106 protein-coding genes and 1 riboswitch (1 of these 107 running past the window's edge) are annotated in these 115343 nt (G+C 70.8%); of the genes, 68 read left to right on the forward strand and 38 right to left on the reverse strand.

From position 1 onward, the window contains the following. The first annotated feature begins 222 nt into the window (after nt 1–222). Nucleotides 223–456, forward strand: coding sequence for a bacterioferritin-associated ferredoxin (locus ACIQBL_RS25190; protein WP_381242025.1), 234 nt, complete (start codon nt 223–225; stop codon nt 454–456). 6 nt (nt 457–462) lie between these two features. On the opposite strand, the gene bfr is transcribed toward ACIQBL_RS25190, so the two are convergent. Further along, nucleotides 463–939 carry a bacterioferritin gene (gene bfr, locus ACIQBL_RS25195; RefSeq protein ID WP_317885067.1) on the reverse strand — a complete coding sequence of 159 codons (477 nt, stop codon included), beginning with the start codon at nt 937–939 and terminating at the stop codon, nt 463–465. Nucleotides 940–1097: 158 nt separating this feature from the next. Here bfr and ACIQBL_RS25200 point away from each other — a divergent pair, with 158 nt between their 5' ends. Continuing rightward, nucleotides 1098–1712, forward strand: coding sequence for a sulfite oxidase-like oxidoreductase (locus tag ACIQBL_RS25200; RefSeq protein ID WP_401945178.1), 615 nt, complete (start codon nt 1098–1100; stop codon nt 1710–1712). A 33-nt stretch (nt 1713–1745) separates the two neighbouring features. Here ACIQBL_RS25200 and ACIQBL_RS25205 read toward each other — a convergent pair whose 3' ends face one another. From ACIQBL_RS25205 to thiO, 5 genes are all read right to left on the reverse strand, one after another. Further along, nucleotides 1746–2639 (reverse strand): deoxyribonuclease IV, encoded by an 894-nt coding sequence (locus ACIQBL_RS25205; RefSeq protein ID WP_401945179.1) that lies wholly within the window; start codon nt 2637–2639, stop codon nt 1746–1748. A 34-nt stretch (nt 2640–2673) separates the two neighbouring features. Further along, entirely contained in the window at nt 2674–4608 is a 1935-nt protein-coding gene (gene pknB, locus ACIQBL_RS25210; RefSeq protein ID WP_401945180.1) for a Stk1 family PASTA domain-containing Ser/Thr kinase, read from the reverse strand. A 175-nt stretch (nt 4609–4783) separates the two neighbouring features. Further along, on the reverse strand, nt 4784–5578 hold the full coding sequence (locus ACIQBL_RS25215; protein WP_401945181.1) for a thiazole synthase: 795 nt from the start codon (nt 5576–5578) through the stop codon (nt 4784–4786). A 3-nt stretch (nt 5579–5581) separates the two neighbouring features. Continuing rightward, nucleotides 5582–5782 carry a sulfur carrier protein ThiS gene (gene thiS / locus ACIQBL_RS25220; RefSeq protein WP_401945182.1) on the reverse strand — a complete coding sequence of 67 codons (201 nt, stop codon included), beginning with the start codon at nt 5780–5782 and terminating at the stop codon, nt 5582–5584. Continuing rightward, the gene (thiO, locus tag ACIQBL_RS25225) at nt 5779–6942 is read right to left on the reverse strand and encodes a glycine oxidase ThiO (protein ID WP_401945183.1); all 1164 of its coding nucleotides are present in this window, start codon (nt 6940–6942) and stop codon (nt 5779–5781) included. The genes thiS and thiO overlap by 4 nt, the downstream gene beginning before the upstream one ends. Next, nucleotides 6940–7051, reverse strand: a riboswitch (TPP riboswitch). Its footprint overlaps the gene before it by 3 nt. Before the next feature lie 92 nt (nt 7052–7143). Between thiO and ACIQBL_RS25230 the strand changes: the two genes are divergently transcribed. The 5 genes from ACIQBL_RS25230 to ACIQBL_RS25250 all read left to right on the forward strand — a co-directional run bounded on the left by ACIQBL_RS25230 (nt 7144) and on the right by ACIQBL_RS25250 (nt 11658). Next, nucleotides 7144–8373 carry an NAD(P)/FAD-dependent oxidoreductase gene (locus ACIQBL_RS25230; RefSeq protein ID WP_401945184.1) on the forward strand — a complete coding sequence of 410 codons (1230 nt, stop codon included), beginning with the start codon at nt 7144–7146 and terminating at the stop codon, nt 8371–8373. A 64-nt stretch (nt 8374–8437) separates the two neighbouring features. After that, the gene (locus ACIQBL_RS25235) at nt 8438–8809 is read left to right on the forward strand and encodes an Rv2175c family DNA-binding protein (protein ID WP_317885695.1); all 372 of its coding nucleotides are present in this window, start codon (nt 8438–8440) and stop codon (nt 8807–8809) included. Nucleotides 8810–8900: 91 nt separating this feature from the next. Beyond that, nucleotides 8901–9560: a thiamine phosphate synthase gene (gene thiE, locus ACIQBL_RS25240; protein ID WP_401945185.1), complete on the forward strand. Its 660-nt coding sequence runs from the start codon at nt 8901–8903 to the stop codon at nt 9558–9560. Nucleotides 9561–9673: 113 nt separating this feature from the next. Beyond that, complete coding sequence (gene metF / locus ACIQBL_RS25245; RefSeq protein ID WP_401945186.1) at nt 9674–10597, forward strand: methylenetetrahydrofolate reductase [NAD(P)H]; 924 nt, start codon at nt 9674–9676, stop codon at nt 10595–10597. Nucleotides 10598–10653: 56 nt separating this feature from the next. After that, nucleotides 10654–11658: a hypothetical protein gene (locus tag ACIQBL_RS25250; RefSeq protein ID WP_401945187.1), complete on the forward strand. Its 1005-nt coding sequence runs from the start codon at nt 10654–10656 to the stop codon at nt 11656–11658. Nucleotides 11659–11681: 23 nt separating this feature from the next. On the opposite strand, the gene ACIQBL_RS25255 is transcribed toward ACIQBL_RS25250, so the two are convergent. From ACIQBL_RS25255 to ACIQBL_RS25275, 5 genes are all read right to left on the reverse strand, one after another. Beyond that, nucleotides 11682–13193 (reverse strand): phytoene desaturase family protein, encoded by a 1512-nt coding sequence (locus ACIQBL_RS25255; RefSeq protein WP_401945188.1) that lies wholly within the window; start codon nt 13191–13193, stop codon nt 11682–11684. 45 nt (nt 13194–13238) lie between these two features. Further along, complete coding sequence (locus tag ACIQBL_RS25260) at nt 13239–13865, reverse strand: DUF4126 domain-containing protein (RefSeq protein WP_401945189.1); 627 nt, start codon at nt 13863–13865, stop codon at nt 13239–13241. Between the two features lie 381 nt (nt 13866–14246). Further along, entirely contained in the window at nt 14247–14876 is a 630-nt protein-coding gene (locus ACIQBL_RS25265; protein ID WP_401945190.1) for a TetR/AcrR family transcriptional regulator, read from the reverse strand. Between the two features lie 62 nt (nt 14877–14938). Next, nucleotides 14939–17023 (reverse strand): YhgE/Pip family protein, encoded by a 2085-nt coding sequence (locus ACIQBL_RS25270; RefSeq protein ID WP_401945191.1) that lies wholly within the window; start codon nt 17021–17023, stop codon nt 14939–14941. Continuing rightward, on the reverse strand, nt 16995–17687 hold the full coding sequence (locus tag ACIQBL_RS25275) for an ATP-binding cassette domain-containing protein (protein WP_401945192.1): 693 nt from the start codon (nt 17685–17687) through the stop codon (nt 16995–16997). Before ACIQBL_RS25275 ends, ACIQBL_RS25270 begins: the two co-directional genes overlap by 29 nt. 180 nt (nt 17688–17867) lie before the next feature. On the opposite strand from ACIQBL_RS25275, the gene ACIQBL_RS25280 reads away from it, so the two are divergent. The 3 genes from ACIQBL_RS25280 to ACIQBL_RS25290 all read left to right on the forward strand — a co-directional run bounded on the left by ACIQBL_RS25280 (nt 17868) and on the right by ACIQBL_RS25290 (nt 20121). Then, nucleotides 17868–18407, forward strand: coding sequence for an SAV_6107 family HEPN domain-containing protein (locus tag ACIQBL_RS25280; RefSeq protein ID WP_401945193.1), 540 nt, complete (start codon nt 17868–17870; stop codon nt 18405–18407). 271 nt (nt 18408–18678) lie between these two features. Then, nucleotides 18679–19449 carry a methyltransferase gene (locus ACIQBL_RS25285; RefSeq protein WP_401945194.1) on the forward strand — a complete coding sequence of 257 codons (771 nt, stop codon included), beginning with the start codon at nt 18679–18681 and terminating at the stop codon, nt 19447–19449. A 276-nt stretch (nt 19450–19725) separates the two neighbouring features. After that, nucleotides 19726–20121: a DUF3040 domain-containing protein gene (locus ACIQBL_RS25290; RefSeq protein WP_401945195.1), complete on the forward strand. Its 396-nt coding sequence runs from the start codon at nt 19726–19728 to the stop codon at nt 20119–20121. A gap of 113 nt (nt 20122–20234) precedes the next feature. On the opposite strand, the gene ACIQBL_RS25295 is transcribed toward ACIQBL_RS25290, so the two are convergent. From ACIQBL_RS25295 to ACIQBL_RS25310, 4 genes are all read right to left on the reverse strand, one after another. Further along, nucleotides 20235–22616 (reverse strand): transglutaminaseTgpA domain-containing protein, encoded by a 2382-nt coding sequence (locus ACIQBL_RS25295; RefSeq protein ID WP_401945196.1) that lies wholly within the window; start codon nt 22614–22616, stop codon nt 20235–20237. Then, nucleotides 22613–23977: a DUF58 domain-containing protein gene (locus ACIQBL_RS25300; protein WP_401945197.1), complete on the reverse strand. Its 1365-nt coding sequence runs from the start codon at nt 23975–23977 to the stop codon at nt 22613–22615. Before ACIQBL_RS25300 ends, ACIQBL_RS25295 begins: the two co-directional genes overlap by 4 nt. Then, nucleotides 23977–25014 (reverse strand): AAA family ATPase, encoded by a 1038-nt coding sequence (locus tag ACIQBL_RS25305; protein WP_401945198.1) that lies wholly within the window; start codon nt 25012–25014, stop codon nt 23977–23979. The genes ACIQBL_RS25300 and ACIQBL_RS25305 overlap by 1 nt, the downstream gene beginning before the upstream one ends. Before the next feature lie 228 nt (nt 25015–25242). Beyond that, nucleotides 25243–25791, reverse strand: coding sequence for a beta-class carbonic anhydrase (locus tag ACIQBL_RS25310; RefSeq protein WP_401945199.1), 549 nt, complete (start codon nt 25789–25791; stop codon nt 25243–25245). 417 nt (nt 25792–26208) lie between these two features. On the opposite strand from ACIQBL_RS25310, the gene rsmH reads away from it, so the two are divergent. The 16 genes from rsmH (at nt 26209) to ACIQBL_RS25390 (ending at nt 44035) form a co-directional block, all read left to right on the forward strand. Beyond that, complete coding sequence (gene rsmH, locus ACIQBL_RS25315; protein ID WP_401945200.1) at nt 26209–27165, forward strand: 16S rRNA (cytosine(1402)-N(4))-methyltransferase RsmH; 957 nt, start codon at nt 26209–26211, stop codon at nt 27163–27165. A 37-nt stretch (nt 27166–27202) separates the two neighbouring features. After that, a complete protein-coding gene (locus ACIQBL_RS25320) occupies nt 27203–27805 on the forward strand; it encodes a septum formation initiator family protein (RefSeq protein ID WP_401945201.1) in 603 nt (200 codons plus the stop codon). Between the two features lie 5 nt (nt 27806–27810). Beyond that, nucleotides 27811–29793: a peptidoglycan D,D-transpeptidase FtsI family protein gene (locus ACIQBL_RS25325; RefSeq protein ID WP_401945202.1), complete on the forward strand. Its 1983-nt coding sequence runs from the start codon at nt 27811–27813 to the stop codon at nt 29791–29793. 173 nt (nt 29794–29966) lie between these two features. Beyond that, entirely contained in the window at nt 29967–31499 is a 1533-nt protein-coding gene (locus ACIQBL_RS25330; RefSeq protein ID WP_401945772.1) for a UDP-N-acetylmuramoyl-L-alanyl-D-glutamate--2,6-diaminopimelate ligase, read from the forward strand. Nucleotides 31500–31503: 4 nt separating this feature from the next. Beyond that, complete coding sequence (gene murF / locus ACIQBL_RS25335; protein WP_401945203.1) at nt 31504–32919, forward strand: UDP-N-acetylmuramoyl-tripeptide--D-alanyl-D-alanine ligase; 1416 nt, start codon at nt 31504–31506, stop codon at nt 32917–32919. Continuing rightward, nucleotides 32916–33989 (forward strand): phospho-N-acetylmuramoyl-pentapeptide-transferase, encoded by a 1074-nt coding sequence (mraY, locus tag ACIQBL_RS25340; protein ID WP_401945204.1) that lies wholly within the window; start codon nt 32916–32918, stop codon nt 33987–33989. Before murF ends, mraY begins: the two co-directional genes overlap by 4 nt. Next, nucleotides 33971–35404 (forward strand): UDP-N-acetylmuramoyl-L-alanine--D-glutamate ligase, encoded by a 1434-nt coding sequence (gene murD / locus ACIQBL_RS25345; RefSeq protein WP_401945205.1) that lies wholly within the window; start codon nt 33971–33973, stop codon nt 35402–35404. Before mraY ends, murD begins: the two co-directional genes overlap by 19 nt. 21 nt (nt 35405–35425) lie before the next feature. After that, nucleotides 35426–36793, forward strand: a complete 1368-nt coding sequence (ftsW, locus tag ACIQBL_RS25350) for a putative lipid II flippase FtsW (RefSeq protein WP_401945206.1) — start codon at nt 35426–35428, stop codon at nt 36791–36793. A 6-nt stretch (nt 36794–36799) separates the two neighbouring features. After that, nucleotides 36800–37891 carry an undecaprenyldiphospho-muramoylpentapeptide beta-N-acetylglucosaminyltransferase gene (murG, locus tag ACIQBL_RS25355; RefSeq protein ID WP_401945207.1) on the forward strand — a complete coding sequence of 364 codons (1092 nt, stop codon included), beginning with the start codon at nt 36800–36802 and terminating at the stop codon, nt 37889–37891. A 25-nt stretch (nt 37892–37916) separates the two neighbouring features. After that, nucleotides 37917–38711 carry a cell division protein FtsQ/DivIB gene (locus ACIQBL_RS25360; protein WP_401945208.1) on the forward strand — a complete coding sequence of 265 codons (795 nt, stop codon included), beginning with the start codon at nt 37917–37919 and terminating at the stop codon, nt 38709–38711. 277 nt (nt 38712–38988) lie between these two features. After that, nucleotides 38989–40176 carry a cell division protein FtsZ gene (gene ftsZ / locus ACIQBL_RS25365; protein ID WP_401945209.1) on the forward strand — a complete coding sequence of 396 codons (1188 nt, stop codon included), beginning with the start codon at nt 38989–38991 and terminating at the stop codon, nt 40174–40176. Next, nucleotides 40173–40901: a peptidoglycan editing factor PgeF gene (pgeF, locus tag ACIQBL_RS25370; RefSeq protein WP_401945210.1), complete on the forward strand. Its 729-nt coding sequence runs from the start codon at nt 40173–40175 to the stop codon at nt 40899–40901. The genes ftsZ and pgeF overlap by 4 nt, the downstream gene beginning before the upstream one ends. Before the next feature lie 6 nt (nt 40902–40907). Beyond that, complete coding sequence (locus tag ACIQBL_RS25375) at nt 40908–41627, forward strand: YggS family pyridoxal phosphate-dependent enzyme (protein WP_401945211.1); 720 nt, start codon at nt 40908–40910, stop codon at nt 41625–41627. Nucleotides 41628–41755: 128 nt separating this feature from the next. Beyond that, entirely contained in the window at nt 41756–42397 is a 642-nt protein-coding gene (locus tag ACIQBL_RS25380) for a cell division protein SepF (RefSeq protein ID WP_401945212.1), read from the forward strand. 50 nt (nt 42398–42447) lie between these two features. Continuing rightward, entirely contained in the window at nt 42448–42738 is a 291-nt protein-coding gene (locus tag ACIQBL_RS25385; RefSeq protein ID WP_019067748.1) for a YggT family protein, read from the forward strand. 52 nt (nt 42739–42790) lie between these two features. After that, nucleotides 42791–44035, forward strand: coding sequence for a DivIVA domain-containing protein (locus ACIQBL_RS25390; protein WP_401945213.1), 1245 nt, complete (start codon nt 42791–42793; stop codon nt 44033–44035). 214 nt (nt 44036–44249) lie between these two features. Here the strand turns inward: ACIQBL_RS25390 and ileS are convergent, their stop codons facing one another. After that, entirely contained in the window at nt 44250–47396 is a 3147-nt protein-coding gene (gene ileS / locus ACIQBL_RS25395) for an isoleucine--tRNA ligase (protein ID WP_401945214.1), read from the reverse strand. A gap of 616 nt (nt 47397–48012) precedes the next feature. Here ileS and ACIQBL_RS25400 point away from each other — a divergent pair. From ACIQBL_RS25400 to ACIQBL_RS25425, 6 genes are all read left to right on the forward strand, one after another. Further along, a complete protein-coding gene (locus tag ACIQBL_RS25400; RefSeq protein ID WP_401945215.1) occupies nt 48013–49011 on the forward strand; it encodes a TraR/DksA family transcriptional regulator in 999 nt (332 codons plus the stop codon). Between the two features lie 88 nt (nt 49012–49099). After that, a complete protein-coding gene (lspA, locus tag ACIQBL_RS25405) occupies nt 49100–49675 on the forward strand; it encodes a signal peptidase II (protein WP_401945216.1) in 576 nt (191 codons plus the stop codon). A 73-nt stretch (nt 49676–49748) separates the two neighbouring features. Continuing rightward, entirely contained in the window at nt 49749–50693 is a 945-nt protein-coding gene (locus ACIQBL_RS25410) for an RluA family pseudouridine synthase (protein WP_401945217.1), read from the forward strand. Continuing rightward, nucleotides 50690–51160 (forward strand): GNAT family N-acetyltransferase, encoded by a 471-nt coding sequence (locus ACIQBL_RS25415; protein WP_401945218.1) that lies wholly within the window; start codon nt 50690–50692, stop codon nt 51158–51160. Before ACIQBL_RS25410 ends, ACIQBL_RS25415 begins: the two co-directional genes overlap by 4 nt. A gap of 104 nt (nt 51161–51264) precedes the next feature. Then, nucleotides 51265–52851 (forward strand): Na+/H+ antiporter, encoded by a 1587-nt coding sequence (locus tag ACIQBL_RS25420; RefSeq protein WP_401945219.1) that lies wholly within the window; start codon nt 51265–51267, stop codon nt 52849–52851. Between the two features lie 98 nt (nt 52852–52949). Next, complete coding sequence (locus tag ACIQBL_RS25425) at nt 52950–53690, forward strand: SDR family NAD(P)-dependent oxidoreductase (protein WP_401945220.1); 741 nt, start codon at nt 52950–52952, stop codon at nt 53688–53690. Nucleotides 53691–53919: 229 nt separating this feature from the next. Here the strand turns inward: ACIQBL_RS25425 and ACIQBL_RS25430 are convergent, their stop codons facing one another. Continuing rightward, entirely contained in the window at nt 53920–55026 is a 1107-nt protein-coding gene (locus ACIQBL_RS25430) for a mechanosensitive ion channel family protein (protein WP_401945221.1), read from the reverse strand. Nucleotides 55027–55055: 29 nt separating this feature from the next. Here ACIQBL_RS25430 and ACIQBL_RS25435 point away from each other — a divergent pair, with 29 nt between their 5' ends. Then, complete coding sequence (locus ACIQBL_RS25435) at nt 55056–55625, forward strand: dienelactone hydrolase family protein (protein WP_401945222.1); 570 nt, start codon at nt 55056–55058, stop codon at nt 55623–55625. Here the strand turns inward: ACIQBL_RS25435 and ACIQBL_RS25440 are convergent, their stop codons facing one another. From ACIQBL_RS25440 to ACIQBL_RS25455, 4 genes are all read right to left on the reverse strand, one after another. Beyond that, nucleotides 55626–57287, reverse strand: a complete 1662-nt coding sequence (locus tag ACIQBL_RS25440) for an alkaline phosphatase D family protein (protein ID WP_401945223.1) — start codon at nt 57285–57287, stop codon at nt 55626–55628. Nucleotides 57288–57367: 80 nt separating this feature from the next. Continuing rightward, on the reverse strand, nt 57368–58186 hold the full coding sequence (locus ACIQBL_RS25445; protein WP_401945224.1) for a DsbA family protein: 819 nt from the start codon (nt 58184–58186) through the stop codon (nt 57368–57370). A gap of 86 nt (nt 58187–58272) precedes the next feature. After that, entirely contained in the window at nt 58273–58962 is a 690-nt protein-coding gene (locus tag ACIQBL_RS25450; RefSeq protein WP_401945225.1) for a hypothetical protein, read from the reverse strand. A 68-nt stretch (nt 58963–59030) separates the two neighbouring features. Next, nucleotides 59031–60356, reverse strand: a complete 1326-nt coding sequence (locus tag ACIQBL_RS25455) for a DUF2252 domain-containing protein (protein WP_401945226.1) — start codon at nt 60354–60356, stop codon at nt 59031–59033. 188 nt (nt 60357–60544) lie between these two features. Here ACIQBL_RS25455 and dnaE point away from each other — a divergent pair, with 188 nt between their 5' ends. After that, nucleotides 60545–64084 (forward strand): DNA polymerase III subunit alpha, encoded by a 3540-nt coding sequence (gene dnaE, locus ACIQBL_RS25460; protein WP_401945227.1) that lies wholly within the window; start codon nt 60545–60547, stop codon nt 64082–64084. A gap of 102 nt (nt 64085–64186) precedes the next feature. Here the strand turns inward: dnaE and ACIQBL_RS25465 are convergent, their stop codons facing one another. After that, on the reverse strand, nt 64187–64351 hold the full coding sequence (locus ACIQBL_RS25465) for a hypothetical protein (protein WP_199827393.1): 165 nt from the start codon (nt 64349–64351) through the stop codon (nt 64187–64189). A gap of 224 nt (nt 64352–64575) precedes the next feature. Between ACIQBL_RS25465 and ACIQBL_RS25470 the strand changes: the two genes are divergently transcribed. The 4 genes from ACIQBL_RS25470 (at nt 64576) to ACIQBL_RS25485 (ending at nt 68559) form a co-directional block, all read left to right on the forward strand. Continuing rightward, a complete protein-coding gene (locus ACIQBL_RS25470) occupies nt 64576–65802 on the forward strand; it encodes an NYN domain-containing protein (protein WP_401945228.1) in 1227 nt (408 codons plus the stop codon). Between the two features lie 124 nt (nt 65803–65926). Then, entirely contained in the window at nt 65927–66898 is a 972-nt protein-coding gene (locus ACIQBL_RS25475) for an ABC transporter ATP-binding protein (RefSeq protein ID WP_401945773.1), read from the forward strand. Between the two features lie 94 nt (nt 66899–66992). Further along, a complete protein-coding gene (locus ACIQBL_RS25480; protein ID WP_401945229.1) occupies nt 66993–67820 on the forward strand; it encodes an ABC transporter permease in 828 nt (275 codons plus the stop codon). Nucleotides 67821–67854: 34 nt separating this feature from the next. Beyond that, on the forward strand, nt 67855–68559 hold the full coding sequence (locus ACIQBL_RS25485; protein WP_401945230.1) for a hypothetical protein: 705 nt from the start codon (nt 67855–67857) through the stop codon (nt 68557–68559). 311 nt (nt 68560–68870) lie between these two features. On the opposite strand, the gene ybaK is transcribed toward ACIQBL_RS25485, so the two are convergent. The 4 genes from ybaK to ACIQBL_RS25505 all read right to left on the reverse strand — a co-directional run bounded on the left by ybaK (nt 68871) and on the right by ACIQBL_RS25505 (nt 72986). Continuing rightward, nucleotides 68871–69374: a Cys-tRNA(Pro) deacylase gene (gene ybaK, locus ACIQBL_RS25490; protein WP_401945231.1), complete on the reverse strand. Its 504-nt coding sequence runs from the start codon at nt 69372–69374 to the stop codon at nt 68871–68873. 16 nt (nt 69375–69390) lie between these two features. After that, the gene (locus ACIQBL_RS25495; RefSeq protein WP_401945232.1) at nt 69391–70134 is read right to left on the reverse strand and encodes an LON peptidase substrate-binding domain-containing protein; all 744 of its coding nucleotides are present in this window, start codon (nt 70132–70134) and stop codon (nt 69391–69393) included. An 11-nt stretch (nt 70135–70145) separates the two neighbouring features. Beyond that, the gene (locus ACIQBL_RS25500) at nt 70146–71267 is read right to left on the reverse strand and encodes a hypothetical protein (RefSeq protein WP_401945233.1); all 1122 of its coding nucleotides are present in this window, start codon (nt 71265–71267) and stop codon (nt 70146–70148) included. A 141-nt stretch (nt 71268–71408) separates the two neighbouring features. Next, nucleotides 71409–72986 (reverse strand): oxidoreductase, encoded by a 1578-nt coding sequence (locus tag ACIQBL_RS25505; protein ID WP_401945234.1) that lies wholly within the window; start codon nt 72984–72986, stop codon nt 71409–71411. Nucleotides 72987–73186: 200 nt separating this feature from the next. On the opposite strand from ACIQBL_RS25505, the gene hisD reads away from it, so the two are divergent. The 10 genes from hisD (at nt 73187) to ACIQBL_RS25555 (ending at nt 81047) form a co-directional block, all read left to right on the forward strand. Next, nucleotides 73187–74524, forward strand: a complete 1338-nt coding sequence (gene hisD, locus ACIQBL_RS25510) for a histidinol dehydrogenase (protein WP_401945235.1) — start codon at nt 73187–73189, stop codon at nt 74522–74524. Next, nucleotides 74521–75669: a histidinol-phosphate transaminase gene (locus ACIQBL_RS25515; protein WP_401945236.1), complete on the forward strand. Its 1149-nt coding sequence runs from the start codon at nt 74521–74523 to the stop codon at nt 75667–75669. The genes hisD and ACIQBL_RS25515 overlap by 4 nt, the downstream gene beginning before the upstream one ends. Further along, a complete protein-coding gene (hisB, locus tag ACIQBL_RS25520; RefSeq protein ID WP_043675308.1) occupies nt 75666–76259 on the forward strand; it encodes an imidazoleglycerol-phosphate dehydratase HisB in 594 nt (197 codons plus the stop codon). The genes ACIQBL_RS25515 and hisB overlap by 4 nt, the downstream gene beginning before the upstream one ends. Then, entirely contained in the window at nt 76256–76420 is a 165-nt protein-coding gene (locus tag ACIQBL_RS25525; RefSeq protein ID WP_043675305.1) for a hypothetical protein, read from the forward strand. Before hisB ends, ACIQBL_RS25525 begins: the two co-directional genes overlap by 4 nt. After that, nucleotides 76411–77058, forward strand: coding sequence for an imidazole glycerol phosphate synthase subunit HisH (gene hisH, locus ACIQBL_RS25530; protein WP_401945237.1), 648 nt, complete (start codon nt 76411–76413; stop codon nt 77056–77058). The genes ACIQBL_RS25525 and hisH overlap by 10 nt, the downstream gene beginning before the upstream one ends. Nucleotides 77059–77061: 3 nt before the next feature. Further along, a complete protein-coding gene (priA, locus tag ACIQBL_RS25535; RefSeq protein ID WP_401945238.1) occupies nt 77062–77787 on the forward strand; it encodes a bifunctional 1-(5-phosphoribosyl)-5-((5-phosphoribosylamino)methylideneamino)imidazole-4-carboxamide isomerase/phosphoribosylanthranilate isomerase PriA in 726 nt (241 codons plus the stop codon). Further along, nucleotides 77784–78194 (forward strand): RidA family protein, encoded by a 411-nt coding sequence (locus tag ACIQBL_RS25540; RefSeq protein ID WP_401945239.1) that lies wholly within the window; start codon nt 77784–77786, stop codon nt 78192–78194. The genes priA and ACIQBL_RS25540 overlap by 4 nt, the downstream gene beginning before the upstream one ends. Beyond that, on the forward strand, nt 78191–78946 hold the full coding sequence (gene hisF / locus ACIQBL_RS25545) for an imidazole glycerol phosphate synthase subunit HisF (protein WP_401945240.1): 756 nt from the start codon (nt 78191–78193) through the stop codon (nt 78944–78946). The genes ACIQBL_RS25540 and hisF overlap by 4 nt, the downstream gene beginning before the upstream one ends. Before the next feature lie 132 nt (nt 78947–79078). Next, nucleotides 79079–79669, forward strand: coding sequence for an ArsR/SmtB family transcription factor (locus ACIQBL_RS25550; RefSeq protein ID WP_401945241.1), 591 nt, complete (start codon nt 79079–79081; stop codon nt 79667–79669). A gap of 22 nt (nt 79670–79691) precedes the next feature. Then, entirely contained in the window at nt 79692–81047 is a 1356-nt protein-coding gene (locus ACIQBL_RS25555) for an MFS transporter (protein WP_401945242.1), read from the forward strand. A gap of 4 nt (nt 81048–81051) precedes the next feature. On the opposite strand, the gene ACIQBL_RS25560 is transcribed toward ACIQBL_RS25555, so the two are convergent. Next, nucleotides 81052–81687, reverse strand: coding sequence for a TIGR03085 family metal-binding protein (locus tag ACIQBL_RS25560; RefSeq protein WP_401945243.1), 636 nt, complete (start codon nt 81685–81687; stop codon nt 81052–81054). Between the two features lie 105 nt (nt 81688–81792). On the opposite strand from ACIQBL_RS25560, the gene hisI reads away from it, so the two are divergent. The 11 genes from hisI (at nt 81793) to lgt (ending at nt 90670) form a co-directional block, all read left to right on the forward strand. After that, on the forward strand, nt 81793–82215 hold the full coding sequence (hisI, locus tag ACIQBL_RS25565) for a phosphoribosyl-AMP cyclohydrolase (protein ID WP_401945244.1): 423 nt from the start codon (nt 81793–81795) through the stop codon (nt 82213–82215). Nucleotides 82216–82226: 11 nt separating this feature from the next. Beyond that, nucleotides 82227–83705 carry an anthranilate synthase component I gene (locus ACIQBL_RS25570; protein ID WP_401945245.1) on the forward strand — a complete coding sequence of 493 codons (1479 nt, stop codon included), beginning with the start codon at nt 82227–82229 and terminating at the stop codon, nt 83703–83705. A 52-nt stretch (nt 83706–83757) separates the two neighbouring features. Next, on the forward strand, nt 83758–84399 hold the full coding sequence (locus ACIQBL_RS25575; RefSeq protein WP_401945246.1) for a TIGR02234 family membrane protein: 642 nt from the start codon (nt 83758–83760) through the stop codon (nt 84397–84399). 207 nt (nt 84400–84606) lie between these two features. Then, entirely contained in the window at nt 84607–84855 is a 249-nt protein-coding gene (locus ACIQBL_RS25580; RefSeq protein WP_026178390.1) for an HGxxPAAW family protein, read from the forward strand. Between the two features lie 99 nt (nt 84856–84954). Next, on the forward strand, nt 84955–85410 hold the full coding sequence (locus tag ACIQBL_RS25585) for a DUF2752 domain-containing protein (RefSeq protein ID WP_401945247.1): 456 nt from the start codon (nt 84955–84957) through the stop codon (nt 85408–85410). A gap of 126 nt (nt 85411–85536) precedes the next feature. Continuing rightward, nucleotides 85537–86346 carry an indole-3-glycerol phosphate synthase TrpC gene (gene trpC, locus ACIQBL_RS25590; RefSeq protein WP_352183724.1) on the forward strand — a complete coding sequence of 270 codons (810 nt, stop codon included), beginning with the start codon at nt 85537–85539 and terminating at the stop codon, nt 86344–86346. 21 nt (nt 86347–86367) lie between these two features. Then, nucleotides 86368–86583 carry a tryptophan biosynthesis modulator TrpM gene (gene trpM / locus ACIQBL_RS25595; RefSeq protein ID WP_401945248.1) on the forward strand — a complete coding sequence of 72 codons (216 nt, stop codon included), beginning with the start codon at nt 86368–86370 and terminating at the stop codon, nt 86581–86583. 58 nt (nt 86584–86641) lie between these two features. Then, nucleotides 86642–87931, forward strand: a complete 1290-nt coding sequence (gene trpB / locus ACIQBL_RS25600; protein WP_401945249.1) for a tryptophan synthase subunit beta — start codon at nt 86642–86644, stop codon at nt 87929–87931. Beyond that, a complete protein-coding gene (gene trpA / locus ACIQBL_RS25605; RefSeq protein WP_401945250.1) occupies nt 87928–88743 on the forward strand; it encodes a tryptophan synthase subunit alpha in 816 nt (271 codons plus the stop codon). The genes trpB and trpA overlap by 4 nt, the downstream gene beginning before the upstream one ends. Before the next feature lie 78 nt (nt 88744–88821). Further along, nucleotides 88822–89598: a DsbA family protein gene (locus ACIQBL_RS25610; protein WP_401945251.1), complete on the forward strand. Its 777-nt coding sequence runs from the start codon at nt 88822–88824 to the stop codon at nt 89596–89598. 103 nt (nt 89599–89701) lie between these two features. Further along, nucleotides 89702–90670 carry a prolipoprotein diacylglyceryl transferase gene (gene lgt, locus ACIQBL_RS25615; protein WP_401945252.1) on the forward strand — a complete coding sequence of 323 codons (969 nt, stop codon included), beginning with the start codon at nt 89702–89704 and terminating at the stop codon, nt 90668–90670. A gap of 142 nt (nt 90671–90812) precedes the next feature. Here lgt and ACIQBL_RS25620 read toward each other — a convergent pair whose 3' ends face one another. The 7 genes from ACIQBL_RS25620 to ACIQBL_RS25650 form a co-directional block, all read right to left on the reverse strand. Next, complete coding sequence (locus tag ACIQBL_RS25620) at nt 90813–91631, reverse strand: HpcH/HpaI aldolase/citrate lyase family protein (protein WP_401945253.1); 819 nt, start codon at nt 91629–91631, stop codon at nt 90813–90815. After that, nucleotides 91628–92830: a CaiB/BaiF CoA transferase family protein gene (locus ACIQBL_RS25625; protein WP_401945254.1), complete on the reverse strand. Its 1203-nt coding sequence runs from the start codon at nt 92828–92830 to the stop codon at nt 91628–91630. The genes ACIQBL_RS25620 and ACIQBL_RS25625 overlap by 4 nt, the downstream gene beginning before the upstream one ends. Beyond that, nucleotides 92827–93720, reverse strand: a complete 894-nt coding sequence (gene rbsK / locus ACIQBL_RS25630; protein ID WP_401945255.1) for a ribokinase — start codon at nt 93718–93720, stop codon at nt 92827–92829. Before rbsK ends, ACIQBL_RS25625 begins: the two co-directional genes overlap by 4 nt. Further along, a complete protein-coding gene (locus ACIQBL_RS25635; protein WP_401945256.1) occupies nt 93717–95072 on the reverse strand; it encodes an ADP-ribosylglycohydrolase family protein in 1356 nt (451 codons plus the stop codon). Before ACIQBL_RS25635 ends, rbsK begins: the two co-directional genes overlap by 4 nt. Beyond that, nucleotides 95060–96172: an ADP-ribosylglycohydrolase family protein gene (locus tag ACIQBL_RS25640; protein WP_401945257.1), complete on the reverse strand. Its 1113-nt coding sequence runs from the start codon at nt 96170–96172 to the stop codon at nt 95060–95062. The genes ACIQBL_RS25635 and ACIQBL_RS25640 overlap by 13 nt, the downstream gene beginning before the upstream one ends. Nucleotides 96173–96291: 119 nt before the next feature. Then, nucleotides 96292–97629, reverse strand: coding sequence for an ADP-ribosylglycohydrolase family protein (locus ACIQBL_RS25645; protein WP_401945258.1), 1338 nt, complete (start codon nt 97627–97629; stop codon nt 96292–96294). Beyond that, on the reverse strand, nt 97626–98705 hold the full coding sequence (locus ACIQBL_RS25650) for an ADP-ribosylglycohydrolase family protein (RefSeq protein ID WP_401945259.1): 1080 nt from the start codon (nt 98703–98705) through the stop codon (nt 97626–97628). The genes ACIQBL_RS25645 and ACIQBL_RS25650 overlap by 4 nt, the downstream gene beginning before the upstream one ends. A gap of 283 nt (nt 98706–98988) precedes the next feature. On the opposite strand from ACIQBL_RS25650, the gene ACIQBL_RS25655 reads away from it, so the two are divergent. The 3 genes from ACIQBL_RS25655 (at nt 98989) to ACIQBL_RS25665 (ending at nt 106138) form a co-directional block, all read left to right on the forward strand. Then, entirely contained in the window at nt 98989–99720 is a 732-nt protein-coding gene (locus ACIQBL_RS25655) for a VIT1/CCC1 transporter family protein (protein ID WP_401945260.1), read from the forward strand. Nucleotides 99721–100086: 366 nt separating this feature from the next. Further along, nucleotides 100087–104682 carry a glutamate synthase large subunit gene (gene gltB / locus ACIQBL_RS25660; protein WP_401945261.1) on the forward strand — a complete coding sequence of 1532 codons (4596 nt, stop codon included), beginning with the start codon at nt 100087–100089 and terminating at the stop codon, nt 104680–104682. Beyond that, a complete protein-coding gene (locus ACIQBL_RS25665) occupies nt 104675–106138 on the forward strand; it encodes a glutamate synthase subunit beta (protein WP_401945262.1) in 1464 nt (487 codons plus the stop codon). The genes gltB and ACIQBL_RS25665 overlap by 8 nt, the downstream gene beginning before the upstream one ends. Nucleotides 106139–106310: 172 nt before the next feature. Here the strand turns inward: ACIQBL_RS25665 and ACIQBL_RS25670 are convergent, their stop codons facing one another. Beyond that, on the reverse strand, nt 106311–107147 hold the full coding sequence (locus ACIQBL_RS25670) for a chitosanase (RefSeq protein WP_401945263.1): 837 nt from the start codon (nt 107145–107147) through the stop codon (nt 106311–106313). 115 nt (nt 107148–107262) lie between these two features. Between ACIQBL_RS25670 and ACIQBL_RS25675 the strand changes: the two genes are divergently transcribed. From ACIQBL_RS25675 to ACIQBL_RS25685, 3 genes are read left to right on the forward strand one after another with little or no spacing between them, the layout of a single operon-like run. Beyond that, nucleotides 107263–107982, forward strand: a complete 720-nt coding sequence (locus ACIQBL_RS25675; protein WP_401945264.1) for a vWA domain-containing protein — start codon at nt 107263–107265, stop codon at nt 107980–107982. Beyond that, a complete protein-coding gene (locus ACIQBL_RS25680; protein ID WP_401945265.1) occupies nt 107979–108542 on the forward strand; it encodes a HutD family protein in 564 nt (187 codons plus the stop codon). Before ACIQBL_RS25675 ends, ACIQBL_RS25680 begins: the two co-directional genes overlap by 4 nt. Nucleotides 108543–108596: 54 nt before the next feature. Beyond that, a complete protein-coding gene (locus ACIQBL_RS25685; RefSeq protein WP_401945266.1) occupies nt 108597–110246 on the forward strand; it encodes a cytochrome bc complex cytochrome b subunit in 1650 nt (549 codons plus the stop codon). On the opposite strand, the gene ACIQBL_RS25690 is transcribed toward ACIQBL_RS25685, so the two are convergent. Together ACIQBL_RS25690 and ACIQBL_RS25695 are read right to left on the reverse strand one after the other, a co-directional pair. Next, complete coding sequence (locus ACIQBL_RS25690; protein WP_401945775.1) at nt 110221–111189, reverse strand: acyl-CoA dehydrogenase family protein; 969 nt, start codon at nt 111187–111189, stop codon at nt 110221–110223. The genes ACIQBL_RS25685 and ACIQBL_RS25690 overlap by 26 nt on opposite strands. Next, entirely contained in the window at nt 111189–112328 is a 1140-nt protein-coding gene (locus ACIQBL_RS25695; protein WP_401945267.1) for an acyl-CoA dehydrogenase family protein, read from the reverse strand. The genes ACIQBL_RS25690 and ACIQBL_RS25695 overlap by 1 nt, the downstream gene beginning before the upstream one ends. Nucleotides 112329–112390: 62 nt before the next feature. Between ACIQBL_RS25695 and ACIQBL_RS25700 the strand changes: the two genes are divergently transcribed. The 3 genes from ACIQBL_RS25700 to ACIQBL_RS25710 are packed head-to-tail and all read left to right on the forward strand — an operon-like array spanning nt 112391 to nt 115014. Beyond that, nucleotides 112391–113179: an SDR family oxidoreductase gene (locus tag ACIQBL_RS25700; protein ID WP_401945268.1), complete on the forward strand. Its 789-nt coding sequence runs from the start codon at nt 112391–112393 to the stop codon at nt 113177–113179. A gap of 39 nt (nt 113180–113218) precedes the next feature. Then, nucleotides 113219–113830, forward strand: a complete 612-nt coding sequence (locus ACIQBL_RS25705; RefSeq protein ID WP_401945269.1) for a TetR/AcrR family transcriptional regulator — start codon at nt 113219–113221, stop codon at nt 113828–113830. Nucleotides 113831–113856: 26 nt separating this feature from the next. Next, nucleotides 113857–115014, forward strand: coding sequence for an acetyl-CoA C-acetyltransferase (locus tag ACIQBL_RS25710; protein ID WP_401945270.1), 1158 nt, complete (start codon nt 113857–113859; stop codon nt 115012–115014). Between the two features lie 151 nt (nt 115015–115165). Here the strand turns inward: ACIQBL_RS25710 and ACIQBL_RS25715 are convergent, their stop codons facing one another. Next, nucleotides 115166–115343 carry the final stretch of an NAD(P)H-dependent flavin oxidoreductase gene (locus ACIQBL_RS25715; RefSeq protein WP_401945271.1) on the reverse strand. The gene runs 875 nt beyond the window's last position, so the window shows 178 of its 1053 coding nt (coding positions 876–1053); its start codon lies off the right edge, out of view; its stop codon occupies nt 115166–115168.

Here is a 115343-nt window from a genome sequence, read left to right on the forward strand (position 1 = left end):
GATGACCCGCCTTCGCTGTGTCCAGGGGGAGTTGCCCCGGTCATGGAGCGGCGGGGGGGCCCCCCCCGCCGGGGGGCCCCCCCCCCGGGGGGGGGGGGGGGCGCCCCCCCCCCCCCCCCCCCCCCCCCCCCCGCCACTTTTGCGACACCCGCGCAGCGGGTAAGGTTAGGTTAGCCTCACCGATTATCGGGACGGCACGACTCCTTCGATCCCGCACGGGAGGTGACCCGCGTGTACGTCTGCAACTGCTTCGGTGTGACCGAGGCGCAGGTCGCGAAGCACGCGGAGGGCGGTGCCTGCACCCCCCGGCAGATAGCGTCGGCCTGCAAGGCGGGCACCGACTGCGGATCGTGCGTACGGCGTATCCAGGCGCTGCTGGGCAGGGGTGCCTGCCCGCGCCGTGAGCTGGCCGACCAGGGCGAGCCGGTGCTCGCCGAACTGGAGGAAGCCGCCTAGCGGGTCCTAGCTGGGCTGCTCGATCTGCTGCGCGATGTAGAGCGCCTCGCCGAGCTGCTCGATCAGCTGGAGCTGCGTGTCGAGGTAGTCGATGTGGTGCTCCTCGTCCTCGAGGATGTCCTCGAAGATGTTCGCGGACGTGACGTCGCCCTTCGCGCGCATCACCTCGATGCCGCGCTTGAGCCGGTCGATCGCCTCGACCTCCACCTGCCGGTCCGCCTGGAACATCTCGGTGACCGTCTGACCGACCCGGACATGGAACAGCCGCTGGTAGTTCGGCAGACCGTCGAGCATCAGGATGCGCTCGGTGATCTTGTCCGCGTGCTTCATCTCATCGATGGACTCTTCACGCGTGTACTTGGCGAGCTTGGTCCAGCCGTTGTTGTCCTGGATGCGGTAGTGCAGCCAGTACTGGTTGATCGCGGTCAGCTCACCGGTGAGCTGCTCGTTCAGGAACTCGAGGACCTCGGGGTCGCCCTGCATCGCAGAGGCTCCTTCCAAAACAGGGGGAACTGGCGGGTTGCGCCGCATGATTGCACCGGCGCGAAGAGATCGTCCAGTAAGTGCATGCTTAGTAGGAGTTGCCCGAATCCGCCCAGAGCCGGTCATGTGCACCGCCCCCGGTCTGTCAGGATGGAGTCATGGGTCAGAGAGGGGTCGAACAGTCCGAGCTGCCACCGGGCCAGCGGCTCCAGCGCGGCTGGCCGGTCACCCACTACGGCCCGGTGCCCAAGTTCCGCCCCGAGCGCTGGGAGTTCAGGGTCTTCGGCGCCACCGCCGACGGCGGCAAGCACTGCTGGAACCACGACGAGTTCACGGCTCTGCCCTACGACTCGGTCGTGGCCGATCTGCACTGCGTCACGAAGTTCAGCATGCTCGGCGCCGAATGGGGCGGCATCCCCGCCCGTACGATCCTGGAGACCGCCCCGCCGGCACCGGCCGTCACCCATGTCATGGTCTGGGCGGAGTACGGCTTCAGCGCCAACCTCCGCCTCGCCGACTTCGCCGCCGAGGGCACCATTTTCGCCACCCACAAGGACGGCGAACTCCTCACCGCGGAACACGGTTTCCCCCTCCGCCTGGTCGTCCCCCACCTGTACGCCTGGAAGGGCCCGAAGTGGGTCCGGGGCGTCGAGTACATGACGGCGGACCGGCGGGGGTTCTGGGAGGAGCGCGGTTACCACAACGTGGGGGATCCGTGGAAGGAACAGCGGTACTCGTACCAGGAGGGGCCCGGCGAGGGCCCGGAGCTGTAAGCCGCTCCCGAGCCCGGGCAAGCCTCTTCGGCGCTATGAGTCCCTGAGCTTCTTCAGCCGCTCCACGTCCGCCGCGTGCCCTTCTTTGCCGCCCGGCGTCTCGATGATCAGCGGTACGCCCGCGGTCGCCGGGTGGGTCATCAGGGCACGGAACGGGTCCTCGCCGATGTGGCCGGAGCCGATGTTCTCGTGGCGGTCCTTGTGGGCGCCGACGACGTCCTTGGAGTCGTTGGCATGGATCAGTTTCAGCCGCCCCTCGCCGACCGTGTCCACCAGCAGGTCGAGCGTCTGGTGCATGCCGCTCGGGCCGGTCAGATCGTGCCCCGCGGCGAAGATGTGGCACGTGTCCAGGCAGACGCCCAGCTTCGGATGGGCGTCCAGCGCCTCGAAGTACGGCCCGAAGTCCCAGGTCCGTGAACAGAGCGAGGCGCCCTGACCGGCCGTCGACTCCAGGAGCAGGAAGGGATCGTCGTCGTGGGTCAACTCGTCGAGCAGCGGCAGCAGACGCTCCCGCACCTGCGCCAGCGCCACGGACCGCTCCCGCCCGCCCGTCGCGCTCCCGGTGTGCACGACCACGCCGAGCGCGCCGATCTCCCGCCCGCGCCGCAGCGAGTGCCGCAGCGACTCCACCGACTTCTCGACCGTCGCCTCGGTGTGCGAGCCGAAGTTGATCAGGTACGGGGCGTGCACGTACGCCGGGATGGACTCGGCCTCGCAGACCGCGCGGAACTCCTCGTCCTGACGCGGGTTCCCGACCGGTGTGGCCCAGCCGCGCGGGTTGGCGACGAAGACCTGCACGGTCTCGGCGGCCAGCTCACGGGCGTAGGACAGGCCCACGGAGTGGAGACCGCCGGCGACCGGGACATGGCCGCCGACCGGGTTGCGGGAGGGGAACTCGGGGGCGCTGGAAGGGGACTCGCTGCTCACCCGTCCAGGGTGTCACGCGCGCGTGCCGCCCCCGTCACCGGATGGTGATCGTGATCGTCGACCCCTTGGGGGCCTGCTCGCCCGCGTCCACGGACTGGCTCTTCACGGTGTCGCCGAACAGGCCGAGCAGACCCCGGTCCTCCTTGACCTTGAAGCCGGACTGCTCAAGGAGCTTCGTCGCGGCGTCGACCGAGGCGCCGACCACGCTCGGGACCTCGACCATCTCCGGGCCCTTGGACAGGGTCAGCGTCACCGTGTCGCCGTCGGCGGCCTGGCTGTCGCCGGCCGGGGTCTGTTGGGCGACCTGGCCCGCGTCGTACTCGGAGTTGACCTCGGTCGCCGACACCGTCACCTTCAGGCCGGCGTCCTGGAGGTCCGACTTCGCGTTGTCCAGGTCCTCACCGGTGACGTCGGGCACGTCGATCGCGGCGCCCTTGCTGACGGTCAGGGCTATCGCCGAGCCCGCGTGGCGCTCCGTGCCCGCCCCGGGGTCCGTGCTGATCACGAAGCCCTTGGGGACGCTGTCGCTGAACTCCTTGGTGACCATGCCGGCCGACAGCCCGTCCCGCTTCAGCAGGGCCTGCGCCTTGTCCAGGACGTAGCCCGTCAGATCGGGCACCTTCACGGTCTCCGGTCCGTCGGAGACGGTCAGGGCCACGGAGTCGTTGTTCCTGATGCGGGCGCCGGCCACCGGGTCGGTGCTGATGACGGTGCCGCGCTTCACGGTGTCGCTGTAGGCGTGCTTGACCGACTTGACGTCGAGACCCGCCTCCCGCAACCGCTCCTTCGCCTGCGCCTCGGTCTTCGCCAGCAGCGGCGGGACCTTGGTGAACTGGCCGGAGTTGATGTACCAGACGCCCGTCCCGACCCCGATGATCAGCAGTACGGCGGCGACGATCGCCAGCAGCCCGCGCCGGGGCCGCCGCGCGTCGCGCCGCCGGGGCGGCAGCGGCGGCCCGCTCTCGAACCGGCTGGTCCGGTTCAGCGGGTCACCGGGCTCGTCGTCCTCGTTGACGGGCAGCGGACGGGGCACGGTCAGGGAGCGCGGGATCACACTCGTGCGGTTCTCGGCGTGGGGATGTTCCGAGGCCAGCGCCTGCGGCGGCACCGCGTCCAGCTGCTCGTCGCGCAGCCCCGACCGTGCCTCGCGGACCAGACCGAACAGCGCGACCGCGTCGTACGGCCGGATGTCCGGGGTGCGCGCGGTGGCCGCGGCGACCAGCTCGTCCAGCGCGTACGCAAGACCCGGTACGACGGCCGAGGGCGGCGGGACGTCCTCGTGCAGGTGCTTGTAGAGCACGATCGCGGGGGAGTCCCCGTCGTGCGGCTTCTGGCCGGTCAGCATCTCGTACAGGACGACACCGCACGCGTACACGTCGACCCGGGGGTCGGCGGTGCCGCCCTCGATCTGCTCCGGCGCGAGATACGACACCGTGCCGAGCAGCGACCCTGTGGTGCTGGTCACCGTGTCGACTGACCTGACCAGCCCGAAGTCGGCGACCTTGACCCGGCCGTCATCCCCTATGAGCACGTTCTCCGGCTTCATGTCCCGGTGCACGAACCCGGCCCGGTGCGCGGCGCCCAGCGCGGCCAGCACCGGCTCCAGGATGTCGAGGGCGGCGCGCGGCTGCAGCGCCCCGCGCTCGCGCAGCACGTCCCGCAGGGTGCAGCCGGCGACGTACTCCATGGCCAGATAGACGTACGACCCGTCGGTGCCCTGGTCGAAGACCTGCACCACGTTCGGATGAGCCAGCCGTGCCACCGACTTGGCCTCGCGGATGAACCGGTCGACGAAGGTGGCGTCGGCCGCCAGCGTCGGGTGCATCACCTTGAGCGCGAGAACCCGGTCCAGGCGGGTGTCCACGGCCCGGTAGACCGTGGCCATCCCGCCGACGGCGATCCGCGCGTCGACGCGATACCGGCCGTCGAGCAACTGCCCGACGAGAGGGTCATGAAGGGTCGTATCCACGCAGGTGAGTGTACGAGCCGACACTGACAGCGCCCTCTTTTCGGCCAGTTTCGGGGCGGTACTGCAGCGGAGCTGTGACGCATCCCACGCACGGGCAGCCTCCCGCGGCGAGGCACCCCCACAGGAGAGGTCCACTTTGCAGCCGACCGTAAACGGGCGGCGCGCGGGTGGGAGATCAGAAGGCCGGACGTTCCGGGTCCAGCCGTGCCAGCCCCTCCGCAGGAGAAGACGCCGAGGCGAAATACCGGCGGGGGATCCGCCCCGCCCGATACGCCGACCGCCCCGCCTCCACAGCGCCCCGCATCGCCGAAGCCATCAACACCGGTTCCCGCGCCCGCGTCACCGCCGACGCAAGCATCACCCCCGCACACCCCAGCTCCATCGCGAACGCCGCGTCGGACGCCGTACCGGCCCCCGCGTCCAGAATCACCGGTACACGCGCGTGCTCGGTGATCAACTGGAAGTTGTGCGGGTTGCGGATCCCGAGCCCGGAACCGATCGGCGACCCCAACGGCATGATCGCCGCACACCCGACGTCCTCCAGCTTCCGCGCCAGCACAGGATCGTCGTTCGTGTACGGCAGCACCGTGAAGCCGTCGTCGACCAGGGTCTCGGCGGCGTCGAGCAGCTCGATCGGGTCCGGGAGCAGTGTCCGCTCGTCCGCGATGACCTCCAGCTTGACCAGGTCCGTCCCCAGCGCCTCCCGCGCCAGCCGCGCCGTCAGCACCGCCTCGCCGGCCGTGAAGCAGCCCGCGGTGTTGGGCAGCACCCGGATGCCGAGCCGCTCCAGGACGGACAGCACCGAACCGTGCACGGAAGCGTTGACGCGCCGCATCGCGACCGTCGTGAGCTCCGTCCCGGAGGCCACCAGCGCGCGCTCCAGGACGTCGAGGCTGGGCGCGCCTCCGGTGCCCATGATCAGCCGGGACGTGAAGGACGTACCACCGAGGACGAAGGGGTCGTCGGCCATGGGTCAGCCTCCTTGGACGGCGGTGAGGACCTCGACGCGGTCTCCCTCGGAGAGGGACGTCGACGGCCACTCCGCGCGCGGGACGACGGTTTCGTTGAGGGCGGCGGCCACGCCGGAGGGAGCCGGGGTCAGAGCACGCACGAGAGTGTCGAGAGCGGTGCCGGGCGCGATCTCCCGGCGCTCCCCGTTGACGGAGACGTTCATACGGGCTGCTCCAGGAGTGCTCCGGCGCCGAACCGTTTCGGCGTGAACGGGCGTGCCTCGTCCGGGAGTTCACCGGTGGCCAGCGCGTGTGCCAGGGCGTCGCCGGTGACCGGTGTGAGCAGCACGCCGTTGCGGTAGTGCCCGGTGGCCAGCAGCAGTCCCGGCAACTCGGTCGGGCCGAGCAGCGGCGCGTTGTCGGGGGACCCCGGGCGCAGTCCGGCGCGGGTCTCGGTGAGCGGGAGTTCGGTGATCCCGGGGACCAACTCGTGGGCGTCGCGCAGCAGTTCGTAGACGCCGCCCGCGGTCACCGTGGTGTCCCAGCCCAGTTCCTCGCTGGTGGCGCCGACGACCAGCTCGCCGTTCTCGCGCGGCACCAGATACACCTGGCTGCCGCGCACCACGGCCCGCACGGTCCGGTTCAGGAACGGCGCGTACCGCTCCGGCACGGTCAGCCGCAGCACCTGTCCCTTCACGGGCCGTACGGGCGGCAGGACGTCGTCCGGGACCCCCTTCAGCCGCCCGCTGAGGCTGCCGGCCGCGAGCACCACCTGGCCCGCGCCCAGCGCTTCGCCCTCGCGCGTGACGACGCCCGTGGCGCGGTCCCGCTCGACCGTGAGCCGCTCGGCCCAGGTCCGGTGGAAGACGACCCCGGCACGCTCGCAGGCGGCCACCAGCGCCCCCGCGAGCCGCCGCGGGTCGACCTGGTGGTCGCCGTCGACCCTGAGCCCCCCGCGCACGCCCGGCGCGAGCATCGGCTCCAGGCGCCGGCACTCGCGCCCGGACAGCCACTCGGAGTCGAGCCCCGACTGGTGCTGCAGGGCGTGCAGTTCGCGCAGATGGGCCCGGTCGTCGGCGTCCAGGGCGACGGCGAGGGTGCCGCAGCGCCGATAGCCGAGGTCGAGGCCGGTGAGGTCGGTCAGCTCGGCGACGAAGTCCGGGTAGCGGTGCGCCGAGGCGAGATTGAGGGCGAGCAGGGTCTGTTCGCCGTGGTGCAGTTCCGTTACGGCGGCCAGCATGCCGGCGGCCACCTGCGCGGCGCCGCCGCCCGGCCCCGGGTCCACGACGGCCGTGGCGAACCCGCGTCGCGTCGCGCGCCAGGCCGTGACCAGTCCGATGATTCCGCCCCCGACGACGAGGACGTCTGACGTACGTGCAGGCATGGGCGTCCAGCCCCTCCCTTCGCCGGCATGACCCGGATCAGGTTCGTACGGTCGGAGGCCGCCAGCCTCCCTCTCAGCCCGGTACGTCCGGACTCCCGCGAGTGCTTTACCTTGGCCAGCCTAGCCCGCCGTCGGCATTGTGGAACAGGTCACCTCACGCGCCCCCTGACTGACGAATTGTCAGGTGTCTATGGTGATCGGGTGAGCGAGCAGACGCGGGAACAGGGTGCGGTGGCGGTACGGCGCGTGGTCGTCGTCGGCGCGGGCATGGCCGGGGTGCAGACCGCCGTCGCCCTGCGGGATCAGGGCTTCACCGGCACCGTCACACTGATCGGCGCGGAACCCCATCAGCCCTACGACCGGCCGCCGCTGTCCAAGGCCGTCCTGCTCGGCAAGGCCGAGGGCTCCGCCTTCGACGTCGACTTCGAGGCGCTCGGCATCGAAGTGCGGCTGGGGCGCGAGGTGTTGGGCGTACGCCCCGCCGACCACGAACTGGACACCGCCGAGGGCCCGGTGCCCTACGACGTCCTCGTGCTCGCCACCGGCGCCGAACCGATCCGGCTGCCGGGCGCCGACGGCGTCCCCGGCGTGCATCTGCTGCGCACCCTGGACGACGCCGAGCGGCTGCGGCCGGTGCTCGCGCGGCAGCACGACATCGTGGTCGTCGGCGCGGGCTGGATCGGCGCGGAGTTCGCCACGGCCGCGCGCGAGGCGGGCTGCGCGGTGACCGTCGTAGAGGCCGCCGACCGGCCGCTCGCGGGCGCGCTGCCCGCCGAGGTGGCCGCCCCGATGGCCGCCTGGTACGCCGACGCCGGAGCCGTACTGCGGACGCACGCACGCGTGAAGCACGTCGAACCCGGCGCGGTGGTGCTCGACGACGGCTCACTGCTGCCCGCGGGCGCCGTCGTGGTCGGCATCGGCGCCCGCCCCGCCACCGCCTGGCTGACGGGCGCCGGCATCGAACTGGGCGCACACCGCGAGGTCCTGGCCGACGAGGGGCTGCGCACCTCGGTGCCGGACGTGTACGCGGTCGGCGACTGCGCCTCCTTCCCTTCGGGAAGGTACGGCGAGCGACTTCTGGTCCACCACTGGGACAACGCCCTCCAGGGCCCCCGCACGGTCGCCGCGAACATCATCGGAGAGATGCCGGCGGTCTACGACCCGGTGCCCTACTTCTGGTCCGAGCAGTTCGGCCGCTTCGTCCAGTACGCGGGCCACCACGCGTCCGCCGACACCACCCTGTGGCGCGGTGACCCGACCACCCCGGCCTGGAGCGTGTGCTGGCTGCGCGAAGGCCGTCTGGTGGCCCTCCTGGCCGTCGGCCGCCCCCGCGACCTGGCCCAGGGCCGCCGGATGATCGAGTCGGGCACCCCGATGAATCCCGAGCTGCTGGCGGACCCTTCTCTCCCGATGAAGGCCGCTATCGCCTAGTTCGAACCCCCGGGTCGGACCGGCCCGACTTCCGACTGTCAGTCCGGGATGGCACGCTGTTTACGTGACCGAGATTGACGCAAAGATCGATGCTCTCGTCCCCGCCTGGCTCACGCTGCCCGACATCGCAGAGATGCTCGATGTCGAGGTGACACGCGTGCGGCAGCTGGTCAAGGACGGCCAAGTCATCGCCGTACGCCGTGGTGAGAACCGCGCGCTGCACGTCCCCGCCGCCTTCATCGACGGGACCGAGCAGAAGGTCGTCAAGGGCCTCACGGGGACCCTGACGCTCCTGCGGGACGACGGCTTCTCCGACGAAGAGATGCTCGAGTGGCTCTTCACCCCCGACCCCAGCCTGCCCGGCACGCCCGCGCAGGCGCTGAGCGAGAATCGCGGCACGGAGGTGAAGCGCCGCGCCCAGGCGCTCGCCGTCTGACCCGCACGACCGACCGGTGTACGGGCCGCGGCCACGCTCCAGCGCGGCCCGTACGCAGGACCACCACGCAACGACAACGGGGGACACACGCATGGCCGACACCGCCGCGACCGCCGCTCGCGCGGAACTCGCCGACGCCCGGGTCTACCTCTGCACGGACGCACGTCGGCGCCAGGGCGACCTCGCGGAGTTCCTGGACGCAGTCCTGGCCGGCGGGGTCGACATCGTGCAGCTGCGCGACAAGGGCATGGAGGCCGCCGAGGAGCTGGAGCACCTCCAGGTGTTCGCCGACGCCTGCGCCCGGCACGGCAGGCTGCTCGCGGTCAACGACCGCGCGGACGTCGCCCACGCCGCCGGCGCCGACGTACTGCACCTGGGCCAGGGCGACCTCCCGGTCCCCGCGGCCCGCGCGATCCTCGGCGACGACGTACTGATCGGGCGCTCCACGCATGCCGAGTCGGAGGCCGCCGCAGCCGCGGTCCAGGAGGGCGTGGACTACTTCTGCACCGGCCCCTGCTGGCCGACTCCCACCAAGCCCGGCCGCCACGCCCCGGGCCTCGACCTGGTCCGGTACACGGCCGCCCTCGGCACCGACCGCCCCTGGTTCGCCATCGGCGGCATCGACCTCGGCAACCTCGACGAGGTGCTCGCAGCGGGCGCCCGCAGAGTCGTCGTCGTACGGGCCATCACGGAGGCCGGCGACCCGGGAGCGGCGGCGGCGGAGTTCGCCAAGCGGCTCCGGCAGCTCTGACGGCGACCGTCCAGGGGTCGCGCGGTTGTCCGATGGGTGGACAAGAGGGCGACAAACCAGGCAAATTCCCCGTTCCGGTTGGGTGACCGGCGCCCCCTGACTAACCTGCGGGTATGGCCTTCGGAACCGCATCCACCAGGACTGATCGCGCACGTACCGTGCGGGACATGCTCGCGACCGGCAAGGGGACGTACTCGTTCGAGTTCTCCGCGCCGAAGACCCCCAAGGGCGAGCGGAACCTGTGGAGCGCGCTGCGAAGGGTCGAGGGGGTCGCCCCCGACTTCGTCTCCGTGACCTACGGCGCCGGCGGCTCGACCCGCGCGGGCACCGTCAAGGAGACCGAGCAGATCGTCGCCGACACGACGCTCACCCCGGTCGCCCACCTCACCGCGGTCAACCACTCCGTCGCCGAACTGCGCAACATCATCGGCCAGTACGCCGACGCCGGGATCCGCAACATCCTCGCCGTGCGCGGCGACCCGCCCGGCGACCCCATGGCCGACTGGGTGGCGCACCCGCAGGGACTGACGTACGCGGCCGAACTGGTCCGGCTCATCAAGGAGTCGGGCGATTTCTGCGTCGGTGTCGCCGCCTTCCCGGAGATGCACCCGCGCTCCCCGGACTGGGACACGGACGTCTCGCACTTCGTCGACAAGTGCCGGGCCGGCGCCGACTACGCGATCACCCAGATGTTCTTCCGCCCGGAGTCGTATCTTCGGCTGCGCGACCGTGTCGAGGCCGCGGGCTGCGGCACCCCGGTCATCCCCGAGGTCATGCCGGTGACCAGCGTGCGGATGCTGGAGCGGTTGCCGCAGCTCAGCAACGCCGACATCCCGGCCGCTCTGAAAGAGCGAATCCTCACAGCCAAAGACGATCCGGCCGCTGTACGCTCGATCGGGATCGACTTCGCCACGGAGTTCTGCGCCCGGCTGCTGGCCGAGGGAGTGCCAGGTCTGCACTTCATCACGCTCAACAACTCCACGGCGACGCTGGAAATCTACGAGAACCTGGGCCTGCACCACCCACCGCGGGCCTAGACCGGCCGCCCGGACATACGACACACTGCGTAGCGGCCACTGGGAGAGGGGCGTACATGGGCTGGACGGTCCTCTACATCGCGTTCGGCATCGTCGCACTGTGGTTGCTCGGTGAGGTGTTGCTGCAGTACAAGGCGAGACTGCGCTGGCGGCTGCTCGCTTTCGTCGGCTTCCTGGGCGTCGTCATCGGAGTGCTGATTCCCTCCGTCGTCGTGATCGGACTGGGTGCGGTGGCCTTCGCCGTCGGCCAGACCTACGTCACCCTCTCGTTCCGCCGCGGCTTCGAAGCAGGCTGGGCGGTCTCCGGTCTACCCGGCGCGGGCGGCACCAAGCGCCGCCGCGGCGAACCGGACGAGGAGGACCCGAACCCTGCGGTCTCCGGCCTCGAAGGCGCCGAGAGCGGCTTCCAGGAGTACGGCCGGAGCAAGGCCGCCTACGGCCAGGACGACGACTACGACCGCGACGACGTGTTCACCCCGAACCGCCCCCTCGACCCCACGGCCGCCGAGACCACCTCGGTCTACGAGCCGCAGCCCCTGCCGGACGACACCGGCTCCTACGGCGTGTACAGCGCCGCCGCGTACGCGAACGCCGCCGACCCCGACTACGCGGGTGCGGACCAGGCCTACGCCGCGGCGGCAGCCGCCCAGACCCAGGACCAGGCCTACGCGGCGGCCGACCAGAACTACGGCTACGACAACACCTACGCGGGCTACGACCAGCAGCAGTACGGCTACGACACGACCGGCCAGCAGCAGTACGCGGCCTACTCCGACCCGTACATCGGCACCCAGACCTACGGCGGCGGCACGTACGACACGGGCTACGACGGCCAGCAGCAGTACCCCCAACAGGGCTACCCCCAGGACCAGTACGGCACCGGCGGTTACGTCGGCGAGACCCCGGCCGGCGGGGTGTGGGTCCCGCAGCAGCGCAACGACGAGACCTACGGCGGCGAAGTCCCGCCGGATCAGCAGCAGTACCCGTACGACGGCAACGGCCAGAACGGACAGCAGCAGCCGCAGCCGGGCCCCGGCTACGACGAGCAGTACCGTTTCTGAAGCCCGCTGCGAACCCTGAAGCCCTACTGAGACCCTCTGAACTCCGGCCCCTCCACGATCAGTCCGGCGACCAGTGCCCCCGACATACCGGCGTGCGGGAGCCCGCCGCCGGGATGCGACCAGCCGCCGACCCGGTGGAGACCGGGCAGGCGCGTGGTGTTCGCCGGGTGCAGGAATCGGCCCCGCCCGGCGGCGAGCGAGGGCGCGGGCACGGCCCCGAAGCGGGCCCCCGTCTCACTCTCCGTGTCCCCGGGGGTGCGCACCTCGTGCCACAACAGGCGCTCCCGCAGCCCCGGTACGGCACGCCCGGCGGCTTCGAGGAGGAAGTCCGTGCAGCGCCGGACCGTGCCCTCGTCGTCCCAGCCGGCCTCGCCCGACAGCACGGCGGACACCACCACGGACTCGTGCTCGCCGTCCGGCGTGAGCGCGGGGTCCCCGGGGCGCAGCACCGTCACCGTGGGACAGCGGGGCTCGTCGCCGCCCGGTGAGGTCAGGAAGTCCAACTCGGCCTCGCGGTCCGGGGCGTGGACGACCGTACGGTGGACGGCTCCCGCCTCGCGCGGGCCACGCAGGGCCAGTAGCAGCGTGAACCGCACCGGCCGGGGTGAGTCCGGGTCGGCCCGCACATCACCGCCCTCGTCCAGCGGACGCTCCGTCAGGTCCCGCAGCCGCACCGGGTCCACGTCCGCGACGACATGGTCCGCGTCGACCAGAGTCCCGTCGGCCAGCTCGACTCCCGCAGCCCTCCCGTCCTTCTCCAGGACCCGGGTGACCTCGGCCCCGAAGACGAACTCGACCCTTCTCGCCACGCACCGCTCGTACACCGCGCGCGCCAACTCCCGGATGCCGCCCCGCACATACCAGGTGCCGAAGGCGTGCTCCATGTACGGCAGCACGGCCGCGCTCGCCGGAGCGGTCCGGGGGTGGAGGCCGTGGGCGAGCGCGTGGCTCTCCAGGAGGGCCGTCAGGCGTTCGTCGCGCAGCTCCCAGGCGCCGATCTCGGCGAGGGTGCTCGCCCGGCGCGTGCGCAGCAGTTTCTTGTGCGGGACCGCTGGATAGGGCTCCTGCTCCGCCAGCACCGACCAGTCGGTCCACAGCGGCTCCTCCAGGAGGGGCCTGCGGGTGCGGTCCCAGGCCTCGCGGGCCCGGATCAGGAAGTCGCCCCAGCGCTGACCCGCGTCGCCGCCCAGGGTGTCGTCCAGGGCCGTGACGACACCCGCGCGGGAGGCGTTCGGCAACGACACCTCCGTGCCGTCCGCGAAGACGTGCCGCGAGGACGGGTCGACCTGGACCAGCTCGACCAGGTCCTCCAGCGGCTCCTTGCCGGTCTTGACGAACAGGTCGCGGTAGACCGCGGGCACGGGCAGCAGTCCGGGGCCGGTGTCGAAGGAGAAGCCGTCCCGCTCGAAGCGGCGCACCGCACCGCCGTACGTCTCCGTACGCTCGTACACCGCCACCCGGTGGCCCGCGACGGCCAGCCGGGCGGCGGCCGCCATCGCGCCCATGCCGGCGCCGATCACCACGATCCGTCCCATGCCCGCGACTTTATCGGCCGCCACTGACAGTCCGGTCACGGGCCGTCACCACGGTGGCCGGTCCGGTGGCCCTCCCACGTGCGTGGCCAGCCGTTTCTCCTCCCGGCGCTGGGCCCGGCGGCGCAGGAACCGCCGGATCCGCGAGACCAGGAAGAACAGGACCGTCAGTCCGGCCACCAGCAGCACGGCCGCGACGATCGCCGCGGCCCGGGGATGGAACATCGCGAACGAGACGATCCCGCCGACCCCGAGATCCTCGGCGAAGCTCATGAGCACGTTGCTGAACGGCTCCGGCGAGGTGTTGATCGCCATCCGGGTCCCGGCCTTGACGGTGTGGCTGGCCAGCGCCGTCGAACCGCCGACCAACCCCGCGACCACGTCGTTCAGTGAACCGCTGTGCCCGGCGAGCACCGCCCCGACCCATGCCCCGGCAGTCGGCCGGATCACCGTGTGCACGGAGTCCCACACGGAGTCGACGTAGGGGATCTTGTCGGCGACCGCCTCGCACAGGAACAGCACGCCCGCTGTGACGAGGACCTCAGGGCGTTGCAGCGACTCGGGGACCGCGTCGGTCACCCCGGTCGCTCCGAAGATCCCGAGCAGCAGCACCACCGCGTACGCGTTGACGCCGCTGGCCCAGCCGCTGGTGAAGACCAGGGGGAGTACGGACACGGAGGCGATAGTAACCACTCGGCAACAGGGCGTCCTGGGCATGAGTGCGTACGGCTGAGTATCCGTACCTAGGGAGTGAGATGAGTACGCGCGCGGATGGGGTGCGACCTGCGCGAACGAGAGAGTGGAGACACGGAAAGGGGCGCGGCTCCGGTACCGCCGACACGGGGCGGCGGAACGGGGCCCGCGCCCTTGGCCGCTCCTTCCGCCGGATTCTCGGCGGAAGCGAGGCACGGGGGAGCCCGGGGGACTGACCGACGGGGGTTCCAGCAGGGGGAACGTACGGGGGAGGCACAAGGGAGCGCCGGTTCGAGGTGGCCCGCGGGGGACGCGGCCACAGCGGACCGGCGCTTCTGTGTGTGCCCTTCTTGTGTGCCGCCTTCAGCGGTCCCCGCTCACCCGCCCCTGGAGCAGCCGGGACAGCGCCGAGTGGACGTCGTCCAGGGAGCGCTCCGGCTGGAACGACTGCCAGTCCAGGGCGGCCACCAGGACCATCCCTACCAGCGCCGCCGCCGTCAGCCGGACATCGATCTCAGGGCTGAACTCGCCGCCCGCCACGCCCGCGTGCAGCACATCCTCGATGGCCGCGTTCACCTGCTGGCGCACCACCATGAGGGTGGACTGCCAGGCACGGTTGGTGCGATACAGCTCGGCCACATACAGCTGGGTGAAGGACGGGTAGCGGGCGATGAAGCCGAGGCCCGCGCGGATCATCGCGTCCAGGGCGTCGACCTTGCTGCCGCCGTCCCGCTCCGTCTGCTCGGCGGCCTCCTTGAGGGAGGCCGTGAGGAGGCCCACGCCGTGCCGCAGCAACTCCTCGAAGAGGACGGACTTGCTCGCGAAGTTGTAGTAGACGGTGCCTTTCGCGACTCCGGCACGCTCGGCGATCTCGTCCACCGTGGTGGCGGAGAAGCCCTGTTCGGCGATGAGCGTGACGGCCGCCTCGTAGAGCTTCTGCCGGGTGGCCTCGCGGCGTGTGCTGCCGCCCGACGGGGTGCTGCTGCTTTCCATGGGCCTGATTGTCACAGGCCCGGCACCCGAGCCGGGCACGGGTGCCGAGGTCCCCAGGGAGGTCACAGGCTCAGCTCCGGATGCAGTCGGTCCAGCGTCCACACCTGGCGGCGGCGCGCGGACAGCGCGGTCAGCGCGAGGGCGCCCGCGGTGAACGCGGTGAGCACCACGCACGCGTGCCACACGGGTTCGAGGCCACCGCCCGTGATGAGCCTCCGCAGTGCCTCGACGATGTAACTCATCGGCAGGAAGGGGTGGATCGCGTTGAAGAAACCGGGGCTGGTCTGCACCGGATAGGTGCCGCCCGCCGATGTCAACTGGAGCATCAGCAGGGCGAGTACGAGGATCCGGCCCGCCGCCCCGAAGCGTGCGTTCAGCCACTGGACGAGGGCCGCGAAGCACGCCGTCACCAGGAACAGGAACCCGACCGTCCCGGCCGCGTGTGCCATCTCCAGGCCGATCGCCCAGTGCAGTACGGCCATCAGGGCCACCGTCTGGAGCACCCCGACCGCCACCACCGGCAGCCAGCCCGCGAGGGCGATCCGCCAGGCCGAGGCACCGGCGGCGAGCGCGCGCCGGTTCATGGGCGCGATCAGCATGTAGGCCACCATCGCGCCCACCCACAGGGACAGCGGGATGAAGTACGGGGCGAATCCGGTGCCGTAGTTGGGCGCCTTGTGCAGATCCTGGGAGGCCAGTCGGACCGGGTCGGCCATGACGCCGGTGCGCTGGTCGCGGTCCTGCTTGTCGTAGTCCGGGATCTGCGCGGCGCCGTCGTGCAGACCGCCGGCGAGCTTCCCGGAGCCGTCGACGAGCTTGTACAGGCCGCCGTTCAGGTCCGCGGCACCGGTCTTGAGCTTGCCGATGCCGGCATCCAGGTTCGTGGCGCCGGTCCTGGCCGTGCCGAGCCCGGAGTGCAGGGTCTTGGCGCCCGCGGCGACCTTCCCGGCACCGTCGTTCAGCTTGTTGATCCTGGCCACCGCGTCGTCGAGGTCCTCGGCGAGGCGCGGGGCGCGGTCGGCGAGCGCCTGGGCCTGCGTCTGGAGCGTGCCGAGGTTCGCGTCGAGCTTCTTCAGGTCGCCGTCCTGATCGGCGACCAGGCTGTTGACGTCGTCGGCGACCTTCGCCACGTCCGAGGCGGCCTGAGCGGCCTTCTTCAGGTCGGGACAGGCGGCGTCCGCCAGGACGGCGGTCTCGCAGCGCGCCCTGTAGACCTCGTCCAGCGTGTCCGAGGCCGCGTGCGCGCCCTTGGCGGCGACCGGAGCCGCCTTCACCAGGGTGCCCAGGTTGGCGCGGATCGTCCTGGCCGAGTCGGCGACCAACTGGGCCGTGTCCCCGATGGTCTTCTCGTTGTCCTTCAGGAAGGGCCCCACCTTGCCGGCGACCCCGTTGACCTTGTCGGCGAGGGTCTGTGTCCCCGCCGCGACCCGCTGCGAACCGTCCGCCAGGTCGCCCGCGCCCGTGTCGAGCTTCTTCAGGCCCGTGGACAGCTTGCCGCTGCCCTTCTTGGCGTCCTTCAGGCCGTCGGCGAGCTTCTTGGAACCCTCCTCGGCCGTCCCGATGCCGCCCTTGAGCTTGTAGGCGCCGTTCGCGGCCTTCACCGTCTCACCGTGGATGTCGGAGAACGAGACGAAGATCCGGTCCAGGAAGGTCCGCGAGGCCTTGGTGGAGGCGGCCGTCCGCACCTCGCTGAACACCGTCCGGGAGATCTGCCCGACGATGTAGTTGTTCGCGTCGTTCGTCCGCACCTGGAGAGCGCCCGTCTCCGGGGAGTCGCCCGCGCTGGAGGCGATGCGCTTGCTGAAGTCGGCCGGCATGGTCAGCGACAGGTAGTACGTCCCGTCCTCGACGCCTTTCCGCGCGGTGGCCGCACTCACCTCGTGCCAGTCGAAGGTCCTGCTGTCGCGCAGCCCCTCGGTGATGCTGTCGCCCGCGGTGAGCTTCTTCCCGTCGGCGGTCGCCCCCTTGTCGTCGTTGACGAGCGCCACGGGGATGCGGTCCAGGCGGCCGTACGGGTCCCAGAAGGACCACAGGTACAGGGCGCCGTACAGCAGCGGCAGCAGCAGGAGGGCGACGAGCGCCGCGCGCGGCAGCTTTCCCCTGCCGAAGCGCTTCAGCTCAAGCGCGGCCAGTCGTGGCGCGTGCATCGGCCTTCTCCGTCCCCTCGGTGGACACCGCCACCACTGTCGTTCCGGAATCCGCGAGGGACCTCAACAGGTCCCAGATCTCGTCCCGTTCGGCGTCCGACAGCTTGAGATCGACATCGTCCACCCCGAGCAGCGCCGGCCGCCCGACGAGCGCCAGCGCGATGGACAGCCGCAACTCCTGCGGCCGTTCCAGATCCCGTACGGCGGTCCGCGACCCCTTGGGCAGCGCCTCGCGGTCGAGACCGGCGGCGGCCAGCGCCCGCTCGATCCGCAGCCCCGCCTCGACCGCCCGCTCGGACCGGGGCCGCAGCAACCCGCGTACGGAGTCCCCGAACCGCCGTTGCAGCAGCGCCCGTTCGCGCAGATGCTCGCCGACGGTCAGCGCCGGATCGAGGTCGGTGACCCCGGCGACATTGGCCACCGCGCTGACCCGGCGTACGGCCGTCGCCTGCTTCGGCAGCGTGAACCCGCCCACGGAGGCGGTCCCTTCGGACGCCTTCATCCGCCCGGCGAGCGCGAGCAGCAGGCTCGTACGCCCGGATCCGGACGGCCCCTCGACGGCGATCAGCGCGCCGGGCCCGGCGTCCAGGGAGATCCCCCGGAACGCCCAGCCGCGCGGCCCCCTGAGCCCGAAGTCCTCGGCCGTGACACCGACCCCACCCACGGTTCCCCATCCCCCGTTGCCGGAATCTTTTGAACTGACTGGTCAGTGCAAAAACTAACGCGAACCTTCGATCGAAGCAAAAGCGCAGGTCAGAACGGATTGTCAGTGCCATACCTCACGATGGGCACATACGGCACTACCTGACTGGGCGTGCCGTCACACGACGACAGGAGGTTCGTCATGGCCCACCCGTCCGCAGCCGCCGCCCGTCGGCGCCGCGCCGTCGGCCCTGCCCCCTCACTGACCGGCCCGGCGAGCGACGTGCACCCCGTGCTCCGCCGGGCCACGGCCCCGCCCGCCGCCCTCGACCTCCTCGCCCAGGCCCGCGCAGGACTGGACGAGGCAGCGGTCCTCGAAACGCCGAACGAGCGTTATGCGACGGCCCACTTGGCCGCGCTGCGCACCGCCGCCGCGGTGCTCGCCGCGCGGGTTCACCCCGAGCCCGCCACCCGGCGCCGGGCCCGCATCCGCAGCGCCTGGGAGGTGCTCCCCGAGATCGCGCCCGAACTCACCGAGTGGAGCGCCCTGTTCGCCTCCGGCGCCCGGCGCCGCGCGCGGGCCGAGGCGGGAATCCAGGGCGCGGCGACCCGCCGGGACGCCGACGACCTCATACGCGACGTGGCGATGTTCCTGCGCCTGGTGGAGCGGATGCTCGTCCTCCAACCAATCCTCCCCCAGCCACGCCAGGACCCGGAGCGACCGGGGGACCGAGCGGGATGAACGCCGGTGAGGTGGAACGCCCCAAAGGGGCGCGAGGCTGTATCGATATGCGGCTCCGCCGCGTGCGCGCGCCCAGCCCCCACCGGCCGGCAGGTTCATCACCGCTCCTGCCAGCGGAGCGCTTCCGCGCGAGACACGTGACCAGCTACGGCACCGGAGGCAATAGGGTGGAAGGCGCCTGAAGCCTTCTCTCCGCCCGCACCCGGGCCGGGGGAGGCAGCCCGTTCGCTCCGCCGTGCACAGGCGGTGCCGCGCCGAGGAGTCAACTGCCGTGTCGGACCCGAGCCGCCCCCGCGCCTCCCTCCGTACCGCCGTGGTCTGGGACGTCCTTCAGGACGCCCTCGACCGCCGGGTCAAGGCCACGGGGCGGGACGCGCTGGACGTCCTGGACACCGGAGGCGGCAGCGGCAACTTCGCGGTGCCCGTCGCCCGCCTCGGTCACCGCGTCACCGTCGTCGACCCCAGCCCGAACGCGCTGTTCGCGCTGGAGCGCCGCGCCGCCGAGGCCGGTGTCGCCGACCGCGTGCAGGGCGTCCAGGGCGACGCGCACGGCCTCTTCGACGTGGTCGAGCGCGGCGGCTACGACGCGGTGCTGTGCCACGGCGTCCTGGAGTACGTGGACGACCCCGCCGAGGGCGTCCGCACCGTGGTGGCCGCCCTGCGTCCCGAGGGCGTCCTGAGCCTGCTCGCCGCCGGGCTCGGCGGTGCCGTCCTCGCGCGCGCCCTGGCCGGCCACTTCAAGGAGGCCAAGCAGGCCCTCGACGACCCGAACGGCCGCTGGGGTGCGGGCGACCCCGTACCGCACCGCTTCACCGCCGAGCAGCTCGCCGCGTTCGTCGAGGGCGCGGGCCTCGACGTCGGCGCCGTGCACGGTGTGCGCGTCTTCGCCGACCTGGTGCCCGGTGTGCTCGTGGACACCGAGCCCGGCGCCCTCGACGCGCTGCTGAAACTGGAGGCCGCGGTGGCCGAGCTGTCCGCGTTCCACTCCGTGGCCACGCAGCTTCATGTGCTCGGCGAGACGCGGGGTGCCCGCGAGGCGTGAGTGGCCTCCCGTGCCGGACCCCTGATCAGGGGCTCGGCGGCACATGGAGTACGCCACAGGCCCCCCGATCGCGGGTCCGGCGCCGTATGATCGAGGGAGACCGCCCGGCATGACGGGACGGCCGCTGGGGAATGGAAGCTTCAGCGAGCCGGAACGGCCATGACGGATTCCGGTTGGTCAATTGGCGTAGAGGGGCGGGTTTCACGGGGGCGATTCCCTGCCTATCCTGAAGGGACCCCCGGGTCGCCCCGGCGACTGCACGATGAGGAGGACGCCGTGCCGCTCTCGGAGCACGAGCAGCGAATGCTTGAGCAGATGGAGCGAGCGCTGTACGCCGAAGACCCCAAGTTCGCGACAGCGCTTGAGGGAAACGGGCTGCGGACGTTCACCCGGCGACGGGTCTATCAGGCGGTCGCCGGCTTCCTTGTGGGTATCGCGCTCCTCATCGCCGGAATGGTCACCCTGCAGATCTGGGTCAGCGTGGTGGGATTCCTCGTCATGCTGGGCTGTGCGGTACTCGCTGTGACCGGCTGGCGCAAGGCCCCCAAGCCTGGCGAACAGCCCGCAGCAGGCGCTCCGCACGCCCGCCGTCAGGGACGGCAGCGCCGCTCGGTGATGGATCGTATCGAGCAGCGCTGGCAGCGCCGCCGCGACGAGCAACAGGGCCAGTAGCACCACCCGGCCCCGCAGGACGCGAGGCGCTCCTCAGGACACGCGCGAGGGGGTGACCACCGAACCGGTGGTCACCCCCTCCCGTATGCCCCGCTGCTTTCCCGCCGCGCCCCTCAGCCCTGCTGGCCGGACGGCTTGCGCGGGGTCGGCCACAGCGCCGCCACCCGCGTCGGCACGGACGCCCACCAGGCCGACAGCGCCCACACCACCCGGACGGTCGAGCGCGGGGCGACCAGTGCCCGCAGCCGCGCGCCGCGGTCGGCCGTGTCCTGGAACCCGGCGATCACCCGGCGGACGTCCGTCGCGAGCCCTGCCGTCAGCTGCGGCCGGGGCGCGTACAGGACCTGCTCCACGGCGTCCGCCACCCGGCGCACCGCAGCGGCGGCGTCCGGGTCGAGGTGCCCGAGCCGCACGATCCGGGCGCTCGCCTTGCGCGGGGTCAGCGACCCGTCCGGCGCGATCCCGAAGTCCCAGGCCGTATCGGTCAGTTCCTCCCAGACCGCCAGCGTGTGGACCGCTGCCTCCGCCTCCGTACGGCCGTGTGCTCCCAGCCGTACGGACCGCATCCGGGTCCGCCACAGCATCGGCGAGAACGGGAGTGCCAGCAGCAGGAGTCCGCCCAGCGACAGCGCCGCCAGCTCCAGAATCCGCCAGAAGGTCGGGCCGTCGCCGCCCGCCGCGAGCGCCGGGGCCTCGCTGGAGCATTCGTCCAGCTTCCGCAGCTGGGCCGAGCAGCTCTGGCTCGCCGAGGGGGCCACGGAGGGCGCCGTGCTCGTCGAGGTCGAGGGACGGGCCGGGTCCGGGATGTCGCTGCCGGGAATCGTCGACTGGGTGTACGACGGGACCGAGCCGCGGTTGGGGGTCGGCTCGAAGCGGGTCCAGCCGATGCCCTCGAAGTACAGCTCGGGCCAGGCGTGCGCGTCCTTCAGGCCCACCGACACCGTGCCGTTCGCCTCCGGGGTGCCGGGCGCGAAGCCCACCGCGACCCGGGCCGGAATGCCCAGGGTGCGGGCCATCGCCGCCATCGCGAAGGAGAAGTGGACGCAGAAACCCTGCTTCTCCTTCAGGAACTTGGCGATCGCGTTGCGGCCGGTGCCGACGTCCACCTGGGTGTCGTACTGGAAGCCGCCGGTCACCGCGAAGTAGTCCTGGAGCTTGACCGCCTGCTCGTAGTGATTGAGCGAGCCCGCGGTGACCGTGCGGGCGGTTTCGGCCACCACCGCCGGCAGCGACTTCGGCACCTTGGTGTACTGGTTCCTCAGGGCCGACGACGGCTCCGGTGCCGTGGCCAACTGGTCCGCGGTCGGCTGTACGTCCAGGCTCTTGACCTCGTAGCTCACCCCGCGCGTGTTCTGCCCGTGATCGCCCACGACGGTCATGCCCACGGGCTCGTAGCGCCAACTGCCGTCGATGCTCACGCCGCTGGGCGGGTAGGGCATCGGCAGCCAGTCCTGGGCGTACCAGTCGGCGGCCGAGATCCGGGTCCTGATCTCCGAGCGCTTGATGTCGGCGCCGAGGCCGGTCGGGGTGGGGAACGTGCTCGGCACGCCCTCGATGTGCCGCTGGGACGGCTTCCAGGTGGTGCCGTCGAAGTCGTCCAGGGACACGATCCGCAGATACATGTCCGAGATGTCGTTCGTGCTGGTGCGCAGGGACAGGACCTGGCGGTTCTCGTCGACGTTCAGGCTGTCGCGCAGCGAGACCAGTGGGTTGACCGCGGAGATCGTGCCGCCGCCCCCGGTGCCCGAGCCCACGCCGGTCCCGGCCGCGTCCAGCAGGCCGCCCGAGATCGTGGGCAGCGGGAGCAGGGCTACGGCCATGGCGACCGCGCCGATCCGCCGCCCGGTGCGGACCGGGGCGAGCGGTCCCGAGGAATCCGAACCCGGGGTGGTGCGTGGCGCCCCGCCGAAGACCCGCCCCCACTGGGCGAGCCGGTCGCGGCCCTCGGACAGGAGCAGCATCAGATAGCCCGCCGCCGCGAGCAGGAACCACAGCCAGTCGGCGCTGCTGTCGGAGAGCCCGGCGGCCACCGAGTACAGCGCGAGCAGCGGCAGCCCGGCCGGGGCCGCGCTGCGGAAGGTGACCGCGAGCGTGTCCACCGCGAGGCCGATGACCAGGACACCGCCGATGATCATCAGCCGGATGCCGTCGTGCAGCGGTGCCGGGATCGCGTACCGGGAGACGTCGTCGGAGCCCTGTTGCAGCAGGTCGGCGAAGTGCTGGAAGGCCCGGGGGCCCGGGACGATCCCGGCCAGGGCCTGCTCGCGGGCGAAGACCAGGGTCAGCATCAGCAGCGTGACCAGGGCCTGCGCGGCGACGGTCAGCGGCCGGGCCAGCGGGACCCGCCGGGTGGCCGCGCCCACCCCGGTCTGGACCGCCAGCAGGAAGGCGGCCTGGAAGATCCAGATCGCCGGGGTGACCAGGGGGATCAGGGCGCAGGACGCCATCAGGGTGGCGGCCCAGGCCCACAGCGCCAGTCGTGCCCGCCCGCTCATGCCCAGCCCTCCCCGAGACCGGACGCGGTGATGCCGTTCCGCTCACGGTCGGCCTGCTGCCACAGGTCGGTCAGGGACGCGCCGCGCGGTACGCCCACGGCGGTCCAGCCCGCGTCGCGCAGCATCCGCAGCCGCTCGTCCGGCTGGTGGCCGGGACCGGACACGTCGGTCGACTCACGCACCCAGCCGTCGCTGTCCAGCACGAAGGCGAGGGCGCCCCCGCTGCGCTGGCGCATCCGGGCGACGACCGCCGCCTGTTCCTCGTCGAGGTCGCCGAAGAAGGCCACCAGCAGTCCCTCGTTTCCGCCGCGCAGGACGTCGTAGGCCCGGGACAGGCCCGAGCCGTCCGAGTGGTCGATCACCGCGAGGGTGTCCATCATCAGCCCGGCCGCGTCCGCCGACTCCTGGCTCGCGCCCGCGAACCCGTCGGCGTCCTGGCCCGGCACCGAGTTGCCGGTGTCGCTCAACAGTCGTACGGAGAAGCCCCGTTCCAGCATGTGCACCAGGACGGAGGCGGCGCCGGAGACGGCCCACTCGAAGGCCGAGTCCGGGCCCTGGCCCGCGAAGGCGATGCCCCGGGTGTCCAGCAACACCGTGCAGCGGGCGCGCTGGGGCTGCTCCTCGCGGCGCACCATCAACTCGCCGTAGCGCGCGGTGGAGCGCCAGTGCACGCGGCGCAGGTCGTCGCCGTAGCGGTAGCCGCGGGGGATCACGTCGTCCTCGCCCGCGAGGGCCAGCGAGCGGTTGCGGCCGTCGCCGTAGCCCTTGGCCTCGCCGCTGAGGCGGACCGGGGGGAGGGCCTCCACGCGCGGGATGACGGTGAGGGTGTCGAAGGTCGAGAAGGAGCGGGTCAGTTCGCACATCCCGAAGGGGTCCGTCAGGCGCAGTTGCAGCGGGCCCAGGGGGTAGCGGCCACGCAGGTCGGAGCGGACCCGGTAGGACACCTCGCGCCGGCCGCCCGCCTCGACCCGGTCCAGGACGAACCGGGGACGCGGGCCGAGCACGTACGGCACCCGGTCCTGGAGCATCAGCAGGCCCGTGGGCAGCCGCGAGACGTTGTCCATCCGGAGATGGACGCGGGCCTCGCTGCCGGCGGGCACGCGCGCGGGGGTGAGCCGGCGGCTGCCGGCGACCCGGTACCGGGTGCGGTAGAGCACGGTCGCGCAGACCAGGGGGAGCACGGCCAGCAACAGCCCGACCCGGAGCAGATCGCCCTGCCCCAGGACGTACGCGCAGACGGCGGCGGCGATACCGGCGGCCAGGAAGGAACGCCCGCGGGTGGTCAGTCCGGCCAGGGCCGTACGCACCCCGCCCTTCTCGTCCCGCTCGGGTTCCGGGCCCCCCGGCCCCCCGAAGGCCATCACAGCCTCCGGGGCGGCTGTTCGCCGTAGGACGGTGTGCCGCGGCCCATGCCGAAGCTGCTCTGCTGCGGGGGCGCCGCGGGCACGGGGGTGCTCTGGAGGATCTCCTGGACGACCTGCTCCGCCGTACGACGGTTCAACTGGGCCTGGGCGGTGGGCAGCAGGCGGTGGGCCAGGACGGCGACCGCGAGCGCCTGGATGTCGTCCGGCAGCGCGTACTCGCGGCCGCTCAGGGCGGCGGAGGCCTTCGCCGCGCGCAGCAGGTGCAGGGTCGCGCGCGGGGAGGCGCCGAGTCTGAGGTCGGGGTGGTTGCGGGTGGCCGAGACCAGCTCCACCGCGTACCTGCGCACCGGGTCGGCGACATGGACACCGCGGACCGCCTCGACCAGCTTCACGATGTCGTGCGCGTGGGCCACGGGCTGCAGGTCGTCCAGGGGGCTCGCCCCGCCGTGGATGTCCAGCATCTGGAGCTCGGCCTCCGCGCTGGGATAGCCGATGGAGACCCGGGCCATGAAACGGTCGCGCTGGGCCTCGGGCAGCGGGTAGGTGCCCTCCATCTCGACCGGGTTCTGCGTGGCGACCACCATGAAGGGGCTGGGCAGTTCGTAGGTCTGGCCGTCGATGGTGACCTGCCGCTCCTCCATGGACTCCAGGAGTGCGGACTGGGTCTTCGGCGAGGCGCGGTTGATCTCGTCGCCGATCACGATCTGCGCGAAGATGGCGCCCGGTTTGAACTCGAAGTCACGCTGCTGCTGGTCCCAGATGGACACACCGGTGATGTCCGAGGGCAGCAGGTCGGGCGTGAACTGGATTCGCCGCACCGAACAGTCGATCGACCGCGCCAGCGCCTTGGCCAGCATTGTCTTGCCCACACCCGGAACGTCCTCGATCAGAAGATGTCCCTCGGCGAGCAGCACGGTCAGCGAAAGCCGTACGACCTCGGGCTTGCCCTCGATCACTCCTTCCACCGAACTGCGGACTCGCTCCACAGTGGCGGTCAGATCTGTAAGGCTCGCTCGATCGTCATAGGTCGTCACCCGGCCCTCCTCGGCCCGTTCTTTCCATGGGCCGGCGCACGCACTGCGGACCGGCCCACCCCGAAACACGGACGGCACGCGGGAAAAGTTCCGCGTGACGCCACACCCGCATTCTTGTTGCCGTTACCGGTTCGTGTCACTCGCCTGTGGACAACTGCCTTCGCTTTGTCGGGTCTTACGACCTTTTGGGCGGTCCGAGGCGCGATTTTTTCGGGGCGGGCGGGTGCGTCAGGCGGGGTCGATCTCGCGCAGCAGACCCGACTTCACGTCGAAGACGAAGCCGCGCACATCATCAGTGTGCAGCAGGAACGGCGAGGTGCGCACACGCTGCATGGACTGCCGTACGTCCTGCTCCACGTCACGGAAGGCCTCCACCGCCCAGGCGGGGCGCTGGCCGACCTCCATCTCCAGGTCGTGCCGGAACTCCTCGGTGAGGGACTCCAGACCGCAGCCGGTGTGATGGATGAGCACGACGCTGCGGGTGCCGAGCGCCCGCTGGCTGATGGTGAGGGAACGGATGGCGTCGTCGGTGACCACACCGCCCGCGTTGCGGATGGTGTGGCAGTCGCCGAGCTCCAGGCCCAGCGCGGAGTGCAGGTCGAGACGGGCGTCCATGCAGGCCACCACGGCCACCTGGAGGACGGGACGGGCGTCCATCCCGGGATCGGTGAAGGCGGCGGCATATCGGGCGTTGGCCTCGACAAGGCGGTCCGTCACGGTCCCGCCGTCGGCTATGGCGCCTTCGGACTCTGTGGGTACGGATGCGGAGGTCGTCATATCCATGACGGTACTGGTCACCGGCGGTGCGGTCTCGGCGTGAGATGGGAAAAAGAGAGTCATTGCGTCCTCTTGTGAGGTAACCCACACGGGTGGCAGGGGTGCACCCGTGTGGGTGATTCTTCCCGTTTTGGCGCTTCGCACGCACCCGGGCCCGCGACGCGCAGGCCGGTTGATTGACCGAGAGACAGCGTGGACTAAAGTTGCGCGAAGCGGGAGGCGAGGCTCTCCCTGCTGGACTTTTCCCGGAGACCCCGGCGACTTTCCGGATTCTCCCCACGTGCGCGGCGCGTACGTACGGCTCGGCCTCCTCCCGCTCCCGGTCGGCTGACGCTTCCGGCGCCGGCAGGCCTCCCCTTCATGAGCGGGCGGGGACCCGGCGGTGCGTACGGCCCGCGCCGGACCTGAGAGGGCCCCTTGAGCAACAGTCGACATGTCCCGGTGATGCTCCAGCGGTGCCTGGACCTGTTGGCACCCGCCCTGGAGCGGCCGGGAGCGGTGGTCGTCGACTGCACCCTCGGCCTCGGCGGCCACAGCGAGGCACTGCTCACCCGGTTCCCCGAGGCCCGCCTGGTCGCCCTCGACCGCGACAAGGAGGCCCTGCGCCTCTCCGGCGAGCGCCTCGCCCCCTTCGGTGGCCGCGCCACCCTCGTGCACGCCGTCTACGACGAGTTGCCCGAGGTACTCGACCGGCTCGGCCTCGCGCGCGTGGAGGGCGTCCTCTTCGACCTCGGCGTCTCCTCGATGCAACTCGACGAGGCCGACCGCGGCTTCGCCTACGCCCAGGACGCCCCCCTCGACATGCGCATGGACCAGACGACCGGCATCAGCGCCGCCGAGGTCCTCAACACCTACGCGCCCGGTGAACTCGTCCGCATCCTGCGGGCCTACGGCGAGGAGAAGCAGGCCAAGCGGATCGTCTCCGCGGTCGTACGCGAACGTGACAAGGAGCCGTTCAGCAACAGCGCGCGGCTCGTCGAGCTGATCCGCGACTCGCTGCCCCAGGCCGCCAAGCGCACCGGCGGCAACCCGGCCAAGCGCACCTTCCAGGCGCTGCGGATCGAGGTCAACGGCGAACTGTCCGTCCTGGAGAGCGCGATCCCCGCCGCGGTGAAGACCCTTGCCGTGGGCGGCCGGATCGCCGTCCTGTCGTACCACTCGCTCGAAGACCGCCTGGTCAAGCAGGTGTTCGCGGCCGGCGCCGCCAACACCGCGCCTCCTGGGCTGCCGGTGGTGCCCGAGCAGTACCAGCCCCGGCTCAAGCTCCTGACGCGTGGTGCCGAACTTCCCACCGAGGAAGAGGTCGCCGAGAACCGGCGGGCGGCACCCGCGCGGTTGCGGGGGGCCGAGCGCATCAGGGAGGACATCGGGTGAGTACGTACCAAGTCGGTGCGGGGCGTGGGGTGCGTGAGTGAGCAGGAAACCCGAACTGAGGGGCAGGGCCGCCCGACTCGCGCGGCTCTTCCCGACCGGCCCCGCGCAGACAGGCGGGATCCAAGCGGCCCGGACCCCGTTCGTCCTCCTTGTCGTGCTTCTCCTCGGCGGCGGCCTGATCGGACTGCTCGTGCTGAACTCCGCGCTCAGCGAAGGGCAGTTCAAGCTGGACGACCTCCAGAAGCAGACGAAGAGCCTCACCGACGAGGAACAGGCCCTCCAGCGGGACGTCGACGCCTACTCCGCCCCCGACGCCCTCCAGCGCCGTGCCCACGAACTGGGCATGGTCCCCGGCGGAGACCCCGCCTTCCTCGACCCCAACGGCACCGTCAAGGGCGTCCCCGAGCAGGCCACCGCCGAGAAGACCTCGGTGAACACACCGCTGGTCCTCGCCCCGGAGGCGCTGGTCAGCAGGCCGAGCCAGAGCCCGGGTCAGAGTCCGAATCCGGCCTCGCGCTCGACCCCGAACCCGACGCCCGCGGCCGGCGCGGCGGTATCGGCCACCACCCCGGCCGCCGCCACGCCGACCCGGCCAGTGAAGACCGCTCAGCACTCCACCCCGACAACCCCCGGCAGGTGACGGAAGTGTCCGACAGGGAACCGCCGCGCCGCCGAGTGCCCGGACCGGCCAGGGCCGAACGTCCAGCGGGAGGTGACGCCGCCCGGCGCCGCACCGCGCCCGGCGCCCGCCCCGCCCGCCGCCCGGCATCACCTCTTCCGCCGGCCGGCCGGCCGGGCCCGAGCTCCCTCCGGCTCGGCAGCCCCCGCCCCCGGCTGCGCATGATCAGCCTGGCGCTGACCCTCGTCCTGATCGCGTTCGTCGTACGACTGCTCCAGGTGCAGGCCGTCGACGCGAGCGCGTACGCCGCCAAGGCCGCGCAGAACCGGTACGTCGACTACGTCCTGGCCGCCGAGCGCGGCGAGATCACCGACCGTTCCGGGGTGGCCCTCGCGACCAGCGTGGACGCGTACACGATCACCGCCGACCCGACGCTGTTCACCCGCAAGCAGCTGAAGATCGACGACGGGCCCGAGCAGGCGGCGGCCCTCCTCGCGCCGATCCTCGGCGTGGACCAGGCCGGGCTGGTCAAGAAGCTCAGGCCCGCGAACAGGAACCTGCGCTACGTCGTCCTCGCCAACCGGCAGACCCCGCAGGTCTGGAAGCAGATCAAGGACCTGAAGAGCGCGCTCAACACCAAGGCCTCGGCCGACTCGACCACGGTCAACGTCCTGGCCGGTGTCCTCGCCGTCCCCACCACCAAGCGCGTGTACCCGAACGGCGATCTCGCCGCCGGGATACTGGGCTGGGTCAACGCCGACGGCAAGGGCGGCGGCGGGGTCGAGCAGCAGCTGAACAAGGACCTGACCGGTAAGGACGGCAAGGTCCGCTACGCGCAGTCCGGCGGTGTCCAGGTGCCCACCGCCGGGTCCACCGAGACGCCCGCGGTGCCCGGTTCCGACGTCGAGCTGACGATCGACCGCGACATCCAGTGGGCGGCGCAGAACGCCATCACCGAGCAGGTGAAGAAGTCCAAGGCGGACCGCGGCTACGTGATAGTGCAGGACACCCGCACCGGCGAGATCCTCGCCATGGCCAACGCGCCCGGCTTCGACCCCAACGACCTCGCCCAGGCCAACGCGGCGTCGCTCGGCAACGCGGCGGTCCAGGACGCCTACGAGCCCGGTTCCACCGCCAAGGTCATGACGATGGCCGCCGTACTCCAGGAGAACGTGGCCACCCCGCTGACGCATGTCGTCGTGCCGAACCGGCTGCACCGCGGTGACCGGCTCTTCCAGGACGACGTGGACCACGCGACCTGGAACCTCACGCTCAACGGCGTCCTCGCCAAGTCCAGCAACATCGGCACCATCGAGGCGGCCGGCCAACTGGGCAGGACACAGCCCGAGGCCAACCAGGTCCTGTACTCGTATCTGCACAAGTTCGGCATCGGCAGCTACAGCGGGCTCGGCTTCCCCGGCGAGACCAAGGGCATCCTCGCGCCCGCCGCCAAGTGGTCGACCTCGCAGCAGTACACGATCCCCTTCGGCCAGGGCATGTCCCTCAACGCGCTCCAGGCTGCCTCCGTCTACTCGACGGTCGCCAACGGCGGAGTCCGTGTCGAACCCACCCTGGTGCGCGGCACGAAGGGACCCGACGGCCGCTTCACACCTGCGGCGACGCCCAAGAAGACCAGGGTCATCAGTGCGCAGACGGCGAAGACCCTCGCCCAGATGCTGGAGTCCGTGGTGGACGACGAGCAGGGCACGGGCGGTAAGGCCGCCATTCCGGGGTACCGGGTCGCGGGCAAGACCGGCACCGCCAACCGGGTGGATCCGGCCACCGGCAAGTACAAGGGCTACACCTCGTCGTTCGCCGGGTTCGCGCCCGCCGACAACCCCCGCATCACCGTCTACTGCGCGATCCAGAACGCCACCAGCGGAAGCTACTTCGGCGGTCAGATCTGCGGACCGATCTACAAGCAGGTGATGGAGTTCGCCCTCAAGACCCTCCAGGTCCCGCCCACCGGGGCGAAGGCCGCGAATCTGCCCGTGACCTTCACGCCCTGATCAGCGCAACAGCCAGGAACCGATCCGTGACCATGATCACCTCCCAGTCCGGGAACCAGGGCCAGCAGGACAGCGGGCCCCGCCCCTCACTTCGCTCCGGGGCCGGTGCGCCCGGTACGCTCACCGCCGTGCCACCCGCCGATCAGTCCCAAACCCCCCAGAAGGGCGCATCCGTGACCTACCCGGGGCCGCCCAGGCCGGCGCAGCTCTCCGCCACACCCCTCGCGGAACTCACCGACCAACTGGGCGCCGCCGTGACCATGACGACAGCGCCGACGACCGCCGAGATCACGGGCATCACCCACGACTCGCGCGCCGTCCGCCCCGGCGACCTGTACGCAGCACTGCCCGGCGCCCGTCTGCACGGCGCCGACTTCGTCACCCAGGCGGCCGGCCTCGGCGCCGTCGCCGTACTGACGGACCCGGCCGGCGCCGACCGTGCGGCGGCAACCGGCCTGCCGGTACTGGTCGTAGCCGATCCACGCGGGCAGATGGGCGAGCTGGCGGCGACCATCTACGGCCACCCCGGCCGCGATCTGCTCCAGATCGGCATCACCGGCACCTCCGGCAAGACGACCACGGCGTATCTCGTGGAGGGCGGCCTGAAGACGGTCCGTTCCACCGGTCTGATCGGCACGGTCGAGACGCGTATCGGCGACGATCGCATGAAGTCGGAGCGCACGACCCCCGAAGCCACCGATCTCCAGGCGCTGTTCGCGGTCATGCTGGAGCGCGGGGTCGACGCGGTCGCCATGGAGGTCTCCAGCCACGCGCTGGTCCTCGGCCGGGTCGACGCCTGCATCTTCGACGTCGCCGTCTTCACCAACCTCAGCCCGGAACACATGGAGTTCCACACGGGCATGGAGGACTACTTCCAGGCCAAGGCGCAGCTGTTCACGCCGCTGCGCAGCCGGCAGGGCGTGGTCAACCTCGACGACGCGTACGGCCGCAGGCTCGCCGCCGAGGCCACGGTCCCCGTGGTCACCTACTCCGCCGAGGGCCACCCGGACGCCGACTGGCGCGCCGAGGACGTCGAAGTCGGCCCGATGGACTCGGCGTTCACCGCGGTCGGCCCCAAGGGCGAGCTGATCACCGCCAGGTCGCCGCTCGCCGGCTCCTTCAACGTGGCCAACACCCTCGCTGCGATCGCCGCCCTGGCCGTCGCGGGTCTCGACCCGCAGCTCGCCGCCGACGGCATCGCCGCGGTGCCGGGTGTGCCGGGGCGCCTGGAGCGCGTGGACGCCGGGCAGCCGTATCTCGCGGTCGTGGACTACGCCCACAAGACGGACGCCGTCGAATCGGTCCTGCGCGCGCTGCGCAAGGTCACCGAGGGCAAGCTGCACGTCGTGCTCGGCTGCGGCGGCGACCGGGACAAGACGAAACGCGAGCCGATGGGCGCCGCTGTCGCCCGGCACGCCGACACCGCCGTACTGACCTCCGACAACCCCCGCTCCGAGGACCCCCTCGCGATCCTCGCGACCATGCTCCAGGGGGCCGCGTCCGTGCCGGCGCACGAGCGCGGTGAGGTCCAGGTCTTCGAGGACCGGGCCGCCGCCATCGCCGCCGCCGTCGCCCGCGCACGGCCGGGCGACACCGTGCTGGTCGCGGGCAAGGGCCATGAGCAGGGCCAGGACATCGCCGGAGTGGTCCGTCCGTTCGACGACCGCCAGGTGCTTCGCGAAGCTATCCAGAAGACCCAGGGATGAACTTGTGATCGCCCTCTCCCTCGCCGAGATCGCAGAAGTCGTCGGCGGGCAGACGCACGACATACCGGATCCGTCCGTCCAGGTCACCGGCCCGGTGGTCCGCGACTCCCGGGAGGTGGAACCCGGCAGCCTCTTCGTCGCCTTCGTCGGCGAGCGCGTCGACGGCCACGACTTCGCGCACGCGGTCGTCGAGGCGGGCGCGGTGGCCCTCCTGGCGTCCCGCCCGGTCGGCGTCCCCGCGATCGTCGTGGACGACGTCCAGAGCGCCCTGGGCGCCCTCGCCCGTCATGTCGTACGACGGCTCGGCGCGACCCTCGTCGCCCTCACCGGCTCGGCGGGCAAGACCAGCACCAAGGACCTCATCGCACAGGTGCTCGCGCGCAAGGCGCCCACGGTGTTCACACCGGGATCGTTGAACAATGAGATCGGGCTGCCGCTGACCGCGCTGAGCGCCACCGACGAGACGAGGTTCCTCGTCCTGGAGATGGGCGCCCGCGGGATCGGCCACATCCGCTACCTCACGGACCTGACGCCCCCGCAGATCGGCCTCGTCCTGAACGTCGGCACCGCCCACATCGGCGAGTTCGGCGGCCGGGAGCAGATCGCGCAGGCAAAGGGCGAACTCGTAGAAGCCCTCCCTTCAGTTGAGGACGGTGGCGTCGCGGTCCTCAACGCGGACGATCCGCTCGTACGGGCCATGGCATCCCGTACGAAGGCGAAGGTGATCCTTTTCGGAGAGTCCGGCGAAGCGGACGTACGGGCCGAGAACGTGCGACTCACGGACAGCGGACAGCCCGCCTTCAGGCTCCGCACACCCTCCGGTGCAAGCGACGTGACCATGCGCCTGTACGGTGAGCACCACGTGTCGAACGCGCTCGCCGCGGCCGCCGTCGCCCATGAGCTGGGCATGTCCGCAGACGAGATCGCCACCGCGCTCTCCGAGGCGGGCTCCCTCTCCCGCTGGCGGATGGAGGTCACCGAGCGACCGGACGGCGTGACCATCGTCAACGACGCCTACAACGCGAACCCCGAGTCCATGCGAGCCGCCTTGCGCGCGCTCGCGGCCATGGGCAAGGGGCGGCGGACCTGGGCGGTGCTCGGCAAGATGGCCGAGCTCGGGGACGAGGCGCTCGCCGAGCACGACGCGGTCGGACGGCTCGCTGTCCGGCTCAATGTCGGCAAGCTCGTCGCGGTCGGGGGCAGGGAAGCGTCCTGGCTGCGACTGGGCGCATATAACGAGGGTTCGTGGGGTGAGGAGTCGGTGCACGTGTCCGACGCACAGGCGGCGGTCGACCTGTTGCGCAGCGAGTTGCGCCCGGGAGACGTCGTTCTCGTGAAGGCGTCCCGGTCGGTCGGTCTGGAAAGCGTGGCGCAGGCGCTCGTCGAGGCCGGTACCGAGGGTGAGGTTGCCGCCCGATGATGAAGCAGATCCTGTTCTCAGGAGTCATCGGCCTGTTCCTGACCCTGGTGGGCACCCCGCTGCTGATCAAGCTGCTGGCCCGCAAGGGCTACGGCCAGTACATCCGCGACGACGGCCCGCGCGAGCACGCCAGCAAGCGCGGTACGCCGACAATGGGCGGTATCGCCTTCATCTTCGCGACGGTCGCCGCCTACTTCCTGTCCAAGGTCATCACCGGTTACGCGCCGACCTATTCGGGTCTGCTGGTGCTCGGTCTGATGGTCGGGATGGGCCTGGTCGGCTTCCTCGACGACTACATCAAGATCGTCAAGCGGCGTTCGCTGGGCCTGCGGGCCAAGGCGAAGATGGCCGGCCAGCTGATCGTCGGCATCAGCTTCGCGGTGCTCGCCCTGCAGTTCCAGGACGCCCGCGGCAACACCCCGGCCTCGACGAAGCTGTCGTTCATCACGGACTTCGGCTGGAAGATCGGCCCGATCCTGTTCGTGATCTGGGCGCTGTTCATGATCCTCGCGATGTCGAACGGCGTGAACCTGACGGACGGTCTGGACGGCCTCGCCACCGGCGCCTCGGTCCTGGTCTTCGGCGCCTACACCTTCATCGGTGTCTGGCAGTTCCAGGAGTCCTGCGCCAACGCGATCACCCTGACCAACCCGAACGCCTGCTACGAGGTGCGCGATCCGCTCGACCTCGCGGTCATCGCCTCCGCGCTCATGGGTGCCTGCCTGGGCTTCCTGTGGTGGAACACCTCGCCGGCCAAGATCTTCATGGGGGACACCGGTTCGCTGGCCCTCGGCGGTGTGCTGACCGGTCTGGCGATCCTCTCCCGCACGGAGCTGCTCGTCGCCATCATGGGTGGCCTCTTCGTCCTCATCACCATGTCGGTGGTCATCCAGGTCGGCTCCTTCAAGCTGACCGGCAAGCGGGTCTTCCGCATGGCCCCGCTCCAGCACCACTTCGAACTCAAGGGCTGGTCCGAAGTGCTCGTGGTGGTCCGTTTCTGGATCATCCAGGGCATCTGCGTGATCGTCGGCCTGGGCCTCTTCTACGCGGGATGGGCAGCGGAAAAGTGACCGACGGTCAGGGGCTCTCCTTCGAGGGCAAGCACGTCACCGTCGCCGGGCTCGGTGTCTCCGGCATCCCGGCGGCCAAGGTCCTGCACGGCCTCGGCGCGCTCGTCACGGTCGTCAATGACGGCGACGACGAGCGCTCCCGGGCCCAGGCGGCCGACCTGGAGGCGCTCGGCATCACCGTGCGCCTCGGCGACGGCGCGACCCTGCCCGACGGCACCGAACTGATCGTCACCACCCCTGGCTGGAAGCCCGACAAGCCGCTGTTCACGGCGGCCCGGGCGGCCGGGATCGACATCTGGGGCGACGTGGAGCTGGCGTGGCGCCTGCGCGGCCCCGAGGCGGCCCCCTGGCTGGCCGTCACCGGCACCAACGGCAAGACCACCACCGTCCAGATGCTCGCCTCCATCCTGAAGGCGGGCGGCCTGCGCACGGCGGCGGTCGGCAACATCGGCGTCTCGGTCCTGGACGCCGTACTCGGGGACGAGCAGTACGACGTCCTCGCCGTCGAACTGTCGAGCTATCAGCTCCACTGGGCGCCCTCGCTGCGCGCCCACTCCGCCGCCGTTCTCAACCTGGCGCCCGATCACCTCGACTGGCACGGCTCCATGGAGGCGTACGCCGCCGACAAGGGCCGTATCTACGAAGGCAATCGGGTCGCCTGCGTCTACAACGTCGCCGACAAGGCCACCGAGGACCTGGTCCGCGAGGCCGACGTCGAGGAGGGGTGCCGGGCGATCGGGTTCACGCTGGGCAGCCCCGGGCCGTCCCAACTCGGCGTCGTGGACGGCATCCTGGTCGACCGCGCCTTCGTCGAGGACCGGCAGCGCAACGCGCAGGAACTCGCCGAGGTCTCGGACGTCGACCCGCCCGCCCCGCACAACATCGCCAACGCCCTTGCCGCGGCGGCCCTGGCACGCGCCTTCGGGGTGCCCGCCAAGGCCGTACGGGACGGGCTGCGGGCCTTCACGCCCGACGCGCACCGCATCGCGCACGTCGCCGATGTGGACGGCGTCGCGTACATCGACGACTCCAAGGCCACCAACACCCATGCGGCGGAAGCCTCGTTGGCTGCCTACGAGTCGATCGTGTGGATCGCGGGCGGACTCGCCAAGGGCGCCACCTTCGACGAACTCGTCGCCAAGTCGGCGAAGCGACTTCGGGGCGCGGTGCTCATCGGTGCCGATCGGGCACTGATCGCCGAAGCCCTGGCGCGACACGCGCCGGAAGTACCCGTCGTCGACCTCGACCGGACCGACACTGGGGCGATGCTCGCGGCTGTCCAGGAGGCACAGCGGCTCGCCGCCGCCGGCGACACGGTGCTGCTCGCCCCGGCCTGCGCCTCCATGGACATGTTCGCCAACTACAACAAGCGCGGTGACGCGTTCGCCCAGGCGGTTCGCGAACTCGGCGCCTGACCGATGTGAGCGGAGGCGCTGATGCCCAGTAGCCGTACCGGCCGGCCGCCCGTGCAGCAGCGGACCCCCAGACGTCCCGCAGCCGCCAGGACCGTCCGCGACAACCCCGTACGACGGCTGTACGCCAACGCGCGCCGGGCCTGGGACCGGCCGCTGACCGCCTACTACCTGATCGCCGGCGGCAGCGTGCTGATCACCGTGCTGGGTCTGGTGATGGTCTACTCGGCCTCCCAGATCACCGCGCTCCAACTCTCGCTGCCCGGCTCGTATTTCTTCCGCAAACAGTTCCTCGCCGCCTCCATCGGCACGGTACTGGCCCTGGCCGCCTCGCGGATGCCGGTCAAGCTGCACCGGGCGCTGGCCTATCCGATCCTCGCGGGTGCCGTCTTCATGATGGCGTTGGTGCAGCTGCCGGGGATAGGGATGACGGTCAACGGCAACCGCAACTGGATCTCGCTCGGCGGCTCCTTCCAGATCCAGCCCAGCGAGTTCGGCAAGCTCGCCCTCGTCCTGTGGGGCGCCGACCTGCTCGCCCGCAAACAGGACAAGGCGATGCTGTCCCAGTGGAAGCACATGCTGGTGCCGCTGGTACCGGTCGCGTTCATGCTGCTCGGGCTGATCATGCTCGGCGGCGACATGGGTACGGCGATCATCCTCACCGCGATCCTGTTCGGCCTGCTCTGGCTGGCCGGTGCGCCGACCCGGCTCTTCGCCGGAGTGCTGTCGATCGCGGGCGTGATCGGTGTGATCCTCATCAAGACCAGCCCCAACCGCATGGCCCGGCTCGCCTGCATCGGCGCCACCGAGCCCAAGACCGGGGTCGCCGACTGCTGGCAGGCCGTGCACGGTATCTACGCGCTCGCCTCGGGCGGGATCTTCGGCTCCGGGCTCGGGGCGAGTGTGGAGAAATGGGGTCAACTCCCCGAAGCCCACACCGACTTCATCTTCGCCGTCACCGGTGAGGAACTGGGTCTTGCGGGCACGCTGTCGGTCCTCGCCCTCTTCGCGGCCCTAGGCTATGCGGGTATCCGCGTGGCCGGACGCACGGAGGACCCCTTCGTGAGGTATGCCGCGGGAGGTGTGACCACCTGGATCACCGCTCAGGCGGTGATCAACATCGGTGCGGTGCTCGGCCTGCTGCCGATCGCCGGCGTCCCGCTCCCGCTGTTCTCCTACGGGGGTTCCGCCCTGCTGCCGGCCATGTTCGCCATCGGGTTGCTGATCGCCTTCGCGCGGGACGACCCCGCTGCGCGGGCGGCGCTTGCGATGCGGCAACCCCGCTTTGGTAGAAAGCGTGGGGGCAGGGGACCCGGTTCCGGCCGGAGTTCCCGGAGATGGAACACGATGCGACGGCGTGCCTCGGCGGCGCGTTCGTCCGGAGAGCGGTGAATTTCGGTGCATGTCGTACTCGCCGGCGGGGGGACCGCCGGCCACATCGAGCCCGCGCTCGCCCTCGCGGACGCCCTGCGCAGGCAGGACCCCACTGTGGGGATCACGGCCCTGGGCACGGAACGCGGCCTTGAGACCCGCCTCGTACCGGAGCGGGGCTACGAACTCGCCCTGATCCCCGCCGTACCGCTGCCGCGCAAGCCCACCCCGGAACTGATCACCGTGCCGGGCCGGTTGCGCGGCACGATCAAGGCCGCCGAGCAGATCCTGGAGCGCACCAAGGCGGACTGTGTCGTCGGCTTCGGCGGCTATGTGGCGCTGCCCGGCTATCTCGCGGCCAAGCGCCTCGGGGTGCCGATCGTGATCCACGAGGCCAACGCCCGCCCCGGGCTGGCCAACAAGATCGGCTCGCGGTACGCGGCCCGGGTCGCCGTCTCCACCCCGGACAGCAAGCTGCGCGACGCCCGCTACATCGGCATCCCGCTGCGCCGCTCCATCGCCCTCCTGGACCGCGCGGCCGTACGGCCCGAGGCCCGGGCCGCGTTCGGGCTCGACCCCAACCTGCCGACGCTGCTGGTCTCCGGCGGTTCGCAGGGCGCCCGCCACCTCAACGAGGTGATCGAGCGGGTCGCGCCCTACCTCCAACAGGCCGGAATCCAGATCCTGCACGCGGTCGGCCCGAAGAACGAACTGCCGCAGGTGCACCAGATGCCGGGGATGCCCCCCTACATCCCGGTACCGTACGTGGACCGGATGGACCTCGCGTACGCCGCGGCCGACATGATGCTCTGCCGCGCGGGCGCGATGACCGTCGCCGAACTCTCCGCCGTCGGACTCCCGGCCGCCTACGTCCCGCTGCCCATCGGCAACGGCGAACAGCGGCTGAACGCCCAGCCGGTGGTCAAGGCCGGCGGCGGACTCCTGGTCGACGACGCGGAACTGACGCCCGAGTGGATCCAGGGCAACGTCCTGCCCGTGCTCGCCGACCCGCACCGGCTGTACGAGATGTCGCGCGCGGCAAGCGAGTTCGGCCGCCGGGACGCCGACGACCTGCTCGTCGGCATGGTGTACGAGGCGATCGCCTCGCGGCACCGCTAGCCATATGTGAGAGAGGCAGGGGATCGTGGCCGGACCGACGACCGCCGAGCGCGGTGAACGCCAACAGGAGTCGTCCGGCCCGCCCCTTGTCCGGCGCCTGGGGCGTCGGCGCCTTCGTCTGATTGTCGTACTCGCCCTCACCGCAGTCCTGTTGGGCGCGGCCGCGGTCTGGCTGCTCTACGGCTCGCAGTGGCTGCGGGTGGAGAAGGTCTCGGTCTCCGGAACGAAGGTCCTGACGCCCGAGCAGGTGCGCGAAGCCGCCGGCGTACCGGTCGGCGGACCGCTCATTTCCGTCGACACCGATGCGATCGAGGCCCGACTCCGTAAGAAATTGCCCCGAATTGACACCGTTGACGTAGTCCGTTCCTGGCCTCATGGAATCGGGCTGAAAGTGACCGAACGCATCGCGGTTCTGGTGGTGAAAAAGGGCGGAAACTTCGTCGAAGTGGACGACGAGGGCGTGCGATTCGCGACCGTTTCCACGCCGCCTCAGTCCGTCCCCACCCTCGAATTGACGCTCTCCCAAACCGGTTCGTCCGCGGCCGGCCTGCGCCGCTTCGGCGAGGACCGGCTCGTGCGCGAGGCGGTGCAGGTCGCGGGTGACATTCCGGCCGCGGTCGCGCGGGACACCCGGGTCGTCAAGGTCCGTTCCTACGACGACATCTCACTGGAGTTGAGCGGCGGCCGGACCGTCTCCTGGGGAAGTGGCGACAAGGGCGCGGCGAAGGCGCGTACGCTCACCGCTCTCATGAAAGCAGCTTCCGGCGCCCGGTACTTCGACGTAAGTGTCCCCACCGCCCCTGCGTCAGCCGGGAGTTGACGCACATTCGCGCAGGCCAGCACCCTGGTTGGGCAGCGCTACGGCTGATCACATAGGGTGAAAAGAAAAACGGGAGGTTCGGCGTGTTCGTTGAACGTGCGCCACTTGTCGACTTAGTGTCCTGTTCAGAAGACTTCAAGGAACGGACACACTGGTAACCCTAAACTTCAACGTTAGGGTTCGGGTCGGCGCTACGGACCGTCCCATTCGGCATCCGTCGTCGGATCGCGGAGCACCGCGATCGGCGACACGTAACTCGAGGCGAGAGGCCTTCGACGTGGCAGCACCGCAGAACTACCTCGCAGTCATCAAAGTCATCGGTGTCGGCGGCGGTGGTGTCAATGCCATCAACCGGATGATCGAGGTCGGTCTCAAGGGCGTCGAGTTCATCGCCATCAACACCGACGCGCAGGCGCTGTTGATGAGCGACGCCGACGTCAAACTCGACGTCGGCCGCGAACTCACCCGCGGACTCGGCGCCGGCGCCAACCCGGCCGTCGGCCGCAAGGCCGCCGAGGATCACCGTGAGGAGATCGAGGAGGTCCTCAAGGGGGCCGACATGGTCTTCGTGACGGCTGGCGAAGGCGGCGGCACCGGCACCGGCGGCGCCCCCGTCGTGGCCAACATCGCGCGCTCCCTGGGCGCCCTCACGATCGGCGTGGTCACCCGCCCGTTCACCTTCGAGGGACGGCGCCGGGCCAACCAGGCGGAGGACGGCATCGCCGAACTCCGCGAAGAGGTCGACACCCTCATCGTCATCCCGAACGACCGGCTGCTGTCCATCTCGGACCGCCAGGTCTCGGTCCTCGACGCCTTCAAGTCGGCGGACCAGGTCCTGCTCTCCGGCGTCCAGGGCATCACCGATCTCATCACCACGCCCGGCCTGATCAACCTCGACTTCGCCGACGTCAAGTCCGTGATGTCCGAGGCCGGTTCGGCCCTCATGGGCATCGGCTCGGCCCGCGGCGACGACCGCGCGGTGGCGGCGGCGGAGATGGCGATCTCCTCGCCGCTCCTCGAAGCCTCCATCGACGGCGCCCGCGGCGTCCTGCTGTCCATCTCCGGCGGCTCCGACCTCGGCCTGTTCGAGATCAACGAAGCGGCCCAACTGGTCAGCGAGGCGGCCCACCCCGAGGCCAACATCATCTTCGGCGCGGTCATCGACGACGCCCTCGGCGACGAGGTCCGGGTCACGGTCATCGCGGCCGGTTTCGACGGCGGCCAGCCGCCGACCCGCCGCGAGACGGGCATGGGCTCCACCTCGGCGCGCCGCGACGAGCCGACTCCGGTACGGCAGGAGAGCCGTCCGTCCTTCGGCTCGCTCGGCAGCGTCAAGCCCAAGGAGGAGCCGGAGCCCGCGCCGGAGCCGGTCGCCGACCTCCCGGTCGCCCCGCCGGTCCCGCCGTCGCGGACCTACTCGGACAGCGCCGCCGAGGAGCTGGACGTACCGGACTTCCTGAAGTGATAGGACAGCTCGACACCGTGAGCGGCGCGCACTTCGCCTTCACCGACAGGTGGGGCGGGGTGAGCGCCGTTCCGTACGAGGAGCTCAACCTCGGCGGAGCGGTCGGCGACGACCCCGACGCCGTACGTACCAATCGCGAACTGGCCGCCAAGTCACTGGGCTTGGACCCGGCCCTGGTGGTCTGGATGAACCAGGTGCACGGCGCGGACGTGGCGGTCGTCGAGGAGCCCTGGGGCTCCGCCGACATCCCCTCCGTCGACGCGCTCGTCACCACACGGCGCGGACTCGCCCTCGCGGTGCTGACCGCCGACTGCACGCCGGTCCTGCTCGCCGACCCGGTCGCCGGGATCGCGGGCGCGGCCCACGCCGGACGCCCGGGCATGGTCGCCGGGGTCGTCCCCGCCGCCGTACGGGCCATGGTGGAACTCGGCGCTGATCCCGCCCGGATCGTCGCCCGCACCGGACCCGCCGTCTGCGGCCGGTGCTACGAAGTGCCCGCGGACATGCGCGCCGATGTCGCCGCCGTGGAACCCGCGGCGTACGCCGAGACGAGTTGGGGCACTCCCGCGGTCGACGTGACCGCCGGCGCGCACGCGCAGCTCGACCGGCTCGGGGTGCGCGACCGGGAGGAGTCGCCGGTGTGCACCCGTGAATCGGACGACCACTTCTCGTACCGCCGCGACCGCGTGACCGGGCGGCTCGCGAGCTATGTCTGGCTGGACTGATCGGGCATGACGGACCGTGGGCAAGAACTCGCCGTGAATCTGGCGAGAGTCGAGGAGCGCATCGCCGCCGCCTGCGCGGCGGCCGGGCGCAAGCGCGAAGAGGTGACCCTGATCGTGGTCACCAAGACCTATCCGGCGAGCGACGTAAGAACGTTGGCCGAACTCGGTGTGCGCGATGTCGCCGAGAACCGGGACCAGGACGCCGCCCCGAAGGCGGCGGAATGCGCGGATCTGCCGCTGAGTTGGCACTTCGTCGGCCAGTTGCAGACCAACAAGGTGCGATCCGTGGTCGGTTACGCCGATGTCGTGCAGTCGGTCGACCGGGCCCGGCTCGTGACCGCGCTGTCGAAGGAGGCCGAGCGGTCCGGGCGTGAACTGGGCTGTCTCATCCAGGTCGCGCTCGACGCGGGAGTGAGCGGGCGGGGCGAGCGGGGTGGCGTCGGGCCGGGCGGGATCGGGGAGTTGGCCGATCTCGTCGCCGGGTCCCCGGGGCTGCGGCTCGACGGTCTGATGACCGTCGCTCCGCTCACCGGCGAGTACGCCGGACGCCAACAGGAGGCGTTCGGGCGGTTGATGGATTTGTCGACTGACCTGCGCCGAGCCCATCCTGCTGCGAACATGGTGTCGGCAGGGATGAGTGCGGACCTCGAACAGGCCGTGGCAGCCGGAGCGACACATGTACGCGTCGGCACTGCGGTACTCGGCGTCCGCCCCGGGCTCGGGTAACGTCGCCAGGAAGTCGGACCACAGCAGAAAATATGGTCAATGCCGCCGAAGGCGGGCGTAACGACCTCGTGGATCGCGGGCACTTGGCAGTCGTCAGCCGATCCACCACAGAGCGGAGGACTCAGAGCATGGCCGGCGCGATGCGCAAGATGGCGGTCTACCTCGGCCTCGTGGAGGACGATGGGTACGACGGCCGGGGTTTCGACCCCGACGACGACTTCGAACCCGAACTGGACCCGGAACCCGAGCGGGACCGTCGACGGCACGAGCCGTCGCACCAGTCACACAGCCCGCATCAGTCCCAAAGGGACGAACCGGTACGAGTGGTGCAGCCTCCGGCTCCTCGCGATCCGGTGTCCCATTCCGCTTCACTGGGTGCGGAATCAGGGCGTCCGGCGCGCATCGCGCCCGTGGCATCCATCACACAAGAACGCCAGTCCCTGGAGAAGAACGCACCGGTGATCATGCCCAAGGTCGTGTCGGAACGAGAGCCTTACCGGATCACCACACTTCACCCCCGGACCTACAACGAGGCCCGTACCATCGGGGAACACTTCCGTGAGGGCACCCCGGTGATCATGAATCTGACTGAGATGGATGACACAGACGCCAAGCGACTTGTCGACTTTGCGGCCGGTTTGGTGTTTGGTCTTCACGGAAGCATCGAGCGGGTGACGCAGAAGGTGTTCCTGTTGTCGCCTGCTAACGTCGATGTCACGGCGGAGGACAAGGCCCGCATCGCAGAGGGCGGGTTCTTCAATCAGAGCTGAGACAGGCAGCCGCTAGGAAGCACGGAACAGGGGAGAGGGAAAGACAGACCATGAGCGTGTTCGCGCAGGTGATCTACATCGCGCTGATGGTGTTCCTCATCGTGCTCATCTTCCGGTTGGTCATGGACTACGTCTTCCAGTTCGCCCGCTCATGGCAACCCGGCAAGGCGATGGTGGTCGTTCTGGAGGCCGCCTACACTGTCACCGATCCACCGTTGAAGCTGCTACGGCGGTTCATTCCGCCGTTGCGTCTCGGGGGCGTGGCGCTCGACCTGTCCTTCTTCGTCCTGATGATCATCGTCTACATCTTGATCTCTATCGTGGGCAATCTCGCGGGGTGACAGTGGACGATACGGTCTTGCCGACTGCCGATGACTACGTTGAGGTGAAGAGATGCCGTTGACCCCCGAGGACGTGCGGAACAAGCAGTTCACGACCGTCCGCCTCCGAGAAGGCTATGACGAGGACGAGGTTGATGCCTTCCTCGACGAGGTCGAAGCCGAACTGACCCGCCTGCTGCGGGAGAACGAGGACCTGCGCGCCAAACTGGCCGCGGCCACGCGTGCTGCCGCCCAGAACCAGCAGAACATGCGCAAGCCCCCGGACCAGCAGGACCAGCAGGGCGGCATGCAGCAACAGGGGATGCAGCAACAGGGGATGCCCCAGCAGGGCATGCCCCCGCAAGGCATGCCCCAGCAGGGCATGCGCGGTCCGGGCGCCCCGGTGCCCGCCGGCATATCGGGCCCGCCGCAGCAGCAGATGGGCGGCCCCATGGGCGGCCCGCCCCAGCTGCCGAGCGGCGCCCCGCAGCTGCCCCCCGGCCCCGGCGGCCAGGGCGGTCCGCAGGGCCAGGGTCCGATGGGTCAGGGCCCCATGGGCCAGGGCCCGATGCAGGGTCAGATGGGCCAGGGCCCGATGCAGGGCCAGATGCAGCAGATGGGTCAGGGCCCGATGCAGGGCCAGATGGGCGGCCAGCCCCCCATGCAGCAGCAGATGGGCATGGGCGGTCCCATGGGCGGCGGCATGCCGCAGCAGGGCCCCGGTGGCGACAGCGCCGCGCGTGTCCTCTCGCTGGCCCAGCAGACCGCCGACCAGGCGATCGCCGAGGCCCGTTCCGAGGCCAACAAGATCGTCGGCGAGGCGCGTTCGCGTGCCGAGGGTCTTGAGCGCGACGCCCGTGCCAAGGCCGACGCCCTGGAGCGGGACGCGCAGGAGAAGCACCGCGTCGCGATGGGCTCCCTGGAGTCCGCCCGCGCCACGCTGGAGCGCAAGGTCGAGGACCTGCGCGGCTTCGAGCGCGAGTACCGCACGCGTCTGAAGTCCTACCTGGAGTCCCAGCTGCGTCAGTTGGAGACCCAGGCCGACGACTCGCTCGCCCCGCCGCGCGCTCCGATGGCCGCGTCGCTTCCGCCGTCCCCGGCGCCCTCGATGGCCCCGGCAGGCGCCAGCGCCCCGTCCTACGGCGGCCCGCAGGGCATGGGCGGCCCGGCTCCGGCCGGCCCGTCCTACGGCGGCCAGCAGCAGATGTCCCCGGCGATGACCCAGCCGATGGCGCCGGTACGGCCCCAGGGCCCGTCCCCGATGGGTCAGGCTCCCTCGCCGATGCGCGGCTTCCTGATCGACGAGGACGACAACTGACAGCCTCTGGTACGCCTTAGGCGTCGGCAGCGTTCAAAGGGCGGGGCCCCCGGATCTTCCGGGGGCCCCGCCCTTTTCGGGTTCAGGGTTCTTCTGGCGGTTCAGGCCAGTGCCCCGAAGGGGCGCGGGGAACTGCGCGACCAGCCACGGGCGGCCGGTCCTGGACGAACCAGACCGGCCCCCACGGCGCCCAACGGCTTGGGCGAGCGCGGCGCTACGCCTTGTGCAGGCGGAACACCAGGGACAGGCCCTCGTCCGTGAACGGGGTGCCGTAGCTGTCGTCCGCCTCGCCCTGGGCGAAGTCCGTGGCGAGGACCTCGTCGGCGATCAGGGCCGCGTGCTCGGACAGGGCGGCGATGACCGCCGGGTCGGTCGACGTCCAGCGCAGGGCGATACGGTCGGCGACGTCCAGGCCGCTGTTCTTGCGGGACTCCTGGATCAGCCGGATCGCGTCACGGGCCAGGCCCGCCTGCCGCAGCTCCTCCGTGATCTCCAGGTCGAGGGCGACCGTCGCACCCGAGTCGGAGGCCACGGACCAGCCCTCGCGCGGAGTCTCTGTGATGATCACCTCATCCGGGGCCAGCGTGATGGTCTCGCCGTCCACCTCCACGGACGCCGTGCCCTCGCGCAGGGCGAGGGACAGTGCGGCCGCGTCGGCGTTCGCGACGGCCTTCGCCACATCCTGGACGCGCTTGCCGAACCGCTTGCCCAGCGCGCGGAAGTTGGCCTTCGCCGTGGTGTCGACCAGCGAGCCGCCGACCTCGCTCAGCGAGGCGAGCCCCTCGACGTTCAGCTCCTCGGTGATCTGCGCGTGCAGTTCACGGTCCAGGGCGGCGAAGCCCGTCGCCGCGATCAGCGCGCGGGACAGCGGCTGACGCGTCTTGACGCCCGACTCCGCGCGCGTGGCCCGGCCCAGCTCCACCAGGCGCCGTACGAGGACCATCTGCTTGGACAGCTCGGGGTCGATGACGGACAGGTCCGCCTCCGGCCACGTGGACAGGTGGACCGACTCGGGGGCGCCCGGGGTCACCGGGACGATCAGGTCCTGCCAGACCCGCTCGGTGATGAACGGGGTCAGCGGGGCCATCAGCTGGGTGACCGTCTCGACGACCTCGTGCAGGGTGCGCAGCGCGGCCTTGTCGCCCTGCCAGAAGCGGCGACGGGAGCGGCGGACGTACCAGTTGGACAGGTCGTCGACGAACGCCGACAGGAGCTTGCCGGCGCGCTGGGTGTCGTAGGACTCCAGAGCCTGCGTCACCTGGTCGGTGAGCGCGTGGAGTTCGGACAGGAGCCAGCGGTCCAGGACCGGGCGGTCGGCCGGGGCCGGGTCCGCCGCGCTCGGCGCCCAGTCGGACGTACGCGCGTACAGGGCCTGGAAGGCGACCGTGTTCCAGTACGTCAGGAGGGTCTTGCGGACGACCTCCTGGATGGTGCCGTGGCCCACGCGGCGTGCCGCCCACGGGGAGCCGCCCGCCGCCATGAACCACCGCACCGCGTCCGCCCCGTGACGGTCCATCAGCGGGATCGGGTCCAGGGTGTTGCCCAGGTGCTTGGACATCTTGCGGCCGTCCTCGGCGAGGATGTGGCCGAGGCAGACGACGTTCTCGTACGACGACTTGTCGAAGACCAGGGTGCCGACGGCCATCAGTGTGTAGAACCAGCCGCGGGTCTGGTCGATGGCCTCGCTGATGAACTGCGCCGGGTAGCGGGACTCGAAGAGTTCCTTGTTCTTGTGCGGGTAGCCCCACTGCGCGAACGGCATCGAACCCGAGTCGTACCAGGCGTCGATGACCTCGGGCACGCGGGTCGCGGTCGTGGCGCACTGGGGGCACGGGAACGTGACGGCGTCGATGAACGGGCGGTGCGGGTCCAGGCCCGACTGGTCGGTGCCCGTCAGCTCGGTCAGCTCCGCGCGGGAGCCGACGACCGTGAGGTGGTCCTCCGCGCAGCGCCAGATCGGCAGCGGGGTGCCCCAGTAGCGGCTGCGGGACAGCGCCCAGTCGATGTTGTTGTTCAGCCAGTCGCCGTACCGGCCGTGCTTGACGGTGTCCGGGAACCAGTTGGTGTTCTCGTTCTCCTGGAGGAGGCGGTCCTTGACGGCCGTGGTGCGGATGTACCAGGAGGGCTGCGCGTAGTACAGGAGCGCGGTGTGGCAGCGCCAGCAGTGCGGGTAACTGTGCTCGTACGGCACGTGCTTGAAGAGCAGCCCGCGGTCCTTGAGGTCCTCGGTGAGCTTTTCGTCGGCCTTCTTGAAGAAGACACCGCCTACGAGCGGGACGTCCTCGGCGAAGGCGCCGTTCGGGCGGACCGGGTTCACGACCGGCAGGCCGTACGCGCGGCAGACCTTGAGGTCCTCCTCACCGAAGGCGGGGGACTGGTGGACCAGGCCCGTACCGTCCTCGGTCGTCACGTACTCGGCGTTGACGACGTAGTGCGCCGGTTCCGGGAACTCGACGAGCTCGAACGGACGTTGATACGTCCAGTACTCCATCTCGGCGCCGGTGAAGGTCTCACCGGTGGTCTCCCAGCCCTCGCCGAGGGCCTTGGCGAACAGCGGCTCGGCGACGACGAGCTGCTCCGCGCTGTCGGGGCCCTTCGTCGCGACGACGTAGGTGACCTCGGGGTGGGCGGCGACGGCGGTGTTGGAGACGAGCGTCCAGGGGGTCGTCGTCCACACCAGGAGTGCGGCACGGCCGGCCAGCGGACCGGAGGTGAGCGGGAAACGGACGTACACGGAGGGGTCGACGACGGTCTCGTAGCCCTGCGCCAGCTCGTGGTCCGAGAGGCCCGTCTGGTCGCGCGGGCACCAGGGGGCGACGCGGTAGTCCTGGACCAGCAGGCCCTTGTTGAAGATCTCCTTGAGGGACCACCAGACCGACTCGATGTACTCGGGGTCCATCGTGCGGTACGGGTCCTCGAGGTCCGTCCAGTACCCCATGCGGGTCGTGAGCGCCTCGAAGGCGTCGGTGTGCCGGGTCACGGACTCGCGGCACTTGGCGTTGAACTCGGCGATGCCGTACGCCTCGATGTCCTGCTTGTCGGTGAAGCCCAGCTCCTTCTCGACCGCCAGCTCCACCGGGAGGCCGTGGCAGTCCCAGCCGGCCTTGCGGCCCACGTGGTAGCCGCGCATGGTCCGGAAGCGGGGGAAGACGTCCTTGAAGACGCGCGCCTCGATGTGGTGGGCGCCCGGCATGCCGTTGGCCGTGGGCGGGCCCTCGTAGAACACCCACTCGGGGCGTCCCTCGGACTGGTCCAGGGTCTTGGCGAAGATCTTCTGCTCGCGCCAGAAGTCGAGCACGGCGTGCTCGAGCGCGGGCAGGTCGACCTGGGCGGGCACCTGGCGGTACGTCGGCGTTGTCATCAGCGAGCTTCCTCCGGCGGACTTTCTGCCTTCCGTCCGGAGGGACGAGAGCTACGACTTTCCGTACGCCGTGTGCGGCGCGCTCCCGCGGTACCACCCTCCTTGGCCCCCCGGTGCATCCCGCGCACCAGTGAGCCCCCTCATTGGGGTCGCGATACCGGGTCTACTCGCTACGGCCGGTCGGCTGCGGCTTTCTTCCGGCGGCTCCGGGGTGATCTTCGCGTCGCGCTCGCCCCCGGGCTTCCACCGTCCCCGGGTCGCTCTGGGCTGCTTACGCCGCTACTCGTCCCCATCCACGCTTCTCGCTCCGCCCAGTGTACGGGCCCGCGCGGACAGCGGCCGACCGGTTTTGCGGGGGCCTCGGCCGGAGGCTTGCCGGCCCGCCGTATGACTCGAATGGCGCTGAACGCGTGTTCGGATTCCCTTCGTGGATTCGGGACGCCGGGCTCGGCGGATTACCCGGCGGGGAGCTGGGCACAACGCATGAAGGCTCGCCGCGCGGGGCCAGGGGGGTGGACGAATCGGGCGGCGTGCCCCGTTGCCGCGGGACCCAAGTCGATTTATCGTCCCAGCACGATTCGCGTGCGTGATCACAAAATGTGAAGGGGCCGCGGCCATGGTGGCGAAGAAGACCGCCGTACAGCAGTCGGCGTCCAAGTCCACGAGTGCCAGTGCCTCCGGCGGTGGGACCAAGGAAGTGGGCGGGAAGAAGAGCGCGGTCAGGACGACCGCGGCGAGGAAGACCACCGTGAAGAAGGCGGTCGCCTCGAAGGCGGCTTCTTCGAAGAAGGCGACCGAGGAGGGGCCCGAGAGACCGGTGGCCGCCAAGAAGGCGGTGGCCGGGAAAACGCCGACAGGGAAAACAACTGCTACGAAGGCTGCGGCCACCAAGGCAACCCCGGCCAAGAAAGCGGCCGTGAAAGAGGCGGCCGTGAAGAAAGCGGCCGTGAAGAAAACCGTCGTCTCCAAGAGCACGACGGCGAAGAGCAGCTCCACGAAGAGCACGGCAGGCACGAAGACCACGAAGAGCACGACCGGTACGAACACGAAGAGCACGACCGGTACGAAGAAGAGCGCGGCCAAGAAGGCGAAGGCGGGCGCGGCACAGGCCGCGGAGCAGACGGGAGCCACGACGGTGGTTGCGAAGAAGACTCCTGGTACGGCCACGGCGGCGAAGACGGCCGTTCCCAAGGCGCGGCTCGCCGCGGCGCCCGGGCCGGGTGAGCTGGCGGTGCGTCCGGGCGAGGAGCCCTGGACGCCGGAGGAGGTCGAGGAGGCCCGTACCGAGCTGCTGTCCGAGGCGGAGCGGCTGCGCGAGGAGATCACCTCCACCGAGCAGGCCCTCGCCGGTCTGATGCGGGACTCCGGGGACGGCGCCGGCGACGACCAGGCCGACACCGGCACCAAGAACATCACGCGGGAGAGCGAGATGGCGCTGGCCGCCAACGCGCGCGAGATGCTGACCCAGACCGAGCGTGCCCTGGGGAAGCTGGACGCGGGCACGTACGGCCTGTGCGAGAACTGCGGCAACCCGATCGGCAAGGCCCGTATGCAGGCCTTCCCGCGGGCCACCCTGTGCGTCGAGTGCAAGCAGAAGCAGGAGCGCCGGTACTGACGGCAGGTACTGAACGCCGGTACTGAAGGTGCCGAGAGGTGTGCCGTACCCTCTTCCTCAGTCAGGTACCTAGGTTCGAGGGACTCACGTGGCAGAGGCGGAGCGCATCATCGGTACGCCGGATACCCCAGAGGCGGCGGGGGCCGAGCCGGAGCAGGGCGAGAGCGCGCGCCCCAGGGGCAGGCGCCGGATCGCCGTGCTGTTCGTGGTGGCCACCTTCGCGTACGCCCTCGACCTGGTCAGCAAGCTGCTCGTGGTCGCCAAGCTGGAGCACCACGCGCCGATCGAGGTCTTCGGGGACTGGCTGGAGTTCCACGCGATCCGCAACCCCGGCGCGGCCTTCGGGTTCGGCGCGGCCTTCACGGTCATCTTCACGATGATCGCCGCCGCCGTGATCGTGGTGATCGCCCGGCTGGCCCGCAAGCTCTACAGCCTGCCGTGGGCCATCGCGCTCGGGCTGCTGCTGGGCGGCGCGCTCGGCAACCTCACCGACCGGATCTTCCGTTCGCCCGGCATCTTCCAGGGCGAGGTCGTCGACTTCATCGCGCCCAAGGGCTTCGCCGTCTTCAACCTCGCCGACTCGGCGATCGTGTGCGGCGGCATCCTGATCGTCCTGCTCTCCTTCCGCGGTCTCGACCCGGACGGCACCGTCCACAAGGACTGAGCAACGGTTCGCAGGGGCCGGGCCCACAGGCTCGGGTAAGGCGGTGTCGGACCCGTCCGGCATACTCGACCGAGTGAGCACAGTTCCCGAGATCCGAAACCTGCCCGTGCCCGACGGCCTGGAGGGCGAGCGTGTCGACGCCGCCATCTCCCGCATGTTCGGCTTCTCCCGTACGAAGGCCGCCGAGCTGGCCACGGCGGGGAAGGTCACGGTCGACGGCTCGGTGGTCGGGAAGTCCGAGCGCGTGCACGGCGGGGCCTGGCTGGAGGTCGAGATGCCGCAGGCACCCGCGCCCGTGCAGATCGTCGCCGAGCCCGTCGAGGGCATGGAGATCGTCTACGACGACGACGACGTCATCGTGATCGTCAAGCCGGTCGGCGTCGCCGCCCACCCCAGCCCCGGCTGGACCGGCACGACCGTCATCGGCGGGCTCGCCGCCGCCGGGTACCGCATCTCGACGTCCGGTGCCGCCGAGCGCCAGGGCATCGTGCACCGCCTCGACGTCGGCACGTCCGGCCTGATGGTGGTCGCCAAGTCGGAGCGCGCGTACACCTCGCTGAAGCGCCAGTTCAAGGAGCGCACGGTCGACAAGCGGTACCACACGCTGGTCCAGGGCCACCCCGACCCGACCAGCGGCACCATCGACGCCCCCATCGGCCGCCACCCGAACCACGACTACAAGTGGGCGGTCACCGCCGAGGGCAAGCCGTCGATCACGCACTACGACCTCATCGAGGCGTTCCGCGCGGCCTCCCTGCTCGACGTGAAGCTGGAGACCGGCCGCACGCACCAGATCCGCGTCCACATGGCGGCCCACCGGCACCCGTGCGTGGGCGACCTGACCTACGGCGCCGACCCGACGCTCGCCAAGCGGCTGCGCCTGACCCGCCAGTGGCTGCACGCCGTCCGGCTCGGCTTCGAGCACCCCGCCGACGGCCAGTGGGTCGAGTTCGAGAGCACGTACCCGGACGACCTCCAGCAGGCCCTGGACCTGGTGCGCGAGGAGACGTACGCATGAGTCCGGTGCCGTACGCGGTGCGCGTCGCCGAGGATCCGGCCGACCGTGAGGCCTGCTTCGCGGTGCGCAAGGAGGTCTTCGTCGTCGAGCAGGGCGTGCCCCAGGAGATCGAGTACGACGACTACGACGCCGTAGCGACGCATGTGCTCGCCGTGCGGGAGGACGGGGTGCCGCTCGGCACCGGGCGGCTGTTGTACGGCGAGGCGGCTGCCGCGAAGACCGGCGGTGATCCGACCGTGGGGTCCCTGGGACGGCTGGCCGTCGCCAAGGAGGCGCGGGGGCTCGGGGTCGGGGTCGCGCTGGTGCGGGCCATCGAGGACGCGGCACGCGCGCGTGGGCTGGCCGCGGTGGACCTGCACGCACAGACGCACGCGCTCGGGTTCTACGAACGGCTCGGCTACGAGGCGTACGGCCCGGAGTTCCCGGACGCCGGCATTCCGCACCTCGCGATGCGGCGCGCGCTGTAGCGGGCTCCATGGCCTGAGGGCGTCGAAAGAGCTGGTCGGGCGGGCGGCGTGGCAGGCTGGGGCGTCCGCTGTGTGAACGTCTAGATCCCGCCGGAGCCCTGACCGTGGATCAATTGGCCCTGCTTTTCGTCCTGTTGCTCGGGGCCGTGGTGAGCGTCCCGCTGGGGGACCGGCTCGGTCTGCCGTCGCCGGTGCTGATGACACTCCTCGGAATGGCCCTCGCGATCGCCGACTTCGTGCCGAACGTGAACGTCCCGCCCGACCTGATCCTGCCCCTTCTGCTGCCACCGCTGCTCTACGCGGCGGTACGGCGCACCTCCTGGCGGCAGTTCACGGCCAACGTCCGCCCCATCTTCCTCCTCGCCGTGGCGCTGGTCTTCGTCACCACCCTCGCCGTGGCCGCCGTCGCGAGCGCGATCGTGCCGGGTCTGCCGATCGCCGCCGCCGTGGCGCTCGGCGCGCTCGTGGCACCGCCGGACCCGGTCGCCGCGACGGCTGTGGCCGGGCAACTCGGGCTGCCGCGGCGGCTGGTGTCGATCCTGGAGGGCGAGGGCCTCTTCAACGACGTGACGGCCATCGTGCTGTACCACGTGGCGATCGCCGCCGCCGTCAGCGGGAGCTTCAACCCCTGGCGCGCCGGGCTCGACCTCGTGCTGTCCGCCGTCGTCGCCGTGGCCGTGGGACTGGCCCTGGGGTGGGCCGCGAACAAGCTGATGTCCCTGCTCGACGACGCCACGCTCCAGATCGGGCTGACGCTCCTGGTGCCGTACGCCTCGTACGTCCTGGCCGACGAACTGCACGGCTCCGGGGTGCTCGCCGTGCTCACCACCGCGCTGTTCCTGTCCGAGTACGCCCTCGGCGCCGACGACGTCCTGACCCGGCTCGCCGGGGCGACGGTGTGGGACGTGGTGGACACCTTGGTCACCGGAGTGGCCTTCGGGCTCATCGGGCTCGAACTGCACAACGCGATCCGTACGGCGTCCGGGCGGTGGGGCGAGATGCTGGGCTGGGCCGCCGCGATCGTCGGCGTCGTCGTGGTCGTACGGCTGGCGTGGCTGCTGCCGGCGACTTGGCTGACGAAACGGCTGCACGCCAAACGGGACTACGACGAGGAGATCCCGACGTCCTGGCGGGAGACCCTGATCATGTGGTGGGCGGGGATGCGCGGGGTGGCGTCCGTCGCCCTGGCGCTGGCGATTCCGCTGACCATGGACGACGGGTCGGCGTTCCCCGACCGGGACGAGATCGTGTTCATCGCGTTCGGGGTGATCATGGCGACGCTGGTGATCCAGGGGCTCACCTTGCCGTGGCTGGTGAAGAAGCTCGGGGTGCGGGCCGACACCGACAGCGAGAAGGCGTTCGAGAAGGAGCTGGCGGTGCGGGCGGCGAAGGCCGCGAAGCGGCGGTTGCGGGAGATCGAGGATGTCGAGGAGTTGCCGGAGGAGGTGTCCGAGCAACTGCTGCGGCGGGCGTTCGACATCGGGGTGCGGATCTCTCCCGAGGTGGGGGACGGGGAGCGGCGGGAGGCGTACGAGAAGCGGGTGAAGCGGGTGAAGAGGATGCGGCGGATCCAGGGGGAGATGCTGAGCGCGGCTCGGCATGAGGTGCTGGCGGCGCGGAGTGAGCCGGGGGCCGACCCTGAGATCGTGGACCGGGTGCTCCGGCATCTTGACGTCCGTAGTCTGAGGTGAGATCTCCCACCCACGCACCGCCCGTTTACGGGCGGTTGAAGGGTGGACGTTTCCCCTGGGGGCCGAGCGCCGTCGGCGGCTGCGCGTACGCTCGTGTCATGGTGCGCAACGTTGTAATCAGCGGTGGTGGTACGGGAATTGGGCTCGCTGCGGCGCATGCCTTCGCGGCCGGCGGGGACCGGGTGTTGCTGCTCGGGCGGCGCAGCGAGGTGTTGGAGAAGGCCGGGGTGGCCGGGGCGTTGACGTACGCCGGGGATCTGAGTGAGCCCGAAGTGGTGCGCGGTGTCGCGCGGCTGGTCGCCGAGGAGTTCGGCACCGTGGATGTGCTGGTGCACAGCGCGGGCGGGAACGGGACCCTGGAACCCGGGAGCGACAGCGGCGATGCGCTGGACGCCGTCGCGCACAACTGGACCGTCAACTTCCGTATCAACACCCTGAGCGCCGCGCTCCTCACCGAAGCCCTGAAGTCACGGCTCGCGGAGCCGGGCGGGCGGGTGCTGTTCGTCAGTTCCATCGCCGCGTACCGGGGGTCGGGGAGCGGGGCGTACGGCGCGGCCAAGGCGGCCCTGCATCCGTACGCCCATGATCTGGCCCGGGATCTGGGGCCGCGGGGCATCACCGTGAACGTGGTCGCGCCCGGGTACATCGAGGACACGGAGTTCTTCGGGCCGGAGATCGCGGAGGCCCGGCGTGAGCGGATGATCCGGGACACGTCGACGGGGCGGGCGGGGACGCCCGGGGATGTTGCCGGGACTCTGCACTGGCTCGCCTCGTCGGCAGCCGGGCATGTCACTTCGCAGGTGATTCAGGTCAACGGTGGGGCTGAGCGGGGGCGTTGAGGGGGAGGGACAGGTCGTCGGTCGGGTGCGGCGCCGTCGTGGCTGGTCGCGCCCACGCGGCGGTAGCCGCATGTCAGATACAGCCCCGCGCCCCTGAAAGACGGGGGCGTCGCTGCCGAAGCCGACTCAGGCGTTGCAGCGCCCCGACCCCCACCCGCCCAGGGGCGCGGGGAACTGCGCGACCAGCCCCCACCGGGCCCGAGGAGACCAGGCCCCGACCCCCGATCCGTCATCCGTGATTCGTCCCGGGCGACTCATGAGCCGCCCGCCCCGCACCCCCGCCGGGTGTCGTGTCCTCGCCCGGGATCGGCGCCGCGTCCGCCGTGTTGACGCGCGGCAGGGCGTACGGATGCTCCACGTACAGCCAGCGGATCATCTGTTCGCGGACCGTGACCCGTACCGTCCAGATGTCGTCCGCGTCCTTCGCCGTGACCAGGGCCCGGACCTCCATGGTGTTCGGGGTGGTGTCGGTGACGACCAGGCCGTAGTTGCGGCCGTCCCAGGCGGGGCAGGCGCGGAGGATCTCGCGGAGTTGTTCGCGCATCGCGTCGACCGGGGCCGAGTGGTCGACCTGGAAGTAGACGATGCCGGTCATCTGCGGGGTGCCGCGCGACCAGTTCTCGAACGGCTTGGACGTGAAGTACGACACCGGCATGGTGATCCGGCGCTCGTCCCAGGTCCGTACCGTCAGGAAGGTCAGGGTGATCTCCTCGATCGTGCCCCACTCGCCGTCCACGACCACGGTGTCGCCGATGCGGACCATGTCGCCGAAGGCGATCTGCAGTCCCGCGAAGAGGTTGGCGAGAGTGGACTGCGCCGCGACACCGGCGACGATGCCCAGGACACCCGCCGAGGCCAGCAGCGAGGCGCCGGCCGCGCGCATCGCGGGGAACGTCAGCAGCATCGCGGCGACCGCCACCACACCGACGATCGCGGCCACCACCCGCGTGATCAGCGTCACCTGGGTCCGGACCCGGCGGACCCGGGCCGGGTCACGGGAGGCGCGGGCGTAGCGCGCGTACGACGACTCCACGATCGCGGCGGCGACCCGGATCATCAGCCAGGCGGTGGCGCCGATCAGCACCAGGGTGAGGGTCTGGCCGATGCCGATGCGGTGATCCTCAAGGAGTTGCGCCTGGTCGTAGGAGCCTCTGAGGAAGGCCGCGCAGAGTACGAGCTGGTAGGGGACACGGCCTCGGCGCAGCAGGCCCCACAGCGTGGTGTCGTCGTGGCGGGCGTCCGCCTTGCGCAGCAGCAGGTCGGTGACCCAGCCGATGAGCAGCGTGAGGACCACGGAGCCGCCGATGACGATCAGCGGGCGCAGTACGTTCTCCATGTGTCCGACCGTACTGGCACGATGGCTTCATGAACATCATGCTCTTCCACTCGACGTACGGACTCCGGCCGGCGGTCCGCGACGCCGCCGACCGGCTGCGCGCCGCGGGCCACGAGGTGTGGACGCCGGACCTCTTCGAGGGGCAGACGTTCGAGACGGTCGAGGAGGGCATGGCCTTCAACGACGGGATCGGCAAGGACGAGCTGCTGAAGCGGGCTGTGCTGGCCGCCGCCCCCTATTCGGAGCGCGGGCTCGTCTACGCCGGGTTCTCGCTGGGCGCCTCCATCGCCCAGACCCTCGCCCTCGGCGACGAGAAGGCCCGCGGGCTGCTGCTCCTGCACGGCACCTCGGACATCGCGGCCACCGCCTCCGTCGACGACCTGCCGGTCCAGCTGCACGTCGCCGAGCCGGACCAGTTCGAGACGGACGACTGGCTCAGCTCCTGGTATCTCCAGATGGGCAGGGCGGGCGCCGACGTCGAGATCTACCGGTACGCCGGAGCCGGCCACCTGTACACCGACCCCGGCCTCCCGGACTACGACGAGGAGGCCGCCGAGGCCACCTGGCGGGTGGCCCTCGGCTTCCTCGAAACGCTGTAACTACACCGGGTCGTACGTCCGCTCGACCTTCTGTGTGCCGCTGCGCGTGCGGTACGAGCGCTCCCAGGACGAGGTCGCGGTGGGCGAGGTGCGGTCGGACAGGACGTAGTAGTCCATCTGCGCGCGGTCGGCGGTGATGTCGAGGACGCCGTAGCCGTGGCGGTCGGTGTCGACCCAGTGGACGTGCCGGTTGGCGAGCTGGATGAGCGGGGCGGCGAGCGCGGAGACCGTGCCCTCGGGCACCTTGACTATGTCGTCGAGGTTGTCGGAGGTCACCGAGGTGATCACGAACTCCGTCGCGGCGGACGGCGAGAGCGGGTACGTCCCGGCGTCCACCGGCACGTCGTTGGCCCAGGACATGTGGATGTCACCGGTGAGGAAGACCGTGTTGCCGATCGCGTTCGACCGCAGATGGGCGAGGAGTTCGCGGCGGTCGTCGGTGTAGCCGTCCCACTGGTCGGTGTTGACGCCGATGCCGTCCTGCGGCAGGTCCAGCAGCTTGGCGAGCGGTTTGAGCAGGTCGGCGGTGAGCGAGCCGATGACGAACGGCGCGATCATCACCGAGTTGCCGACCAGCCGCCACTTGGTGTCCGACGCCTTCAACCCGGCCTTCAGCCAGTCGAGTTGGGCGCGTCCCGTGATCGTACGGTCCGGGTCGTCGACCGCGCCGCTGCCCGAACTCGCCTGCTGCGAACGGAAGGAGCGCAGGTCGAGGAGGGAGAGGTCCGCCAGTTTGCCGAAGCGGAGGCGGCGGTAGGTGGTGCCCTCGATCGCGGGGCGGACCGGCATCCACTCGAAGTAGGCCTGTTTCGCGGCGGCCTGACGGGCCGTCCAGGTGCCCTCGGCGCCCTCGGTGTGGTTGACCGCGCCGCCCGACCAGGCGTTGTCCGCGAACTCGTGGTCGTCCCAGATCGCCACGACCGGCGCCTTGGCGTGCAGGGCCTGGAGATCGGGGTCGGTCTTGTACTTGCCGTGCCGGGTGCGGTAGTCGGCGAGCGTGATGATCTCGTTGAGGGGCGCGTGCGGTCGTACGACCGTGCCGCGCGTCCCGTACTCGCCGGACTTGTACTCGTAGATGTAGTCCCCGAGATGCAGCCAGGCGTCCAGGTCGCCGCGCGCCGCGAGATGGCGGTACGAGGAGAAGTAGCCCGCCTCCCAGTTGGCGCAGGTGACCACGCCGAAGCGCAGGCCGGACACGGTGGCGTCCGTCGCCGGCGCGGTGCGGGTGCGCGCCGCCGGGGAGTCGGTGCCGCCGGCCGAGAAGCGGAAGAAGTAGTCGGTGGCCGGGGCCAGACCGCGGATGTCGGCCTTGACCGTGTGGTCGGAGGCTGCGGTCGCCGTCAGGGAGCCCTTGGCGACGATGTTCGTGAACGCCTTGTCGGTGGCTACGGTCCAGCTCACCTCGGTGTCCGGGCCGAGTCCGGAACCGGGGACCGCCTCGGCGGTGGGCGTCACCCGGGTCCACAGCAGGACGCCGTCCGGGAGCGGGTCGCCGGAGGCGACACCGTGCAGGAAGGCGGGGGTCTCGGTGGCGGCCTTGGCGGGCAGCGCGGCGATCAGTGGGCCGGCCAGGACGGCGGTGGCGGCCGCGGCCTTGACGACCGTACGGCGGCGCGGGGAGGGCGAGTTGACGCCCTCGGGTGCTCTGTATCGACTGGTCACGAGCGATCAGGTTACTGATCGGTATCAACGAGAGCGGGCGAACTCGTAAAAGTTCGCCCGCTCTTCCACCAGCCGTTGAATCAGCCCTTCAGGGCCGCGTCCACCACCCTGGTGAAGTCGGCCACCGTCATGGGCGGGTTGCCCGAGGTGTCGGCGGTGAGCTTCTTGCCGTCCATGACGAAGCTCGGGGTGCCCGTCACGCCTTCCTTGTTGTTGTCGAAGGTCTTCGACATGGCCATCGCCCAGGCGTCGTAGGTGCCCTTCTTCACGGCGTCCTGGAACGTGGTGTTGTTCTTCAGCGCGGAGACCGTGTTGGCGACCTTGATGAGGTAGCTGTCGTCCTTGAACTTGTCGGTCGTCTCGTCCGGGTGGTACTTCGTCGAGTACAGCGCCGACTTGTACTCCAGGAACGCGGTGGGGCTGACGTTCAGCGCGGCGCCCAGGGCGCTCAGCGCGTTCTTGGAGCCCACGCCGTTGTCCTTGTTGTCGATGAACGTGCCACCGATGTACTGGATCTTGTACTTGCCGGCGTCGACGTCCTTCACGAGGGTCGAGCCGACGGTCTGCTCGAACTGGGCGCAGACGGGGCAGCGCGGGTCCTCGTACTCCTTGAGGGTCTTCTTGGCGCTGGCCTTGCCGATGACGACCGTCGTGCCCTTGGTGCCCGAGGTGTTGGCCGGGGCGGTCACCTTGGCGTCCTTCAGGCCCTCCCAGTAGCTGGGCTTGTTGTTCTGCACGACGGCGTAACCTATGCCGCCGGCTATCGCGAGGACGCCGACGACCGAACCGGCCACGATGATCTGCCGCTTGACCTTGGCGCGCTTGGCCTGGCGCTCGCGCTCGGCGCGCAGCCGCTCACGGGCCGCCGTCTTCGCCGCCGCGCTGTTCCGCTTGCTCATGGTGGTGATCTCCATATGGGACGCGTACACGTCGTACGCGGAATACGTGTGGGGGACTTATGTGTGCTCAGGTACCTGTGGGGTGTTCAGACCGCGAGGAGGACCGAGCACGGCGGTCCACGCCGTCCCAGGGAGTGCACCAGCAGCCGCTCACGGGCGGTGGCCGTACGGTGCGTGGTGCGCGGCAGCCGGCGGACGGCCGAGGTGCGCCGGCCCGTCACGGCGGCGACGGCGAGCAGCAGTGGGCGGAAGCCCACCGCCGTCGCCGCGTGCAGCAGTTCCGTCAGCGCGCGCTCGCCGCGGCGCAGATAGGCGGCGGCCAGCAGCCCGACGCCGATGTGCGCGCCGAGCAGCAGCCAGGCGGCGGTGGCGTCGGTGTGCGTGAGCAGCGCCGCCGCCTGATGGGGGCTGTCGGTCATCCGGGCCAGCGAGGTGCCCACACTGCCGCCGCTGCACAGCACGTCCAGGCCGACCGCGCGCAGCGGTCCTGCGACCGGGCCGCCCGCCCTGCCGTAGCAGGCGTGCTGGCCGGTGGTGAACACCGTGTCGGCGGCCAGCTCCAGCGGGATCAGCAGTGCGGCGATCCTGCCGAAGCCGCGCTCGCGGCCCGCCAGCGCGTACGCCAGCACGAACACGGTGGCGGCGATCGCGGCCACCGTGCCGAGCGGCAGCGGGATTCGGGACAGCAGTACGTGCGACGCGGTGCTGAGCGTCACGACCAGTGCCGTGAACAGCGCCGCGCGTACGGCCCTGAGCTGGATCCCGGATATGTCCATAGCGTGGGTGAGTCTGTCATGTGCTCCGGTAGGGGACCCCTAAAGGGTTCCTGTGAGCGTACGGATGGTTACAGACCCGGAATCCGGCCGTTGCGGAACAGGTCGACGAAGATCTGGTGGTCGGCACGCGCGCGTGCGCCGTAGCTGTGCGCGAAGTCGACGAGGACGCCCGCGAAGCCGTCCTCGTCGGCCGCGATCGCCGCGTCGATGGCCCGCTCGGTGGAGAACGGCACCAGGGACTCCCCGGACTGGTCGTCGGCCGCCGCGTGCATCGTGGCCGTGGCCCGCCCCAGGTCCGCGACTACGGCGGCGATCTCCTCCGGGTCGTCGATGTCGCTCCAGTCCAGGTCCACCGCGTACGGCGACACCTCGGCGACCAGCTGCCCCGAGCCGTCCAGCTCGGTCCAGCCCAGCCACGGGTCCGCGTGCGCCTGGAGGGCCCGCTGGGAGATCACCGTGCGGTGACCCTCGTGCTGGAAGTAGTCCCGGATCGCCGGATCCGTGATGTGCCGGGACACGGCCGGCGTCTGGGCCTGCTTGATGTAGATCACCACATCGTTCTCCAGGGCGTCGCTGTTGCCCTCCAGAAGGATGTTGTACGACGGCAGCCCGGCCGAGCCGATGCCGATGCCCCGGCGGCCCACGACGTCCTTCACCCGGTACGAGTCGGGGCGGTCCAGGGACGACTCCGGGAGCGTCTCCAGGTAGCCGTCGAAGGCCGCGAGGACCTTGTAGCGGGTCGCCGCGTCCAGCTCGATGGAGCCGCCGCCCGACGCGAACCGGCGCTCGAAGTCGCGGATCTCGGTCATCGAGTCCAGCAGCTCGAACCGGGTCAGCGAGCGGGCCGTGCGCAGCGCGCCCAGGAGCGGCCCGTCGGCGGTGTCCAGCGTGAACGGCGGCACCTCGTCGCTCTTCGCGCCGGTCGCCAGGGCGTGCACCCGCTCGCGGTACGCGCCCGCGTAGATCCTCACCAGCTCGGTGATCTGCTCGTCACTGAGCGCCTTCGCGTACCCGAGGAGCGCGATGGAGCCGGCGAAGCGCTTGAGGTCCCAGGTGAACGGGCCGACGTAGGCCTCGTCGAAGTCGTTGACGTTGAAGACCAGGCGGCCGTTCGAGTCCATGTACGTGCCGAAGTTCTCGGCGTGCAGGTCGCCGTGGATCCACACGCGCGAGGTGCGGTCGTCCAGGTAGGGGCCGCCCCGCTTCTCCGCGTCGAGATCGTGGTAGAAGAGGGCCGCCGTGCCCCGGTAGAAGGCGAAGGCGGAGGCCGCCATCTTCCGGAACTTCACGCGGAACGCGGCCGGGTCGGCGGCCAGGAGCTCGCCGAAGGCGGTGTCGAAGACGGCGAGGATCTCCTCGCCGCGGTGCTCGTCGTTGAGCTGCGGAACCGACATCGCTCTGTGCCTCCTGGTACGGGTGGTGCATGACATGTGACGGGGTCTGTCGTCACCTTCCAACGCTCGAAGGTACGTCGGAGTGCCCGCCCTGTGTCAGTGGCGAGGCATAGGATTCGGTCTCGTCCCCCCAGACCGTCCGCTGCTCTTCGTCGATCGTTTCCCCCGTTATCCCTGGAGGCCAAGCCGTGTCAAAGCCGCCGTTCACGCACCTGCACGTCCACACCCAGTACTCGCTGCTGGACGGTGCCGCGCGGCTCAAGGACATGTTCAACGCGTGCAACGAGATGGGCATGACCCACATCGCGATGTCCGACCACGGCAACCTCCACGGTGCCTACGACTTCTTCCACACGGCGAAGAAAGCCGGGGTCACGCCGATCATCGGCATCGAGGCGTATGTCGCCCCCGAGTCCCGGCGCAACAAGCGCAAGATCCAGTGGGGCCAGCCGCACCAGAAGCGTGACGACGTGTCCGGTTCCGGTGGTTACACCCACAAGACGATCTGGGCGGCGAACAGGACGGGCCTGCACAACCTCTTCAAGCTGTCCTCGGACGCGTACGCCGAGGGCTGGCTCCAGAAGTGGCCGCGCATGGACAAGGAGACCATCTCCCAGTGGTCCGAGGGGCTCATCGCCTCCACCGGCTGCCCCTCGGGCGAGCTCCAGACCCGGCTGCGCCTCGGCCAGGAGGAAGAGGCCCTGAAGGCGGCTGCCGAGTACCAGGACATCTTCGGCAAGGACCGCTACTTCCTGGAGCTGATGGACCACGGCATCGAGATCGAGCGCCGGGTCCGTGACGGCCTCCTCGACATCGGCCGCAAGCTCGGCATCCCGCCCCTGGTGACGAACGACTCGCACTACACCTACGCGCACGAGGCGACCGCCCACGACGCCCTGCTGTGCATCCAGACCGGCAAGAACCTCTCCGACCCGGACCGCTTCCGGTTCGACGGCACCGGCTACTACCTGAAGTCCACCGACGAGATGTACGCCGTGGACTCCTCGGACGCCTGGCAGGAGGGCTGCCGCAACACCCTCCTGGTCGCCGAACAGATCGACACCACCGGCATGTTCGAGGCCAAGAACCTCATGCCGAAATTCGACATCCCCGAGGGCTACACCGAGGTCACCTGGTTCAAGGAGGAGGTACGCCTGGGCATGGAGCGCCGCTTCCCGGGCGGTGTCCCCGAGGACCGGCAGAAGCAGGTCGAGTACGAGCTGGACGTCATCATCCAGATGGGGTTCCCCGGCTACTTCCTCGTGGTCGCCGACTTCATCATGTGGGCGAAGAACAACGGCATCGCGGTGGGTCCGGGCCGTGGTTCCGCGGCCGGTTCGATCGTCGCGTACGCCATGGGCATCACCGACCTCGACCCGATCCCGCACGGCCTGATCTTCGAGCGGTTCCTCAACCCCGAGCGCGTCTCCATGCCCGACGTCGACATCGACTTCGACGAGCGCAGGCGCGTCGAGGTGATCAGGTACGTGACCGAGAAGTACGGCGCCGACAAGGTCGCCATGATCGGCACCTACGGCAAGATCAAGGCCAAGAACGCCATCAAGGACTCCGCGCGCGTGCTGGGCTACCCGTACGCGATGGGCGACCGCCTCACCAAGGCGATGCCCGCCGACGTCCTCGGCAAGGGCATCGACCTCTCCGGCATCACCGACCCCAAGCACCCGCGCTACGGCGAGGCGGGCGAGATCCGCGGGATGTACGAGAACGAGCCGGACGTCAAGAAGGTCATCGACACCGCCAAGGGCGTCGAGGGCCTGGTCCGGCAGATGGGCGTGCACGCCGCCGGCGTCATCATGTCCAGCGAGCCCATCGTCGACCACGCCCCGATCTGGGTGCGGCACACGGACGGCGTGACGATCACACAGTGGGACTACCCGCAGTGCGAGTCGCTCGGCCTGATCAAGATGGACTTCCTGGGGCTGCGCAACCTCACGATCATGGACGACGCCGTGAAGATGGTGAAGTCCAACAAGGGCATCGACCTGGAGATGCTCGCCCTCCCGCTGGACGACCCCAAGACGTACGAACTGCTCTGCCGCGGCGACACGTTGGGCGTGTTCCAGTTCGACGGCGGACCGATGCGTTCGCTGCTGCGCCAGATGCAGCCCGACAACTTCGAGGACATCTCCGCCGTCTCGGCCCTGTACCGGCCAGGCCCGATGGGCATGAACTCGCACATCAACTACGCCGAGCGCAAGAACAAGCGCCAGGAGATCACGCCCATCCACAAGGAGCTGGAGGAGCCTCTTGAGGAGGTCCTCGCGGTGACCTACGGCCTGATCGTCTACCAGGAGCAGGTACAGAAGGCCGCACAGATCGTCGCCGGGTACTCGCTCGGCGAGGCCGACATCCTGCGCCGCGTGATGGGCAAGAAGAAGCCCGAGGAACTGGCGAAGAACTTCACCATCTACCAGGCGGGCGCCCGGAAGAACGGCTACAGCGACGAGGCGATCCAGGGCCTGTGGGACGTCCTGGTCCCCTTCGCCGGCTACGCGTTCAACAAGGCGCACTCCGCCGCGTACGGCCTGGTCTCGTACTGGACCGCCTACCTGAAGGCCAACTACCCGGCCGAGTACATGGCGGCGCTGCTCACCTCGGTCAAGGACGACAAGGACAAGTCCGCGATCTACCTGAACGAGTGCCGGCGCATGAAGATCAAGGTGCTCCCGCCGAACGTCAACGAGTCGGTGCACAACTTCGCCGCCCAGGGCGACGACGTGATCCTCTTCGGCCTGGAGGCGGTGCGCAACGTCGGCACGAACGTGGTCGACTCGATCATCAGGTCCCGCAAGGCGAAGGGGAAGTACGGCTCCTTCCCCGACTACCTGGACAAGGTCGAGGCCGCCGCCTGCAACAAGCGCACCACCGAATCCCTCATCAAGGCAGGGGCGTTCGACACCCTGGGGCACACCCGCAAGGGCCTCACCGCGCACTTCGAGCCGATGATCGACAACGTGGTGGCGGTCAAGCGCAAGGAGGCCGAGGGGCAGTTCGACCTCTTCGGCGGCATGGGGGAGGAGGACACCAGCGAGCCCGGCTTCGGACTCGACGTGGAGTTCACCACCGACGAGTGGGAGAAGACCTATCTCCTCGCCCAGGAGCGGGAGATGCTCGGTCTCTACGTCTCCGACCACCCGCTCTTCGGCCTGGAGCACGTGCTGTCCGACAAGGCCGACGCGGGCATCGCCCAGCTCACCGGAGGTGAGCACGCGGACGGCGCGGTCGTCACCATCGGCGGCATCATCTCGGGCCTCCAGCGCAAGATGACCAAGCAGGGCAACGCCTGGGCGATCGCCACCGTCGAGGACCTCGCGGGCTCCATCGAGTGCATGTTCTTCCCGGCGACCTACCAGCTCATCTCGACCCAACTCGTCGAGGACACCATCGTGTTCGTCAAGGGCCGCCTCGACAAGCGCGAGGACGTGCCCCGTCTGGTCGCGATGGAGATGCAGGTCCCGGACGTGTCGAACGCGGGCACCAACGCGCCCGTGATCCTCACCATCCCGGCGACCAGGGTCACTCCGCCGATGGTGAGCAGGCTCGGTGAGATCCTCAGTCACCACCGGGGCGACAGCGAGGTCCGGATCAAGCTCCAGGGCCCGACCAAGACCACCGTCCTGCGCCTGGACCGGCACCGGGTGAAGCCGGACCCGGCCCTGTTCGGCGACCTGAAGGTGCTGCTCGGCCCGGCCTGCCTGGCCGGCTGAGCAACGGGCAACAGGTAACGGGCAACAGGCAACAGACGTGACCGAGGGGCGCATCCGTCGACGGATGCGCCCCTCGGTGTTCCACATGCCTTAGAGCAGGCCTCAGTTGTGGCCGAAGCGCTTCTCCCTGCCCTTGCGGGCCATGTCACTGGGAGTCGCCTGGGATATGCGCTGTTCGGCCTGGTCCTGCATCGAGGAGGACTTGGCCTGCTCCTCGGCGCGCTCGGACTGCGGCTGCTTGCGGTCACGGTGCTTGTTCTTGGCCATGGTGATCTGCCTCCTGAGGGGGATCTAGGGGCCAGGGCCGCGACCAGATTCACATAGGCTGACGAAGAACGCATTTCGGATAATTACCGTGTGTGACATGGTTGATGCGAGAGAGAAGCCCCGAAACGCCACGCCGAAGATCGAGTTCGGGCCGTTAACCCCTGTGCGGTCGGGCAGACTCGAAGCGAGCCCGAAGTGAACCGACCGGGAAGAGGGTGAGTCGCGTGGACCGCTGCATCGTCCTGGTGGACGCCGGGTATCTGCTGGGGGCGGCGGCCAGTCTCCTCGCCGGAGAGCCCTCGCGTTCCCGGATCACCGTCGATCACGCCGCCCTCATCCAGGGCCTGCGCGAGCGCGCCGAGTCCGACACCGAACGGCCACTGCTGCGCATCTACTGGTTCGACGGCGCCCCCGACCGCGTCCCGCAGCCCGAGCACCGCAGGCTGCGCGTGATGCCCCGCGTCACCGTCCGCCTCGGCGCCCTGACCCGCAGCGACGGCCGCTGGGCGCAGAAGGGCGTCGACGCCGCCATGCACGCCGAGCTGACCGAGCTGGCCCGCAACCGCGCCTGCTCCGACGTCGTGCTCGTCACCGGCGACGGGGACCTGCTGCCGGGCATGATGGCCGCCAAGGAGCACGGCGTCGCCGTACACCTGTGGGCCGTGCAGGCCGCGGACGGGGACTACAACCAGTCCGAGGACCTGGTCGCCGAGGCCGACGAGCGGCGGGTGCTCGACCGGACCTGGATCACCAAGGCCGTACGCGCGAAGGACCTCGGCGGGGTGTGCGCGCCGCCGCCCGTGCCGCGGCCGGAGATCGCCGCGATCCTGTCGGCGCCGCTGCCGGAGTCCGCGCCGGCGGAGCCGCGCGAGCGGGTTGTGGCGGAGGGCGAGCACGCGGCGGCCGAGGCCGGCTCGGAGAACGGCACACAGGAGCGGGTGCCCGCGGTCAAGGGCGTGCCCACCCCGAAGGACCTGGCGAGCCTGAAGGCCCCGGGTGCCGCCCAGCCCGCGTCGCATCCCGCGAGCGCGACCCTGCGCTGGTCCTCCGACAAAGGGTGGGTCGACCGGCCGGGCGGCGCCACCGAGTCGCCCGAGGTCGCCTCGATGCCGACGCTGGCGCAGCTGACCACCGCCGAGCAGCGCTGGGCCGACCGCGAGGAGGACATCACCACGGTCGGCGGCGACCCGTACGAGGTGGGGCAGGTCTTCGCCCGCCGGTGGATGGGCCGCCTCGGCGACCAGGGCGCCCACCTGCAGAAACTCTCCGGAATGTATCCGCGCGTCCCGCACCGCATCGACGGCGAACTGCTGCGCTACGCCGCCCGCTTCGGCCTCCTCGCCCACAAGGACGACCAGATCGACGAGCACGACCGGTACGCGATCAGGGCCGGTTTCTGGCGCGAGATCGACGTCCGGACGGCCGCCGAGCACGCGCCCGCCGGAGAGTGACGCTCTTTACCGGCGTATTTGTCGTTATGGACCAACCCGAGAGCGGGGAGGGCTCCGCGACCCCGTACTCTCGTCCATTGTGAGTACGCGCGCGGGACAGGCACTTCGACACGGTGGGGATGTCGTGTGCGCGGTGCGCGGGCTCAGCAAGACCTATCCGGCGGTGCGCGGTCGGCGCGGTGCGCCGGGCACCCCCGAGGTGCGGGCCACCGACGACGTGACCCTCGACATCCGCCAGGGCGAGATCTTCGGGCTGCTCGGACCGAACGGCGCCGGCAAGTCCACCCTCGTACGCCAGCTGATCGGGCTGATGCGGCCCGACGCCGGCGGCGTCGAGATCCTCGGCCACGACATCGTGCGCCACCCGGAGCGGGCCGCGCGGATCCTCGCCTACCTCGGCCAGGAGTCCTCCGCGCTCGACGAACTGACCGTGTCGCTCGCCGCCGAGACGACCGCCCGGCTGCGCGGCCTCGACCTGCGCGACGCACGGGCCGAACGGGACGCCGTACTGGACGAGTTGGGGCTTACGGCCATCGCCGGCCGGCCGCTCAAGAAGCTGTCCGGCGGGCAGCGGCGGCTGGCGTGTGTGGCCGCCGCGCTGGTCGGGGAGCGGCCCCTGCTGGTGCTCGACGAGCCGACCACCGGGATGGATCCGGTGGCGCGCAGGGCCGTGTGGTCCGCCGTCGACCGGCGCCGGGCCGAGCGCGGGACCACCGTGCTGCTCGTCACCCACAACGTCATCGAGGCCGAGACGGTCCTCGACCGGGTCGCCGTCCTCGACCAGGGCAGGGTCATCGCCTGCGACACCCCCGCCGGGCTCAAGGAACAGGTCGCCGGAGAGGTACGGGTCGAGCTGGTGTGGCGGGAGAAGCCGCCGCTGGACGTCCCGGAGGTCGCCGCGCTGCGGGACCGGGCCGTCGAGTCCGGGCGCCGCTGGACGCTGCGGCTGGCCCCCGAGGAGGCCCGGGTGGCCGTCGCCACGGTGACCGGCGGGGCAGCCTTCGCCGCCCTGGACGACTTCACCCTGGCCACGCCCAGCCTGGAGGACGTGTATCTGACACTGGGCGGGAACGCGCAGGGGCTGGTGAAGGCATGAGTGCACGGGCCGTCGTATCCGTATGGGACAGAGCGATCGCCGTTGTGTCCGTAGGGGGCAGGGCGACTGCCGGCGTCGAGAGGAGCAGCGCGACGTGACTGTCGTATCCGCGGATGTTCTGCCGAGTGGGTCCCTGGCCGTCCCGGAGGACGCCGGGACGGGCGCCGCCGAGCTGGGGCCGAAGGCGCGGCTGTGGCCCTCCCTGGCCGCCGTGTACCGGGCACAGCTGTCCCGGGCGCGGGTCGCGCGGATCCCGCTGCTGTTCGTGGCGACCTTCCAGTCGGTCGGCATCCTGATCATGATGCGCGGGGTCGTCGACGGGGGGAGTCACGACGCCCGGTTCGTCGTCGCCGGCTCGTCCGTGCTCGTCGTCGCCTACGTCGGGCTGAACCTGCTCGCGCAGTACTTCGGGCAGCTGCGCGGCAGCGGCGGGCTCGACCACTACGCCACCCTGCCGGTGCCGCCCGCGGCCGTGGTGCTGGGCGCGGCGGGCGCGTACGCCTCCTTCACCGTGCCGGGGACCGTGCTGACCGCCGTCTTCGGGTGTGTGCTGTTCGGGCTGCCGATGGGGAACATCTGGATCCTGGCGGCGGTGGTCCCGCTCGCCGGGGCCGCGCTCGCCGGGCTCGGCGCGGCCCTCGGGCTGCTCGCGCCCCGTCCTGAACTCGCCACGCTGCTCGGGCAGTTGGGGATGTCGGGGGCGCTGCTGCTCGGTGTGCTGCCGGGCGACCGGATGCCGGAGGCGGTGCGGTTCCTGCGGGATCTGGTGCCCTCGACCTACGGCGTGGAGGCCTTCGCGCAGACCTTCGCGGCGCATCCCGACTGGGCGCTCGTCCTCGGTGACCTCGCCGTATGCGCCGGCGTCGGGGTCGTTTCGCTGGCCGTCGCCGCGTGGGCCTATCGCCGGGCTGCCGTCCGGTGACGCGCCGCACAGCCGGGCCTGGCACGATGTCAACGTGACCGCACCGCTGACTCCGCCTCCGCCGCCGCGTGACCAGTCCCCGCACGATCCGTGGCAGCCCCCGGGTGACCCGGGCACCCCGGGTGCCGGATATCCCGCGTACGCCCCGCAGGACGCGTCGTACGGGGCGGACGGCCCCGGATGGAAGACCGAACTGATCGAGGCCTCGGTCGTCACGGTCGCCGTGGCGCTCGGTGGGGTGCTGCTCGGGGTGCTGTGGTGGTGGCTGGCGCCGCATGTGCCGCTGGTCGGGGACGTGGTCGACAAGAGCTGGGTCGTCTACCTCAAGGATTCCGAGGGTGAGCAGGCGGTGGGGGTGGACGGAACGTTCACTCTGCTCGCGGTGGCCTTCGGGGTGCTGAGCGCGCTCGTCGTCTTCCTGCTGCGGCGGCGTGGGGGTGTGCCGCTCGTGGTCGCGCTGACCGTGGGTGGGCTGCTCGCCTCGGTGCTCGCGTGGCGGCTGGGGACGTGGTTCGGGCCCACGAAGGATGTGCTCGCGCACGCGAAGGCCGTGGGTAAGGGGGTTACGTTCTCGGCGCCGCTGAAGTTGGGGGCGAAGGGGGCGTTGATGGCGTGGTCCCTTGCCGCGCTGGTGGTGCATCTGGGGCTGACGGCGTTGTTCGGGCCTCGGGATCCTGAGCCGGTGTATGTGCCGCAGGGGGCGGTTCCGAAGGACGGGTACGGGGCGCCGCTGTCGTAGGGGGGTGTGGTGTGGGGGTGTGTGGCGGGTGCGGCGAGGAGTTTTTCGCCCCCGCCGCCCCTACCCGTCCCATCCCCAGGGGCCGCCGCCCCTTCGGCCCCGCCCGGGGGCTGCGCCCCCGGACCCCGCTTCGGCCTGAACGGCCTCGTCCTCGAACGCCGGACGGGCTGGGTACAGCCGGCCTGCGTTGAATACCTACGCCGGCCGGTGTCCATGGTTCGAGCGGCGTTTCTTGATGCGCCACTTTCGTTTCCTGGTTTTCTTCGACATGTCCCTTGTGCTTAACCGAGGAGGGGACCGCCGTCGAGGGGTCACGCACGCCCGATGGGGGCCAGTACCGCTTCCGTGAGCTTGGTGAGGTCCTCGGGGGAGAGTTCCACCTCCAGGCCCCGGCGGCCCGCCGAGACGCAGATCGTGGGGTGGGCGGAGGCCGAGTCGTCGAGGACCGTGCGGAGCTTCTTGCGTTGGCCCAGGGGGGAGATGCCGCCGCGGACGTAGCCCGTGGTGCGTTCGGCGAGGGTCGGGTCGGCCATCGTGGCGCGTTTGCCGCCCAGCGCTGAGGCCAGGGCCTTGAGGTCCAGTTGGCCTGCTACCGGGACCACGGCCACCGTGAGAGTGCCGTCCACGTCCGCCACCAGGGTTTTGAAGACCCGGTCCGGGGAGACACCCATCGCCTCGGCCGCCTCCTCGCCGTAGGACGGGTGGGAGGGGTCGTGGTCGTAGGAATGGATCTCGTACGGCACTCCCGCGGCCGTCAGGGCCACGGTCGCGGGAGTGCCGCCCGAGGACTGCTGCTGTTTCTGCTTCTTCGCCATGGGGGGAGCTCCGGCCTCAGTTCAGGCTTGTCGGGCCTCGGGTCAGTTCCGACGCGGGCAGGGACGGGAGATTGCGGATGATGGCCGTCTCGGAGCGGAGGAGTTTCAGCTCGTCGCGGAGGCGGGAAGCCGTGTCGGGGGCTTGGAGAAGGCGTTGTTTTGTCGCCGTGTCCAGCATCATCGCGGCGGCGACGAGGTAGGAGACCACGGCCGGTTCGTCGGGCAGTTCCGCCTCGCCGGTCGACAGGGTGCGCTCCCGGGCGCCCGCCAGGCGCTTCTGGTACTGGCGGAACGCGCGTAGCACGCCCTCCGCGAGCGCGCCGGCCTCGTCGCCCTTCTCCTCGGGCAGCTCCTCCAGCTCGGCCGTCAGGAACGGGCCCGAGGCGTCCACGGAGAGCAGCCGCATCCGGGTCGTGCCCGTCGCCAGCACCTCGAAGGTGCCGTCGGCGCGCTCCCGGATGGTCGCCGCGTCGGCTACGCAGCCCACCGCGTGGAAGGCCTTGAGCGGGTCGGGGCCGAAGCCGGCGGCGGGCCCGCGCTCGGGCACGGCCGTCTGGTCCGGCATGCCCGGGGCGGTGGACGCCACCTCGTGGCCGTCGCGGATGGCCACGACGGCGAATCGGCGCGAATCCTCCTCAGGGGTCTTGAGCAGATCGCGCATCATGGCGCGATAGCGCTCCTCGAAAATGTTCAGAGGAAGCACGAGCCCCGGGAACAGAACCGAGTTCAGGGGGAAGAGCGGCAGCCGGACGGTGGTCACGGCGCAAAAGCCTAATGGTCGCCGGAGCGGGCACGTCCGCCGTGCTCACTCCGTGGATACCCGGGTGTCTCTTCGAAGGCCCACGGTTGTCGTGGGATCGCCGCGAGAGCGGGTGGAACCGGGCCGCCCAGCGGCAGGTCCGAGGCCACCGCGAGCCGTACTCCCTCGCGGACTTCGAGGAACCGGCCCAGCGGGTCGTCCGAGAGCCGGTCCCAGGGGAAGGACGTGGCGTACGGGCCGATCAGGCGCAGCTGGTCCAGGGCGTCCGTCCAGCGTTCGAGGCGGACGAGGACGTACGCCAGCAGGTTGCGGACCTCGGCGGGCCAGGGGTCGGCCGCCGCGTACCTGGCCGACAGGGCGATCGCGAGGTCGGCCGCCGCGTCCAGCCGGGCGCGGGGCACCGTGGGGGCGCAGCCGTCGGTCAGACAGGCGAAGGCCGCCCGCACCGGCAGCGCCTGGACGAGCGAGCCCGGCAGGGCGTCCTGCGCGGCCGGTTCGGCGAAGTCGAGGCTCTCGCGGTGCGAGCAGCGGGCGGTGTGGGGCGTGTTCCCCCACCGGGCGCAGCAGGGCGCCGACAGGTACTGGAGGGCCGCCACATGGCAGCCGTAGTGGTGCGGGGAGCGGCGGACCGCCTCGCCCCACAGCCGCTCGAACTCGGCGTGCCCGGCGTTCGTGCCCCGCGCGTGGTCCAGGGCGATGCGCCAGGGCACCGGGTCGCGCGGCTCGGCCCCGGCCGCCACCGCGATCAGCGGGCCCAGCTCGCGCAGCAGCTCGGCGCGGGCCGGCGACTCCCAGCGGCGGTCCACCGCCAGCTGGACCTCGACCAGCAGCGCGTCCGGGTCGTCCGGGGCGGCGGCGCACCAGTTGTCCAGCCACTCGGGGCGGCAGCGGGCGAACGCGGCGAGCCGGAGCGCGTAGCGGTCGCGGTCCTCCCACTCGGCGGACCCGCGGGTCGTGGCCATCAGCTCGGCCGCGGGCCCGAACTCGCCGCGCCCCGCCGCGACCAGCGCGGGACCGAGCCGGTCGTCGGGCGCGTCGAGAAGGACCTCGTCGTCGGCCGGCAGCCCGGCGGCGAGCCGCGAGGTGTTCCTTGCCATCCGGGCGGTACGGATGAACGCGCGCAGCAGAGCCATGGTGCCGACCATTGAAAGACCGCGGATCCGGAGTGCGCCAGACCGATTGAGCACCCGGCTGAAAGTTGTACGCGCCCCGGTCAAGGCCAGGTAAAAGGTGACTGTTGCTCATCTGTTCGAGTGGGGTGCCCCCGGCCGTTCTCAGCCGCGTCTGAGCAGCCGTGAGGCCCCCGCCGCCACCGTCGTCGCCAGGATCCAGCCCAGCAGGATCAGCGCCACGGACAGCCACTGCCAGCCCCCGTGCAACTGCCACTGCCCCACCTGTCCCAGGTCGATGACCGGCAGCAGCAGGTCCAGGGCGAACAGGGCGGGGCTCCACGGTGGATGCCCGGTGGCGTTGACCGGCGCGTGGTCGGCGTGCGCGAAGGCCAGCGAACTCGCCGCCCACAGCACCGCCATCCATACGGCGGCCCGGCCCGGCCGGTACCCGTAGGCGACCGTCCAGTCCTGCACGAACCCCCACACCTTCGCCGCGACCGGCAGACTCTCCCGCCGCCGGCGCTGCTTGGCGAGCAGCACCTCCCGCGCGTCCACGTCCTCACCCGCGTTGCGCAGCACGGTCGCGAGCCGCTCGTACGGCTCCGGGTTGTACTCGGGGGTCGCGGCGGCCACCCAGCCGAGGCGCGCGTCCAGCGGGAACGGGCCCTGCGGTACGAGGTTCTCGTACCCGAAGCCGCCCATGTGGAGGTTGCCGGGACCCGGCCAGCTGTCCGCCCGGTCGATCAGGTTGACGACCCGCGCCCCCGACAGCACCACCTTGCCGCGCCCCGGTCTCTCCCCGAGGAAGCGCAACTCGGGCGTCTGCACCCGCAGCAGCGACAGCTCCTGGTCGTCGGTGAAGGTGAACCGGGCCCGCTCCAGGTCCACCGCGTCCCCGAACCGCCCGTCGTCCAGGCGCACCCCGCCCTGGCACTCGAAGCGCTGGATGCGGGTCCCGCGCGCGGGTGTGGTGCCGCTGCGCCAGGGGCCGCCGACGCCCGCCGGGGTGAGGTACAGGGTGCGGCCGACGGTCAGCTGCGGGGCGTTCAGGGCGAGCCGGGTGTACGGGTTCGCCAGCCGGGCGCCGCGCAGGCTCAGCGAGACGCCGACCTTGGCGCTGCGCAGGCTCAACTCACCGTGTGATTCGAGGAGTTCGGCCTGGAGGTCCTGCCCTACGGTCATGCCGTCCGCGGCGATCGAACGGCCCGTGCGGTCCCGGTAGACGATCGCCTGGTTGAGCAGCAGATCGGTGCCGATGTGCGCGTCCGTGAGCCGCAGGCCGTTGTGGAAGCGGCAGCGCGGCAGATGCAGATCGCCCTCCGTGTGCACCCGCGCCGCCTCCAGCCGCGGCACCGAGCAGTTCACCAGCCGTACGGTCTGGAAGCGCGCCTCCGGTAACAGGATCTCCTGCTCGAACCGGCAGCCCTTCAGCTCGACGTACGGCGCGACGGTGCCGCCCGCGAGGTCCAGGGTGCCGGTGATACGCAGCCCGGTGAGCTTCAGGGAGGCCACCCGGCCGGAGAGCGGGGGCGGTCCGTCCAGCAGCAGCCAGCACACGAAGCGTGCCCTTACGGTGCGGTCGGCGCCCCACGGATGTCCGCCGTGCGGATCGTCGACGACGCTGTCGCCACTGCTCAGGTCGTACACGCTGCCATTGCGGAAGGCCTGCCACATACCGGCCTCGGCGGCGGTCGCATCGTCCGGCACATCCCCCGCGCGGATGCCGACACCCTCGGTCACTGCTCTTTCATCCCTCTCGACTACTCACGGGTTCGCACGGCTGTTCATGCCCGCTGCGTGACCCCCGGAACACTAGACGTGCTGTGCTTTGTGGGGGGACACCCCCCACGCCCCCTGATCTTCCGGGTTCCGGCCACGGTCTGTATCAGCCATTGATATGCGTGAGCAGCGCCCGATGACCGTCTGCGAGAATTGCTCCTGTGCTGCAACATTTCTCTCTGGCCCGAATCGATCTGCGCGGCGACGCCCTCCCCGACGGACCCGCCCTGCGCGACCTGCTGCCCCGAGCCGACTTCGACGTCTCGGCCGCCCTGGAGAAGGTGCGTCCGATCTGCGAGGCCGTGCATCATCGGGGCGACGCGGCGCTGATCGACTTCGCCGAGAAGTTCGACGGGGTGCGGCTGGAATCGGTGCGGGTCCCGGCCCGGGCCCTCAGCGACGCGCTGGACCAGCTCGACCCGGCCGTGCGCGCGGCCCTGGAGGAGTCCATCCGCCGCGCCCGGCTCGTCCACCGCGAGCAGCGCCGTACGACGCACACGACCCAGGTCGTGCCGGGCGGCTCGGTCACCGAGAAGTGGGTGCCGGTCGACCGGGTGGGGCTGTACGCGCCCGGTGGTCGGTCGGTCTACCCGTCGTCCGTGATCATGAACGTCGTCCCGGCCCAGGAGGCCGGCGTCGGTTCCGTCGCGCTCGCCTCGCCGCCGCAGGCGGACTTCGGCGGTCTGCCGCACCCGACGATCCTCGCCGCCTGCGCGCTGCTCGGCGTCGACGAGGTCTACGCCGTCGGCGGCGCCCAGGCCGTCGCGATGTTCGCCCACGGCACCGAGTCCTGCGCCCCGGCGGACATGGTCACCGGCCCCGGCAACATCTGGGTCGCCGCCGCCAAGCGCTACTTCACCGGGAAGATCGGCATCGACACCGAGGCCGGTCCCACCGAGATCGCGGTCCTCGCGGACGACAGCGCCGACCCGGTGCACGTCGCCGCCGACCTGATCAGCCAGGCCGAGCACGACCCGCTCGCCGCCGCCGTCCTGGTCACGGACTCCGTGGCGCTCGCGGACGCGGTCGAGAAGGAGCTGGAACCGCAGGTCGCGGCCACCAAGCACATCGAGGACCGGATCGTCCCGGCCCTGAACGGCAGGCAGTCCGCGATCGTCCTCGTCGACGGCGTCGACGAGGGGCTGCGCGTGGTGGACGCGTACGGCGCGGAGCACCTGGAGATCCAGACGGCCGACGCCGCTGCCGTCGCCGACCGGGTCCGGAACGCGGGCGCGATCTTCGTCGGCCCCTGGGCGCCCGTCTCCCTCGGCGACTACGCGGCCGGCTCCAACCACGTGCTGCCGACCGGCGGTTGCGCCTGCCACTCCTCCGGGCTCTCCGTGCAGTCCTTCCTGCGCGGCATCCACATCGTCGACTACACCCGCGACGCCCTCGCCGACGTGGCGCATCACGTGGTGACGCTGGCGGAGGCGGAGGATCTGCCCGCGCACGGCGCGGCGGTCAAGGCTAGGTTCGGTTGGAAGGTGCCCGGCAAGTGAGCTTCGGAATCGACGATCTTCCCGTACGGGACGAGCTGCGCGGCAAGTCCCCTTATGGCGCGCCCCAGTTGGACGTCCCCGTACGGCTGAACGTCAACGAGAACCCCTACCCGCTGCCCGAGCCGCTGGTCGCGCGGATCGCCGAGCGGGTCAGCGAGGCCGCCCGCGGCCTCAACCGCTACCCGGACCGGGACGCGGTCGAGTTGCGCACCGAGCTGGCCAACTACCTGACGAAGACCGGTGGTTACCGGGTCGGCATCGAGAACGTGTGGGCGGCCAACGGCTCGAACGAGGTCATCCAGCAACTGCTGCAGACCTTCGGCGGGCCCGGTCGTACGGCGATCGGCTTCGAGCCGTCGTACTCGATGCACGCGCTCATCGCGCGCGGCACGGGCACGGGCTGGATCTCCGGGCCGCGCGGCGAGGACTTCTCGATCGACCTCCCGGCCGCCGAGCGGTGGATCGCGGAGAACAAGCCCGACGTCGTGTTCATCACGACCCCCAACAACCCCACGGGCAACGCCGTTCCGCCCGAGACGGTCCTCGCGCTGTACGAGGCGGCGCAGGCCGCCAAGCCGTCGATGGTGATCGTCGACGAGGCGTACATCGAGTTCAGCCACGGCGCGTCGCTGCTGCCGCTGCTCGAAGGACGGCCGAATCTCGTCGTCTCCCGCACCATGTCGAAGGCGTTCGGTGCGGCGGGTCTCCGCCTCGGCTACCTCGCCGCGCACCCGGCGGTCGTGGACGCCGTCCAACTCGTACGCCTGCCCTACCACTTGTCGGCCGTCACCCAGGCGACCGCGCTGGCCGCCCTGGAGCACACCGACACCCTGCTCGGGTACGTGGAGCAGCTGAAGTCCGAACGGGACCGGCTGGTGGGCGAGTTGCGCGCGATCGGCTACGAAGTCGTCGACTCCGACGCCAACTTCGTGCAGTTCGGCCGGTTCCTCGGTGAGGGGGGCTCGCACGCCGCCTGGCAGGCGATCCTCGACCGGGGCGTCCTGATCCGTGACAACGGCATCCCGGGATGGCTGCGGGTGTCCGCCGGAACCCCCGAAGAGAACGACGCGTTCCTCGACGCGGTCCGTCAGTTGCTGTGTTTTATGGGGGACACCCCCACACCCCCGAAGGAGCAGAGCGCATGAACCGCGTAGGACGTGTGGAGCGGACGACCAAGGAGACCTCGGTCCTCGTCGAGATCGATCTCGACGGCCACGGCAAGGTCGACGTGTCGACAGGGGTCGGCTTCTACGACCACATGCTGGACCAGCTCGGCCGGCACGGTCTGTTCGACCTCACCGTGAAGACCGAGGGCGACCTGCACATCGACTCCCACCACACCATCGAGGACACCGCCCTCGCCCTCGGCGCCGCCTTCAAGCAGGCGCTCGGCGACAAGGTCGGGATCTACCGGTTCGGCAACTGCACGGTCCCGCTGGACGAGTCCCTCGCCCAGGTGACGGTGGACCTCTCCGGCCGGCCGTACCTCGTGCACACCGAGCCCGAGAACATGGCGCCGATGATCGGCGAGTACGACACCACGATGACCCGGCACATCCTGGAGTCCTTCGTCGCCCAGGCCCAGATCGCGCTGCACGTGCACGTGCCGTACGGGCGCAACGCGCACCACATCGTGGAGTGCCAGTTCAAGGCGCTCGCCCGCGCCCTGCGGTACGCCTCCGAGCGCGACCCGCGCGCGGCGGGCATCCTCCCCTCCACGAAGGGCGCGCTGTGACCGGCCTCTCCAGCCTCCTGATCGTCGTCGGACTCTTCCTCCTCGGCGGGGTCTACTCCTTCGTCAAGCAGAAGATGCCGGCGAGCCTCATCGTGCTGGTCTCCATCGGCGCGGCGATGTGTCTGGTCGCGGGGGTCATGCGATTGGCGGTGTGGAATTGAGCGCGGCGAAGAAGGTAGTTGTTTTTGACTACGGCTTCGGGAACGTCCGGTCCGCCGAGCGCGCCCTCGCGCGCACCGGTGCCCAGGTCGAGATAACGCGTGACTTCGACAAGGCCATGAACGCGGACGGCCTGCTGGTGCCGGGCGTCGGTGCCTTCGCCGCCTGCATGAAGGGCCTGAAGGACGCCCGCGGCGACTGGATCATCGGCCGCAGGCTGTCCGGCGGGCGCCCGGTGATGGGCATCTGCGTCGGCATGCAGATCCTGTTCGCGCGGGGCATCGAGCACGGCGTCGAGACCGAGGGCCTGGACGAGTGGCCCGGCTCGGTCGAGCCGCTTCAGGCCGAGATCGTGCCCCACATGGGCTGGAACACCGTGGACACCCCGGCGGGCTCCCAGCTCTTCGCCGGCCTGGACGCCGACGCGCGCTTCTACTTCGTGCACTCCTACGCCGTCCAGGACTGGTCCCTCGAAGTCTCCAACCCGGCGATGCGCGCCCCCCTGGTCACCTGGTCGACGCACGGCAAGCCCTTCGTGGCCGCCGTGGAGAACGGCGCCCTGTGGGCCACGCAGTTCCACCCCGAGAAGTCCGGCGACGCCGGAGCGCAGCTGCTCACCAACTGGATCGGAACCCTGTAGACCATGGCCAAGCTCGAACTCCTCCCCGCCGTCGACGTCCGCGACGGCCAGGCCGTCCGCCTCGTCCACGGCGAGTCCGGGACCGAGACCTCCTACGGCTCCCCTCTGGAGGCCGCCCTCGCCTGGCAGCGCGCCGGCGCCGAGTGGCTGCACCTCGTCGACCTGGACGCCGCGTTCGGCACCGGCGACAACCGCAAGCTGATCGCCGAGGTCGCCGGCGCCATGGACATCAAGGTCGAGCTGTCCGGCGGCATCCGCGACGACGACACCCTCGCCGCCGCCCTCGCCACCGGCTGCACCCGGGTCAACCTCGGCACCGCCGCGCTGGAGACCCCCGAGTGGGTCGCCAAGGTCATCGCCGAGCACGGCGACAAGATCGCCGTCGGTCTCGACGTACGCGGCACGACCCTGCGCGGACGCGGCTGGACCCGCGACGGCGGCGATCTCTACGAGACGCTGGCCCGTCTCGACTCCGAGGGCTGCGCCCGGTACGTGGTCACCGACATCGCCAAGGACGGCACGCTCCAGGGCCCCAACCTGGAGCTGCTGCGCAACGTCTGCGCGGCGACCGACCGCCCGGTCGTGGCCTCCGGCGGCGTGTCGTCGCTCGACGACCTCCGCGCCATCTCCGAACTGGTACCCCTCGGTGTCGAGGGCTCCATCGTCGGGAAGGCCCTGTACGCGAAGGCGTTCACCCTGGAAGAGGCCTTGGAGGCGGTGGCCCGGTGACCGAGCTACGACGCGTGTCGACCGGCGCGCCCTGGGAGGACGCCTTCGGCTACTCCCGCGCGGTGGAGCTGCCGAACGGCCTGGTGCTGGTCTCCGGGTGCACGTCGATAGTGGACGGCGAGATCGCCGGGGGCGGTCCCTACGAGCAGGCGGTCAACGCGTTCAACGTCGCGTTCGCGGCGCTGGAGCAACTGGGTCTCGGCCCCGCCGATGTGGTGCGCACACGTATGTACATCACCCACGCCCGGGATGTGGAAGACGTGGGCCGCGCCCACAAGGAACTCTTCGACGCCATCCGTCCCGCCGCGTCCATGATCATCGTGTCCGGCTTCGTCGACCCGAGCCTGGTCGTCGAGGTCGAGGTGGAGGCGTACCGCTCCGGTACCGAGGACGGAGGCTCCGCATGACGTTGGCGGTACGTGTCATCCCCTGCCTGGACGTGGACAACGGCCGGGTCGTCAAGGGCGTCAACTTCCAGAACCTGCGCGACGCGGGCGACCCCGTCGAGATGGCCAAGGTCTACGACGCCGAGGGCGCCGACGAGCTGACCTTCCTGGACATCACCGCATCCTCCGGCAACCGCGAGACGACGTACGACGTGGTCCGCCGCACCGCCGAGCAGGTCTTCATCCCGCTCACGGTCGGCGGCGGCGTCCGCACGGCCGAGGACGTGGACAAACTGCTGCGCGCGGGCGCGGACAAGGTCGGCGTCAACACGGCGGCGATCGCGCGCCCCGAGCTGATCCGGGAGATCGCGGAGCGGTTCGGGCGGCAGGTGCTGGTGCTGTCGGTGGACGCACGGCGTACGGAGTCGGGTTCCTTCGAGGTCACCACCCACGGCGGTCGCAAGGGCACCGGCATCGACGCCGTCGAATGGGCGCACCGGGCCGCCGAGTTGGGGGCGGGGGAGATCCTGCTCAACTCGATGGACGCGGACGGCACGAAGGACGGCTACGACCTGGAGATGATCGCGGCGGTACGCAAGCACGTGACCGTGCCGGTCATCGCCTCCGGGGGCGCGGGCAAGCTGGCCGACTTCGCGCCGGCGGTGGCGGCGGGCGCGGACGCGGTGCTGGCGGCTTCCGTCTTCCACTTCGGGGATCTGCGGATCGGCGAGGTCAAGCAGGCGTTGCGGGAGGCGGGACACCCGGTGCGGTGACACCCGTAGAGGCGCCTTGAGGCGTTGTAAGCCCCGGCTGCCGGGTGGTCGGGGCTTACTTGTGGGTAGATACGAAAGGAAAGTTGCGCAAGAAAGATTGCGCAACTTCCCTTTCGTATCTACGGTGAAGGAATGGCCGACAAGGAGAGAGACCGTCGAATCAAGGACCTGGGCACGCTCAAGGCCATCGCGCACCCGCTGCGGGCGCAGCTGTACCGGCTGCTGATCCTCGCCCGGGTGGCGACCGCCTCCCAGCTCGCCGAGCAGGTCGACGAGGCCGTCTCGCTGGTCAGCTACCACCTGCGCAAGCTGGCCGAGCACGGGCTGATCGAGGAGGCCGAGCCGCGCAGCGGGGACGGGCGGGAGCGGTGGTGGCAGCCTGCCTCGGAGGGCGTGAGCATCCGTGACGAGGACTTCCGGGACGCCCCGGAGAAGGCCGCCGCGCATGGCGCCGCCGGCCGTCTGTTCTTCGCGCAGCGCGCCGACATGTACCGGCGCTACATCGACGAGCGTGCCTACTGGAGCGACGAGTGGACGTCGGCCTCCGACGACTCGGAGTGGCTGCTGCGGCTCACCCCGGCCGAACTGAGCGAGCTGTCCAAGGAGTTGGGCGACGTCGTGCGTCGATACGAGGAGCGCGGCCGGGCCGCCGTCGCCGCCGGTGACACCGAGGGCCGCGAGAACGTCGCGGTGCACACGTACGGCTTCCCGTTCCGTGTCTGAGCCCCGGAGAGGACCAACTCCCGTGCCCGCCAAGCTCATAGCCCCCGGCACAGCCACCGACAGAGCCGCTCACCGCGACCCCAACGTCCTGCGCTGGCTCGGCGCCTACGCGGCGTCGATGGCAGGCGACGGCGTCTACTACGTGGCCCTGTCCTGGGCCGCCGTTCAGGCGGGGTCCCCGGCGCAGGCCGGCCTGGTGATGTCGGTCAGCGCGCTGCCGCGTGCGGTGCTGATGCTGGGCGGTGGAGTCGTCGCCGACCGCTTCGGTCCGCGCCGGGTGGTCATCGGCAGCGACGCCGTGCGCTGCGTGGCCGTTCTCGCCGTGGCCGCGCTGCTGTTCCTCACCGGCCTGGGACTGTGGCCGCTCGCCGCGCTCGCCCTGGTCTTCGGCACCGTGGACGCCGTCTTCGTGCCCGCCGTGGGCGCGCTGCCCGCGCGTATCACCGGCAGAGGGCAGCTCGCCCGGGTGCAGGGCATGCGGGGCCTCGCGTACCGGTTCGCCGTGATCTTCGGTGCCCCGCTCGGCGGTCTCGCCGTGGCGTTCGGGGGCGCGGCCACCGCGTTCGGGTTGGCCGGGCTGCTGATCGCGATATCGGTGCCGTTGCTGATCTCCCTACGGGTCCGGGAGCTGCCGCCGGACGATAGGGCCGCCGGGGCTACCGCGGTTGGGACCATGGCTGCTGGGACGCCGACCACCGAGACCCGGACCACCGAGACCCGGACCACCGAGACCCGGACCACCGAGACCCGGACCACCGAGACCCCGACCACCGCCTGGCGTGACCTGGTGACCGGTCTCCGCTACATCCGCCGGCACCGTGTCCTCGCCCCCTTGATGCTCGCGACAGCCCTCGGCGACCTGGGGTTCGTCGCGCCGCTCAACGTGGGGCTGACCCTGCTCGCCGACGAGCGGGGCTGGGCGGCGTCCGGGATGGGGTGGGTGCTGGCCGGGTTCGGGGTCGGCGCGGGGATCGCCTCGATGACGCTGACCGTGCGGGGCCGACTGCCGTACGCCGGGCGGGTCGCCGGTTACTCGATCATCGCGGGCTCCGTCGCCATCGGCGCCCTCGCCTACGTCCCGGGCGTCCTCGCGGCCGTCGGCGTGGCCCTCCTCATCGGGCTGCTCGCCGGACTCAGCGGCGCCGTCTGCGGGGCCCTGCTCCAGACCCACTCCGACCCCGCCTACCTCGGCCGTGTCACCGCCGTGTCCAGCCTGGTCAGCCTCGGCTTCGCCCCGCTGAGCATGCCGCTGTCGGCCGCGGCGATCGGCGCGTGGGGTACCGGCCCGGTGTTCGTGGTCAGCGCGGTGGTCTGTGGGCTGGGAGGGGGCATCGCGCTGGGCGTACGGGAACTGCGGCGGGCCGAACTACCCCACTGACCCCTCAGATCCCCAGCTGCTTGGCCTCCTGGAGCTTGGCGATCGCGTTCTCGTCGCCGTCCAGCTCCACCTTGGCCACGCTCTGCCGGCCATGGGCGAACATCAGCAGCTCCGAGGGCTCGCCGGTGACCGTCACGACCGGTGCGCCCTTGTGGGCGACCGCCGTCTGGCCGTCGGGGCGGCGCAGCACCAGACCGGTCGGCGCGGTGCGGCCCATCAGCCGGGCCATGCGCTCCAGGCGCGACCACAGGGCGTCCTGGAACACCGGGTCCAGTTCGCGCGGAGTCCACTCCGGCTGCGCCCGCCGCACGTCCTCGGTGTGGACGTAGAACTCGACCGTGTTGGACGCCTCGTCGAGCTGCTTGAGCTGGAACGGGGAGAAGCGCGGCGGGCCCGTACGGATCAGCTGGATCAGCTCCTCGTACGGCTTCGCCGCGAACTCCGTCATCACCCGCTCCAGACGCGGCGCGAGCTGCTTGATCATGATGCCGCCGGCGGCGTCGGCGCGGCGCTCCCGCACCACCACGTGCGCGGCGAGGTCACGGGTCCGCCAGCCCTCGCAGAGGGTCGGGGCGTCGGGACCCGCCGTCTCCAGGAGGTCGGCGAGAAGAAGTCGTTCACGCTTGGCGAAGGTCGACATACCGTCAGCCTACGACCGCCGGTCCGGTCCGCACAGTGGACGCTGCTCCGGTCCGCACAGTGGACGTCCGCCGGGACTGTCAGTGCGGCGCGGCACAATGGCCCCATGACCAGCGCGCCCCAATCCAGCAGCCTCGATCCCGAGATCGCCGCCCGCCTCAAGCGCAGCGCCGACGGGCTCGTCCCCGCCATCGCCCAGCAGTACGACACCGGTGAGGTGCTGATGCTCGGCTGGATGGACGACGAGGCGCTGCATCGGACGTTGACGACGGGCCGCTGCACGTACTGGTCCCGCAGCCGCCGGGAGTACTGGGTGAAGGGCGACACCTCCGGCCACTTCCAGCACGTCAGGTCCGTCGCCCTGGACTGCGACGCGGACACGGTCCTCGTGAAGGTCGACCAGGTCGGGGCGGCCTGCCACACCGGCGCCCGCACCTGCTTCGACGCCGACGTGCTCCTGAAGGACGGCCTTGAGGACGGCCTTCTCAATGAAGGTGCTGATTCCAGCACCACCGCCTCGGATCAGTAGGGTCAGCCGCCATGGACCTTGAGACGTTCCGCAAGCTGGCCACCGACCGCCGCGTCATTCCGGTCACCCGCAAGCTCCTCGCCGACGGCGACACCCCGGTCGCGCTCTACCGCAAACTCGCCGCGGAGCGCCCCGGCACCTTCCTCCTGGAGTCCGCGGAGAACGGCCGCTCCTGGTCCCGTTACTCGTTCGTGGGCGTGCGGAGCGCCGCCACCCTGACCGCCCGCGACGGACAGGCCCACTGGCTCGGCACCCCGCCCGTCGGCGTCCCCGTCGACGGTGACCCCCTCGCCGCCCTGCGCGCCACCATCGAGACCCTGCACACCCCCCACCAGGAGGGCCTGCCGCCCTTCACCGGCGGCATGGTCGGCTATCTCGGCTACGACATCGTCCGCCGCCTGGAGAAGATCGGCCCCGGCGAGCGGGACGACCTCAAGCTCCCCGAACTGACCATGCTCCTCACCAGCGACCTCGCCGTGATGGACCACTGGGAGGGCTCGGTCCTGCTGATCGCCAACGCGATCAACCACAACGACCTCGACACGGGCGTCGACGAGGCCTACGCGGACGCGGTGGCCCGCCTCGACGCCATGGAGGCGGACCTTTCCCGCGCGGTGGCCCAGCCGCCCGCCCAGCTCCCGCCCTCCGAGCTCCCCGAGTACACCGCGCTGTGGGGCGGCCCCGACTTCAAGGTGGCCGTCGAGGACATCAAGGAGCGCATCCGCGCGGGCGAGGCCTTCCAGGTCGTCCCCTCGCAGCGCTTCGAAACCCCGTGCACGGCAGGCGCGTTGGACGTGTACAGGGTGCTCCGGGCGACCAACCCGTCCCCGTACATGTACCTGTTCCGCTTCGACGGTTTCGACGTCGTCGGCTCGTCCCCCGAGGCCCTCGTGAAGGTCGAGGACGGCCGCGCGATGGTCCACCCCATCGCCGGCACCCGGCACCGCGGCGCGACCCCGCAGGAGGACCAGGCCCTCGCCGACGAACTCCTCGCCGATCCCAAGGAGCGCGCCGAGCACCTCATGCTGGTCGACCTCGGGCGTAACGATTTGGGACGTGTCTGCGAGCCCGGCTCGGTCGAGGTCGTCGACTTCATGTCGGTGGAGCGGTACTCGCACGTGATGCACATCGTCTCGACGGTCACCGGCCGCGTCGCCCCCGGCCGCACCGCCTTCGACGTCCTCACGGCCTGCTTCCCGGCCGGCACCCTCTCCGGCGCGCCCAAGCCCCGCGCGATGCAGATCATCGACGAACTGGAGCCCTCCAGAAGGGGGTTGTACGGCGGCTGCGTCGGCTACCTCGACTTCGCCGGCGACTCCGACACCGCCATCGCCATCCGTACGGCCCTCCTGCGCGACGGCACCGCCTACGTCCAGGCGGGCGCCGGCATCGTCGCCGACTCGGACCCCGAGATGGAGGACCAGGAGTGCCGCAACAAGGCGGCGGCGGTGCTCCGCGCGGTGCACACGGCGAACCGGCTCGGGCAGTAGGACGAGGGTCATATGAACCCCGGGTGACGGTTCGCCCGGGGTTGGAGCGATAGTGGACTACGTGACTGCTGCTGTTCCACACCCCCGTTCCGAAGGCGAAGGCCCCGCGCGCTCCGCTCGCCGTAGCCTCGCCGTGGCGCTGATGAGCGGTGCGCTCGGCGCGGCCGTGGCGCTGCTGGCCACCCGTCAGCGCTGGTCGATGGGGACCGCGACGGTGGCCGGCGACGCGTTCCCGCTGTCCGCCAAGGGCAGCGACGTCACGGGCGTGCCCGCGGCGCTCGCCATAGTGGGCCTCGCCGCGCTCGTCGCCGTCTTCGCCGTCCGCAGGACGGGCCGCTTCGCGGTCTCCGCCCTCCTCGCGCTCTCCGGCGCGGGCATCGTCGTCGCCGCCCTGCTCGGCGCCACCGACAGCTCGGCGCTCGACGACAAGGCCGCGCAGGCCTCCGGCGACACCTCGTCCGTCGTGCACGCCTTCGACCACACCGCCTGGCCGTACGTCGCCGCGGTGGGCGGCGGCCTGATCCTGCTGGCCGGTCTCCTCGCCCTGCTCTACGGCGGCCGCTGGCCCGCGATGTCCGGCCGCTACGAACGCAACGGCGCGGTGCGCCCCCGGCGGGCTCCTGTGGTCGACCCCGACCGGCCCGAGGATGTCTGGAAGGCGTTGGACCGGGGTGAGGACCCCACTGGGGCGTAGTGCTCGGCTGGGAGGGGCGAGGATGCGTCCGTCGTCGGTTGGCCGCGGCAGCGTCGTGGCTGGTCGCGCAGTTCCCCGCGCCCCTTACGAGGCACTGCTGAACCGGAGTGGACACGGGGCCACCCCGGAGCACCGCTTCCGCGCGCGTGCGGAACAATGAAGCGTGAGCGTCTGCTCACACACGTACACAGCAACGAGGAGCACGTCATGGCGGGCAACAGCCACGGTCACACTTTGGCCGCCTGGACCGGTACCACCATCATCTTCATCGGGTTCCTGGTCGCCGGCGCCTTCATGGTCATGGCGCAGCCGATCGGCTTCTGGGCCGGTATGGCGATCACGGTCATCGGCGGCATCGTCGGCTGGGTCATGAGCGCGATGGGGATGGGCATGCCCAAGGACCGTCCCCAGGACCTGACCGAGCTGCTCGGCAAGACGGCGCACGCCGACAGCTGAGCCGTAGCTGTCAGCCACCACTTCGTGGAGGGGCGGTCCCGGGAGCACCGGGGATCGCCCCTCACGCGCGCGTGCCGCACGAACGGGCCAGGGGGCACAATGCGAGACGTGAACGCCGACAGCCACAGCATGCCGAAGACGCGCGCCCCCGGTACGGCCTCCGCGCTGAACCGCGTCGCCGTGCCCGCCGGAGTCCTCGCGGCCGTGGCCGGCGCCTTCGCCTATGTCGGCACGGTCGACCCGAACCAGCCGGGCCACTACCCGGTCTGCCCCCTGTACCGCCTCACCGGCCTGTACTGCCCCGGCTGCGGCGGCCTGCGCAGTGCGCACGAGTTCATCCACGGCGACTTCCTGGCCGCACTCCAGGACAACGCGATCGCCGTGGTGGGCTATCTGGCCTTCACGGTCGTATGGACCGTCTGGGTGGTCCGTGCGGCGCGCGGCCGGCCGGCCCGGATCGAACTCGGACGGGTCCGGCTGTGGACACTGGGCGCATTGGTGCTGGTCTTCACGGTTGTCCGGAACCTGCCGTTCGGTGGCTGGCTACATCCTTGATCAATCGACGGATGTCCAGGTAGTGGGACCGGCGTCAACCGGATGCGAGGGCTACGCCTTCCTCCGGATACCATCGAGGCTAGATGTGACCATGGCTTTTCCACCGTCCGGAAGGGGGCCGCTCGCGTGAGTGTGCTCGACGAGATCATCGACGGAGTCCGTGCCGACCTGGCGGAACGGCAGGCGCGCGTCAGCCTCGACGAGCTCAAGGAGCGCGCGGCGAAGGCTCCCGCGGCCAAGGACGGCGTAGCGGCCCTGCGCGGCGACGGCGTCAAGGTCATCTGCGAGGTCAAGCGCTCCAGCCCCTCCAAGGGCGCGCTGGCCGCGATCGCCGACCCGGCGGGCCTCGCCGCGGACTACGAGGCGGGTGGCGCCGCCGTCATCTCCGTCCTCACCGAACAGCGCCGCTTCGGCGGCTCGCTGGCCGACCTGGAGGCCGTCCGCGCCCGCGTGGACATCCCGGTCCTCCGCAAGGACTTCATCGTCACGTCGTACCAGCTCTGGGAGGCCCGCGCCTACGGCGCCGACCTCGCCCTGCTGATCGTGGCGGCCCTGGACCAGCCCGCCCTGGAGTCCCTCATCGAGCGCGCCGAGTCGATCGGCCTCACGCCGATCGTCGAGGTCCACGACGAGGACGAGGTCGACCGCGCGGTGGACGCCGGCGCCAAGATCATCGGTGTCAACGCCCGCAACCTCAAGACCCTCGAGGTCGACCGCGGCACCTTCGAGCGCGTCGCCCCCGAGATCCCCGCCCACATCGTCAAGATCGCCGAGTCCGGCGTCCGCGGCCCCCACGACCTCATCGCCTACGCCAACGCCGGCGCCGACGCGGTCCTGGTCGGCGAGTCCCTGGTCACCGGCCGCGACCCCAAGTCGGCGGTGTCGGACCTGGTGGCGGCGGGCGAACACCCGGCACTGCGACACGGCCGCGGCTGATCACCCGCTAGGCTGACCCCGATGACACTCACCCTGACCCCCATGGACCGGCACGCCCGCCTCGCGCGCGGCTGCCGTCCGAGGGGTTGCCGAGCCCCGGCCCGCCGGGTGCACGGCCGCAGGGTGCGTTACGTCATCGGAGACGAACCTGGGCAGGTAAACGGGCGCCGATGGCAACGGGCCTTTAGGGGCGCGGGGAACTGCGCGACCAGCCCCAACGGGCCCGCAGTCAAATAACTACCCCTGCCCCCACGGCGTTTAGTGTTTTTCCACAAACTCACCGTGAGGTTTCCGCATGCCCAGCGAGTTCTTCATTCCCGACCCCGAGGGTCAACTCCCCACCGCCGAGGGCTACTTCGGCGCGTTCGGCGGCAAGTTCATCCCGGAGGCCCTCGTCGCCGCCGTGGACGAGGTCGCCGTAGAGTACGAAAAGGCCAAGCACGACCCGGAGTTCGCCCGCGAGCTGGACGACCTCCTCGTCAACTACACCGGCAGGCCGAGCGCGTTCACGGAAGTACCCCGTTTCGCCGCGGAAGCGGGCGGCGCGCGGATCTTCCTCAAGCGCGAGGACCTGAACCACACCGGCTCCCACAAGATCAACAACGTCCTCGGCCAGGCCCTGCTCACCAAGCGCATGGGCAAGACCAGGGTCATCGCGGAGACCGGCGCCGGCCAGCACGGCGTGGCGACGGCCACCGCCTGCGCGCTCTTCGGCCTCGAATGCACCATCTACATGGGCGAGATCGACACCCAGCGCCAGGCGCTGAACGTGGCCCGGATGCGCATGCTCGGCGCCGAGGTCATCGCCGTGAAGTCCGGCAGCCGCACCCTCAAGGACGCGATCAACGAGGCGTTCCGCGACTGGGTCGCCAACGTAGACCGCACGCACTACCTCTTCGGTACGGTCGCAGGACCGCACCCCTTCCCGGCCATGGTCCGCGACTTCCACCGCGTGATCGGCGTCGAGGCCCGCCGCCAGATCCTGGAGCGCGCCGGCCGCCTTCCCGACGCGGCGATCGCCTGCGTCGGCGGCGGCTCGAACGCCATCGGCCTGTTCCACGCCTTCATCCCGGACGCGGACGTACGCCTCATCGGCTGCGAGCCCGCCGGGCACGGCGTGGAGACCGGCGAGCACGCGGCGACCCTCACCGCGGGCGAGCCCGGCATCCTGCACGGTTCGCGGTCCTACGTCCTCCAGGACGAGGAGGGCCAGATCACCGAGCCGTACTCGATCTCGGCCGGACTGGACTACCCGGGCATCGGCCCCGAGCACTCCTACCTCAAGGACAGCGGACGCGGCGAGTACCGCGCGATCACCGACGACGCGGCGATGCAGGCGCTGCGCCTGCTGTCGCGCACCGAGGGCATCATCCCGGCCATCGAGAGCGCCCACGCGCTCGCCGGTGCGCTGGAGGTGGGCAGGGAGCTGGGCAAGGACGGGCTGATCGTCGTCAACCTGTCCGGGCGCGGCGACAAGGACATGGACACGGCCGCGCGTTACTTCGGCCTGTACGACAACGGGACCGACGCCACCGTCGCGGCCAACGCGGCCGACACCGCCGAGATCGAGGGGGACGCCAAGTGAGCGGGAACATTCAGCTGCTGTCCGACACCCTCGCCGCCGCCAAGGCCGAGGGACGCGCCGCGCTCATCGCCTACCTCCCGGCCGGGTTCCCGACCGTGGACGGCGGCATCGAGGCCATCAAGGCCGCGTTCGACGGCGGCGCGGACATCGTCGAGGTGGGCCTGCCGCACAGTGACCCCGTCCTCGACGGTCCCGTCATCCAGACCGCCGACGACATCGCCCTGCGCGGCGGCGTCAAGATCGCGGACGTGATGCGCACGGTCCGCGAGACCCACGCGGCCACCGGCAAGCCCGTACTCGTCATGACGTACTGGAACCCGATCGACCGCTACGGCGTCGAGCGCTTCACCGCCGAGCTGGCCGAGGCGGGCGGCGCCGGGTGCATCCTGCCCGACCTGCCCGTGCAGGAGGCGGGCCTGTGGAGGGAGCACGCCGAGAAGCACGGGCTCGCCACGGTCTTCGTGGTCGCGCCCAGCAGCAAGGACGCCCGCCTCGCCGAGATCACCAAGGTCGGCACCGGCTTCGTCTACGCCGCCTCGCTGATGGGCGTCACCGGCACCCGTGAGTCCGTGGGCGCGCAGGCGCAGGACCTCGTCGAGCGCACCCGGGCCACCACCGACACGCCCGTCTGCGTCGGCCTCGGTGTCTCCGACGCGCGGCAGGCCGCCGAGGTGGCCCGCTTCGCGGACGGCGTGATCGTCGGCTCGGCCTTCGTCAAGCGGATGCTGGACGCGCCGGACGACGCGGCCGGTGTCGAGGCGGTCCGCGCCCTCGCGGCCGACCTCGCGAAGGGCGTGCGCGGACAGGCGTAAAAGAACGACGGGTCCCCCGTATGGGTGGACCTGGGACCGGGGAGGCGCGCTGCGCCTCCCCGGTTCGTTCTGCGGGGTGTGAGCGAGAAGAACCGTGACGGAAAGCGCACCGCCCGCGAGCGGCTGGCGGTCGAGCGTGAGAAGCAGAAGTCCGCGGAGAGACGGCGGCGCACGCTGATCGTGGCCGCGAGCGTCGTCTGCGTGCTGGGCCTGGCGTCGGTGATCGGCGTCCTCGCCGCGAACTCCGGCAAGGACAACGGCGGCACCAAGGCGGGCCCGGTCGTGGCGCCCTCCGGGGCGACCGGCAAGGACAGCCTGGCGATCCAGGTCGGCAAGGACAGCGCCAAGCCGACGCTCACGGTGTGGGAGGACTTCCGCTGCCCGGCCTGCCAGGCCTTCGAGACGGCGTACCGCCCGACGCTCCACGAGCTGACGGACTCCGGGCAGCTGAAGGTGCAGTACCACCTGGTCACGCTCATCGACGGCAACCTCGGCGGCAGCGGCTCCAAGCGCGCGGCGAACGCGGCGGCCTGCGCCCAGGACGCCGGGAAGTTCCGCGACTTCCACGACGTGCTGTACGAGAACCAGCCCAAGGAGACGAACGACGCCTACTCCGACAACGCCAAGCTGATCGAGCTGGCGGGCAAGGTGAGCGGCCTCGACACGCCCGCCTTCCAGAAGTGCGTCAACAGCGGTACGCACGACAGCTGGGTCCTGAAGTCCGCCGCCGCCTTCCAGTCCGGCGGATTCACCGGCACCCCGACCGTCCTGTTCGACGGCAAGAACATCTACGCGGACCAGACGATGACCCCGGCGAAGCTGAAGCAGCTGGTCCAGGCGGCCAACAAGGGGTGACAAGGGGTAAGCGGGCGGGCCGGGTTTCACACCGGCCCGTTATGGAGCCGTAGCCGGGCCGCTTGCCGTGGTCGCGGTCCGGCACTGTAGCGTCGACCCTGCCATGGAAACCATTGCCTACATTCCCAGCCCGTCGCGCGGGGTCATCCACCTCGGCCCCATTCCGCTGCGCGGCTACGCGTTCTGCATCATCATCGGCGTCTTCGTCGCCGTCTGGCTCGGCAACAAACGCTGGGTCGCCCGCGGCGGCAAGGTCGGGACGGTGGCCGACATCGCTGTCTGGGCCGTGCCGTTCGGCCTCGTCGGCGGTCGCCTGTACCACGTGATCACGGACTACGAGCTGTACTTCAGCGAGGGCCGTGACTGGGTGGACGCCTTCAAGGTGTGGCAGGGCGGCCTCGGCATCTGGGGCGCGATCGCGCTCGGTGCGGTGGGCGCGTGGATCGGCTGCCGCCGCCGTGGCATCCCGCTGCCCGCCTGGGCCGACGCCCTCGCCCCCGGCATCGCCTTCGCCCAGGCCATCGGCCGCTGGGGCAACTGGTTCAACCAGGAGCTGTACGGCCGCGAGACGCACCTCCCCTGGGCCCTGCACATCACCTCCTCGACGGACGGCCGCGTACCGGGCTACTACCAGCCGACCTTCCTGTACGAGTCCCTGTGGTGCGTCGGCGTCGGCTTCCTCGTCATCTGGGCCGACCGCCGCTTCACGCTGGGCCACGGCCGCGCGTTCGCGCTGTACGTCGCCGCGTACTGCGTCGGCCGCGGCTGGATCGAGTACATGCGCGTCGACGACGCCCACCACATCCTCGGCCTGCGGCTGAACGACTGGACCGCGATGATCGTCTTCGCGCTCGCGGTGACGTACTTCGTGATCTCGGCGAAGAAGCGCCCGGGCCGGGAAGAGGTCGTCGAACCGGACGTCTCCGACGGCGGAACGGACGATGACGGTGAGCCGGCGTCCGAGAAGGAGCCGGAGGCCGAGGCCGAAACGGACGCCCCGGAGCCGAAGGAAGACGTCACGGAAGCCGAGGACGTCAAGGAAGACGAGCCGGAGTCGGCGAAGAAGAGCTGACGGCTGGTCGTACGACGATGGGGGCGCTCCGTGTCTGACGGGGCGCCCCCGTCGTCGTGCCGGCGACGGGCTTCGGCGGGTTCGGCACCGCCGGATCGCGCCGAGGAGGTGCTCGCCGTCGCGGTGGAAAAGAGAGGGCTGCTCAGGTCCGGCGGGCCAGGGACAGGGTGCGCTGTGCCGCCAGCACCACCGCCGCGTCGATGAACTGGCCGGTCGGCAGAGCCTGGGCGCCTTCCTCCGCCATGGCCGCCTTGACGACGGTCTCGGCCTGCTCGATCTCCTGCTCGCTCGGGAGGAAGGCGCTCTCGATCACCGGGAGTTGGCGGGGGTGGATCGCCGCGCGCCCGAGGAAACCGAGAGCACGGCCGTGGGCGCAGGAGGCCGCCAGGCCCTCCAGGTCGCGGATGTCCGGGTGGACGGACTGGGGCGGCGGGGGCAGATCCGCCGCGCGGGCGGCGACGATCACCCGGGAGCGGGACCAGTCGAGGCCGGCGTCGTCGCGTACGCCCAGGTCGGCCCGGAGGTCCGCCTCGCCGAGCGCGATGCCGTGCAGGGAGGGGTGGGCGACGGCGATGGCGAAGGCCCGCTCGATGCCGAGGGCCGTCTCCAAAAGGGCGTACAGGGGAAGGGAGTTGTGCTCTTCCGCTACGGCTACGACCTCCTCGGCGGACGTCACCTTCGGGAGCCGCAGGCCGGCCACGCCCGGGAGGGGGGCGAGTGTGCGGAGGTCGTCGGTCGCCCAAGGGGTGTCCAGGGCGTTGACACGGACGTGGACCGGGACGCCCGGCTGAGGCTCCGAGAGGAGTTCCGCCGTGGCCGCGCGGGCGTACTCCTTGCGGTCCGGGGCGACCGCGTCCTCCAGGTCCACGACGACCACGTCGGCGCCGGCGGCGAGGGCCTTGGCGACGATCGGGGGGCGGTCGCCGGGGACGTAGAGCCAGGTCAGGGGGAAGGGGGTCACAGGGCGCCCTCCCGGCGGAGTGCCGTCAACTCGGTGTCTGTCAGGCCGAGTTCGGTCAGGACGGTGTCCGTGTCGGCGCCGTGGGGGCGGCCGGGCCAGTGGATGGCGCCGGGGGTGGCGGAGAGGCGGAAGAGGACGTTCTGCATGCGGAGGGGGCCGAGTTCGGGGTCGTCGACGGTGGTGATCGTGTCGAGGGCCTGGTACTGGGGGTCCGACATGACGTCCCGTACGTCCTGGATGGGGGCGACCGCCGCCTCCGCCTTCTCGAAGGCGGCCAGGACCTCCGTGCGGGAGCGTTGTGCGATCCAGTCGCCGACCGCCGCGTCCAGGATGTCGGAGTGCCGGGCCCGGTCCGCGCCCGTCGCGAACCAGGGTTCGTCGATCAGTTCCGGGCGGCCGACCAGGCGCATCACGCGCTCGGCGATCGACTGGGCGGAGGTGGAGACGGCGACCCAACTGCCGTCCGCCGTACGGTAGGTGTTGCGTGGGGCGTTGTTCTGGGAGCGGTTGCCGGTGCGGGGCTGGACGTGGCCGAGCTGGTCGTACCAGAGGGGTTGGGGGCCCAGTGCGGTCAGGATCGGTTCGATGATCGCCATGTCCACCACCTGGCCTTCGCCGGTGCGGTCGCGGGCGGCCAGAGCCGTCATCACCGCGTATGCCGTCGCCAGGCCCGCGATCGAGTCGGCGAGGCCGAACGGCGGGAGGGTCGGGGGCGCGTCCGGTTCGCCGGTGATCGCCGCGAAGCCGCTCATCGCCTCGGCGAGGGTGCCGAAGCCGGGCCGGTGCGCGTAGGGCCCGAACTGGCCGAAGGCGGTGACCCGGGCGAGCACCAACCGGGGGTTGGCGGCGGAGAGTTCGGCCCAGCCGAGGTCCCATTTCTCCAGGGTGCCGGGGCGGAAGTTCTCGATGATCACGTCGGCGGTGGCGGCGAGGCGGAGCAGGGTGGTGCGCCCGCCCGGTTTCGACAGGTCGAGGGTGATCGTGCGCTTGTTGCGGCCGAGCAGCTTCCACCACAGGCCGACGCCGTTCTTCGACGGGCCGTGGCCCCGGGACGGGTCGGGCTTCGTCGGGTGCTCGACCTTGACGACCTCGGCGCCGAAGTCGCCGAGCATGGTGGCGGCGAGGGGTCCGGCGAAGAGCGTCGCGAGGTCGAGAACGCGTAGGCCTGACAGGGGAGTTGTGGTCGTCGTTCCGGTCATGACGCGTACTGCTTGTCGATCTCCGCGCGGTACGGCATCGACGCCGTCGCCCCGGGCCGCTGCACGGACAGGGCCGCAGCCGCTGCCGCCCAGCCCAGCGCGTCCCGCGTCGGGCGGCCCTCGGCGAGAGCCACCGCCAGTGCGCCGACGAAGGTGTCGCCCGCGCCCGTCGAGTCCACGGCGGTCACCCGGGGCGCGGGGACGGTGAACGGATCGGCGCCCCGGGCCGCGTACAGGCTGCCCGCCGCGCCCAGGGTGACGATCACCTCGGGCACCTGGCCGAGCAGGGCCGCCGCCGCCTCGCGCGGGTCGGTGCGGCCGGTGAGGGCGATGGCCTCGTGTTCGTTGGGGACCAACAGGTCGACGGCGGCGAGGAGTTGGGGCGGCAGGGGTTGGGCGGGCGCGGGGGTGAGGATCGTCCGGACGCCGTGGCGGCGGGCCGCCTCCGCGCCCGCGATCACGGCGGCGAGGGGGATCTCCAACTGGAGGAGCAGCGCGTCGGCCGTGGCGATCATGCCCTCGTCGCCGGGGGCGAGGTGGTCGACGGTGCCGTTCGCGGCGGGGATCACGACGATCGCGTTGCCGCCCTCGTCGTCCACGACGATGTGCGCGGTGCCCGACGGGCCCTCGACGGTGCGCAGATGGTCGGTGTCGACGCCCGAGTGCTCGAACGTGGAACGGAGTTGGGCGCCGTAGGCGTCGTTGCCGACCGCGCCGATGATGGTGACGTTGGCGCCCGCGTGGGCCGCGGCGATCGCCTGGTTGGCGCCCTTGCCGCCGGGGATCGTACGGAACTCCCGTCCCGTCACGGTCTCTCCGCGCTGCGGGGCCTTCTCGACGTAGGCGACGAGGTCCATGTTCGTGCTGCCGAGCACGGCGATATGGGTCATGGGCGGGCGGTCTCCTGATGGGTGAGTCGGGCGAGGGTGTCGAAGCCGATGCCGTTGAAGTCGCCTACGGAGGTGGCGAGTCGGTTCTTGAGGGGGGTCGTCCAGCGGTCGGGGAGCGGGGTGTCCGAGAGGAGGGCGGCGATGCTGCCGACCGTCGCTCCGTTGGAGTCGGTGTCCCAACCGCCGGACACCGCGCGGCAGATGGAGCCGGTGAAGTCGCCGTCCGCGTGGGTGAGGGCGGCGGCGATCAGCGCGGTGTTGGGGATGGCGTGGACCCAGTGGTGGGTGGGGGAGTAGGCGGCGTGGAGTTCGTCCACGACGGTGTTGAAGTCCCGGTGCCTGCGAGCCAGTTGGAGGGCGTGCTGGATCGCCTTGGCCAGGCGGGATGCGGGCGGTACGACGGTCAGGCCGGCGCGCAGGCAGGCGTGGATGTCGTGGGTGCCGGTGGTCGCGGTGGCGACGGTGGCCGCCGTGAACATCGCCGCGTAGACGCCGTTCGCGGTGTGGGTGAGGGTGGCGTCGCGGTGGGCCTGTTCGGCTGCGGCTGCCGGGTTTCCGGGGTTGGTCCAGCCGTGCACGTCGGCGCGGATCAGGGCGCCGATCCATTCGCGGAACGGGTTGCGGTGACGGGCCGTTCGCGGGGGTTCCAGGCCGGAGAGCAGGTTGCGGTAGGCGATGCGTTCGGCGGTGAAGGTACGGCCCGCGGGGAGTTCGTCGAGCCAGAGCTTCGCCACGTCCGCGGTGGTGAAGTCCCTGCCGTGGCGTTGCAGCAACAGGAGGTTCAACAAGGGGTAGTTGAGGTCGTCGTCCTCGGGCATGCCGTCGATGTTCTCGGCGAGGGAGGTGGGGGCGGAGCGGCGGTTCCAGGGGTGGGCGGCGAGGAGTTCGGCGGGGACGCCCCGGGCGGTGAAGTAGGTGTTCAGGGGCCAGTTGCCGGTGGCGCGGGCGAGTTGGCGGATGCCGTCGAGGGGGAGCTTCTCGACGGGTTTGCCGAGGAGGCAGCCGGCGGCCCGGCCCAGCCAGGCGGCCTGGAAGCGGGCGGGGCGGGGTGGGGAAGCGGCTTGTGCGGTGGGCCAGTTGTGGCACAGGGCGCGGATCCTCGTCAGCTCCGTCGGCTCCTGGTCCGCCAACCTGCTGGGCAGGTCGGCCAGTTCGTCCAGCAGGTCCTCGGCGAGCAACCGGAGGTAGCGGGTGGGGGGTTCGGCGGACGCGCCCGCCCGTGCCGGTGCCTCGGCACCGCCCGCCGCCCGCCAGCGCGCCGCGATCGCCGACGGCTCGCGTCCGTCCTGGGCGGCCTGGCGCAGTTCGTGGCCGAGCAGGTCCTCCGGCTGGACCCAGGTCAGTCGGAGCACCGCAGGCCTCCGATCTCGGTGAACGCGGCCTCGTGGGCCCGGCGTCGGCGGACATCGCGGGCGAAGACCTCGCGGGTGACGGCGGTGAGGGTCGCCGCCGGTTCCCACAGGTCCAGGCGGCTGGCCTCGGCGACCGTCTTCGACCAGTCCTGCGGGACCGGGGAACCCAGGGCGCCGGCCACCGCGCCCGCCATCGTCGCGATCGAGTCGCAGTCCCGGCCGTAGTTCACCGAACCCAGCACCGCGTGCCGGTAGTCGCCGCCGGAGACCACCAACATGCCGAGCGCGACGGGGAGTTCCTCGATCGCGCGGGTGCGGGAGGGGCGGCGGGCGTCCAGGGAGGGGGCGCGGTAGTCGGGGCCCACCGTGTCGTACGGGGCGACCGCCTCCCGCAGGGGAGCCAGCGCCGACTCGAAGTCCGAGTAGCGGGCGGCCACTTCGCAGACCTGCTCGATGGCGGTGCGGGTGCCGTCCTTCGCCAGGGACAGGCAGGCCGAGACCACCGAGTCCGGGGTCGCGCCCGGTGCGCAGGCCGCCGCCACCGCCGCCGCGAAGACACCCGCCGCCTCACGGCCGTACGACGACTGGTGTGCGCCCGCGATGTCGAGGGCCTCGGCGTAAGCGCCCGCCGGATTCGTCGCGTTGACCAGGCCGACCGGTGCCATGTACATCGCGGCACCGCAGTTGACGATGTTGCCGACGCCGGCCTCGCGGGGGTCGACGTGGCCGTAGTGGAGGCGGGTCGCCAGCCATTTCTCCGCGAGGAAGACGCGCTGGAGGGGGAGGGCCTCCGCCTCCAACTCCGGGATCCAGCGCGGGTTTTGCATCAGGTCGGGGACGAGGTGGTCGGCGATCGCGTACGCGTCGAGGTGGTCGCGGACGGTGGCGTAGACCCGTACGAGTGCGTGGGTCATCAAGGTGTCGTCGGTGACGTGGCCGTCGCCCTTGTGGTACGGGGCGATGGGGCGGGCGGTGCGCCAGGCGTCGCCGTTCCAGGGGCCGACGACGCCGTGGACGCGACCGGCGTGGCGTTCGAGGATCTGGTCGGGGGAGTAGCCCTCGACGGGACCGCCGAGGGCGTCGCCGACCGCGGCGCCCACGAGGGCTCCGGTGATCCTCTCCTCAAGGCTGTCCTCCGGGGAGCCTTTGAGTTGTTCAGCTTGTTTGGGCTCTTTAGGTTTTTTGGCTTCTTTGAGTTCTTTCGGGGGCATGCCCCGAATCATCCTCCTGGCGGGGCCGGTTGTGTGGCTTCCAGGAGTTCGGCGAGTTCTACGAGATCGGTGCCGGTGAGGCGGGGGAGTGCGCAGCCGGAGAGGGTGCGGCAGGCCTCCCGCCAGGTCGTCGGGATCGCGTGTCCGCCGCTCAGCGCTCCGGTGAGGGCGCCCGCGAGGGCCGGTGCCGAGTCGGCGACGCGGGAGAGGCAGGCGGCGGCGGGGACCGCTTCGGCGATACGGCCGCGGGCGGCGGTGGCGAGTGCGAGGGCGACGGGGACGGTTTCGGCGGCGGCGATGCCGTAGCTGTAGACGTGGTCGACGATCTGGTGTTCCAAGAGGGGGATCAGGGCGAAGGCGTTGTCGTTGTCCTGGGCCAACTTCAGTGCGTGGCGGGCGTTGCGGCCGATCTCCGTGGCTTCGGGGAGTTCGGCGAGGGCCGCTGCCACGCACTCGTCCACGTCCGCGCCGACCAGGGCGAGTGCGAGGGCTGCCGCCATGGCTCTGGCGCCGTGGACTCCGTCGCCGTCCTGGGTGTAGTGGGCGTCGAACTCGGCGAGGGCGGCGGCGCGTTGGGGGTCGCCGGGGTGTGCCACTGCGAGGACGCAGGCTCTTACGCAGGCCGCGTCGTCGAAGTAGTGGGGGTTGTCGTGGCCGGTGGCGGGTGGGCGGAGGCCGGCGGCGAGGTTGCCCAGGCCGGCGCGGACGGAGATGCGGGCGCGGAGGGGGAGTACGGCGGATTCGACCTCCGGGGCGCGGTCCGCGGCGGCGGAGACCTCGCTGGCGATGGCGTTCCAGGTGAGGTCGATCGCGGCGCGGGTTCTGCGTTCTCTGCTGAGGTCGCCGAGGACTGTGTCGTCGCCGGCTCTCAGTACGGCTTCCGCGGCGAACGCCGCCCATTCGGCGTCGTCGGAGGGGCCCAGGCGTAGGGGCTCGGGGGGTTGGTTCAGGGCGATGGGGACGGGGAGTGTCGTGGTCGCGTTCTGTTCGGCGAAGGTGTCGAGTTCGCGGGTGAGGCGGCGGGTCCACTCGGGCATGCGGGCAGCGCGGTGTCGCGCTGCGGGCCAACCGGCGGCGTCACCTGCGGCGAGCCCGAGCAGCAGCCCCTCGATGCGACGCGCCTCGGCTCCGCCATCGGCTTTCGTTCTCCCACCCGCACCGCCCGTGCGGGCTTCGTTGTCGGGTGCGGGTGGCCCCTGTGGGGCGTAGTCGCCGTTGGCGGCTGCCGGTTGGGACGGGGTGGGATGGGGCGCGGGGGGCGGTTCGCCGTCGGTGGTTGTGGGTTTCAGCGGGTGACGCGGAGTGTTGGTGCCGGCCGCCGCCGGGCGTTCGTCGTGGGTTCTCACGGTTGCACCTCGTCCTCGTCCGCCGCCAGCACGTACTCCCGTTGATCGCGCCGCAACGCAGCCGCGCCCCACTTGCCGCCCTCCCCCGGAATCAGCAACTCCGCGATGTCCAGGACGTGGTGGCCCGCCATCGCCGGCAGGCAGCTGCCCCGTGCCGGGCCGATCGCCGATGCCCAGTCGGCGGGGATCGACGAAGCGCCCCGGGTCGCTCCCGCCAGGGCGCCCGCCACCGCCGCCGTCGTGTCCGCGTCCCGCCCCATGTTGACCGCCGTGAGGACCGACTCCACGAAGTCGCCGTCCGCCGCCGCGTACGCGCCGAAGGCGAGGGCGACCGCCTCGGGGGCCAGGTCGGTCCAGGGGTAGCCGCCGATGACCACCGCGGAGCGGACCGCTCGTTCGCCCCGGTGGGCGACCGCCACCGCTCGGCGCAGGGAGCGGGCCGTCCAGGAGTCGTCCGGGACGACCGCGAGCGCTGATGCGACCACCGCGATCGTCGGCGCTCCCGCCATCGCCGCCGCCACGCCCGCCGCGACCGCCTGGCCGCCGTAGATGCCCTCGCCGTCGTGGCTCACCGAGCCGTCGATCGCCACCAGGCGGGCCGCTTCCGCCGGGCGGCCCGCCGCGAAGACGCCGAAAGGGGCCGCTCGCATGGCCAGGCCGTCGCTCCAGGCGTGGCGGTGTTGTGCCGAGATGGGGGCGGCGAGGCCTCTGCGGAGGTTCTCCAGGGTGCCGCGTTCGCTGAAGCCCGCTCCCCGGAACGGGCCCTCGTCGCGGTCCGCGATCCACTCGTGCCAGGCCGCCTCCACGTGGGTCGGCGTGAGTGCCGAGCCGTGGCGGGCCAGGAGCAGGCCGGAGAAGATCGCGTACTCCGTGTCGTCCGTGCCCGCGGGGTTCTCCGCCACGTATCCCGTGATGCGGCCCCAACGGGCCCGGATCTCGGAGGGCTTCATGTTCTCCGCCGGTGCGCCCAGGGCGTCCCCGACCGCCAGGCCGAGCAGCGCGCCGCGTGCTCGTTCGCGGAGTTCGGTGGCGTTCTTGGGCGCCGGGACCGGGGGAATGCAGGCGATCGATGCCATACGCGCGGCCTCTCCTACGGGGTTCCCTCAGGGCGCCTCAGGGCGCGGAACCCTTTGCGGATGTCTCCCACGGGAGGCCTTCGGCAGAGCCTGACGGAGTGCAGCGTCACCCGGTCGACATCTGATCAGTCATCCGCACGGATGAGCATCTCAGGGTAAAACCGCAGGTTAGCCCAGCCTTTCCTTGCTGGTGGGGGTGAAATGAAAAGCGTATGTTCAGTGTTGTCGAAGAATGGAACCTGTCCAAAGTTAGCCTTACCTTAGCCTTCTGGGGGATCACCGCATGGCCATCATCGAGACCGAGGCGACGCTCCACGAGGCGCACCGCGACAACCACACCCACCGTGATGTGAACGGTGGTTGGCTGCGCCCCGCGGTGTTCGGCGCGATGGACGGTCTCGTGTCCAACCTCGCCCTGATGACCGGCGTCGTGGGCGGTGCCGTGAGCCATCAGACCGTCGTCATCACCGGTCTTGCCGGGCTCGCGGCCGGTGCCTTCTCCATGGCCGCCGGCGAGTACACCTCCGTCGCCTCCCAGCGCGAGCTGGTCGAGGCCGAGCTGGACGTCGAGCGGCGGGAGCTGCGCAAGCACCCCGAGGACGAGGAGCAGGAGCTCGCCTCGCTCTACGCCGCCCGCGGTGTCGACGCCGAACTCGCCCGTGAGGTCGCCCGGCAGTTGTCCCGTGACCCCGAGCAGGCGCTGGAGATACATGCCCGCGAGGAGCTGGGGATCGACCCCGGTGATCTGCCCTCGCCGCTCGTCGCCGCCGTGTCGTCCTTCGGGTCGTTCGCGCTGGGCGCGCTGCTTCCCGTACTGCCGTTCCTGCTCGGGGCGACCGCGCTGTGGCCGGCGCTGCTGCTCGCGTTCTTCGGGCTGTTCGGGTGTGGTGCCGTGGTGGCCCGGGTGACCGCGCGGACCTGGTGGTTCAGCGGGCTGCGGCAGCTCGCGCTGGGGGGTGCGGCGGCCGGTGTGACGTACGCCCTGGGCACCTTGTTCGGAACGGTCGTAGGATAGGTTGACGCGCACTTATGCGTTGAGCCGCATAAGTAGCCGTTACTCGCTGGTTTCGAACGCTTAACCACTGGGCATGAGCCGTAAGCGCTGTGGGCAACGACGCCTGCGGCGCACCCGCGGGATGGGCGACGACGCTCCCTCTGCCCCGGACCGGTGGACACCGATCTGTCCGCCTTGGTCCCCTTGGAATTCACCGCCTGGCGCGGTGCACCGCCGTGACCCCATGGCGTCCGCATGTTGGAACGGAGTATCCGGTTCCCGAGAACCGTTCCATCATGTAACCTGCACGAAATTTTGCGCTAACTCGCAGAGGGCCAACGTCGTCCCTACGCACACGCATATGCCACGACGACGACGGGAGAGCCGATGCGTACGCCGCGCCAGCCGTCCCAGCACACCACGAATGGCCAGAAGTGGTCCTTCATGGATGCTCGCCCTGCCGCGCAGGGTATGTACGACCCCCGCAACGAGCACGACGCCTGTGGCGTCGGCTTCGTGGCCACCCTCACCGGCGAGGCGAGCCACGCGCTGGTCGAGCAGGCGCTCACGGTGCTGCGCAACCTGGAGCACCGCGGTGCGACCGGTGCCGAGCCCGACTCGGGAGACGGCGCGGGCATCCTGTCCCAGGTGCCGGACGCCTTCCTCCGCGAGGTGGCCGGATTCGACCTGCCCGCCGCCGGTGGATACGCGGTCGGCATCGCCTTCCTGCCCCAGGACGGCGCCGACGCGACCGTCTCACAGATCGAGACGATCGCCGCCGAAGAGGGCCTCACGGTCCTGGGCTGGCGCGAGGTCCCGACCGCCCCCGAACTGCTGGGCGCTACGGCCCGTTCGACCATGCCCCTGTTCCGTCAGGTCTTCGTGAGCGACGGGCAGACCCAGGGCATCGAACTCGACCGCAAGGCCTTCGCGCTGCGCAAGCGCGCCGAGCGCGAGGCCGGCGTCTACTTCCCGTCGCTGTCCGCGCGGACCATCGTCTACAAGGGCATGCTCACCACGGGTCAGCTGGAGCCCTTCTTCCCGGACCTGTCCGACCGCCGCTTCGCCTCCGCGATCGCGCTCGTGCACTCCCGGTTCTCCACGAACACCTTCCCGTCGTGGCCGCTCGCCCACCCGTACCGCTTCGTCGCGCACAACGGCGAGATCAACACGGTCAAGGGCAACCGCAACTGGATGGCGGCCCGCGAGTCCCAGATCGCCTCCGATCTGTTCGGAGACCAGGAGAAGATCGACCGGATCTTCCCGATCTGTACGCCCGAGGCGTCCGACTCCGCGTCCTTCGACGAGGTGCTGGAGCTCCTTCACCTCGGTGGACGGTCGCTGCCGCACTCCGTGCTGATGATGATCCCGGAGGCGTGGGAGAACCACGACTCCATGGACCCGGCCCGCCGCGCCTTCTACCAGTTCCACTCCACGATGATGGAACCCTGGGACGGCCCGGCCTGCGTCACCTTCACCGACGGCACCCAGGTCGGCGCGGTCCTCGACCGCAACGGCCTGCGCCCCGGCCGCTACTGGGTCACCGACGAGGGCCTCGTCGTCCTCGGCTCCGAGGTCGGTGTCCTCGACATCGACCCCGCGAAGGTCGTCCGCAAGGGCCGCCTGCAGCCCGGCCGCATGTTCCTCGTGGACACCGCCGAGCACCGCATCATCGAGGACGACGAGATCAAGGCCGGCCTCGCCGCCGAGAAGCCGTACGCCGACTGGCTCGAAGCCGGTGAGATCGAGCTGTCCGACCTGCCCGAGCGTGAGCACATCGTGCACACGCACGCCTCGGTCACCCGCCGCCAGCAGACCTTCGGCTACACCGAGGAGGAGCTGCGCGTCATCCTCGCGCCGATGGCCAAGGCCGGTGCGGAGCCCATCGGTTCGATGGGCACCGACTCGCCGATCGCCGCGCTCTCCGCGCGCCCCCGGCTGCTCTTCGACTACTTCACGCAGCTGTTCGCGCAGGTCACCAACCCGCCGCTGGACGCGATCAGGGAAGAGCTCGTGACCTCCCTGCGCTCGTCCCTCGGCCCCGCGAGCAACCTGCTGGAGCCGACGGCCGCGTCCTGTCGTAGCGTCACCCTGCCCTTCCCGGTGATCGACAACGACGAGCTGGCCAAGCTCATCCACATCAACGCCGACGGCGACATGCCCGGCATGAAGGCCGCGACCCTCTCCGGCCTGTACCGGGTCTCCGGCGGCGGTGACGCCCTCGCGGCCCGCCTCGCGGAGATCTGTACCGAGGCCGACGCGGCCATCGAGAACGGCGCCCGGCTGATCGTCCTCTCGGACCGGCACTCCGACGCCGAGCACGCGCCGATCCCGTCGCTGCTGCTCACCGCCGCCGTCCACCACCACCTCATCCGCACCAAGCAGCGCACCCAGGTGGGCCTGCTGGTGGAGGCCGGTGACGTCCGCGAGGTCCACCACGTCGCGCTGCTCATCGGCTTCGGCGCCGCGGCCGTCAACCCGTACCTGGCGATGGAGTCCGTCGAGGACCTCGTCCGCGCGGGCACGTTCCTCACCGACATCGAGGCCGAGCAGGCCATCCGCAACCTGATCTACGCGCTCGGCAAGGGCGTCCTCAAGGTCATGTCCAAGATGGGCATCTCGACGGTCGCCTCCTACCGGGGCGCCCAGGTCTTCGAAGCGGTCGGCCTGGACGAGCAGTTCGTCAACAGCTACTTCAGCGGTACGGCCACCAAGATCGGCGGCGTCGGCATCGACGTCATCGCCAAGGAGGTCGCCGCCCGGCACGCGAAGGCGTACCCGGCCAGCGGCATCGCGCCCGCGCACCGCGCCCTCGACATAGGCGGCGAGTACCAGTGGCGCCGCGAGGGCGAGCCGCACCTGTTCGACCCGGAGACGGTCTTCCGCCTCCAGCACTCGACGCGCACCAACCGGTACGACATCTTCAAGAAGTACACGGACCGCGTGAACGAGCAGTCCGAGCGGCTGATGACCCTGCGCGGTCTGTTCGGCTTCAAGTCGCACCGGCCGTCGATCTCCATCGACGAGGTCGAGCCCGTCTCCGAGATCGTCAAGCGCTTCTCCACCGGCGCCATGTCGTACGGCTCCATCTCCCTGGAGGCGCACGAGACGCTCGCCATCGCCATGAACCAGCTGGGCGCCAAGTCCAACACCGGTGAGGGCGGCGAAGACGCGGACCGGCTCTACGACCCGGCCCGGCGCAGCGCCATCAAGCAGGTCGCCTCCGGCCGCTTCGGCGTCACCTCCGAGTACCTGGTCAACGCGGACGACATCCAGATCAAGATGGCCCAGGGCGCCAAGCCCGGCGAGGGCGGCCAGCTGCCCGGCCACAAGGTCTACCCGTGGGTCGCGAAGACACGTCACTCGACCCCCGGTGTCGGTCTGATCTCCCCGCCGCCGCACCACGACATCTACTCCATCGAGGACCTCGCCCAGCTGATCCACGACCTGAAGAACGCGAACCCGCAGGCGCGGATTCACGTCAAGCTGGTCTCGGAGGTCGGCGTCGGCACGGTCGCCGCGGGTGTGTCCAAGGCGCACGCGGACGTCGTGCTCATCTCCGGCCACGACGGCGGTACGGGCGCGTCCCCGCTGACGTCGCTCAAGCACGCCGGTGGACCTTGGGAGTTGGGCCTCGCCGAGACCCAGCAGACGCTCCTTTTGAATGGCCTGAGGGACCGGATCGTGGTCCAGACGGACGGCCAGCTCAAGACCGGCCGTGACGTCGTCATCGCCGCACTGCTGGGCGCCGAGGAGTTCGGTTTCGCGACCGCGCCGCTCGTCGTCTCCGGCTGCGTCATGATGCGCGTCTGCCACCTGGACACCTGCCCGGTCGGCATCGCCACGCAGAACCCGGTGCTCCGCGACCGGTTCGCCGGCAAGGCCGAATACGTCGTGAACTTCTTCCAGTTCATCGCCGAAGAGGTCCGCGAGATCCTCGCCGAGCTGGGCTTCCGCACCATCGAGGAGGCCGTCGGTCAGGCCGGCACGCTCGACGTCGAGCGCGCGGTGGACCACTGGAAGGCGCAGGGCCTGGACCTGGCCCCGCTGTTCTACGTGCCCGAACTCCCGGACGGCGCCGCCCTCCACCAGGTCGTCCAGCAGGACCACGGCCTGGAGAAGGCGCTCGACAACGAGCTGATCAAGCTCGCCGCCGACGCGCTGGCCGCGTCCAGCGCCACCGACGCCCAGCCGGTCCGCGCCCAGGTCGCGATCCGCAACATCAACCGCACGGTCGGCACGATGCTCGGCCACGAGGTGACGAAGAAGTTCGGCGGGGCGGGTCTGCCCGACGACACCATCGACATCACCTTCACGGGCAGCGCGGGCCAGTCCTTCGGTGCCTTCCTCCCGCGCGGTGTCACGCTGCGCCTGGAGGGCGACGCCAACGACTATGTCGGCAAGGGCCTTTCGGGCGGCCGGGTGATCGTCCGTCCCGACCGGGGCGCCGACCACCTCGCCGAGTTCTCCACCATCGCGGGCAACACCATCGCCTACGGTGCGACCGGTGGCGAGCTGTTCCTGCGCGGCCGTACGGGCGAGCGGTTCTGTGTCCGCAACTCCGGTGCCACGGTGGTCTCCGAGGGTGTGGGCGACCACGGCTGCGAGTACATGACCGGCGGCCGGGCGGTCGTCCTGGGCGAGACCGGCCGCAACTTCGCGGCGGGCATGTCCGGCGGCATCGCCTACGTCATCGACCTGAACCCCGACAACGTGAACGTCGGAAACGCGGGCGCCGTCGAGGAGTTGGACGACGCCGACAAGCAGTGGCTGCACGACGTGGTGCGCCGCCACGCCGAGGAGACCGCTTCCACGGTCGCCGAGAAGCTGCTCGCCGAGTGGGCCGTGTCCGTGGACCGCTTCAGCAAGATCATCCCCAGCGCCTACAAGGCAGTGCTCGCCGCCAAGGACGCCGCCGAGCGAGCGGGTCTCTCCGAGACCGAGATCACCGAGAAGATGATGGAGGCGGCGATCAATGGCTGACCCGAAGGGCTTTCTGAACCACGGGCGCGAGGTCGCCAAGTCCCGTCCCGTAGACGTTCGTCTGAAGGACTGGAACGAGGTCTACGTCCCCGGTTCGCTGCTGCCGATCATCGGCAAGCAGGCGAGCCGGTGCATGGACTGCGGTATCCCGTTCTGTCACAACGGCTGTCCGCTGGGGAACCTGATCCCCGAGTGGAACGACTACGCCTACCGCGAGGACTGGACGGCCGCCTCCGAGCGCCTCCACGCCACCAACAACTTCCCCGAGTTCACCGGGCGGTTGTGCCCGGCTCCCTGCGAGTCGGCGTGCGTGCTGGGCATCAACCAGCCGCCGGTCACCATCAAGAACGTCGAGGTCTCCATCATCGACAAGGCCTGGGAGACGGGCGACGTCGCCCCGCAGGCCCCGGAGCGCCTCTCCGGCAAGACCGTCGCGGTCGTCGGCTCGGGCCCGGCGGGCCTCGCCGCCGCCCAGCAGCTCACACGGGCCGGCCACACCGTCGCCGTCTACGAGCGCGCGGACCGCATCGGGGGCCTTCTCCGGTACGGCATCCCCGAGTTCAAGATGGAGAAGCGGCACATCAACCGCCGCATAGAGCAGATGCGCGCGGAGGGCACCCGCTTCCGCACCGGCATCGAGATCGGCGTCGACCTCAAGGCCACCGACCTGCGCAAGCGCTACGACGCGGTCGTCATCGCCGCCGGTGCCACCACCGCCCGTGATCTCCCCGTCCCCGGGCGGGAGTTGAAGGGCGTGTACCAGGCGATGGAGTACCTGCCCCTGTCGAACAAGGTCCAGGAGGGTGACTACGTCACCGCCCCGGTCTCGGCCGAGGGCAAGCACGTCGTGGTGATCGGCGGCGGCGACACCGGCGCGGACTGCGTGGGTACGGCGCACCGTCAAGGCGCGGCCTCCGTCACGCAGTTGGAGATCATGCCCCGCCCCGGCGATGAGCGGAACGCGGTCGCGCAGCCCTGGCCGACCTTCCCGATGCTCTACAAGGTGACGTCCGCGCACGAGGAGGGCGGTGAGCGGGTCTACTCCGTCAACACCACCCACTTCGAGGGCGACGAGGACGGCAACGTCCAGTGGCTGCACCTCGTCGAGGTCGCGTTCGTAGACGGCAAGCTGACCCAGAAGCCGGGCACGGAGCGCAAGATCCCCGCCCAACTGGTCACGCTGGCCATGGGGTTCACCGGCACCGACCGCGAGAACGGTCTCGTCGACCAGTTCGCCCTGGGTCTCGACGAGCGCGGCAACATCGCCCGCGACGCCGACTTCCAGACCAACGTCCCCGGCGTGTTCGTCGCCGGTGACGCGGGCCGCGGCCAGTCCCTCATCGTGTGGGCGATCGCGGAGGGCCGCTCGGCCGCCCGTGGCGTCGACCGCTTCCTGACCGGCGCCAGCGAACTGCCGGCGCCGATCCGGCCGACGGACCGCTCGCTGATGGTCTGACGGTTCGCGGGCTTGCGGTTCATGGCCTGACGGTTCATCACAAGACGTCCCGTACAAAGGCGTACGGGCGGGTCATCTGGGGGGAGACCCCCAGACCCCCCGACGGCGCTTGCCCTGTCCCCGACCGGACCCGGCAGGCGCCGCCGCATGTCCGGGACCAAGTCCCCCTCTTCTACGGCACCTTGTACGTCTCCCCGTACACCTTCCACACCAGCGGCGTCCGCAGTTCGAGGTTCCCCTCGTCCAGGAACTTCCGCTGCGCCGTGTCGACGCGGGAGGTGTCGATGCCGGGATGCTTGGCCTGCATGGTGGCGCGCCGGATGTCGAGGAAGGTGCCCAAGTAGGCCCTCTCGGAGCCTCCTTCGGCGGGCGGCTTGGCGCGCTGCTTCGCCCGTGCCCGGATGCCGTAGAAGCCGTCCGTGCCCGGGCCGTGGAAGACCATCGCGTCGTAGTAGATGAACTGGCCGAGCGGGCCCAGGCCGTCGCGCTTGGCGGTGCTGACCGCCGGGTCGAAGTAGATGCGGTCGCGTTCCGCGTCCTGTGCCGCCTGGAAGGCGGGGACCTTCGCCTCGGCGCGCCAGGCGGCCGGGAAGCCGGGGTCCAGGCCCTGGTGGGAGTCCGTGCCGTCGACCCTGCGCAGGGCGGGGAGATAGCGGGCGAGGCCGTTGCCGGGGTGGGCGGCGGTGTAGGTCTCGACGAGGACGAGCAGGTCGTGGGTGCCGGTGCAGAAGCCGATGACGCCCGCGGTGTAGCCCTGTCCGTCGCCGATGTCCTGCACATATCCGTACGCGCTGCGCCAGTCGAGCGTCGAGTTCTCGGCGCTGGCCACCAGCTCCTGTGCGAGGTTCTTCATGGCCGGCGCGGCCAGGCCCACGGCTGCTCTCCCCTGCGTCGTGGCCGACGGGGGCACGGGCCGCGGGTCGTCGTGGGCGGTGGGCGAGGAGCCGTAGGCCGTCGCGGCGAGGACGACGGGTACGGCGGCGAGGATCAGGACGCCGGCGCGTTTCATGGGGCCAGAGTAGGGGCGGTTACGTCCCTTATTCCGGGGGTTGGGGGGACAATGGGCTCGCCAGACCTCCGTGGCGTAATCTCGGTCCTTTCGCCGTGATCCGAAGGGAGCCCCTGTGGCCGCGATCTCGCTCAGCAAGGTCGAGGAGACCGCGCCCGCGCTGGTCAGCCTGTACAAGAGCGCCGGGGTCTCGCTCCGCAAGCACGGGCTGGACGGGCAGCGCGCGGCCGTCTATCTGGTGGTCGACTACTCGGGCTCCATGAAGCCGTACTACAAGGACGGCAGCGTGCAGGCCCTCGCCGACCGGGTGTTGGGCCTGTCCGCGCACCTGGACGACGACGGGACCGTGCCCGTTGTCTTCTTCTCGACCGACGTCGACGCCGTCACGGACATCGCCCTCGACAGCCATCAGGGGCGGATCGACCGCATCGTGGCCGGGCTCGGGCACATGGGCAAGACGAGCTACCACCTGGCCATGGACGCCGTCATCGACCACTATCTCGACAGCGGCTCCAAGGAGCCCGCGCTCGTCGTCTTCCAGACCGACGGCGGCCCGATCAACAAGCTCGCCGCGGAACGCTATGTGTGCAAGGCCGCGAAGCTGCCGATGTTCTGGCAGTTCGTCGGGTTCGGCGACGCGAAGAGCAAGCAGTTCGAATTCCTGCGCAAACTGGACGAGTTGGCGGTGCCGCAGAAGCGGGCGGTCGACAACGCGGGCTTCTTCCACGCCGGTTCGGATCCGCTGCGGATGTCCGACGCGGAGCTGTACGACCGACTCGTGGGCGAGTTCCCGCAGTGGCTGTCCGCCGCACGGGAGCGGGGGATCGTCCAGTGACCCGCCTCCTGCCCGCCTCCGCGCGAACCGCCGTGCCCTGGAAGAACGGTGGCGGTGTCACCCGCGAGATCGCCGCCTGGCCCGAGGGCTCGGGCATGGACGACTTCGTGTGGCGGGTGAGTCTGGCCGAGGTCGGGGCGGACGGGCCGTTCTCCGCCTTCCCCGACGTGGACCGGACCCTGGCCCTCGTCGAGGGCGCCGGCATGGACCTCACCGTCGACGGCGCACGGCAGCTCGTCAACACCCGTTACGTTCCACGGGACTTCAGAGGCGACGTACCGACCGACTGCCGGTTGCTGGACGGCCCGGTCGTCAACCTCAACGTCATGTGGCGCAGGAGCGCCGGTTCTACGACCCCCACGGTGGCCGTCGTGCGGGGGCGGCTGCGGGTGGGCACGGGCGCCCTGGTGGTGGCGCTCGACGGGACCGCCGAGGTGGCCGGGCTGACCCTCGGGCCTTACGACGCCGTGCAGTTGGGCGATGAGGAAGGTGAGCTGCACGCGCGGGGTCGTGCCGCCGTGATCGGGCCGTCATTGCCCGCTGACGCACCGTTGGCTTAGCCGGGCCCCCGTGACACCCTGTGGGGTGATCCGGACGGGGAGGGCGGCGAACGTATGGACGGCGCACGATCGGTGAACGGCACGGTGGGCGGCGGGCGGCCGGGCGAACCCGGCAAGGGGGAGAAGCTCGCCGACTGGGCGGACGGACGGCTCGGGCTGTACGCGCTGGCCAAGGCCAATATGCGCAAGGTCTTCCCGGACCACTGGTCCTTCATGCTGGGCGAGATCTGCCTCTACAGCTTCATCATCCTGATCCTCACCGGTGTCTACCTCACCCTGTTCTTCGAACCGAGCGGTGTCGAGGTCATCTACCACGGCTCCTACACGCCGTTGAACGGCATCCCGATGACCCGCGCGTTCGAGTCCACGCTCGACATCAGCTTCGAGGTGCGCGGCGGCCTGCTGATCCGGCAGATCCACCACTGGGCGGCGGTCGTCTTCATCGCCGGCATGCTCATCCACATGATGCGGGTGTTCTTCACCGGCGCCTACCGCAAGCCGCGCGAGCTCAACTGGGTGTTCGGCTGGACCCTGTTGTTCCTCGGCATCATGACAGGCCTGACCGGCTACTCGCTCCCCGACGACCTGTTGTCCGGCACCGGCATCCGCTTCGCGGACGGCGCGATCCTGTCGGTGCCGATCGTCGGGACGTACATGTCGATGTTCCTGTTCGGCGGGGAGTTCCCGGGTCACGACATCATCTCGCGGCTCTTCCCGATCCATGTGCTGCTGCTGCCGGGGATCATGCTGGGCCTGGTGGTCGCGCATCTGATCCTGGTCTTCTACCACAAGCACACGCAGTACCCCGGCGCCGGACGGGACCAGAAGAGCGTGGTCGGCATGCCCTTCCTGCCCGTCTACATGGCCAAGGCGGGCGGCTTCTTCTTCCTCGTCTTCGGGGTGCTCGCCCTCATGGGCGGGATCGCCAGCATCAACCCCGTGTGGGCGTTCGGACCGTACCGGCCGGACCTGGTGACGACCGGTGCCCAACCCGACTGGTATCTCGGCTTCTCCGAGGGACTGATCCGGGTGATGCCGGGATGGGAGATCGACGCCTGGGGCCACACACTGGAGTTGGGCGTCTTCATCCCCTTCACGCTCTTCCCGCTGATCCTCGCCGCCATCGGCGCCTACCCGTTCATCGAGGCGTGGATCACCGGCGACAAACGCGAACACCACATCCTGGACCGCCCGCGCAACATGCCCGTGCGCACCGGACTAGGGGTGGCCTGGCTGAGTCTGTACGGCGTGCTGCTGATCGGCGGCGGCAACGACGTGGTGGCCACCCATCTCAACCTGTCGATCAACGCGATCACTTGGTTCGTGCGCATCTCGTTCTTCGTGCTGCCGGTCGTCGCCTTCCTCGTCACCAAGCGGGTCTGCATGGGACTCCAGCGGCGGGACCGGGACACCGTGCTGCACGGCCGCGAGTCGGGCCTCATCAAGATGCTGCCGCACGGCGAGTACGTCGAGGTCCACGAACCCCTCACCCAGGACCAGCTGTTCCGGCTCACCCAGCACGAGCAGGAGCCGCCCTACGAGATCGGCCCGCTCGTCGACGCGAACGGCGTGCAGCGGCAGGTCAAGGGCGGACAGCGGGTACGGGCCCGGCTCGCCAAGGCGATGTTCGGTCCCGAGACCCACATCCCGAAGCCGACGGCGGAGGAGTACAAGGAACTCACGAGCGGCGACCACCACCACTGAAGCCGTCGAGCACGGCGGCCCGGCACTCACCCGGGTCGCCCCAACTCGCGCGCAGGGCACGGGCCTTGGTCAACCACAGCGACAGGTCGTACTCCGCCGTGTAGCCGATCGCCCCGTGCAGCTGAAGCGCCGTACGGGCCGTCGCGTACGCCGCCTCGCACGCCGTGACCTTCGCGGCGGCCACGTCCGACTCCGTCATGGTGAGCGCGGCGCCGAAGAGCAGCGGGCGCGCGAACTCCAACGCGATCTTCGCGTCGGCCAGTTGGTGCTTCACGACCTGGAACGAGCCTATGGGGACGCCGAATTGGGTGCGCTGCTTCACGTACGCGACCGTCCTGTCGAGCAGCGCGAGGCCGACACCGAGAGCCTGGGCGGCGGTGGCGAGCCGGGCCCAGGTGACGGCGTGGGCCACGGGCGGGTCGGGGCTGAGGAGTTCGCCGCCCGGGAGGAGGGCGGTGAGGCGGCGCGCCGGGTCCAGGGACGCACGTACCGGCCCGTGCCCGGGGGCCAGCCGCAGACCGTCGGCGTCCCAGGCCAGCCGGGTCGTCGCCACATCACCGTCCAGTGCGTACGACCCCGCCGGCGCCGCCGTGGCCATCGCCTCGCCCGACGCCAGCGCGGGCAACAGGCGTTTCGCGGGCCCGGGTTCGGTCAGCAGCGCCGCCGCAGCGACCGTCTCCACCAGCGGGCCCGGTACCGCGTGCCGCCCCAACTCCACGAACGCCACCGCGAGTTCGACCGGGTGCGCGCCCAGCCCCTCGTACGCCTCCGGCACCGCCAGCGCGAACACCCCCGCCTGCGCGACACGGCGCCACAGCGCGCGCCCGCTCGCATGGTCGCCGCGACTCCAGGACCGTACGACCGCCGGGGTGTCCGCGGCCGTCAGCATCGCGTTCAACGAGTCGGCGAACGCCCGCTGTTCGGGGTCGAGGAGGAAGCGCATCAGCGGCGGCCCTTCGGCAGGCCGAGCAGGCACTCGGCGATGATGTCGCGCTGGATCTCGTTCGTACCGGCGTAGATGGGTCCCGCGAGGGAGAAGACGTAGCCCTCGGCCCACTCCGTGTCCGCCAACTCGCCCTCCTCGCCGAGCAGTTCGAGGGCTGTTTCGTGCAGGGCGATGTCGTACTCGGACCAGAAGACCTTGTTCAGGCTGGACTCCGGGCCGATGGACTCGCCGTCGAGGAAGCGGGAGGCGTTGGCGTAGGTGAAGAGCTGGTAGGCGCGGGCGCCGATCACGGCGTCGGCCACCCGGTCCCTTGCGATGGGTGAACTGCCGTGCGTCCGCCAGAGGTTGAGGAGGCGGTCGGCGGAGGCGAGGAAGCGGCCGGGGGAGCGGAGGGTGAGACCGCGTTCGTTGCCCGCGGTCGACATGGCGACCCGCCAGCCCTGGCCCGGCTCGCCGATCACGTCCTCGTCGGGCACGAACACCTCGTCCAGGAACAGCTCCGCGAAGGCCGGCTTCCCGTCGAGGCGGCCGACCGGGCGGACCGTGACGCCGGGCGCGCGCAGGTCGAACATCAGGTAGGTCAGGCCCTGATGGGGCTTCGGGGTGTCCGGCTCGCTGCGGAACAGGCCGTACGCGCGGTCCGCGAAGGCCGCCCGCGACGACCACGTCTTCTGCCCGCTCAGCAGCCAGCCCCCGCCCGTGCGCACCGCCCGCGAGGTCAGCGACGCCAGGTCCGAACCCGCCTCCGGCTCCGACCACGCCTGCGCCCACACCACTTGGCCGGTCGCCATCGACGGCAGCACGCGCGCGCGTTGCTCCCGCGTGCCGTGGTCGAAGAGGGTCGGGGCGAGCAGGTTGATGCCGTTCTGACCGACCCGGCCCGGCGCGCCCGCCGCGTAGTACTCCTCCTCGAAGACCAGCCACCGCACGATGTCCACGCCCCGGCCGCCGTACTCCTCGGGCCACGACACCACCGACCAGCGGTCCGCGGCGAGTTGGGCCTCCCAGGCGCGGTGCGCGGCGAAGCCGTCGGCAGTTTCCAGGGAGGGGAGGGGGACGGCCGGCACATGCGCGTGCAGCCAGGCGCGGGCCTCGGCGCGGAACGCCTCCTGGCCGGGTGTGAAGTCGAGGTCCATCGACGGCGGTTCCTCCCCGGGAATCCTTCCCTAACAAGTGTTTGGTAGGTTAGCGTGGCCGTATGACAGGCGTCGAGAGTCCGGCATACGTCCCCGGGCACGGGCTGCTGAAGGGACGCACCGCCGTCGTCACCGCCGCCGCCGGCGCGGGGATCGGCGGGGCGACCGCGCGCCGCTTCCTCCAGGAGGGCGCCCGCGTGCTGATCAGCGACGCGCACACGCGGCGGCTCAAGGAGTACGAGGCCGAGCTGGCCGGGGAGTTCGGCGCCGAGTCGGTCGCCGCGCTGCCGTGCGATGTCACCGACGAGGCCCAGGTGCAGGCGCTGTTCGACGCGGCCGTCGCCGCGCACGGACGCCTCGACGTCGTCGTCAACAACGCGGGCCTGGGCGGCACTTCGGACCTCGTCGACATGGCCGACGAACAGTGGTCGAGGGTGCTGGACGTGACGTTGAACGGCACCTTCCGGTGCACCCGGGCGGCCCTGCGCGCGATGCGCGGGACCGGTGGTGGCGTGATCGTCAACAACGCCTCCGTCGTCGGCTGGCGCGCCCAGGCCGGGCAGGCGCACTACGCGGCGGCCAAGGCGGGCGTGATGGCGCTGACCCGGTGCGCGGCGATCGAGGCCGCCGAGTACGGGGTGCGGGTCAACGCGGTCTCCCCGAGCCTCGCCATGCACCCGCACCTGGTGAAGGTGACGACACCCGAACTGCTGGCCGAACTCACCGCGCGCGAGGCCTTCGGGCGGTACGCGGAGCCCTGGGAGGTGGCCAACGTGATCGTGTTCCTGGCCTCGGACTACTCGTCGTACATGACGGGCGAGACCGTCTCCGTCAGCAGCCAGCATGCGTAGCGGGACCGGGGGCCAGAGCTGTGGCAGGACAATGGTCCCGTGCCGACCAAGAAGAAGCCCCCGGTGACCGCCGCGCCGGCCCGCCGTCGTGAACTCCTCGACACGGCGGCCGAGGTCTTCGCCGAGCAGGGGTACAACGCCACCACCGTACGGAAGATCGCCGACCACGCGGGCATGCTCGCGGGCAGCCTCTACTACCACTTCGACTCCAAGGAATCGATGCTGGAGGAGATCCTGCGCACCTTCCTCGACGAACTCTGGGCCGGCTACGACACCGTCCTGGACGCCGAGTTGAGTCCGCGCGAGACGCTGGAGGCCCTGGTCACCGAGTCGTTCCGGGAGATCGACCGGCACCGCGCCGCCGTCGCGATCTACCAGAAGGAGAGCAAGCACCTGGTCGCGCAGGAGCGGTTCGCGTTCCTCGCCGAGTCGCAGCGCAGGTTCGAGAAGGCGTGGCTGTCCACGCTGGAGCGCGGGGTCGCCGCCCGGGTCTTCCGGGCCGACCTCGACGTCCGGCTCACCTACCGGTTCGTCCGGGACACGGTGTGGGTCGCCGCGTCCTGGTACCGGCCGGGCGGACAGCACAGCGCGGAGGAGATCGCCCGGCAGTACCTGTCGATGGTGCTGGACGGGATCGCCGTACGCACATAACTCATGGGTTTGTATGGGGAGTTGACATGGCCGAGGCCTATATCGTCGAAGCGGTCCGTACGCCCGTCGGGCGGCGCGGGGGAGGGCTGAGCGGGGTGCATCCGGCCGACCTGGGGGCGCATGTGCTCAAGGAACTGGTCGCGCGCTCGGGGATCGATCCCGCCGCCGTGGAGGACGTCGTCTTCGGGTGCCTGGACGCGGTCGGGCCGCAGGCCGGGGACATCGCGCGGACCGCCTGGCTGGCGGCCGGACTGCCCGAGGAGGTGCCGGGGGTGACCGTGGACCGGCAGTGCGGGTCCTCGCAGCAGGCCGTGCACTTCGCGGCGCAGGGCGTGCTGTCCGGCACCCAGGACCTGGTCGTCGCCGGTGGCGTCCAGAACATGTCGCTGATCCCCATCGCCTTCGCCTCCCGGCAGGCCGCCGAACCGCTCGGCCTCACGGACGGCCCCTTCGCGGGCAGCGAGGGCTGGCGGGCGCGCTACGGGACGCAGCCCGTCAACCAGTTCGCCGGGGCCGAGATGATCGCCGCGAAGTGGGGGATCACCAGGCAGGACCAGGAGGAGTTCGCACTCCGCTCGCACCGGCGGGCCCTGCGCGCCATCGACGAGGGCCGCTTCGAACGGGAGACGGTGGCCTACGGCCCGGTCGGCGTCGACGAGGGCCCGCGCCGGGACACCTCGCTGGAGAAGATGGCCGGTCTGAAGCCCGTCGTCGACGGCGGCACCATCACCGCCGCCTGTTCCTCCCAGGTCTCCGACGGCGCGGCGGCGATGCTGCTGGCCTCGGAACGGGCGGTGCGCGAGCACGGGTTGACGCCCCGCGCCCGGATTCATCACCTCTCCGTGCGCGGCGAGGACCCGATCCGGATGCTCTCGGCGCCCATCCCGGCCACCGCCCACGCGTTGAAGAAGACCGGTCTGTCCATCGACGCCATCGACCTCGTCGAGATCAACGAGGCCTTCGCCCCGGTCGTCCTCGCCTGGCTGAAGGAGACGGGCGCGGACCCCGACAAGGTGAACGTCAACGGCGGCGCCATCGCGCTGGGCCACCCGCTCGGCGCGACCGGCGTCAAGCTCATGACGACCCTCCTGCACGAACTGGAGCGCACCGGCGGCCGGTTCGGCCTCCAGACCATGTGCGAGGGCGGCGGCCAGGCGAACGTGACGATCATCGAACGGCTCTGACCGGCCGGAGCCGCACTGGACACCGTTGGCGAATCCGAGGGGGGTGGGGACCCAGTTCCGAGAATGTGACACTCGGGGTAGGAAGTGTCACATTCTCGGAGACGGCATCCCGGACCTCCGGCACAGACCCACCGTGGCCCCGCCCCGCACTTCAGGCGTCGGACCGGACCAGCGCCCACAGCACTTCGTCGGCCTCCTTCATCACCCGCAGCACCAGCTCCGCGCACGACGGCAGATCGTCGATCACCCCGGCGACCTGCCCGGAGGCCATCACGCCGAGATCCGTCCGCCCGTCCACCATCGACGCCTTGAGCAGCATCGGCGTGTTC

The organism is Streptomyces sp. NPDC088350 (genome assembly GCF_044753545.1).
Lineage (GTDB): Bacteria > Actinomycetota > Actinomycetes > Streptomycetales > Streptomycetaceae > Streptomyces.

Excerpts from the sequence above, each read along its gene's own strand:
- bfr (WP_317885067.1), bottom strand. The coding sequence starts at position 939 with ATGCAGGGCGACCCCGAGGTCCTCGAGTTCCTGAACGAGCAGCTCACC.
- ACIQBL_RS25200 (WP_401945178.1), top strand. The coding sequence starts at position 1,098 with ATGGGTCAGAGAGGGGTCGAACAGTCCGAGCTGCCACCGGGCCAGCGG.
- ACIQBL_RS25215 (WP_401945181.1), bottom strand. The coding sequence starts at position 5,578 with ATGGCCGACGACCCCTTCGTCCTCGGTGGTACGTCCTTCACGTCCCGG.
- thiS (WP_401945182.1), bottom strand. The coding sequence starts at position 5,782 with ATGAACGTCTCCGTCAACGGGGAGCGCCGGGAGATCGCGCCCGGCACC.
- thiO (WP_401945183.1), bottom strand. The coding sequence starts at position 6,942 with ATGCCTGCACGTACGTCAGACGTCCTCGTCGTCGGGGGCGGAATCATC.
- thiE (WP_401945185.1), top strand. The coding sequence starts at position 8,901 with ATGGCCGACACCGCCGCGACCGCCGCTCGCGCGGAACTCGCCGACGCC.
- metF (WP_401945186.1), top strand. The coding sequence starts at position 9,674 with ATGGCCTTCGGAACCGCATCCACCAGGACTGATCGCGCACGTACCGTG.
- ACIQBL_RS25250 (WP_401945187.1), top strand. The coding sequence starts at position 10,654 with ATGGGCTGGACGGTCCTCTACATCGCGTTCGGCATCGTCGCACTGTGG.
- ACIQBL_RS25255 (WP_401945188.1), bottom strand. The coding sequence starts at position 13,193 with ATGGGACGGATCGTGGTGATCGGCGCCGGCATGGGCGCGATGGCGGCC.
- ACIQBL_RS25265 (WP_401945190.1), bottom strand. The coding sequence starts at position 14,876 with ATGGAAAGCAGCAGCACCCCGTCGGGCGGCAGCACACGCCGCGAGGCC.
- ACIQBL_RS25270 (WP_401945191.1), bottom strand. The coding sequence starts at position 17,023 with ATGCACGCGCCACGACTGGCCGCGCTTGAGCTGAAGCGCTTCGGCAGG.
- ACIQBL_RS25280 (WP_401945193.1), top strand. The coding sequence starts at position 17,868 with ATGGCCCACCCGTCCGCAGCCGCCGCCCGTCGGCGCCGCGCCGTCGGC.
- ACIQBL_RS25295 (WP_401945196.1), bottom strand. The coding sequence starts at position 22,616 with ATGAGCGGGCGGGCACGACTGGCGCTGTGGGCCTGGGCCGCCACCCTG.
- ACIQBL_RS25300 (WP_401945197.1), bottom strand. The coding sequence starts at position 23,977 with ATGGCCTTCGGGGGGCCGGGGGGCCCGGAACCCGAGCGGGACGAGAAG.
- ACIQBL_RS25310 (WP_401945199.1), bottom strand. The coding sequence starts at position 25,791 with ATGACGACCTCCGCATCCGTACCCACAGAGTCCGAAGGCGCCATAGCC.
- mraY (WP_401945204.1), top strand. The coding sequence starts at position 32,916 with ATGATGAAGCAGATCCTGTTCTCAGGAGTCATCGGCCTGTTCCTGACC.
- murD (WP_401945205.1), top strand. The coding sequence starts at position 33,971 with ATGGGCAGCGGAAAAGTGACCGACGGTCAGGGGCTCTCCTTCGAGGGC.
- ftsW (WP_401945206.1), top strand. The coding sequence starts at position 35,426 with ATGCCCAGTAGCCGTACCGGCCGGCCGCCCGTGCAGCAGCGGACCCCC.
- ACIQBL_RS25375 (WP_401945211.1), top strand. The coding sequence starts at position 40,908 with ATGACGGACCGTGGGCAAGAACTCGCCGTGAATCTGGCGAGAGTCGAG.
- ACIQBL_RS25380 (WP_401945212.1), top strand. The coding sequence starts at position 41,756 with ATGGCCGGCGCGATGCGCAAGATGGCGGTCTACCTCGGCCTCGTGGAG.
- ACIQBL_RS25385 (WP_019067748.1), top strand. The coding sequence starts at position 42,448 with ATGAGCGTGTTCGCGCAGGTGATCTACATCGCGCTGATGGTGTTCCTC.
- ACIQBL_RS25390 (WP_401945213.1), top strand. The coding sequence starts at position 42,791 with ATGCCGTTGACCCCCGAGGACGTGCGGAACAAGCAGTTCACGACCGTC.
- ileS (WP_401945214.1), bottom strand. The coding sequence starts at position 47,396 with ATGACAACGCCGACGTACCGCCAGGTGCCCGCCCAGGTCGACCTGCCC.
- ACIQBL_RS25400 (WP_401945215.1), top strand. The coding sequence starts at position 48,013 with ATGGTGGCGAAGAAGACCGCCGTACAGCAGTCGGCGTCCAAGTCCACG.
- ACIQBL_RS25415 (WP_401945218.1), top strand. The coding sequence starts at position 50,690 with ATGAGTCCGGTGCCGTACGCGGTGCGCGTCGCCGAGGATCCGGCCGAC.
- ACIQBL_RS25425 (WP_401945220.1), top strand. The coding sequence starts at position 52,950 with ATGGTGCGCAACGTTGTAATCAGCGGTGGTGGTACGGGAATTGGGCTC.
- ACIQBL_RS25430 (WP_401945221.1), bottom strand. The coding sequence starts at position 55,026 with ATGGAGAACGTACTGCGCCCGCTGATCGTCATCGGCGGCTCCGTGGTC.
- ACIQBL_RS25435 (WP_401945222.1), top strand. The coding sequence starts at position 55,056 with ATGAACATCATGCTCTTCCACTCGACGTACGGACTCCGGCCGGCGGTC.
- ACIQBL_RS25445 (WP_401945224.1), bottom strand. The coding sequence starts at position 58,186 with ATGAGCAAGCGGAACAGCGCGGCGGCGAAGACGGCGGCCCGTGAGCGG.
- ACIQBL_RS25450 (WP_401945225.1), bottom strand. The coding sequence starts at position 58,962 with ATGGACATATCCGGGATCCAGCTCAGGGCCGTACGCGCGGCGCTGTTC.
- ACIQBL_RS25455 (WP_401945226.1), bottom strand. The coding sequence starts at position 60,356 with ATGTCGGTTCCGCAGCTCAACGACGAGCACCGCGGCGAGGAGATCCTC.
- ACIQBL_RS25465 (WP_199827393.1), bottom strand. The coding sequence starts at position 64,351 with ATGGCCAAGAACAAGCACCGTGACCGCAAGCAGCCGCAGTCCGAGCGC.
- ybaK (WP_401945231.1), bottom strand. The coding sequence starts at position 69,374 with ATGGCGAAGAAGCAGAAACAGCAGCAGTCCTCGGGCGGCACTCCCGCG.
- ACIQBL_RS25500 (WP_401945233.1), bottom strand. The coding sequence starts at position 71,267 with ATGGCTCTGCTGCGCGCGTTCATCCGTACCGCCCGGATGGCAAGGAAC.
- hisB (WP_043675308.1), top strand. The coding sequence starts at position 75,666 with ATGAACCGCGTAGGACGTGTGGAGCGGACGACCAAGGAGACCTCGGTC.
- priA (WP_401945238.1), top strand. The coding sequence starts at position 77,062 with ATGGCCAAGCTCGAACTCCTCCCCGCCGTCGACGTCCGCGACGGCCAG.
- hisF (WP_401945240.1), top strand. The coding sequence starts at position 78,191 with ATGACGTTGGCGGTACGTGTCATCCCCTGCCTGGACGTGGACAACGGC.
- ACIQBL_RS25550 (WP_401945241.1), top strand. The coding sequence starts at position 79,079 with ATGGCCGACAAGGAGAGAGACCGTCGAATCAAGGACCTGGGCACGCTC.
- ACIQBL_RS25560 (WP_401945243.1), bottom strand. The coding sequence starts at position 81,687 with ATGTCGACCTTCGCCAAGCGTGAACGACTTCTTCTCGCCGACCTCCTG.
- hisI (WP_401945244.1), top strand. The coding sequence starts at position 81,793 with ATGACCAGCGCGCCCCAATCCAGCAGCCTCGATCCCGAGATCGCCGCC.
- ACIQBL_RS25570 (WP_401945245.1), top strand. The coding sequence starts at position 82,227 with ATGGACCTTGAGACGTTCCGCAAGCTGGCCACCGACCGCCGCGTCATT.
- ACIQBL_RS25580 (WP_026178390.1), top strand. The coding sequence starts at position 84,607 with ATGGCGGGCAACAGCCACGGTCACACTTTGGCCGCCTGGACCGGTACC.
- ACIQBL_RS25585 (WP_401945247.1), top strand. The coding sequence starts at position 84,955 with ATGCGAGACGTGAACGCCGACAGCCACAGCATGCCGAAGACGCGCGCC.
- trpM (WP_401945248.1), top strand. The coding sequence starts at position 86,368 with ATGACACTCACCCTGACCCCCATGGACCGGCACGCCCGCCTCGCGCGC.
- trpB (WP_401945249.1), top strand. The coding sequence starts at position 86,642 with ATGCCCAGCGAGTTCTTCATTCCCGACCCCGAGGGTCAACTCCCCACC.
- lgt (WP_401945252.1), top strand. The coding sequence starts at position 89,702 with ATGGAAACCATTGCCTACATTCCCAGCCCGTCGCGCGGGGTCATCCAC.
- ACIQBL_RS25625 (WP_401945254.1), bottom strand. The coding sequence starts at position 92,830 with ATGACCGGAACGACGACCACAACTCCCCTGTCAGGCCTACGCGTTCTC.
- rbsK (WP_401945255.1), bottom strand. The coding sequence starts at position 93,720 with ATGACCCATATCGCCGTGCTCGGCAGCACGAACATGGACCTCGTCGCC.
- ACIQBL_RS25650 (WP_401945259.1), bottom strand. The coding sequence starts at position 98,705 with ATGGCATCGATCGCCTGCATTCCCCCGGTCCCGGCGCCCAAGAACGCC.
- ACIQBL_RS25655 (WP_401945260.1), top strand. The coding sequence starts at position 98,989 with ATGGCCATCATCGAGACCGAGGCGACGCTCCACGAGGCGCACCGCGAC.
- gltB (WP_401945261.1), top strand. The coding sequence starts at position 100,087 with ATGCGTACGCCGCGCCAGCCGTCCCAGCACACCACGAATGGCCAGAAG.
- ACIQBL_RS25665 (WP_401945262.1), top strand. The coding sequence starts at position 104,675 with ATGGCTGACCCGAAGGGCTTTCTGAACCACGGGCGCGAGGTCGCCAAG.
- ACIQBL_RS25670 (WP_401945263.1), bottom strand. The coding sequence starts at position 107,147 with ATGAAACGCGCCGGCGTCCTGATCCTCGCCGCCGTACCCGTCGTCCTC.
- ACIQBL_RS25685 (WP_401945266.1), top strand. The coding sequence starts at position 108,597 with ATGGACGGCGCACGATCGGTGAACGGCACGGTGGGCGGCGGGCGGCCG.
- ACIQBL_RS25690 (WP_401945775.1), bottom strand. The coding sequence starts at position 111,189 with ATGCGCTTCCTCCTCGACCCCGAACAGCGGGCGTTCGCCGACTCGTTG.
- ACIQBL_RS25695 (WP_401945267.1), bottom strand. The coding sequence starts at position 112,328 with ATGGACCTCGACTTCACACCCGGCCAGGAGGCGTTCCGCGCCGAGGCC.
- ACIQBL_RS25700 (WP_401945268.1), top strand. The coding sequence starts at position 112,391 with ATGACAGGCGTCGAGAGTCCGGCATACGTCCCCGGGCACGGGCTGCTG.
- ACIQBL_RS25710 (WP_401945270.1), top strand. The coding sequence starts at position 113,857 with ATGGCCGAGGCCTATATCGTCGAAGCGGTCCGTACGCCCGTCGGGCGG.